Source organism: Allokutzneria multivorans, from assembly GCF_039537405.1.
In the GTDB taxonomy this organism is placed as follows: Bacteria; Actinomycetota; Actinomycetes; order Mycobacteriales; family Pseudonocardiaceae; genus Allokutzneria; species Allokutzneria multivorans.
In genome coordinates this window covers 474,778-587,209 of the sequence record NZ_BAABAL010000019.1, presented here as the reverse complement: position 1 = coordinate 587,209, position 112,432 = coordinate 474,778, and the positions used below count along the sequence as shown (strand labels likewise).

Annotated in this window: 111 protein-coding genes and 2 tRNA genes (2 of these 113 running past the window's edge); 70 read left to right on the top strand and 43 right to left on the bottom strand. The window is 70.0% G+C overall.

Annotation, left to right across the window (positions count from 1 at the left end):
• Both ABD798_RS30760 and ABD798_RS30755 read left to right on the top strand, forming a co-directional pair.
• Window positions 1-548 carry the 3' portion of a GNAT family N-acetyltransferase gene (locus tag ABD798_RS30760; protein ID WP_344882581.1) on the top strand. Its footprint begins 223 nt before the window's first position, so the window shows 548 of its 771 coding nt (coding positions 224-771); its start codon lies beyond the left edge, outside the window; it ends in the stop codon at window positions 546-548.
• Window positions 549-666: 118 nt separating this feature from the next.
• A complete protein-coding gene (locus tag ABD798_RS30755) occupies window positions 667-2,049 on the top strand; it encodes an MFS transporter (RefSeq protein WP_344882579.1) in 1,383 nt (460 codons plus the stop codon).
• Here the strand turns inward: ABD798_RS30755 and ABD798_RS30750 are convergent.
• The gene (locus tag ABD798_RS30750; protein ID WP_344882576.1) at window positions 2,044-2,568 is read right to left on the bottom strand and encodes a MarR family winged helix-turn-helix transcriptional regulator; all 525 of its coding nucleotides are present in this window, start codon (window positions 2,566-2,568) and stop codon (window positions 2,044-2,046) included. The genes ABD798_RS30755 and ABD798_RS30750 overlap by 6 nt on opposite strands.
• A gap of 52 nt (window positions 2,569-2,620) precedes the next feature.
• Between ABD798_RS30750 and ABD798_RS30745 the strand changes: the two genes are divergently transcribed.
• Genes ABD798_RS30745 through mnmA form a run of 3 tightly spaced genes read left to right on the top strand, consistent with a single transcriptional unit; the run spans window position 2,621 to window position 5,758 of the window.
• Complete coding sequence (locus ABD798_RS30745; protein WP_344882573.1) at window positions 2,621-3,475, top strand: NmrA/HSCARG family protein; 855 nt, start codon at window positions 2,621-2,623, stop codon at window positions 3,473-3,475.
• A complete protein-coding gene (locus tag ABD798_RS30740; protein WP_344882570.1) occupies window positions 3,472-4,653 on the top strand; it encodes a cysteine desulfurase family protein in 1,182 nt (393 codons plus the stop codon). The genes ABD798_RS30745 and ABD798_RS30740 overlap by 4 nt, the downstream gene beginning before the upstream one ends.
• 4 nt (window positions 4,654-4,657) lie before the next feature.
• Complete coding sequence (gene mnmA, locus ABD798_RS30735; RefSeq protein WP_344882567.1) at window positions 4,658-5,758, top strand: tRNA 2-thiouridine(34) synthase MnmA; 1,101 nt, start codon at window positions 4,658-4,660, stop codon at window positions 5,756-5,758.
• A 176-nt stretch (window positions 5,759-5,934) separates the two neighbouring features.
• Here the strand turns inward: mnmA and ABD798_RS30730 are convergent, their stop codons facing one another.
• Complete coding sequence (locus tag ABD798_RS30730; RefSeq protein ID WP_344882564.1) at window positions 5,935-6,813, bottom strand: serine/threonine dehydratase; 879 nt, start codon at window positions 6,811-6,813, stop codon at window positions 5,935-5,937.
• 69 nt (window positions 6,814-6,882) lie between these two features.
• On the opposite strand from ABD798_RS30730, the gene ABD798_RS30725 reads away from it, so the two are divergent.
• Window positions 6,883-7,794, top strand: coding sequence for a LysR substrate-binding domain-containing protein (locus tag ABD798_RS30725; protein WP_344882561.1), 912 nt, complete (start codon window positions 6,883-6,885; stop codon window positions 7,792-7,794).
• Here the strand turns inward: ABD798_RS30725 and ABD798_RS30720 are convergent.
• Both ABD798_RS30720 and ABD798_RS30715 read right to left on the bottom strand, forming a co-directional pair.
• Window positions 7,736-8,071 carry an ArsR/SmtB family transcription factor gene (locus ABD798_RS30720; protein ID WP_344883678.1) on the bottom strand — a complete coding sequence of 112 codons (336 nt, stop codon included), beginning with the start codon at window positions 8,069-8,071 and terminating at the stop codon, window positions 7,736-7,738. The two genes, ABD798_RS30725 and ABD798_RS30720, sit on opposite strands and share 59 nt — an antisense overlap.
• A gap of 137 nt (window positions 8,072-8,208) precedes the next feature.
• Complete coding sequence (locus ABD798_RS30715; protein WP_344882558.1) at window positions 8,209-9,174, bottom strand: chitinase; 966 nt, start codon at window positions 9,172-9,174, stop codon at window positions 8,209-8,211.
• A gap of 130 nt (window positions 9,175-9,304) precedes the next feature.
• Between ABD798_RS30715 and ABD798_RS30710 the strand changes: the two genes are divergently transcribed.
• Both ABD798_RS30710 and ABD798_RS30705 read left to right on the top strand, forming a co-directional pair.
• On the top strand, window positions 9,305-10,318 hold the full coding sequence (locus ABD798_RS30710) for a methionine synthase (protein ID WP_344882555.1): 1,014 nt from the start codon (window positions 9,305-9,307) through the stop codon (window positions 10,316-10,318).
• Between the two features lie 114 nt (window positions 10,319-10,432).
• Window positions 10,433-12,280 (top strand): glycoside hydrolase family 9 protein, encoded by a 1,848-nt coding sequence (locus tag ABD798_RS30705; RefSeq protein WP_344882552.1) that lies wholly within the window; start codon window positions 10,433-10,435, stop codon window positions 12,278-12,280.
• On the opposite strand, the gene ABD798_RS30700 is transcribed toward ABD798_RS30705, so the two are convergent.
• Window positions 12,269-13,237 (bottom strand): YeiH family protein, encoded by a 969-nt coding sequence (locus ABD798_RS30700; protein WP_344882549.1) that lies wholly within the window; start codon window positions 13,235-13,237, stop codon window positions 12,269-12,271. The genes ABD798_RS30705 and ABD798_RS30700 overlap by 12 nt on opposite strands.
• Window positions 13,238-13,307: 70 nt before the next feature.
• Here ABD798_RS30700 and ABD798_RS30695 point away from each other — a divergent pair, with 70 nt between their 5' ends.
• The 3 genes from ABD798_RS30695 to ligA are packed head-to-tail and all read left to right on the top strand — an operon-like array spanning window position 13,308 to window position 17,013.
• Entirely contained in the window at window positions 13,308-14,195 is an 888-nt protein-coding gene (locus ABD798_RS30695; protein WP_344882546.1) for a LysR family transcriptional regulator, read from the top strand.
• A gap of 46 nt (window positions 14,196-14,241) precedes the next feature.
• Entirely contained in the window at window positions 14,242-14,907 is a 666-nt protein-coding gene (locus ABD798_RS30690) for a CBS domain-containing protein (RefSeq protein WP_425549298.1), read from the top strand.
• A gap of 15 nt (window positions 14,908-14,922) precedes the next feature.
• Entirely contained in the window at window positions 14,923-17,013 is a 2,091-nt protein-coding gene (ligA, locus tag ABD798_RS30685; RefSeq protein ID WP_344882540.1) for an NAD-dependent DNA ligase LigA, read from the top strand.
• Window positions 17,014-17,026: 13 nt separating this feature from the next.
• On the opposite strand, the gene ABD798_RS30680 is transcribed toward ligA, so the two are convergent.
• Window positions 17,027-17,680 carry an ACT domain-containing protein gene (locus ABD798_RS30680; RefSeq protein WP_344882538.1) on the bottom strand — a complete coding sequence of 218 codons (654 nt, stop codon included), beginning with the start codon at window positions 17,678-17,680 and terminating at the stop codon, window positions 17,027-17,029.
• Window positions 17,681-17,936: 256 nt separating this feature from the next.
• Between ABD798_RS30680 and gatC the strand changes: the two genes are divergently transcribed.
• The 6 genes from gatC to ABD798_RS30650 all read left to right on the top strand — a co-directional run bounded on the left by gatC (window position 17,937) and on the right by ABD798_RS30650 (window position 23,461).
• Window positions 17,937-18,236: an Asp-tRNA(Asn)/Glu-tRNA(Gln) amidotransferase subunit GatC gene (gene gatC, locus ABD798_RS30675; protein ID WP_344882535.1), complete on the top strand. Its 300-nt coding sequence runs from the start codon at window positions 17,937-17,939 to the stop codon at window positions 18,234-18,236.
• Entirely contained in the window at window positions 18,236-19,774 is a 1,539-nt protein-coding gene (gene gatA, locus ABD798_RS30670) for an Asp-tRNA(Asn)/Glu-tRNA(Gln) amidotransferase subunit GatA (protein ID WP_344882531.1), read from the top strand. Before gatC ends, gatA begins: the two co-directional genes overlap by 1 nt.
• Entirely contained in the window at window positions 19,771-20,040 is a 270-nt protein-coding gene (locus tag ABD798_RS30665; protein ID WP_344882528.1) for a hypothetical protein, read from the top strand. Before gatA ends, ABD798_RS30665 begins: the two co-directional genes overlap by 4 nt.
• On the top strand, window positions 20,027-21,535 hold the full coding sequence (gene gatB, locus ABD798_RS30660; protein ID WP_344882525.1) for an Asp-tRNA(Asn)/Glu-tRNA(Gln) amidotransferase subunit GatB: 1,509 nt from the start codon (window positions 20,027-20,029) through the stop codon (window positions 21,533-21,535). The genes ABD798_RS30665 and gatB overlap by 14 nt, the downstream gene beginning before the upstream one ends.
• 92 nt (window positions 21,536-21,627) lie before the next feature.
• Window positions 21,628-22,443, top strand: coding sequence for a hypothetical protein (locus tag ABD798_RS30655; RefSeq protein WP_344882522.1), 816 nt, complete (start codon window positions 21,628-21,630; stop codon window positions 22,441-22,443).
• A gap of 19 nt (window positions 22,444-22,462) precedes the next feature.
• Complete coding sequence (locus ABD798_RS30650) at window positions 22,463-23,461, top strand: YdcF family protein (protein WP_344882519.1); 999 nt, start codon at window positions 22,463-22,465, stop codon at window positions 23,459-23,461.
• Window positions 23,462-23,618: 157 nt separating this feature from the next.
• Here the strand turns inward: ABD798_RS30650 and ABD798_RS30645 are convergent, their stop codons facing one another.
• Window positions 23,619-24,794 carry a PQQ-dependent sugar dehydrogenase gene (locus ABD798_RS30645; RefSeq protein WP_344882516.1) on the bottom strand — a complete coding sequence of 392 codons (1,176 nt, stop codon included), beginning with the start codon at window positions 24,792-24,794 and terminating at the stop codon, window positions 23,619-23,621.
• On the bottom strand, window positions 24,791-25,693 hold the full coding sequence (locus tag ABD798_RS30640) for an alpha/beta fold hydrolase (protein ID WP_344882512.1): 903 nt from the start codon (window positions 25,691-25,693) through the stop codon (window positions 24,791-24,793). Before ABD798_RS30640 ends, ABD798_RS30645 begins: the two co-directional genes overlap by 4 nt.
• A gap of 54 nt (window positions 25,694-25,747) precedes the next feature.
• Between ABD798_RS30640 and ABD798_RS30635 the strand changes: the two genes are divergently transcribed.
• The 3 genes from ABD798_RS30635 (at window position 25,748) to ABD798_RS30625 (ending at window position 30,054) form a co-directional block, all read left to right on the top strand.
• Window positions 25,748-26,665 carry a 2-hydroxyacid dehydrogenase gene (locus ABD798_RS30635; RefSeq protein WP_344882510.1) on the top strand — a complete coding sequence of 306 codons (918 nt, stop codon included), beginning with the start codon at window positions 25,748-25,750 and terminating at the stop codon, window positions 26,663-26,665.
• A gap of 92 nt (window positions 26,666-26,757) precedes the next feature.
• Complete coding sequence (locus ABD798_RS30630) at window positions 26,758-29,406, top strand: lectin (RefSeq protein ID WP_344882508.1); 2,649 nt, start codon at window positions 26,758-26,760, stop codon at window positions 29,404-29,406.
• Between the two features lie 72 nt (window positions 29,407-29,478).
• Entirely contained in the window at window positions 29,479-30,054 is a 576-nt protein-coding gene (locus tag ABD798_RS30625; RefSeq protein ID WP_344882505.1) for a DoxX family protein, read from the top strand.
• A 39-nt stretch (window positions 30,055-30,093) separates the two neighbouring features.
• On the opposite strand, the gene ABD798_RS30620 is transcribed toward ABD798_RS30625, so the two are convergent.
• From ABD798_RS30620 to ABD798_RS30610, 3 genes are all read right to left on the bottom strand, one after another.
• Window positions 30,094-30,519, bottom strand: a complete 426-nt coding sequence (locus ABD798_RS30620) for a type II toxin-antitoxin system PemK/MazF family toxin (protein ID WP_344882502.1) — start codon at window positions 30,517-30,519, stop codon at window positions 30,094-30,096.
• Between the two features lie 366 nt (window positions 30,520-30,885).
• Window positions 30,886-32,733, bottom strand: a complete 1,848-nt coding sequence (gene ilvD / locus ABD798_RS30615) for a dihydroxy-acid dehydratase (protein ID WP_344882499.1) — start codon at window positions 32,731-32,733, stop codon at window positions 30,886-30,888.
• Window positions 32,734-32,762: 29 nt separating this feature from the next.
• The gene (locus ABD798_RS30610) at window positions 32,763-33,173 is read right to left on the bottom strand and encodes a PH domain-containing protein (protein ID WP_344882496.1); all 411 of its coding nucleotides are present in this window, start codon (window positions 33,171-33,173) and stop codon (window positions 32,763-32,765) included.
• A gap of 289 nt (window positions 33,174-33,462) precedes the next feature.
• On the opposite strand from ABD798_RS30610, the gene ABD798_RS30605 reads away from it, so the two are divergent.
• The 3 genes from ABD798_RS30605 to ilvC all read left to right on the top strand — a co-directional run bounded on the left by ABD798_RS30605 (window position 33,463) and on the right by ilvC (window position 36,886).
• Window positions 33,463-35,298, top strand: coding sequence for an acetolactate synthase large subunit (locus ABD798_RS30605; RefSeq protein WP_344882493.1), 1,836 nt, complete (start codon window positions 33,463-33,465; stop codon window positions 35,296-35,298).
• Window positions 35,298-35,804: an acetolactate synthase small subunit gene (gene ilvN, locus ABD798_RS30600; RefSeq protein WP_030429086.1), complete on the top strand. Its 507-nt coding sequence runs from the start codon at window positions 35,298-35,300 to the stop codon at window positions 35,802-35,804. The genes ABD798_RS30605 and ilvN overlap by 1 nt, the downstream gene beginning before the upstream one ends.
• Before the next feature lie 68 nt (window positions 35,805-35,872).
• Window positions 35,873-36,886 carry a ketol-acid reductoisomerase gene (gene ilvC, locus ABD798_RS30595; RefSeq protein ID WP_344882487.1) on the top strand — a complete coding sequence of 338 codons (1,014 nt, stop codon included), beginning with the start codon at window positions 35,873-35,875 and terminating at the stop codon, window positions 36,884-36,886.
• A 183-nt stretch (window positions 36,887-37,069) separates the two neighbouring features.
• Here the strand turns inward: ilvC and ABD798_RS30590 are convergent, their stop codons facing one another.
• Window positions 37,070-37,516, bottom strand: coding sequence for a hypothetical protein (locus ABD798_RS30590; protein WP_344882484.1), 447 nt, complete (start codon window positions 37,514-37,516; stop codon window positions 37,070-37,072).
• Window positions 37,517-37,797: 281 nt separating this feature from the next.
• On the opposite strand from ABD798_RS30590, the gene ABD798_RS30585 reads away from it, so the two are divergent.
• The 5 genes from ABD798_RS30585 (at window position 37,798) to serA (ending at window position 41,392) form a co-directional block, all read left to right on the top strand.
• Window positions 37,798-38,646: a helix-turn-helix domain-containing protein gene (locus ABD798_RS30585; protein ID WP_344883675.1), complete on the top strand. Its 849-nt coding sequence runs from the start codon at window positions 37,798-37,800 to the stop codon at window positions 38,644-38,646.
• 20 nt (window positions 38,647-38,666) lie between these two features.
• The gene (locus ABD798_RS30580) at window positions 38,667-38,855 is read left to right on the top strand and encodes a DUF397 domain-containing protein (protein WP_344883673.1); all 189 of its coding nucleotides are present in this window, start codon (window positions 38,667-38,669) and stop codon (window positions 38,853-38,855) included.
• A gap of 10 nt (window positions 38,856-38,865) precedes the next feature.
• Complete coding sequence (locus ABD798_RS30575; protein ID WP_425549297.1) at window positions 38,866-39,180, top strand: DUF397 domain-containing protein; 315 nt, start codon at window positions 38,866-38,868, stop codon at window positions 39,178-39,180.
• Window positions 39,181-39,340: 160 nt separating this feature from the next.
• Window positions 39,341-39,607 (top strand): hypothetical protein, encoded by a 267-nt coding sequence (locus tag ABD798_RS30570; protein ID WP_344882481.1) that lies wholly within the window; start codon window positions 39,341-39,343, stop codon window positions 39,605-39,607.
• Window positions 39,608-39,793: 186 nt separating this feature from the next.
• On the top strand, window positions 39,794-41,392 hold the full coding sequence (serA, locus tag ABD798_RS30565; RefSeq protein ID WP_344882478.1) for a phosphoglycerate dehydrogenase: 1,599 nt from the start codon (window positions 39,794-39,796) through the stop codon (window positions 41,390-41,392).
• A 242-nt stretch (window positions 41,393-41,634) separates the two neighbouring features.
• Here the strand turns inward: serA and ABD798_RS30560 are convergent, their stop codons facing one another.
• On the bottom strand, window positions 41,635-41,769 hold the full coding sequence (locus ABD798_RS30560; protein ID WP_344882475.1) for a hypothetical protein: 135 nt from the start codon (window positions 41,767-41,769) through the stop codon (window positions 41,635-41,637).
• Between ABD798_RS30560 and ABD798_RS30555 the strand changes: the two genes are divergently transcribed.
• Together ABD798_RS30555 and ABD798_RS30550 are read left to right on the top strand one after the other, a co-directional pair.
• Complete coding sequence (locus ABD798_RS30555) at window positions 41,760-45,179, top strand: S8 family peptidase (RefSeq protein WP_344882472.1); 3,420 nt, start codon at window positions 41,760-41,762, stop codon at window positions 45,177-45,179. The genes ABD798_RS30560 and ABD798_RS30555 overlap by 10 nt on opposite strands.
• A gap of 297 nt (window positions 45,180-45,476) precedes the next feature.
• On the top strand, window positions 45,477-46,535 hold the full coding sequence (locus ABD798_RS30550) for a 3-isopropylmalate dehydrogenase (protein WP_344882469.1): 1,059 nt from the start codon (window positions 45,477-45,479) through the stop codon (window positions 46,533-46,535).
• A gap of 108 nt (window positions 46,536-46,643) precedes the next feature.
• Here ABD798_RS30550 and ABD798_RS30545 read toward each other — a convergent pair whose 3' ends face one another.
• From ABD798_RS30545 to ABD798_RS30535, 3 genes are read right to left on the bottom strand one after another with little or no spacing between them, the layout of a single operon-like run.
• On the bottom strand, window positions 46,644-46,970 hold the full coding sequence (locus ABD798_RS30545; RefSeq protein WP_344882465.1) for an EthD family reductase: 327 nt from the start codon (window positions 46,968-46,970) through the stop codon (window positions 46,644-46,646).
• Between the two features lie 4 nt (window positions 46,971-46,974).
• Window positions 46,975-47,802, bottom strand: a complete 828-nt coding sequence (locus tag ABD798_RS30540; protein ID WP_344882462.1) for a phosphoenolpyruvate hydrolase family protein — start codon at window positions 47,800-47,802, stop codon at window positions 46,975-46,977.
• The gene (locus ABD798_RS30535) at window positions 47,799-49,037 is read right to left on the bottom strand and encodes a Tm-1-like ATP-binding domain-containing protein (RefSeq protein ID WP_344882459.1); all 1,239 of its coding nucleotides are present in this window, start codon (window positions 49,035-49,037) and stop codon (window positions 47,799-47,801) included. The genes ABD798_RS30540 and ABD798_RS30535 overlap by 4 nt, the downstream gene beginning before the upstream one ends.
• Window positions 49,038-49,150: 113 nt before the next feature.
• On the opposite strand from ABD798_RS30535, the gene ABD798_RS30530 reads away from it, so the two are divergent.
• A complete protein-coding gene (locus ABD798_RS30530; protein WP_344882456.1) occupies window positions 49,151-50,644 on the top strand; it encodes an aminotransferase-like domain-containing protein in 1,494 nt (497 codons plus the stop codon).
• A 636-nt stretch (window positions 50,645-51,280) separates the two neighbouring features.
• Window positions 51,281-52,915 (top strand): citramalate synthase, encoded by a 1,635-nt coding sequence (gene cimA, locus ABD798_RS30525; protein WP_344882454.1) that lies wholly within the window; start codon window positions 51,281-51,283, stop codon window positions 52,913-52,915.
• On the opposite strand, the gene ABD798_RS30520 is transcribed toward cimA, so the two are convergent.
• Complete coding sequence (locus tag ABD798_RS30520) at window positions 52,894-53,562, bottom strand: HAD family hydrolase (RefSeq protein WP_344882451.1); 669 nt, start codon at window positions 53,560-53,562, stop codon at window positions 52,894-52,896. The genes cimA and ABD798_RS30520 overlap by 22 nt on opposite strands.
• A gap of 38 nt (window positions 53,563-53,600) precedes the next feature.
• Between ABD798_RS30520 and ABD798_RS30515 the strand changes: the two genes are divergently transcribed.
• Window positions 53,601-54,377, top strand: a complete 777-nt coding sequence (locus tag ABD798_RS30515) for a fumarylacetoacetate hydrolase family protein (protein WP_344882448.1) — start codon at window positions 53,601-53,603, stop codon at window positions 54,375-54,377.
• Window position 54,378: 1 nt separating this feature from the next.
• Here ABD798_RS30515 and ABD798_RS30510 read toward each other — a convergent pair whose 3' ends face one another.
• On the bottom strand, window positions 54,379-55,611 hold the full coding sequence (locus tag ABD798_RS30510) for an FAD-dependent oxidoreductase (protein ID WP_344882445.1): 1,233 nt from the start codon (window positions 55,609-55,611) through the stop codon (window positions 54,379-54,381).
• Window positions 55,612-55,971: 360 nt separating this feature from the next.
• On the opposite strand from ABD798_RS30510, the gene ABD798_RS30505 reads away from it, so the two are divergent.
• From ABD798_RS30505 to ABD798_RS30495, 3 genes are all read left to right on the top strand, one after another.
• Entirely contained in the window at window positions 55,972-56,730 is a 759-nt protein-coding gene (locus ABD798_RS30505; protein WP_344882442.1) for an HAD family hydrolase, read from the top strand.
• Between the two features lie 159 nt (window positions 56,731-56,889).
• Window positions 56,890-56,961, top strand: a tRNA-Gln gene (locus ABD798_RS30500).
• 30 nt (window positions 56,962-56,991) lie between these two features.
• Window positions 56,992-57,064: transfer RNA gene (locus ABD798_RS30495), tRNA-Glu, on the top strand.
• Window positions 57,065-57,644: 580 nt separating this feature from the next.
• Here the strand turns inward: ABD798_RS30495 and ABD798_RS30490 are convergent.
• Window positions 57,645-58,346 carry an IclR family transcriptional regulator gene (locus ABD798_RS30490; RefSeq protein ID WP_344882439.1) on the bottom strand — a complete coding sequence of 234 codons (702 nt, stop codon included), beginning with the start codon at window positions 58,344-58,346 and terminating at the stop codon, window positions 57,645-57,647.
• A gap of 94 nt (window positions 58,347-58,440) precedes the next feature.
• On the opposite strand from ABD798_RS30490, the gene leuC reads away from it, so the two are divergent.
• From leuC to ABD798_RS30475, 3 genes are all read left to right on the top strand, one after another.
• Window positions 58,441-59,844, top strand: a complete 1,404-nt coding sequence (leuC, locus tag ABD798_RS30485) for a 3-isopropylmalate dehydratase large subunit (protein ID WP_344882436.1) — start codon at window positions 58,441-58,443, stop codon at window positions 59,842-59,844.
• Between the two features lie 18 nt (window positions 59,845-59,862).
• On the top strand, window positions 59,863-60,465 hold the full coding sequence (gene leuD, locus ABD798_RS30480) for a 3-isopropylmalate dehydratase small subunit (protein ID WP_344882433.1): 603 nt from the start codon (window positions 59,863-59,865) through the stop codon (window positions 60,463-60,465).
• Between the two features lie 218 nt (window positions 60,466-60,683).
• The gene (locus ABD798_RS30475; RefSeq protein ID WP_344882429.1) at window positions 60,684-61,334 is read left to right on the top strand and encodes an HU family DNA-binding protein; all 651 of its coding nucleotides are present in this window, start codon (window positions 60,684-60,686) and stop codon (window positions 61,332-61,334) included.
• A 126-nt stretch (window positions 61,335-61,460) separates the two neighbouring features.
• Here ABD798_RS30475 and ABD798_RS30470 read toward each other — a convergent pair whose 3' ends face one another.
• The 4 genes from ABD798_RS30470 to cofC all read right to left on the bottom strand — a co-directional run bounded on the left by ABD798_RS30470 (window position 61,461) and on the right by cofC (window position 65,568).
• Entirely contained in the window at window positions 61,461-62,384 is a 924-nt protein-coding gene (locus ABD798_RS30470; RefSeq protein ID WP_344882426.1) for an NUDIX hydrolase, read from the bottom strand.
• Window positions 62,381-64,549: an RNA degradosome polyphosphate kinase gene (locus tag ABD798_RS30465; protein ID WP_344882424.1), complete on the bottom strand. Its 2,169-nt coding sequence runs from the start codon at window positions 64,547-64,549 to the stop codon at window positions 62,381-62,383. The genes ABD798_RS30470 and ABD798_RS30465 overlap by 4 nt, the downstream gene beginning before the upstream one ends.
• Before the next feature lie 85 nt (window positions 64,550-64,634).
• A complete protein-coding gene (locus tag ABD798_RS30460; RefSeq protein ID WP_344882421.1) occupies window positions 64,635-64,853 on the bottom strand; it encodes a hypothetical protein in 219 nt (72 codons plus the stop codon).
• A 70-nt stretch (window positions 64,854-64,923) separates the two neighbouring features.
• Entirely contained in the window at window positions 64,924-65,568 is a 645-nt protein-coding gene (gene cofC, locus ABD798_RS30455; protein ID WP_344882418.1) for a 2-phospho-L-lactate guanylyltransferase, read from the bottom strand.
• Between the two features lie 112 nt (window positions 65,569-65,680).
• On the opposite strand from cofC, the gene ABD798_RS30450 reads away from it, so the two are divergent.
• The 4 genes from ABD798_RS30450 (at window position 65,681) to ABD798_RS30435 (ending at window position 69,233) form a co-directional block, all read left to right on the top strand.
• Window positions 65,681-66,424, top strand: a complete 744-nt coding sequence (locus ABD798_RS30450) for a lysophospholipid acyltransferase family protein (protein ID WP_344882414.1) — start codon at window positions 65,681-65,683, stop codon at window positions 66,422-66,424.
• The gene (locus ABD798_RS30445; RefSeq protein ID WP_344882410.1) at window positions 66,421-67,434 is read left to right on the top strand and encodes an NAD(P)H-dependent glycerol-3-phosphate dehydrogenase; all 1,014 of its coding nucleotides are present in this window, start codon (window positions 66,421-66,423) and stop codon (window positions 67,432-67,434) included. The genes ABD798_RS30450 and ABD798_RS30445 overlap by 4 nt, the downstream gene beginning before the upstream one ends.
• Window positions 67,431-68,537: a cystathionine gamma-lyase gene (locus tag ABD798_RS30440; protein ID WP_344882407.1), complete on the top strand. Its 1,107-nt coding sequence runs from the start codon at window positions 67,431-67,433 to the stop codon at window positions 68,535-68,537. Before ABD798_RS30445 ends, ABD798_RS30440 begins: the two co-directional genes overlap by 4 nt.
• Window positions 68,538-68,753: 216 nt before the next feature.
• Complete coding sequence (locus ABD798_RS30435) at window positions 68,754-69,233, top strand: cysteine dioxygenase (RefSeq protein WP_344882404.1); 480 nt, start codon at window positions 68,754-68,756, stop codon at window positions 69,231-69,233.
• 11 nt (window positions 69,234-69,244) lie between these two features.
• On the opposite strand, the gene ABD798_RS30430 is transcribed toward ABD798_RS30435, so the two are convergent.
• Window positions 69,245-69,922, bottom strand: coding sequence for a pyridoxamine 5'-phosphate oxidase family protein (locus ABD798_RS30430; protein ID WP_425549296.1), 678 nt, complete (start codon window positions 69,920-69,922; stop codon window positions 69,245-69,247).
• A gap of 52 nt (window positions 69,923-69,974) precedes the next feature.
• On the opposite strand from ABD798_RS30430, the gene pdxR reads away from it, so the two are divergent.
• Window positions 69,975-71,390: a MocR-like pyridoxine biosynthesis transcription factor PdxR gene (gene pdxR, locus ABD798_RS30425; protein WP_344882401.1), complete on the top strand. Its 1,416-nt coding sequence runs from the start codon at window positions 69,975-69,977 to the stop codon at window positions 71,388-71,390.
• Here the strand turns inward: pdxR and ABD798_RS30420 are convergent.
• Entirely contained in the window at window positions 71,338-71,805 is a 468-nt protein-coding gene (locus ABD798_RS30420; protein ID WP_344882398.1) for a GAF domain-containing protein, read from the bottom strand. The two genes, pdxR and ABD798_RS30420, sit on opposite strands and share 53 nt — an antisense overlap.
• 69 nt (window positions 71,806-71,874) lie before the next feature.
• On the opposite strand from ABD798_RS30420, the gene ABD798_RS30415 reads away from it, so the two are divergent.
• Window positions 71,875-72,981, top strand: a complete 1,107-nt coding sequence (locus ABD798_RS30415) for a D-alanine--D-alanine ligase family protein (protein ID WP_344882395.1) — start codon at window positions 71,875-71,877, stop codon at window positions 72,979-72,981.
• Between the two features lie 8 nt (window positions 72,982-72,989).
• Here ABD798_RS30415 and ABD798_RS30410 read toward each other — a convergent pair whose 3' ends face one another.
• The 4 genes from ABD798_RS30410 to ABD798_RS30395 form a co-directional block, all read right to left on the bottom strand.
• Window positions 72,990-73,718 (bottom strand): nucleotidyl transferase AbiEii/AbiGii toxin family protein, encoded by a 729-nt coding sequence (locus tag ABD798_RS30410; RefSeq protein ID WP_344882393.1) that lies wholly within the window; start codon window positions 73,716-73,718, stop codon window positions 72,990-72,992.
• Window positions 73,711-74,340, bottom strand: coding sequence for a type IV toxin-antitoxin system AbiEi family antitoxin domain-containing protein (locus ABD798_RS30405; protein ID WP_344882391.1), 630 nt, complete (start codon window positions 74,338-74,340; stop codon window positions 73,711-73,713). The genes ABD798_RS30410 and ABD798_RS30405 overlap by 8 nt, the downstream gene beginning before the upstream one ends.
• Window positions 74,341-74,420: 80 nt before the next feature.
• Window positions 74,421-75,056 carry a DUF3515 domain-containing protein gene (locus ABD798_RS30400; RefSeq protein ID WP_344882389.1) on the bottom strand — a complete coding sequence of 212 codons (636 nt, stop codon included), beginning with the start codon at window positions 75,054-75,056 and terminating at the stop codon, window positions 74,421-74,423.
• 76 nt (window positions 75,057-75,132) lie between these two features.
• Window positions 75,133-75,366: an Lrp/AsnC ligand binding domain-containing protein gene (locus ABD798_RS30395; RefSeq protein ID WP_030430580.1), complete on the bottom strand. Its 234-nt coding sequence runs from the start codon at window positions 75,364-75,366 to the stop codon at window positions 75,133-75,135.
• A 97-nt stretch (window positions 75,367-75,463) separates the two neighbouring features.
• Here ABD798_RS30395 and ABD798_RS30390 point away from each other — a divergent pair, with 97 nt between their 5' ends.
• Window positions 75,464-76,432 (top strand): thiamine-phosphate kinase, encoded by a 969-nt coding sequence (locus tag ABD798_RS30390; RefSeq protein ID WP_344882385.1) that lies wholly within the window; start codon window positions 75,464-75,466, stop codon window positions 76,430-76,432.
• Between the two features lie 73 nt (window positions 76,433-76,505).
• Complete coding sequence (locus tag ABD798_RS30385) at window positions 76,506-76,994, top strand: GNAT family N-acetyltransferase (protein WP_425549295.1); 489 nt, start codon at window positions 76,506-76,508, stop codon at window positions 76,992-76,994.
• 24 nt (window positions 76,995-77,018) lie between these two features.
• Here ABD798_RS30385 and ABD798_RS30380 read toward each other — a convergent pair whose 3' ends face one another.
• Window positions 77,019-79,130 (bottom strand): DUF4132 domain-containing protein, encoded by a 2,112-nt coding sequence (locus ABD798_RS30380; protein ID WP_344882382.1) that lies wholly within the window; start codon window positions 79,128-79,130, stop codon window positions 77,019-77,021.
• Window positions 79,131-79,257: 127 nt separating this feature from the next.
• On the opposite strand from ABD798_RS30380, the gene ABD798_RS30375 reads away from it, so the two are divergent.
• From ABD798_RS30375 to ABD798_RS30360, 4 genes are all read left to right on the top strand, one after another.
• Entirely contained in the window at window positions 79,258-79,779 is a 522-nt protein-coding gene (locus tag ABD798_RS30375) for a gamma carbonic anhydrase family protein (protein WP_344882379.1), read from the top strand.
• A 137-nt stretch (window positions 79,780-79,916) separates the two neighbouring features.
• Window positions 79,917-80,591, top strand: coding sequence for a hypothetical protein (locus ABD798_RS30370; protein WP_344882376.1), 675 nt, complete (start codon window positions 79,917-79,919; stop codon window positions 80,589-80,591).
• Window positions 80,592-80,616: 25 nt separating this feature from the next.
• Entirely contained in the window at window positions 80,617-81,291 is a 675-nt protein-coding gene (locus ABD798_RS30365; RefSeq protein WP_344882373.1) for a uracil-DNA glycosylase, read from the top strand.
• Window positions 81,292-81,356: 65 nt separating this feature from the next.
• The gene (locus ABD798_RS30360) at window positions 81,357-82,553 is read left to right on the top strand and encodes an MFS transporter (RefSeq protein ID WP_344882370.1); all 1,197 of its coding nucleotides are present in this window, start codon (window positions 81,357-81,359) and stop codon (window positions 82,551-82,553) included.
• A gap of 36 nt (window positions 82,554-82,589) precedes the next feature.
• Here the strand turns inward: ABD798_RS30360 and rpmB are convergent, their stop codons facing one another.
• Window positions 82,590-82,781 (bottom strand): 50S ribosomal protein L28, encoded by a 192-nt coding sequence (rpmB, locus tag ABD798_RS30355; protein ID WP_086825447.1) that lies wholly within the window; start codon window positions 82,779-82,781, stop codon window positions 82,590-82,592.
• Window positions 82,782-82,989: 208 nt separating this feature from the next.
• Between rpmB and ABD798_RS30350 the strand changes: the two genes are divergently transcribed.
• Both ABD798_RS30350 and recG read left to right on the top strand, forming a co-directional pair.
• Complete coding sequence (locus ABD798_RS30350) at window positions 82,990-84,621, top strand: DAK2 domain-containing protein (RefSeq protein WP_344882367.1); 1,632 nt, start codon at window positions 82,990-82,992, stop codon at window positions 84,619-84,621.
• Window positions 84,622-84,651: 30 nt separating this feature from the next.
• Entirely contained in the window at window positions 84,652-86,883 is a 2,232-nt protein-coding gene (gene recG / locus ABD798_RS30345; RefSeq protein ID WP_344882364.1) for an ATP-dependent DNA helicase RecG, read from the top strand.
• A gap of 15 nt (window positions 86,884-86,898) precedes the next feature.
• On the opposite strand, the gene ABD798_RS30340 is transcribed toward recG, so the two are convergent.
• The 3 genes from ABD798_RS30340 to ABD798_RS30335 all read right to left on the bottom strand — a co-directional run bounded on the left by ABD798_RS30340 (window position 86,899) and on the right by ABD798_RS30335 (window position 88,292).
• Window positions 86,899-87,177, bottom strand: coding sequence for a DUF6355 family natural product biosynthesis protein (locus ABD798_RS30340; RefSeq protein WP_344882361.1), 279 nt, complete (start codon window positions 87,175-87,177; stop codon window positions 86,899-86,901).
• A 152-nt stretch (window positions 87,178-87,329) separates the two neighbouring features.
• Window positions 87,330-87,614 (bottom strand): DUF6355 family natural product biosynthesis protein, encoded by a 285-nt coding sequence (locus tag ABD798_RS37280; protein WP_425549294.1) that lies wholly within the window; start codon window positions 87,612-87,614, stop codon window positions 87,330-87,332.
• A gap of 393 nt (window positions 87,615-88,007) precedes the next feature.
• Window positions 88,008-88,292: a DUF6355 family natural product biosynthesis protein gene (locus tag ABD798_RS30335; RefSeq protein WP_344882358.1), complete on the bottom strand. Its 285-nt coding sequence runs from the start codon at window positions 88,290-88,292 to the stop codon at window positions 88,008-88,010.
• Between the two features lie 153 nt (window positions 88,293-88,445).
• On the opposite strand from ABD798_RS30335, the gene ABD798_RS30330 reads away from it, so the two are divergent.
• Complete coding sequence (locus ABD798_RS30330; RefSeq protein ID WP_344882355.1) at window positions 88,446-89,297, top strand: hypothetical protein; 852 nt, start codon at window positions 88,446-88,448, stop codon at window positions 89,295-89,297.
• Here the strand turns inward: ABD798_RS30330 and ABD798_RS30325 are convergent, their stop codons facing one another.
• Complete coding sequence (locus ABD798_RS30325) at window positions 89,298-90,350, bottom strand: DUF8189 domain-containing protein (RefSeq protein ID WP_344882352.1); 1,053 nt, start codon at window positions 90,348-90,350, stop codon at window positions 89,298-89,300. It lies immediately after the preceding gene.
• A 209-nt stretch (window positions 90,351-90,559) separates the two neighbouring features.
• Here ABD798_RS30325 and ABD798_RS30320 point away from each other — a divergent pair, with 209 nt between their 5' ends.
• Window positions 90,560-93,937 (top strand): pyruvate carboxylase, encoded by a 3,378-nt coding sequence (locus ABD798_RS30320; RefSeq protein ID WP_344882349.1) that lies wholly within the window; start codon window positions 90,560-90,562, stop codon window positions 93,935-93,937.
• Between the two features lie 52 nt (window positions 93,938-93,989).
• Window positions 93,990-94,745: an arginase family protein gene (locus ABD798_RS30315; protein ID WP_344882346.1), complete on the top strand. Its 756-nt coding sequence runs from the start codon at window positions 93,990-93,992 to the stop codon at window positions 94,743-94,745.
• Here ABD798_RS30315 and ABD798_RS30310 read toward each other — a convergent pair.
• The gene (locus ABD798_RS30310; RefSeq protein ID WP_425549293.1) at window positions 94,730-96,040 is read right to left on the bottom strand and encodes an MFS transporter; all 1,311 of its coding nucleotides are present in this window, start codon (window positions 96,038-96,040) and stop codon (window positions 94,730-94,732) included. The genes ABD798_RS30315 and ABD798_RS30310 overlap by 16 nt on opposite strands.
• Before the next feature lie 288 nt (window positions 96,041-96,328).
• Window positions 96,329-96,883, bottom strand: a complete 555-nt coding sequence (gene rsmD, locus ABD798_RS30305) for a 16S rRNA (guanine(966)-N(2))-methyltransferase RsmD (RefSeq protein WP_344882340.1) — start codon at window positions 96,881-96,883, stop codon at window positions 96,329-96,331.
• A 116-nt stretch (window positions 96,884-96,999) separates the two neighbouring features.
• On the opposite strand from rsmD, the gene coaD reads away from it, so the two are divergent.
• On the top strand, window positions 97,000-97,482 hold the full coding sequence (gene coaD, locus ABD798_RS30300; protein ID WP_344882337.1) for a pantetheine-phosphate adenylyltransferase: 483 nt from the start codon (window positions 97,000-97,002) through the stop codon (window positions 97,480-97,482).
• On the opposite strand, the gene ABD798_RS30295 is transcribed toward coaD, so the two are convergent.
• A complete protein-coding gene (locus ABD798_RS30295; RefSeq protein ID WP_425549292.1) occupies window positions 97,479-97,961 on the bottom strand; it encodes a GNAT family N-acetyltransferase in 483 nt (160 codons plus the stop codon). The two genes, coaD and ABD798_RS30295, sit on opposite strands and share 4 nt — an antisense overlap.
• A 46-nt stretch (window positions 97,962-98,007) precedes the next feature.
• Here ABD798_RS30295 and ABD798_RS30290 point away from each other — a divergent pair, with 46 nt between their 5' ends.
• The 6 genes from ABD798_RS30290 to mutM all read left to right on the top strand — a co-directional run bounded on the left by ABD798_RS30290 (window position 98,008) and on the right by mutM (window position 101,815).
• Window positions 98,008-98,436, top strand: a complete 429-nt coding sequence (locus tag ABD798_RS30290; protein WP_344882334.1) for a guanyl-specific ribonuclease — start codon at window positions 98,008-98,010, stop codon at window positions 98,434-98,436.
• Window positions 98,437-98,532: 96 nt separating this feature from the next.
• The gene (locus tag ABD798_RS30285) at window positions 98,533-99,300 is read left to right on the top strand and encodes a F0F1 ATP synthase subunit B (RefSeq protein WP_344882332.1); all 768 of its coding nucleotides are present in this window, start codon (window positions 98,533-98,535) and stop codon (window positions 99,298-99,300) included.
• A 98-nt stretch (window positions 99,301-99,398) separates the two neighbouring features.
• A complete protein-coding gene (locus ABD798_RS30280) occupies window positions 99,399-99,986 on the top strand; it encodes a YceD family protein (RefSeq protein WP_344882329.1) in 588 nt (195 codons plus the stop codon).
• Window positions 99,987-99,988: 2 nt separating this feature from the next.
• The gene (rpmF, locus tag ABD798_RS30275; protein WP_344882326.1) at window positions 99,989-100,171 is read left to right on the top strand and encodes a 50S ribosomal protein L32; all 183 of its coding nucleotides are present in this window, start codon (window positions 99,989-99,991) and stop codon (window positions 100,169-100,171) included.
• 21 nt (window positions 100,172-100,192) lie between these two features.
• On the top strand, window positions 100,193-100,951 hold the full coding sequence (rnc, locus tag ABD798_RS30270; RefSeq protein WP_344882323.1) for a ribonuclease III: 759 nt from the start codon (window positions 100,193-100,195) through the stop codon (window positions 100,949-100,951).
• Window positions 100,952-100,969: 18 nt separating this feature from the next.
• Window positions 100,970-101,815 carry a bifunctional DNA-formamidopyrimidine glycosylase/DNA-(apurinic or apyrimidinic site) lyase gene (gene mutM / locus ABD798_RS30265; protein WP_344882320.1) on the top strand — a complete coding sequence of 282 codons (846 nt, stop codon included), beginning with the start codon at window positions 100,970-100,972 and terminating at the stop codon, window positions 101,813-101,815.
• 123 nt (window positions 101,816-101,938) lie between these two features.
• Here mutM and ABD798_RS30260 read toward each other — a convergent pair whose 3' ends face one another.
• Window positions 101,939-102,253, bottom strand: coding sequence for a LysR family transcriptional regulator (locus tag ABD798_RS30260; RefSeq protein WP_030430557.1), 315 nt, complete (start codon window positions 102,251-102,253; stop codon window positions 101,939-101,941).
• A gap of 304 nt (window positions 102,254-102,557) precedes the next feature.
• Window positions 102,558-104,387, bottom strand: coding sequence for an asparagine synthase (glutamine-hydrolyzing) (gene asnB, locus ABD798_RS30255; RefSeq protein ID WP_344883659.1), 1,830 nt, complete (start codon window positions 104,385-104,387; stop codon window positions 102,558-102,560).
• A gap of 484 nt (window positions 104,388-104,871) precedes the next feature.
• Between asnB and ABD798_RS30250 the strand changes: the two genes are divergently transcribed.
• The 5 genes from ABD798_RS30250 to ABD798_RS30230 all read left to right on the top strand — a co-directional run bounded on the left by ABD798_RS30250 (window position 104,872) and on the right by ABD798_RS30230 (window position 110,249).
• A complete protein-coding gene (locus tag ABD798_RS30250) occupies window positions 104,872-107,418 on the top strand; it encodes a DUF4118 domain-containing protein (protein WP_344882315.1) in 2,547 nt (848 codons plus the stop codon).
• Window positions 107,415-108,098: a response regulator gene (locus ABD798_RS30245; protein WP_344882312.1), complete on the top strand. Its 684-nt coding sequence runs from the start codon at window positions 107,415-107,417 to the stop codon at window positions 108,096-108,098. Before ABD798_RS30250 ends, ABD798_RS30245 begins: the two co-directional genes overlap by 4 nt.
• Window positions 108,099-108,215: 117 nt before the next feature.
• A complete protein-coding gene (locus ABD798_RS30240; RefSeq protein WP_344882309.1) occupies window positions 108,216-108,548 on the top strand; it encodes a hypothetical protein in 333 nt (110 codons plus the stop codon).
• 26 nt (window positions 108,549-108,574) lie between these two features.
• Window positions 108,575-109,138, top strand: a complete 564-nt coding sequence (locus ABD798_RS30235) for a DUF3558 domain-containing protein (RefSeq protein WP_344882306.1) — start codon at window positions 108,575-108,577, stop codon at window positions 109,136-109,138.
• 61 nt (window positions 109,139-109,199) lie between these two features.
• Window positions 109,200-110,249: a PPE domain-containing protein gene (locus ABD798_RS30230; protein ID WP_344882303.1), complete on the top strand. Its 1,050-nt coding sequence runs from the start codon at window positions 109,200-109,202 to the stop codon at window positions 110,247-110,249.
• Between the two features lie 19 nt (window positions 110,250-110,268).
• Here ABD798_RS30230 and ABD798_RS30225 read toward each other — a convergent pair whose 3' ends face one another.
• From ABD798_RS30225 to ABD798_RS30215, 3 genes are read right to left on the bottom strand one after another with little or no spacing between them, the layout of a single operon-like run.
• Window positions 110,269-111,054, bottom strand: a complete 786-nt coding sequence (locus ABD798_RS30225; protein WP_344882299.1) for a maleylpyruvate isomerase family mycothiol-dependent enzyme — start codon at window positions 111,052-111,054, stop codon at window positions 110,269-110,271.
• 54 nt (window positions 111,055-111,108) lie between these two features.
• Entirely contained in the window at window positions 111,109-111,564 is a 456-nt protein-coding gene (locus tag ABD798_RS30220) for a hypothetical protein (protein ID WP_344882296.1), read from the bottom strand.
• A complete protein-coding gene (locus tag ABD798_RS30215) occupies window positions 111,561-111,902 on the bottom strand; it encodes a CAP domain-containing protein (RefSeq protein WP_344883656.1) in 342 nt (113 codons plus the stop codon). Before ABD798_RS30215 ends, ABD798_RS30220 begins: the two co-directional genes overlap by 4 nt.
• Before the next feature lie 49 nt (window positions 111,903-111,951).
• Between ABD798_RS30215 and ABD798_RS30210 the strand changes: the two genes are divergently transcribed.
• Both ABD798_RS30210 and ABD798_RS30205 read left to right on the top strand, forming a co-directional pair.
• Window positions 111,952-112,323, top strand: coding sequence for a hypothetical protein (locus tag ABD798_RS30210; RefSeq protein ID WP_344883725.1), 372 nt, complete (start codon window positions 111,952-111,954; stop codon window positions 112,321-112,323).
• Between the two features lie 39 nt (window positions 112,324-112,362).
• Window positions 112,363-112,432, top strand: partial view of an acylphosphatase gene (locus ABD798_RS30205; RefSeq protein WP_344882293.1) — the start only. 224 nt of this gene lie beyond the right edge of the window; 70 of the gene's 294 nt are visible here — the first part of the coding sequence; it begins with the start codon at window positions 112,363-112,365; its stop codon lies beyond the right edge, outside the window.

Sequence of the window (112,432 nt, the reverse complement as noted above, 5' to 3'; positions counted from 1 at the left end):
TCGTTCGCGACGACAGAAGCGGACAGATCGTCGGCACCTACCGTGTCCTTCCAGCAGGACGGTCGGAGCGCTGCTACTCCGAGACCGAGTTCGACCTCCGTGCGTTGTCTCCGTTGCGTGCGTCCCTTGCAGAGACAGGTCGTTCGTGCGTGCACCCGGACCACCGCTCCGGCGCGGTGATCGGTCTCGTGTGGGCGGGCCTCGCGCGCTACATGTTGCTTACAGGGCACGAATGGCTCGCTGGGTGTGCTTCTGTGCCGCTCGCGGACGGTGGCGCTTCGGCGGCCGCTGTGTGGGATCGCGTGCAGCAGAAGCACTACGCACCTGAGGACTACCGCGTGCGCCCGTTGACCCCGTGGGACGCTTCGGCCGCTGTGCGCACGCGTAAGGCGGAGATCCCGCCGTTGTTGCGCGCGTACCTGCGGCTGGGCGCGTGGGTGTGCGGGCCGCCCGCGTACGACGCGGACTTCGGTGTCGCGGACTTCTACGTGCTGCTGTCGATGAGCAGGATGGATCAGCGCTACACGCGGTTCTTCCTGGGCGGATGAGGGTTTGTGGTGGTTGAGGACAGTCCTGGCGGGGGTTCGCTGTACTTGAAGATTGTGGAACCCCGCTGGGAGAAAAGGACTGGACCTCCAGTGCGGTGGAGGGTGCAGGCTGTTCCTCGTGTCCTCATCCACCACCCCTGCCGCTGAGAGCGGAAGTGCCCTCTGGGCTCCTGACCGCCGTGTCCCGACGCTCGCGCTGATCCTGCTCGTCACCCTGGCCGCCTTCGAGGCGATGAGCGTCGGCACCGCGCTGCCCACGCTCGTCGCGGAGCTGGGCGGCCAGGACCTCTACTCGTGGCCGTTCACCTCGTTCCTCGCGGCGAGCGTGATCGGCACTGTGCTCTCCGGCCGCGTCTGCGACCGCCTCGGCCCCGTGCCGTCGCTGGTCGTGGCGCCGGGACTGTTCTTCGCCGGGCTCGTGGTGGCCGGTGTCGCGGACAACATGTGGGTGCTGCTCATCGGCCGCGTGCTCCAGGGCGCGGGAGCCGGTGCGCAGATCGTGGCGCTGTACGTGATGGTCGCCCTCGTCTACCCGGAGCGCGACCGGCCCGCGGCCTTCGGCGCGCTGTCCGCGGCGTGGGTGGTGCCGTCGCTGATCGGTCCCGGGCTCGCGGGCCTCGCGACCGAGCTGCTGTCGTGGCGCGTGGTGTTCCTCGGGTTGGCGCCGCTGGTCCTCATCGGTTGGTTGCTGCTCATCCCCGTGGTGAAGACGCTGCGCGCGCGTCCCGACACGGTTCCCGAGCAGCCTGACGAGCCGCGCAAGGGGCTGCCGTTGGCTGCCGTGTGCGCTGCTGTCGGTCTCTCCGCGCTGACGTGGGCTGCGGAGCACCCGCAGCTGTCGTCGCTCTTCCTCGGCCTTGGTGGTCTTGTGCTGCTCGCACCGTCGCTGCGACGGCTGTTGCCGCCCGGGACGCTGCGTGGCAAGTCCGGGCTGCCTGTCGTCGTGCTCTCGCGTGGTCTGCTGTCTGGCTCGTTCTTCGCCGTGCAGGCCTACATCCCGCTGGTGCTGTCCAACGTGCACGGTTACTCGCCGACGCTCGCGGGCGTTCCGCTGACCGTGGGCTCGCTGGGGTGGTCCGCCGCCGCTGCGTGGCAGGCGCGGCAGCGCGACGTGCAGAGCGAGGTCATGATCCGCCGTGGCTTCGTGTTGCTCGCCGTGGCTCTGGCCGGGGCCGTGCTGATCGCTCCCGCGTGGGGGCCCGCGTGGCTGATCTACCCGCTGTGGGCGGTCGCCGGTTTCGGTATGGGGACGGCCATGCCGAACATCGCGGTGCGCGTGCTCGCGCTGTCCACGCCGGCCGACCGCGGCTTCAACGGGGCCGCCGCGCAGGTGTGCGACATGTTCGGCTCAGCGGCGCTGATCGGACTCGGCGGAGTGCTCGTCGGCGCGATGGCCTCTGCGGCGCAGCCGACCGCCGCGGTCATCCCGCTCGATCTCGTGATGGCCGGTTTCGCGCTGCTCGGAGCAGCCCTGATCAGCCGCAACGTCGTGAAGTCATAGCTCGAAGCTCACGTCGGCGAACCGGCGCTCGTCGAAGCGCTCGTGCCCTTCCAGCAGCTTGCGGCCGATCCGGCGGAGGTCGCCGAGGTCGCGTTCGGTGAGCATGCCGCCGAAGCAGTCGGTCAGCGCCCGGTGGTAGGCGGGGCGGGTCCGTTCGGTGAGCGCCAGCAGACCGGCGTCGGTGAGCACGGCGTCGGTCTGCCTGCGGTTGCCGGGTGGCTGCTCCCTGGCGGCCCAGCCCCTGCGGACCAGCCGCTCGACCAGCCGGGTGGCCCCGCTCGGGCTGGTGGCGAGCGCGTCGGCGAGCCGCAGCATCGACATCCGCCGCTCGGGCGCGTTCGCCAGCCGGAAGAGCGCCTGGTGCTCCAGCAGCGTGCAGTCGCCCGCCGCCTCCATCCGCGCGGTCATCGCCGCCTGGACGGCCTCCACCGCCTGCTGGGCGTGCAGCCACGCGGACAGCACCTCGGGATGGTTCCCGGGCACGTCGATCTTCGGCCAGCTCTGGTCGGCTCCGCTCACGTGACCCAGCATACGCTTGACACCGCTAAGTTTTCGGGCGCAATCTTTTCGCATGAAAATATCTTCTCCGATCGCGGTCACGGGAGCCACCGGCGTCCAGGGCGGAGCCCTCGCCACGCTGCTCCTGGACCGTGGTCAGGCCGTCCGCGCCCTCACCCGTGATCCCGCTTCGTCCGCCGCGCGAGCGCTGCGCGACCGTGGCGCGGAGGTCGTCCGTGCCGACTTCGACGACCCTGTCTCGCTCGACGCGGCGCTGAGCGGCTGCCGGGCGTTGTTCCTGATGAGCACGCCGTTCGGTACCGACGCCGCCAACGAGATCCGTCAGGGCGTCGCCGCGATCGACGCCGCTGTCCGCGCTGACGTCCAGCACGTCGTCTTCAGCTCCGTCGCGCACGCCGACCGTGGGACCGGAGTGCCGCACTTCGACAGCAAGTACGAGATCGAGCAGTACTTGGCGCGCGCGGGCCTTGCGTGGACAGTGCTCGGTCCCGCCAAGTTCATGGACAACTACGCCACGGGCTGGGCAGCCTCGTTGTTGAGCGAGGGGCGGCTTGTACTGCCGTTGTCCGCCGACCGCTCTATCGCCTTGGTCTGCGCTGCTGACATCGCGGGCATGGCTGCGCTCGCGATGGCTGAGCCGGAACGGTTTGCCGGTGTGCGCGTTGACATCGCCGGTGACCAGCGCACGCCCGTAGAGCAGGCCGAGTCCTTCGCCGCTGTTCTCGGTCGCCCTGTTGCTTTCGAGCGCGTGGAGGCTCGTGGGTATGGCGACGACCTTGCGGCGATGTTCGACTACTTCGACACCGTGGGGCTCGACGTGGACACCGCCGCGCTTCGGGCGGAGTACCCCGAGGTTGGCTGGCGCACGTTCGACCAGTGGCTGGGAGCTACCCTGGTCAGGACATGACTTACCTGGATCACGCGGCGACCACGCCGATGCTGCCCGAGGCCGTGGCGGCGATGACCGAGGCGTTGCCCGTGGTGGGCAACGCCTCGTCGCTGCACGCTTCGGGTCGCAGGGCGCGCCGTGCGGTTGAGGAGGCCCGGGAGTCCTTGGCGGCCGCGCTCGGCGCTCACCCCTCCGAAGTGATTTTCACCGGAGGCGGAACCGAGGGCGACAACCTCGCCTTGAAGGGCATCTTCTGGTCCCGTCGCGCCGCTGACCCGCGTCGCGTCCGTGTGCTGGTTTCGGCCGTGGAGCACCACGCCGTGCTCGACAGCGCGGACTGGCTTGCCGAGCACCAGGGCGCCGTAGTTGAGACGGTCCCCGTGGACTCGGTAGGCCGCGTGCTGCCGGAAGCGTTGGCTGAGCTGATCGACCGCGATCCGGAGTCTGTGGCGCTTGTAAGCGTGATGTGGGCGAACAACGAGGTCGGCACCGTCAACGCGATCCGTGAGCTTGTCGAGGTGGCGCACGCGCGCGGTGTCCCGCTGCACACCGATGCCGTACAGGCGGTCGGGATGGTGCCGGTGGACTTCGCGGCGTGTGGTGCGAATGCGTTGGTGCTGACAGGTCACAAGCTTGGTGGCCCCGTTGGGTTTGGCGCGCTGTTGCTGCGACGTGACACCGCGTGCACTCCCGTGCAGCACGGAGGCGGACAGGAGCGCGAAGTTCGCTCTGGGACGCTCGGGCTGGCAGGGATCGTCGGGCTGGCGACGGCGGTGCGACACGTGGTGGCGTCACAGCCGGGGGAAGCGGCACGGCTGCGCGAACTGCGCGCGGAGTTGACGCGCGGAGTGCTGGAGGCTGTGCCCGACGCGGTGCTCAACGGCGATTCGTCGTCTACGTTGCCTGGGACGGCGCACTTCACGTTTCCGGGCTGCGAGGGCGACAGTCTGCTGATGTTGTTGGACAGCAAAGGGATCGAGTGCTCGACCGGCTCCGCGTGCACGGCTGGCGTTGCGCAGCCGAGCCACGTGCTGCTGGCCATGGGGGCTGACCGGGCGGCGGCGCGTGGATCGCTGCGGTTCTCCCTCGGGCATACCTCGACGGCCGAGGACGTTGCCGCTGTGGTGGCCGCGATCGGTCCGGCGGTGGAACAGCTGCGGGGCGCCGGACGGCGCAGGATCGGTGTGAGGGCGTGAACTGATGCGAGTACTGGCGGCGATGAGCGGCGGGGTGGACTCCGCGGTCGCGGCGGCGCGGGCGGTGGCCGAGGGCCACGACGTGACCGGCGTGCACCTGGCGCTGTCGGCGAAACCGGGCACGCTGCGCACCGGCTCGCGCGGCTGCTGCACGATCGAGGACTCCCACGACGCGCGCCGCGCCGCCGACGTGCTCGGCATCCCGTTCTACGTATGGGACCTCGCCGAGCGCTTCACCGAGGAGGTCGTCGACGACTTCGTCGCGGAGTACTCGGCCGGGCGCACCCCCAACCCGTGCATGCGCTGCAACGAGAAGATCAAGTTCGCCGCGCTGCTGGACAAGGCGATCGCGCTGGGCTTCGACGCGGTGTGCACCGGCCACTACGCGCGGCTGTCCACTGTGGACGGAGCGCCGGAGCTGCGGCGCAGCGCCGACGGCGACAAGGACCAGTCCTACGTGCTGGCCACGCTCACCGAGGAGCAGCTGCGGCACTCGATGTTCCCGCTCGGCGGCTCGACCAAGCCCGCCGTGCGCGAGGAGGCGGCCGAGCGCGGGCTGTCCGTCGCGGAGAAGCCCGACAGCCACGACATCTGCTTCATCCCCGACGGTGACACCAGGGGATTCCTTCGCTCCAAGATCGGCGAGCGGCCCGGTCAGCTCGTCGACGACGCCACCGGCGCGGTGCTCGGCGAGCACGCGGGCGTGCACGGCTTCACCATCGGCCAGCGGCACGGCCTCGGCATCGACACTCCGGCGCCGGACGGCCGCCCCCGCTATGTGCTCGCCCTGGAGCCGGTCTCGGGCACGGTGCGCGTCGGTTCCGCCGAGCGCCTTGAGGTCGCTTCGATCACCGGCTCGCGCGTGACGTGGCCTTCCGGTCGTCCGCTGACCGAGCCGACCGAGTGCGTCGTGCAGGTCCGCGCGCACGGCGGCCTCGCGCCCGCGTTGGCCGAGGTGTCCGGCGACTCCCTGACCCTCAGCCTCGGCGAGCCTCTGCGCGGCGTGGCCCCTGGCCAGACCGTGGTGCTCTACGAGCCCTCCCCGTCCGGCGACCTGGTCCTGGGCGCCGCCACCATCACCGCCACCGCCGCCCGCCCCCTGTAACCGCCGATGGAAGTGGTGCGCGAGCGGGCGAAGTGGTTGGCGCGCCGACTAAACCGGGCCCGTGCTAACCGCCTCAAACCCTGCGGTCTTGCGGGGTTTGCTGTCGTTGGAGACGGTGGGGGTGGGGGTTGGGTGGTCTTGAAGACCGGTGAACCTGATGACTTGCAGGACAGGGGTTAGGCGGGGGACCAATCGGAGTTGGCTCCACAGAGGACCACGCACGGCAGTGCTCCTGGGACGGCTCCGGCCAGCCATGCGGCGAAGGGGACCGCGGCGGCGGGCTCTACGGCTAGACGGCATTCCTCCCAGAGGCGGTCACGGGCGGAGAGAATTTCCTCGTCGGTGACTAGGAGTGAGAGTGCGCGCTTGTGCAACGCCTCAAAAGCGAGGGTGCCCACGCGGACGGCGCCCAGGGCTGACGCGGCCACGGAGTCCACTGTGGAGTCGACGGGGCGGCCTGCTGCGAGGGCGGTGTTGAAGCAGGAGCAAGTGGTGGGTTCTACGGCGACCACGGTTCGGGGGCCGATGACTGAGGCGATGCCGGTGATCAAGCCGCCTCCGCCAACGGCGACGACGACGGAGTCAACGTCGGGGGCGTCCTCGATGATCTCCTCGCCGACGGTGCTCTGACCCGCGACGACGTCGGGGTCGTCGTAGGCGTGCACGAAGCGCACTCCGGGCTTCTCGCCCTCTTTGAGCGCGGTGGCCAGAGCAGCGGCGTAGCCGCCCGCGTGCAGGACCACCTCGGCGCCGAGAGCGCGGACGCGGCGGAGCTTGGATTCGGGCGCGGTGGAGGGGACGTGCACGCGCGCGGGGATGCCGAGGTGTTGTGCCGCAGTGGCAACGCCCATGCCGTGGTTGCCGCCGGAGGCGGTGACGGCGAGGTCGGGGCGCGGGCCGGAAAGCAGCGCGTTGATGGCTCCGCGCAGCTTGAAGGAGCCGGTGAGCTGCAAGTGCTCCAGCTTCAGCACGAGCGGGCGTCCGTCGATCGTCAAGCGCAGCAACGGAGTGCGCCTGACGTAGGGGGCGATGCGCGCGGCGGAGGGGGAAGGCATGACTCCAGCTTGCGGCCGAGCACGCCCTCTCGGAAAGTTAAGTCTCCTGAGCCGAGTTAAGGAGCGCTAATGGTCGACGCGGGGCGGTTGCGGGTGCTCGTGGAGGTCGCGCACGCCGGATCGATCGCCGCGGCAGCAACACGAATGGCCTTCACCCCGTCCGCGTTGTCCCAGCAGCTGAGCAAGCTCGAACGCGAGGTCGGCGCCCGGCTGCTCGATCGCGGTCCCGGCGGCGTGAAGCTCACGGCGGCCGGTCGAGTCCTTGTGGAGCACGGAGAACGCGTGCTCGGCGAACTGCGGGCGGCCGACGAGGCGGTGCGCGCGCTGCTCGGCGAGGAGCCGGAGCGCCTGTCGATCGGCGCGTTCCCCACGGCGGGCCAGCTCCTGGTCCCGGGCGCGCTCGGCGAGTTCCGGAGCAGACACCCCGGAGTGCAGCTGTCGCTGGTCGACCTCGAACCGCCCTCGGGCTACGGGCTGGTGGCCTCGCGCGAGCTGGACCTGCTGATCACCCACCGCTACCCGGGTGTCGTGCTGCCGAAAGCCGATGGGCTGCAACGGTTGCTGCTGCTGGACGACCCACTGCTGATCGCCATGCCCGCCGCGCACCCGCTGGCCAGGGCCGAGCGCGTGGCGCTGGCCGACCTCGGCGGGCAGGAGTGGATCTGCGGCGGCCCCGGCATCGCGGACCTGATCACGTTGGAGCGCTTGGCACGGCGCGGCGGCACGGACGTGAAGGTCGCCTTCGAGACGCACAACTACGAGGTCACGCTGGCCCTGCTGCGGGCGGGCCTCGGCATGGCGCTGCTGCCCGCGAGCGTGTTCGCGGAGGCCGACACCACGCGCGTGGTGGCCAGGGTGCTGGCCGACGCGCGGCCGGTGCGGCGGGTGTACGTGGTCCTCCGGCGGCGGCCGTCTGCCCTGGTCAGCGAGGTTGTGGAGCTCCTGCGAACGGTGTCGGAATCCGTTCGCTGGCCGCGCTGACCCGCTCGCCCAGCGCCTCGGCGAGCAGCCTGCGGACGTGCTGGTCGTGCGCTGAGTAGTAGACGAAGGTGCCCTCGCGCCTGCCGCGGACCAGCCGGGCGAGGCGGAGCTTGGCGAGGTGCTGGCTCACCGCCGTCGGGGTCGTGCCGACGAGGTCGGCGAGCCCGGCGACGGAGGACTCACCCTGGTACAGCGCCCAGAGGATCTTGATCCTGGTCGGGTCAGCCAGGAGGCGGAACGCCTCGGTCGCCGCTCGGACGTCGTGGTCGGCTGGCATGAGGAAGTCCGGGTCGCCGGTCTGCACCGCAGCAGCTTAGCCATGTGCGTACCTGCATGCCTTCGCAGGAATGCGCACGAAAAGATGGTCGAGGGCCGCCCCCGCCACGGGGCGCGTCACGAGGGCGGCCCCCAGTCTCAGAACCCCTTGAAGATGGTCGTGAACTCCCACTGCGACTGGGCGATCCCGCTGCACGTCGGGGAGACCCCGCCGCCGGCGCAGGAGCCGTTGTCGCGGCCGATCGACCAGAAGCCGATGAAGCCGATGGAGTTCGACCGGGCCCAGTCGAGGAGTTTGCGAGCGTGGGCCTGGGTGGTGGTCATGCCGGTGTCGTTGCGGCCGATCATCGGCGTGACGCCGAGCTTGGCGCGCAGCTGCGCGTCGGACTTGTTCGGCCACACCGTTTTCATCTGCCGCAGCACGGCTTGCGAGGCGGAGATCATCGCGTCGCCCCAGTCCCCGGTGTAGCCGAAGTTCATCAGCATCGGGTTGACCAGCACGTCGACGTTGTGGCGAGCCGCGCTTTGCAGGATCTGCAAGGAGAACGGGTCGACGCCGTAGTCCTGGCCCTGCACGCGCAGGGTGTAGCCGACAGAGGTGCCGCGCTCGCGCTGGACCGTGGCGAGCGCCTGGTTGACGGTGTCGGCCGGGATCGCGGCCTCCACGTCGACGTCGATGTGCGTCGCGCCGGTCGCGTCGAGGATCTTGCGGTAGGCGCCGGCGAGCGCGGACGCGGTGCCGCACACGTGTTCCAGGTACGGGCCGAGCGCGCCGCCGGTCGCGATGACGACGTCGCCGCCCATGGCCTTCAGCTCGCGGATCTGGTTGATGATGCGAGGCTCGGTGAGGTCGATCGTGCCGCCCCACTTGGGGTCGCAGCCCGCGTGGCTGCCGAGCGCGAAGGCGAGGGTGAAGTGCTTGACGCCGGTCGCCCGCGCCACTTCGGGCAGCGTTGGCCGCTCCATCGTGATGTCGATGTAGGGCGCGTACCGGATGGGAGCTGCCGAAGATCCGCTTGCGGGATCGAGCGTTGATACAGCTGCGGACGCGGGTTGGACGAGGCCGACCAGGGCGATGAGCACGGCGAGCAGGGTTCTGACCACGACAACGCCTCCCAACGGGTGCTGGCGGCGGCCGGGCTCCTCGACCGTAAGTGGCCTGGACCACTTCGTCAATAGGTCTAGACCACAACCTCCGTATCGGCCGACCGTGCCGGGGTGATAGGCAGAGCGGGTGACACAACCGCTCCTGCCAGCCGGAACAGCGACCGGAATCGGCTCCATGCCCGGGCTCCACCCGCTCGAAGCCGCTCGTGTCGTCGCCGGTGAGCTGCCCGCGCTTCCGCACCTGCCGGAGCTGCCCGCGCGCGGTGTCGGCGCGGACCTGATCGGCCGGACCGCCGGGCTCCTGGTGGACCTGGCGGTGGAGGTCGTGCCGTCCGGCTATCGCGTGACCGCCCGCCCCGGCCGCGATCACCGCCGCTGTGTCGACCAGCTGCGCGGTGACATGGACGCGATGGAGGAAGTGCTCGACGGCGTGCGTCCGGAGTTCTTCAAGGTCCAGGCCGCGGGCCCGTGGACGCTGGCCTCGATGATCGAACTCCAGCGCGGGCACCGGGTGATGACCGACCACGGCGCGCTGCGCGAGTTCGGTGATTCGCTGGCGGAGGGCTTGGCCCAGCACGTCGCCGAGGTCTCCGCGCGCACCGGCGCCAAGGTCATCGTCCAGCTCGACGAGCCGATGCTGCCGTCCGTGCTCGCCGGGTCGCTGCCGACGCCCTCGGGCTACGGCAACGTCGCGACGGTGCACGCGCCGGAGGCGGAAGCCTTGCTGCGCAACGTGATCACTTCCGTTGGCGCTCCCGTGGTGGTGCACTGCTGCGCCGACAAGCCGCCGGTGTCGTTGCTGCGGCGGGCCGGTGCGAGCGCGATCGCTCTGGATGTTGCTCTACTGAGCGGAAAAGAGCTGCTGGACGAACTCGGCGAAGCCTGGCAGGAGGGCGTTCCGCTGTGGCTCGGCGTGGTGCCGGGCGTCGATCCCGGCAAGCCCGTGTCGTTGCGCGAGGCCACGATGCCCGCGTTCACGCTCGCTGACCGCCTGGGATTCGACCGCGCCCGGCTGAGCGAGCTGGCCGTGCCGACGCCCGCGTGCGGGCTGGCCGGGGCGACGCCGCAGTGGGCTCGGCGCGCGCTGGCGCTGGTCAACGACGTGGCGAAGGCCTTCGTGGAGCCGCCTGAGCGCTGGTGAAATCGGCTTCCGGCACGCATTGACGCGAGACGGAAGCCGGGGGGAGGATTGGCGCCCAATAGGCAACAACCTTAACTATTGGGCTCCCGCCGCCAGCCCCGGAACGGAGGGTCTGTGCGTCGTGCCCAAGCCATAGCCGTCGTCGCCGCGCTCGTCGTCACCGCCAGTCCGGCGACGGCCGCGCCCCTGGACGGCCACGTCCGCGTCGACGGGATCGGCTACGCGGTCGGTGAGAGCAAGACCGCTTACTTCCTCAGCGGTGCCAACGGGAACGCCTCCTTCGACGTGCTCAACCAGAAGGGCTCCTCCGTGCTGCGGGGGAAGGCGGGCGCGAGCCTCGGCGGCTGGAACCAGCGCTTCACCTCTGTGCGGCCGCTGGACCTCTCGGCGGTCGACAAGCCCGGCCGCTACCGCGTGCGCGTCGGCGGCGTCACCTCGCCGGAGTTCACGATCGGCGCGGCCGAGGACGTGTTCCGGCCGTGGATCGACAAGACGGTGGAGTTCTTCCAGACGCAGCGCGACGGTGCGGACGTCGTTCCAGGCTCCTTCGACCGCAAGCCCTCCCACCTCGCCGACCGCAAGGCCACGGTCTACGAGACGCCGGAGTTCGACGACCAGGACCGCCCGACCACCGTGCTCAAGCCGATCGGTGGGCCGGTGGACGTGGAAGGCGGCTGGTTCGACGCGGGCGACTTCCTCAAGTTCACCCACGCCACCTCGTACTCGCTGGCCAGCCTCCAGTACCTCCAGCGCGAGCTGAAGAAGCCGCACGCGGGGCTGAACGCGGAGATCAACCACGGGCTGAAGTGGCTCGACAAGGCGTGGGACTCCGCGAGCAAGACCCTCTACATCCAGGTCGGCATCGGGCCGGGCAACGAGGACCTCGGCTTCAAGGGCGACCACGACGTGTGGCGGCTGCCCCAGGACGACGACGCGCTCAACGTCAAGCCGGGCGATGAGAAGTACTACGTCAAGCACCGCCCGGTCTTCCGGATCACCGCGCCGATCAGCCCCAACCTGGCGGGCCGGGTCGCGGCGTCCTTCGCGCTCGGAGCGCAGTACAACGCGCGCCAGAACCCCTTGCTGGCCAAGAAGTACCTCGACGAGGCGGCCTCGATCCTGGCGAACGCGCAGACGGAGAACGTCGATCCCGACAAGCTCGTGACCGCGCTGCCGAGGGCGTTCTACCCGGAGAGCTCCTGGATGGACGACATGGAGCTGGGCGCGGCCGAACTCGCGGCGGCTGGGCGTGTGCTCAAGGACCCGCGTGCGGGGGAGTGGGCGACGGCCGCGACGAAGTGGGCCAAGCGCTACATCGACAGCGGCGAGACCGACACGCTCAACCTGTACAACACCAGCGCGCTGGCTCACGCGTCCCTGGTTCGCCTGCTGCGCAACGGTTCTGTGCGCAAGGCCGAGGTCACTGAGCGGGATCTGACCGAGCACTTGAAGAAGCAGCTCCAGTCCGGTGTGGACAGTGCGGCGAAGAGCCCGTTCCGCACGGCGGCCAGCGTCACCAGCTTCGACGCGGCTCCGCGCAGCTTCGGGTTCGCCTCCACCGCGCAGCTCTACCGCTCGCTCACCGGAGACCGCTCGTTCGACGCCTTCGGTACGCGGCAGCGCGGTTTCGCGCTCGGCACCAACGCGTGGGGAGTGTCGCTCGTCGTCGGCGCGGGGGACTTCTCGCGCTGCATCCACCACCAGGTCGCCAACATCCAGGGCGATCTCAACGGCGGCAAGAAGGTGCTGGTGGGCGCGGTGATCAACGGCCCGAACAAGGCCGGGTTGCTCGGCGACCTCGGGGATTTCGGTGACATGCGGCCGTGTCAGCGGGACATGAAGGCCTTCGACGGCGCGGGCTCGGAGTTCCTCGACGACACCAGGTCGTGGGCCACGTCGGAGACGGCGATCGACTTCACCTCGACGGCGATGCTCACCTTCGGCCTGACGTCACTGCGCTAGCAGCACTCCGGTGTAGGCGACCACGGTCACCAGCACCGTCGATCCCAGGCCGAGGACCAGTGCCTTCGGGCCGGTCCCGGCCAGGGATCGAAGCTGCACACCCGTTCCGAGCCCGAAGAGCGCGCCTGCCAACAACAATCCGGTGATGTCCTTCGTCGTCGGCACCCACGCCTCGGGGAACACCGAGGTGCTGCGCAACGCCACCATCGCGAGGAAACCCAGTACGAACAACGGAATCAGCGGCGGGCGCTTGCCCTCGACGGCAGGACGCCTGCGCCGCTCCACGATGCTCAGCCCGGCCGCGAGCGGGGCCAGCAGCACCACCCGGCTGAGCTTCACCACGACCGCGGCGGCCACGGCGGCGGCACCTGCGGGCGAGGCCGCTGCGACGACCTGAGCGACCTCGTGCACGCTCGCGCCCGCCCACGCGCCCAGCTCGACGCCGTTGGCGAGCAGCGGCAGCACCAGCATGGAGATGCTGCCGAACAGCGTGACCAGGCCGATCGCGGTGGCGACCTCCGACTCCTCGCGCTCCACGATGCCCTCGACGGCGGCGACCGCGGACGCGCCGCAGATCGAGAAACCCGTGCTGACCATCAACGTCAGCCCGCGCGGCAAGCCGAGCAGCCGGCCGAGCAGCACCGTTCCGAAGAACGTCACCACGACCGTCACCAGCACCACGAGCAGCATCCCGCCGCCGAGCTGGAGGACCTGCGCCACCGACAGCTGCACGCCGAGCAGGACGACGCCCGCGCGCAGGAATCGTCGCGTCGCCCACTTGAGGCCCGCCTTCGCCGACTCCGGCAGCACCGGGAGGTTGCCGGCCACGACACCGAGCACCACCGCGCCGGTCAACGGGCTCACCGCCGGGAGCAGCCGGTTCACCGCGAGCGCGAGGACGACGGCGAGGCTGATGGCGATGAGGCCGGGGGTGTGGGTGCGGACGGCTACGGGCACGCTGTCACCCTGCCTCCTGCGCTGAGCCTTCGGTACCCCAGAGATCAGCAACAGGTCATACCCTTGAGCTATGAGTCAGCCGCCGGACGTCGAGTCGCTCCGACTGCTCGTCCTGGTCGGCGAGCTGGGCAGCCTCGGCCGCGCGGCCCGCGCCTTGGAGATCAGCCAGCCCTCGGCGAGCAAGCGGATGTCCACTTTGGAGCGCCGACTGCGCCTGGAGCTGGTCGAGCGCGGCCCCGGCGGCTCCAGTCTCACCACGGCGGGGCGCGTGGTGAGCGACTGGGCGCGGCGCGTGCTCGACGAGCTGGACGTGCTGCTGGCCGGAGCCGAGGCGCTGCGCGGCGAACAGGACGCTGAGCTGCGCGTCGCCGCGAGCATGACCGTTGCCGAGCACCTCGCGCCCGGCTGGATCGCGGAGCTGCGGCGCGGCGCGGACGACCTCTACGTCGGGCTTCAGGTCACGAACTCCGGCACCGTCGCTGACCTGGTGCGCAAGGCCGAAGTCGCGATCGGCTTCATCGAGTCGCCGACCGTGCCGCCTGGCCTGAACTCCCGCCGTGTGGCCACCGACCGGCTCGCCGTGGTCGTCGCACCGCACCACGCGTGGTCGCGCAGGCGGCGCCCGCTGACCGCTGCCGAGCTGGCCGCGACCCCGCTCGTCGTGCGCGAGCCCGGCTCCGGCACGCGTGACACTTTGGAGCGCGCGATCGGCGCTGTGCAGCCGTTGCTCGAACTCGGCTCGACGACGGCCGTGCGCAGCGCGGTGATGAGCGGCGCGGGACCCGCCGTGCTGAGCGTGCTCGCCGTGCAGTCGGACCTCGCTGACGGCAGGCTCGTCGAAATCCCGGTCGACGGCCTGGACCTCCGCCGTTCGCTGCGCGCGGTGTGGCCGTCCGGGCGCACGCTCGGCGGTCACGCGGCGACGTTGCTCGCGGTCGCGGTTCGCTCCACGCCGTGACCTGCTCACTACGGCGAGGTGACGAAACCACCTCCGGCAGTGCAACATGATCGGCGACAAGAATGGGGTGCATGTGAAGTTCCTGCGTCGCCGAGCCGAGGAACCCGATCACGCCGCGCTCGCCGCCGCCTTCTGGCAGCGGTGGGACGAGCTGCTGCCCGTGCTCAGCTCCGCGCTCGGCGAGCGTGAACCGCGCAAGGTCGAGCCGCTGCTGTGCGACACCGTCACCGCGCTGCACCCCGACCTGCACTTCACCATCGAGCGCGGCCACGAGTCCGTGTACGCGCTCGTGGTCAGCGCTCAGGGCGATCCCGCGCTGCGCCCCTACACCGACGCGTGGCTGGCCGCCGCGCCTCCGTCGAGCGCGCTGTGGGAGTACCACGACGCCGTGCCCGCGGTGCCCGATCCGACGCAGGTGACGGTGAACCTCGGCGCGCACCGGCTCGCGCTCGGCCAGGTCCGCGTTTCGGCGCGGGTCGACGAGGACGCGGGCGTGGTCGACGTGGAGGTCTACCACCCGAGGCTGGCCGAGCTGGACGACGCCGCCAAGGCCGCGATGACCTTCCTGCCGCTGGACGCCACGCTCGGCGAACGGCTCGCGGCGGACCGGCTCGGCCGGGTGGAGACGGCGGAGACCGAACCGGATGACTCGATCGGGTTACTGGAGTTCCGCGACCTGGTGCGCGAACTGGACCGGCTGGCAGGCGGCTGAGGTTACGCTGCACGCGTGACCAGCGCCGATGATGTTCCGAACGACGTGCGAGAGCGCCACTCGGTGCTCGCTCAGGAGATCTCCGAGCACCAGTTCCGGTACTACTTCAAGACGCCGACGATCTCCGACGGTGAGTTCGACGCGTTGTTCCAGGAGCTCCAGGCGCTCGAAGCCGAGCACCCGTCGCTGGTCACACCGGACTCGCCGACCCAACGCGTCGGCACGGAGTTCGTCACCGAGTTCAACGCCGTCGACCACCTGGAGCGGATGCTCAGCCTCGACAACGCCTTCGACCACGACGACGTGCGCGCGTGGGTGGAGCGGGTGGAGAAGGAGGTCGGCGACGGCGCGCACTACCTGTGCGAGCTGAAGATCGACGGGCTCGCGGTCAACCTGCTGTACGAGAACGGCCGCCTCACCAGGGGTCTGACCAGGGGTGACGGGCGCACCGGCGAGGACGTGACGCTCAACCTGCGGACACTGCGCGACATCCCTTCGCAGCTCACCGGGACCGACGAGTTCCCCGTGCCGGAGCTGGTGGAGGTGCGCGGCGAGGTGTTCTTCACCCTGGAGGACTTCGAGGCGCTCAACGCCGGTCAGGTCGCCGCCGAGAAGCCGCCCTTCGCCAACCCGCGCAACGCGGCGGCGGGATCGTTGCGGCAGAAGGACCCGCGCGTCACCGGGAGCAGGTCGCTGCGGATGATCTCGCACGGCCTCGGCAAGCGCGGGGGCTTCGAACCCGCGCGGCAGTCGGAGTCCTACGCGGCGCTGAAGGCGTGGGGCCTGCCGGTGTCACGGCACACCAAGGTTCTGTCCACTGTGGACGAACTGCTCGCGCACATCGACCACTGGGGCGAGCACCGGCACGACGCCGAGCACGAGATCGACGGCGTGGTGATCAAGGTCGACGAGGTGCCGCTGCAACGCAGGCTCGGCAGCACCTCGCGCGCGCCGCGCTGGGCCATCGCCTTCAAGTACCCGCCGGAGGAGGCCACCACCGAGCTCATCGACATCCGGGTCAACGTCGGCCGCACCGGCCGGGTCACGCCGTACGCGGTGATGGAGCCGGTCAAGGTCGCCGGGTCCACCGTCGCGATGGCCACGCTGCACAACGCCGACGAGGTCCGGCGCAAGGGCGTGCTCATCGGCGACCGCGTGGTGATCCGCAAGGCGGGCGACGTGATCCCGGAGGTGCTCGGCCCGGTCGTGGACGCGCGCGACGGCTCCGAGCGCGAGTTCGTGATGCCGACCCACTGCCCGGAGTGCGCGACGGAGCTGGCGCACCAGAAGGAGGGCGATGTCGACATCCGTTGCCCCAACCAGCGCAGCTGCCCGGCTCAGCTGCGGGAACGGCTGTTCCACCTGGCCGGGCGCGGCGCGTTCGACATCGAGGTGCTCGGGTACAAGGCCGCGACCGCGCTGCTGGAGTCCGGGGTGATCGCCGACGAGGGCGACGTCTTCGACCTCGACGCCGAGAAGCTGCTCCGGGTCGAGCTGTTCCGCACGGACAAGGGCGTGCTGTCCAAGAACGGCGAGAACCTGCTGGAGAACCTCGACACCGTCAAGGACCGTCCACTGTGGAAGGTCATCGTGGCGCTGTCGATCCGGCACGTCGGCCCCACCGCCGCGCAGGCGCTCGCCCGCGAGTTCGGCTCTCTGGAGGCCATCGCGTCGGCGGAGGAGGAGAAGCTGGCCGCCGTCGACGGCGTCGGCCCGCGCATCGCCAAGTCCGCGCACGAGTGGTTCCAGGTCGACTGGCACCGCGAACTGGTGGACAAGTGGCGCGCGGCGGGCGTGCGCATGGAGGACGAGCGCGACGAGTCCGTGCCCAGGACCCTCGAAGGCATGTCGATCGTGGTCACCGGCACCATGACCGGCTACTCCCGCGACGAGGCCAAGGAAGCGATCATGGCGCGCGGTGGCCGGGCCGCGAGCGCGGTCTCCAAGAAGACCTCCTTCGTGGTGGTCGGCGACAACCCCGGCTCCAAGCACCAGAAGGCACTCGACCTCAAGGTCCCCGTCCTGGACGAACCCGGCTTCACCACCCTCCTCGCCGAAGGGCCGGAAGCCGCCGCCAAGATCGCCCAGTTCAGCGACCCCGCCTGAGCGCGCGGGCCGCTCAGTCGGGGAGGACCACCGAGACGATGCCCGCCAGGTGCGCCAGGCGGGCGACCTCGGCGGCGCGGAACATGGGGCCTCCTGGGCGGCCGACGAGGAGCACCCGGTCGGGGTTGCCCAGGGGGGTGGCGGCCAGCTCGGTGCCCAGTTCGCGCCAGGTCTCGGGAACCCACTCCTCCTCGCCGTCGAGGATGCGGGCCTTCGCCAACGGCAGCCAGGGCAGTTCGACCGCGCGCGTCTCCGGGGCCGCGGTGGAGGCCGCGAGCCGCTCCACGCCACCGGGGCTCCGGCGGGCCACCACGGCCCAACCGGCGCGGATGATCCGGGGAACGCCCTCGGTGAACACCGCGACGCCCTTGAGCGGCTCGGCGGCCACCTCCTCGACGAGCTCCAGCTCGCGGTGGGTGTCGAGCACACCGGCGTAGGGCCGGACCGCGTCCACCTCGACGCCCTCGACGGACTCCGCCGCGGTGATCAGCACGTCCGGCAGCCTGCCGGAGGGCAGCTCCACCACCAGGTCGTCGACGGCCACGCCGGGTGAGCGTTCCACCACGTCCACGCTGAGGATGTCCGCGCCGATCTCACCCAGGGCCGACGCGACGGCGCCGAGCGTGCCTGGGCGATCGGGAAGCTGTACCCGGATCAGGAATGACACCGGCTCCAACGCCTCCTGAGCTGCAAGGGTCGGCGTCCGCGCGCCGCTGTCGGCCGCCGATTGTGGCAGAACACCCGGCGGGCGCCACCGTCCACGGCCACTGTTCTCCGGACGGAAGCACGTTCTTAACGTCCCCAGTTCTACCAGTGACCCCCGACAACGCCGCCCGGTAACCGGTTCGGAAGCCGGAGGTGCCGCGCCATACACTCGGTCGGTCACACGTACCCGCACCACGCCGCACCGAGGGGTCGATCAAGTGCCCGCAATTTCGCGCGAGGAGGTGGCCGGCCTCGCGAAGCTCGCCAGGCTCTCGGTCACCGAAGCCGAGCTGGACACCTTCGCAGGTCAGCTCGACGTCATCCTGCAGTCGGTTGCCCGCGTCGGCGAGGTGGCCGGTGCGGAGATCCCGCCGACCTCGCACGCCGTGCCGTTGACCAACGTCTTCCGCGAGGACGTCGTCCGGCCGGGCCTGACCCAGGAGCAGGCGCTCGCGGGCGCCCCCAAGTCCGAAGACGGCCGGTTCCGGGTGCCCCGGATCCTCGGCGAGGAGGCGTGATGAGCGACAGTCGCTTGCGGGCTGGAGCAGTGGACCCGGCGCTGACGAGGCTCACCGCGGCGGAGCTGGCCGCGAAGATCCACTCGCGCGAGACCACCTCGGTCGCCGTGACCCGGGCGCACCTGGACCAGATCGGCGCCACCGACGCCGACGTCAACGCCTTCCTGCACGTGGACACCGAGGGCGCGCTGGCCGCCGCCGCCGAGGTCGACGCCGCGCTGGAGGCCGGGAAGGCCCCCGCGTCGCCGCTGGCCGGTGTGCCGCTGGCGCTCAAGGACGTCTTCACCACCAAGGGCATCCCGACCACCTGCGGCTCCAAGATCCTCGAGGGCTGGATCCCGCCGTACGACGCCACGGTCACCCGCCGCCTGCGCGAGGCCGGGGTGATCATCCTGGGCAAGACCAACATGGACGAGTTCGCGATGGGCTCCTCCACCGAGAACTCCGCGTACGGCCCGACCCGCAACCCGTGGGACCTGCACCGGATCCCCGGCGGCTCCGGCGGCGGCAGCTCGGCGGCGCTGGCCGCGTTCCAGGCCCCGCTGTCCATCGGCACCGACACCGGCGGCTCGATCCGCCAGCCCGGCGCGGTCACCGGCACGGTCGGCGTGAAGCCCACCTACGGCGGCGTCTCGCGCTACGGCCTGGTGGCCTTCTCCTCCTCGCTGGACCAGGCGGGCCCGTGCGCGCGCACCGTCCTGGACGCGGCGCTGCTGCACGAGGTCATCGGCGGCTACGACCCGCTGGACTCCACCTCCATCAACGCTCCCGTGCCCGCCGTGGTCGCGGCCGCGCGCGAGGGCGCCAAGGCCGACCTGACCGGCGTGCGCGTCGGCGTCGTCCCGGAGTTCCGCGGCGAGGGCTACCAGCCCGGCGTCATCGGCGCCTTCGAGCTGGCCGTGGAGCAGCTGCGGGCGCTGGGCGCGGAGATCGTCGAGGTCCCCTGCCCGAACTTCGCCTACGCGCTGCCCGCCTACTACCTGATCGCGCCGAGCGAGGCCTCCTCGAACCTGGCCCGCTTCGACGCGATGCGCTACGGCCTGCGGGTCGAGGACGACGGCGCGCACAGCGCCGAGGAGGTCATGGCGCTGACCCGCGAGGCCGGTTTCGGCCCGGAGGTCAAGCGCCGCATCATGATCGGCACCTACGCGCTGTCCTCGGGCTACTACGACGCCTACTACGGCTCGGCGCAGAAGGTCCGCACGCTGATCACCCGCGACTTCGAGTCCGCCTTCCAGCAGGTCGACGTGCTGGTCTCGCCGACGACCCCGACCACCGCGTTCAAGATCGGCGAGCGGGTGGACGACCCGATGGCGATGTACCTGGCCGACCTGTGCACCATCCCGTCCAACCTCGCGGGCAACGCGGCCATGAGCGTGCCGTGCGGCGTCGCGGAGGAGGACGGCCTCCCCGTCGGCCTGCAGATCATGGCCCCGGCGCTGGCCGACGACCGGATGTACCGGGTCGCCGCCGCCTACGAGGTCGCGCGCGGCGGGCCGCTGATGAACTCCGCGCCGCGGCTCGAGCCGGTGCGATGACCGAGGGCGAGGACGGCGCGGTCCGCAAGGCCGTCGGCGAGGTGCTGCACGGGGTCGAGCTGTTCCCCCTGCCGAAGGGCTGGACCCCGGTCGAGGCGCTGACCGTGGTCAAGTGCATGGACCCCAACGGACAGATGACCTGGTGCACGCGCAGGACGTCCGGGATCAACGACGAGGAAATGCTCGGCTCGATGATGCTGCAGATCGAGCTGCTCAAGCGGGACATGCTTGCCGACTGGGAGAACGACGGCGATGACGACGACTGATATCGCGGACCTGATGGACTACGTCGAGGTCCTTGAGCGCTTCGACCCGGTGCTCGGTCTCGAAGTGCACGTCGAGCTGCACACCAACACCAAGATGTTCTGCGGCTGCCCCACCACCTTCGGCGCCGAGCCCAACACCCAGGTGTGCCCGACCTGCCTGGGCCTGCCGGGCTCGCTGCCGGTGGTCAACGGCAAGGGCGTGGAGTCGGCGATCCGCATCGGCCTCGCGCTCAACTGCGAGATCGCGCGGTGGTGCCGGTTCGCGCGGAAGAACTACTTCTACCCGGACCAGCCGAAGAACTTCCAGACCTCCCAGTACGACGAGCCGATCGCCTTCAACGGCCACCTCGACGTGGTGCTGGAGGACGGCGCGGTCTTCCGCGTGGAGATCGAGCGCGCGCACATGGAGGAGGACACCGGCAAGTCGCTGCACGTCGGTGGCGCCACCGGGCGCATCCACGGCGCGGACTACTCGCTGCTGGACTACAACCGCGCGGGCGTTCCGCTGATCGAGATCGTCACCAAGCCGATCACCGGTACCGGCGCGCGCGCCCCGGAGATCGCCAAGGCCTACGTCGGCGCGCTGCGCGACCTGCTCCGCGCGCTGGACGTCTCGGACGTGCGGATGGACCAGGGTTCGCTGCGCTGCGACGCCAACGTGTCGCTGATGCCCAAGGGCGCCAGCGTCTTCGGCACGCGCACCGAGACCAAGAACGTCAACTCGCTGCGCAGCGTCGAGCGCGCGGTGAGCTACGAGATGCGCCGGCACGCGGCGATCCTGGTCGACGGCGGCGAGATCGTCCAGGAGACGCGGCACTTCGACGAGTCCACCGGGGCCACCTCCGCCGGGCGCCGCAAGGAGACCGCCGAGGACTACCGGTACTTCCCGGAGCCCGACCTGGTGCCGGTCGCGCCGTCCACCGAGTGGGTCGAGCAGCTGCGCACCACGCTGCCCGAGCTGCCGTGGGAGCGCCGCAAGCGCGTGCAGGCCGAGTGGAACCTCTCCGACCTGGAGCTGCGCGACCTGGTCAGCGCGGGCGCGCTCGACCTGATCGTGTCCACTGTGGACGCTGGAGCCGAGTCCGACGCGGCGCGCTCGTGGTGGGTCTCCTACCTGGCGCAGCAGGCCAACTCGCGCGGTGTCGAGCTGGACGCGCTGCCGATCACGCCCGCCCAGGTGGCGAAGGTGATCGCGCTGGTCGCCGACGGCACGCTCACCAACAAGCTGGCCCGCCAGGTCGTCGACGGCGTGCTGGCCGGAGAGGGCGAGCCGGAGGAGGTCGTCGCCGCGCGCGGGCTGAAGGTCGTCTCCGACGACTCCGCGCTGCTGGCCGCGGTCGACGAGGCCCTGGCCGCGCAGCCGGACGTCGCGGAGAAGATCCGCAGCGGCAAGGTGCAGGCCGCGGGCGCGGTCGTCGGCGCGGTCATGAAGGCCACCAAGGGCCAGGCCGACGCCAAGCGCGTGCGCGAGCTCGTCCTGGAGCGCTGCAAGTAGTGTGAGTTCGGGCCGCTTCTCCCTCTTGAGGGGGAGGCGGCCCGCTCTTGTGCGGGATCTCTTGGCGCGCCCGTGCTCCGATGCTGGAGCGCATGAAGACGAGGTTCGTCATCGGCTACGCGGCCGTGCTGTGCGCGGTCCCGTACCTCACGCTGAAGCTGCTGTGGCTGACCGGCAGCGGGATCGGCTTCTCCGACCCCTCCGTGCTGCGCGAGCCGAGCATGCTCGCGCTCAACGCCGTCACCGCCGCGATGGACGCCGTCGCGATCGTCGTCGCGCTCGTGCTGACCCACTCGTGGGGGATGCGGCTGCCCGCGTGGGCGGTGGTCTTCCCGATGTGGGTCGCCACCGGGCTGCTGGTCCCCATCGCGGTGATGGCGCCGTTGTCCGCATTGGGTGGCGCTGGCTCTTCTGGGCCTGTGCAGCCGTGGGTGTACGGCGTCGTCTACTCCGGCTTCAGCCTCCAGGGCGTGCTGCTCGCGGTCGCTTTCGTGTTCTACGCGCGTGCTCGGTGGGCGCCGCTCTTCGTTGCGGGACAACACCCTCCGACGCCCACGCGGGACCTTCAGATCGTGCTGGCGAACCTGGGGTCGGTGCTCGCGGTCGCGGTCGCTGTTGTTGATCTCAACGTTTTCGCGCTGGCCGGAGCGATCGGCGTGCAGGTGCTCGCGCGCGGCCGCACCGGCTGGGGACCGCTCTCGGTGGCGTGGCTGGGCAGCGGCGCCATGTTCGGGCTGGGCCTGTGGAGCATGGTCGTGTTGCTCGGCGGCACTCCGCTCAGCGCGGGGATGTCCGTGCTGGAGGGCTTCACCGAGCTGGCGAAGGTGCTCGGCGGCACGGTGCTCGGCCTCGTGCTGCTGTTCCTGATGGTGGAGCGGACCCGATCGGAGAGCGCGACCACCTCCTGAGATCAACTACCGTCCGGGCATGGGCAAGTACGGCGGGATCGCGACGGCCAGCTACGTCCTGTCGGCGCTGTGGTTCCTCGCGTTCCTGGTGGGCCTGGCCGTCGATCGCAGGCGGCTGCGCAACGGCGTCTACCTGGTGATCTCGCTGGGCTTCCTCGCGGCGTCGGCGGCGATCTCCTCCCCGGAGACGGCGCGCGCCCTGGTGATCCCCGTCCTGCTGGTCAGCCCGCTGCTGATCCTCGGGCTCTCGGTCCTGCTGATGCTCAACGGCGTGGTCATGCTGTGGCGCGAGGGGTGGCGGCTGGCGAACCTGCTCTCCCTGTTGCTGGGCATCGGGATTCTCCTCGTCACCGTGGCGGCCGCCTTCGCGCTGACCGTGAAGAACCCGTTGTTCCGCAGCGTCGTCGGAGCGACCGTGGGCGGGCTCGGCTACATCGCCTTCGTCTTCGGCTGCTTCCTGCTGTACTCGCTGCTGTACGTGCGCATCGGCCATCGCGGTCACGCCGACTTCATCGTGGTCCTGGGCGCGGGGTTGGAGGGCGATTCGGTGCCCGCTCAGCTCGCTGGGCGGCTCGACAAGGCACGTGAGGCGGCTTCGGCTCTGCCCGACGCCACGATCATCGTCTCCGGCGGTTTCGGTCCCGACGCGGACGTGTCCGAGGCACGCGCGATGGCCGACTACCTGATCGCGGGCGGTGTGCCGCCGGAGCGCGTCGTGCTGGAGGAGAAGTCGCGGACCACGTTGCAGAACCTCGTGTTCAGCGAGGAGATCATGGCGGAGCGCTTGCCCGGCCACCGCTGCGTGGTGATCACCAGCAGCTACCACGTGCTCCGCGCGGCGGCCTTCGCCCGGCGGGCAGGGGTGGTCGGGCACGTCGTCGGAGCGCCGACCGCGAAGTACTTCTGGCCCAGCGCCTTCCTGCGCGAGTTCGTCGCGATCCTGGTCGACCACAAGCTCAAGAACGCCGCCCTGTGCGCGCTCTGCTCCTTCTTCGGCCTCCTGGCACTCCGCTTCTGACCGCCCGCACCCCAGCCGTCTTCAACGACAGCTCCCCAAAAAACCGCGGGGTTGGGGGCGGTTAACGATGATCAACAGGGGGGTTTGCTGGTCTTGAAGACACCCCAACCCCCGGCGACACCGTGACCGGGATGCACAGCGCAACCGCTTGCAGGAGCTAGTCGACGCCGTTGCCGCCGCTCTGCCGGATGATGATCACCGCGCGGTCGTCGCTGGAGACCGTCTTGCCGCCGTTCTTGTTCGTGGTGCCGACCCACAGCGCCGCGCCGTCCGGGGTGAGATCGCCGCCGCGCAGCCTGCCGTAGGTACCCTTCTCCCTGGTGACGGGCTGGCCGGTGAACGCGCCGGTCGGCCCGAGGGTGAGGTCGAACATGGCCTCGCCCTTCTCCAGGTTCACCGACAGCAGGTCGGGGTAGGCCGCGCAGCCCGCGACGCCGGGCTTGTCCGGCCAGCTCCACGCGGGGGAACCGAGCGGCTTGCCGAGGGAGAACTTGTAGGCGACGTCGCGGTCGGGCTGCCTGTCGGTGACCCACGTCAGCTGGCCGGTCATCGAGGTGCAGATGCCGCCGGGGGAGTACAGCCCCGACGCCACGACAGCCGTGTCGGCGGTGGGGTTGCCCTTGGCGGGCTTGCCCGCCGCGTCGATGCGCAGGAGCTTGCCCGCGAGGGACTTCGGGTCGTTGGAGGCCGCCGCGTTGCCCGCGTTGCCGGTCGCCACGAGCAGCGCGCCGTTGCGGTCGCGGGTCAGCGCGCCCGCGTTGTTGCTGGACCCGCGCGGAATCCCGGTCAGCACGGGCTTGGCCGAGTCCTTCGGCGCGATGCGCACCACGCGGTTGTCGCTGCTGGTCGTGATGTAGGCGTAGATCAGGTTGTCCTCGCGGAAGGACGGGGACAGCGCGAGCCCGGTCAGCCCACCGTCACCGGCGGTGTCCACGTCGATCTGGGCGACGAGCACGGTGTCCTGCGTGCCCTCCACGGTGCGCAGCACGCGGCCGGTGGTCCGCTCGGCGACGTAGGCGGTCTTGCCGTCCGGCAGCACGGCCACGGCGGAGACCTGGTCGAGGCAGGTCGCCATCACCGAGGAGCTGTAGTCCTTGCAGCCCTCCGGCGGCTTCGGCGGTCCACCGGGACCCTGGCGCGGTGGCTTCTGCTGCTGCCCACCGCCACCGGGCATCTGCGGGTTCGGCCCGGCCTGCGGTTCGAGGTGCGGTCGCGGGGTCCACTGCGTGCTCGGCTGCTCGGGAAAGCTCGCGCAGCCCGACGCCAGCAGGCCGAACGCCGAGAAGGCGGCCAGCAGTGCTGTACGAAAGTTCCGGCTGCGCAGGGTGGTCACGGTCGTCCAGGGTAGGCGGACTCCGGTGAACGCGGGGTGAGTGGGCGAGGATCGGCGTAATCAAGTGCGTCACGCACTGCCTCGGCGCGCTCCACCAGCAGGTCGAGCTCGTCGGCGAGCACCTTCGGCGCCTCCAAGGGCACGAAGTGACTGCACGGCAGTTCGCGAAGCCGTGCCTGGGGCAACGGCCCGGTCGCGGACCAGCTCCCGCGCGGGTCGGCCAGCAGGTCGTAGCGTCCCGCGAGCACAGTGACCGGGCACGACAGCGCGCGCAGGTCCTGCCTGCCGGTGTCGCCCAGCGCGAGCGCGAGCGTCCAGTACCACCGCCAGTCGTGCTGGAGGAACCGCTGCGCCGACACGCGGAACGCTTCGTTGCCCGGCAGCAGGTGCGCGGGGAGCCGGTGCGCCACGGCATCGAGCAGCGGTCCTGCCCAGCGCAGCGCCTGCGTCCCACCGCGCGCGAGCACGCGGCTCAACGGCTTCGGCAGACCGAGCACTCCGAGCACGTCGTCGAAGAACGCGCCGGGCGCTCCGCCGATCAGCATCACCCCGGCAACGCGCTCCGGGTGCAGACGCGCCAGTTCGGTCGCCACGGTGACACCGAGGGACCAGCCGACGACGACGCAGCGCCGGACTCCCGCGTCGTCGAGGACGGCCAGCGCGTCACCGACGTGGTCGGCGAGCTGGATGCGCTCCTCGTCGGCAGGGCGCTCTGAGTCGAAGGTGCCGCGATAGTGCCAACCGTGCACCCGCACCGACGCGTCCGGCCCGGTGAGCGACGGCCACGCCTCGACGGGAGTGCCCAGTCCCGCGCACAGCAGCACCGGCGGGCTCGCGCGTCCCGAGCTCCACGCCCTGATCTTCGTGCCGTCCGTGCCGGACACCCACCGCTCTTCCATCGAGACGAAGTGTGCCGCACTTCTCGGCGGGACGCAGGCACCGGTGCGGGTAACGTGCGCCCCGTGACGCTGACCGTGCTCGTTCCCGATGACCACGGACTCGCCGCTCTGTCCACTGTGGACGGAGTGCGCGCCGTGGTGCTGGACCTCTCCGATCCCGGCCAGCTGGCCGAGGCGGACGTCCTCGTCCCACCGTTCCTCTCCGTCGGCAGGCTCGTCGCCGCCATGGAGCAGATGCCCAAGCTCGGGCTCGTGCAGCTGCTGACCGCGGGCGCCGAGGCGTGGCTGGGGCGCCTGCCCGAGAACGTGCTGCTGTCGAACTGCCGTGGCGCGCACGGCGGCAGCACCGCGGAGTGGGTCTTCGCCGCGCTGCTGTCGATCTACCGCGATCTGCCGACCTTCGATGCGGCGCGGCGCGCGGGCGAGTGGGACTTCCACGTCACGGACACCATGCAGGACAAGCGAATGCTCGTCGTCGGCGCCGGTGACCTCGGCGAGCAGCTGCGTCGCCGCTTCGACGCCTTCGACGCGACCACCACGCTCGTTGGCACCAAGGCGCGCGAGGGCGTGCACGGCGTCGATGAACTACCCGACCTGCTCGGCGAGCACGATGCGGTGATCATGGTCGTGCCGATGACCGACGCGACGAGGCACATGGTCGACGCGGAGTTCCTGTCCCGCATGCGCGACGGCGCGATCCTGGTCAACGCCGCGCGCGGCCCCGTGGTGCACACCGAAGCCCTTGTCGCGGAGCTGAACTCCGGCCGCCTGCGCGCGGCGCTGGACGTCACCGACCCGGAACCGCTGCCGTCCGGCCATCCACTGTGGACGGCGAAGAACCTCGTGCTGACCCCGCACGTCGCGGGCAGTGTGACAGTGCGCGAGAAGCGGGCGTGGGGCATCGCGGCGCGACAGATCGCGCAGTTCGCCGCGGGCAAGGAGCCCGACAACGTCATCCGTGGCGCCTACTGAGTTCACCGGTTCTGGCCTAGAAAGCGGCGCGGAGTCCTTGGGAGGATGCAGGGGCTGACAACGTTGTCAGCCCCTGCATCGAGGAGTACGACATGGGCGGCCCCCGATTAGCTCGTCTGCCCCTTGTTCTCGTCGCAGTCGGCTCACTGCTGGTCGGCGGCGTCCAGGCCACAGCCGCGCCAACAGCGGCGCGAGCGATCAATGACCCCGCGCAGTACGTGAACACCTTCGTCGGCACCAAGCCCGGCGGCCCCGATTTCGGGCACGGTGGCGGCGCGGGCAACACGTTCCCCGGCGCGGACGCCCCGTTCGGCATGCTCAAGTGGAGTCCGGACACCGTGACGCACCAGCACGGCGGCTACCACTACGAGGACAACCGCATCCGCGGGTTCAGCCTCACCCACATCTCCGGTCCGGGGTGCAGCGACCACGGCAACGTCCCGTTCCTGCCGGTGCTCGGCGATCAGCCCGTTGAGCACCACACGTTCTCCCACGCCAACGAGAGCGCGTCGCCGGGCACCTACGGCGTGCGCTTCGACAACGGCATCCGCGCCGACCTCGCCGTGACGCAGCGCTCCGGAATCGCGCGCTTCAGCTACCCGGCGGGCCAACGCGCCTCGCTGACCGCCGACGCGGCGCGTGGCTTCAACCCCGCTTCCGGTGCGATCACCATCGGAACGAACACGCTGACCGGCTTCACCGACAGTGGTGGTTTCTGCGGCGCGGGCAACAGGTACCGCCTGTACTTCCACGCGGAGTTCGACCAACCGTTCGCGCAGTCGGGGATCGTCAGCAAGGACAACACCGTCGACCGCAGTCTCAGGCGTGCGGAGTCCACAAAGGATGCTCCGGCGGCAAAGGCCTTGGTGTCCTTCGCGTCCTCGAACGTGACCGCGCGCATCGGTATCTCTTACGTGAGCCTTGAAGGCGCGAAGGCCAACCTCGTCGCGGAGCAGGGCACGCGCACCTTCGAGCAGGTCCGCGACGGCACGAGGGCGACGTGGAACGAACTGCTCGGCAGGATCTCGGTCACCGGCGGCACGGACATGCAGCGCAGCAGGCTCTACACGAACCTGTATCACTCGTTGTTGCACCCCAACGTGTTCAGCGACGTGGACGGCAGCTACGTCGGCTTTGACCGGCGCGTTCACAAGCTCCCGGCGGGCCGCGCGCAGTACGCCACGTTCTCCGGCTGGGACGTCTACCGATCACAGGTGCAGCTCGTCGCGTTGCTGGCGCCCAAGGAGGCTTCGGACATCGCGCAGTCCGCGGTGAACCAGGCGACGCAGGGCGGCTACTTCGACAGGTGGACCGTGGCCAACGGTGGCACCGGCGTGATGAACGGCGATCCGATGTCCATCATCGTCGCGAGCATCCACGCGTTCGGCGGCACGAACTTCAACACAGCGGACGCGTTGCAGCGCATGGTCACCGGTAGTCGTGATCCGCGACAGCGCCCAGGGCACGTCCAGTACGACGGGCAGAGCTACATCCCCGCTGGCACCGGCGGAGTGTGGGGGACCGCGTCGACCACACTGGAGTACACGAGCGCGGACTTCGCCGTCTCGCAGTTCGCCGCGCGCGTCGGCGACAACGCCACGCACGAGCTCTTTCTTCGTAGAGCGCAGAACTGGCGCAGTCTGCTGAACTCCGGCATCAGGACCATTCAGCCCCGCAACGGCGACGGCACGTGGCCCGCGTTCTCGCCGACACAGGAGAACGAGTACGTCGAGGGCAACGGTGCGCAGTACTCGTGGATGGTGCCCTACAACCACCGTGGGCTCTTCGACGCCATGGGCGGCGACGCGGCCGTGCTGTCGCGGTTGGACACGTTCTTCACCGAGCTCAACGCGGGGCCGAAGAAGCCCTACGCGTACTTGGGCAACGAACCCACGCTGAACACTCCGTGGGCATACGCGTACGCCGGAGCGCCTTATAAGACACAGGACATCGTTCGTCGTGCGCTTACAAGCATCTTCAAGCCCGCGCCGGACGGCTACGTCGGCAACGACGACCTAGGGCAGATGGCGTCCTGGGGAGTCTGGGCCGCACTGGGCTTGTATCCCGAGGCACCGGGGCGCAGTGAGCTTGTCCTGGCAAGCCCGCTGTTCCCGGAAACCACGATCACGCGCGGCAACGGCGTCACTATCAAGATCACCGCGCCGCAGGCCAGTGACGCCAACAAGTACGTGCAGCGCCTCCGCGTCAACGGTCAGACCTCGACGAAGCCGTGGGTCAGCGAGGACATGGTCCGCAACGGCGGCACGCTCGACTACGTCCTTGGTGCCAGCCCTAACACCGCTTGGGGCGCCGCGGCGGCTGACGCTCCACCGTCCTTCGACGTGGGTCCCGCGCAACCGCGTACCGGCGCGATCACCGGACTCGCCGCGAAGTGCGTCGACGTCAACCAGGGCGCAACCGCTGACGGCACCAAGGTCCAGCTTTGGGACTGCAACACGGGCACCGCGCAGCAGTGGACCTTCGCCTCCGACGGCAGCGTCCGCGCACTCGGCAAGTGCCTCGACGTCAGCAACAGCGGCACCGCCAACGGCACGAAGATCCAGCTGTGGCAGTGCAACGGCACTTCGGCGCAACAGTGGTGGCCGAAGGCGGGCGGCGGCCTGGTGAGCCCCATGTCCGGCCGCTGCCTCGACGTGCCCAACAGCACCACCACCAACGGCACGCAGCTGCAGATCTTCGACTGCAACGGCAGCGGCGCCCAGATCTGGCGCGTCCCCTAGGGGACAAGTCCGGGGCGACATCCCTCCCGAAGCGGTCGCCCCGGACGCGCTGATCACCTAGCGTTGTGCGCTGTGAGCACTAACGGAGAGTCGGCGTTCGGTCCCAGCTCCACCAGCAGCGGCAAGTCCGGCGAGATCCGTCCGTTCACCTGGACGGCGGGGGCGGACTTCGGGCAGCTGGTGCTGCGCTTCGCGCTGGGCGGCACCTTCATCGCGCACGGCGCGCAGAAGATCTTCGGCGCGTTCGGCGGTCCCGGCATCACCGGGTTCGCGCAGTTCCTGCAGAGCAAGGGGTTCACCCAGACGACCCTGCTGGCGTGGTTGACCGGCCTGACCGAACTGGTCGGCGGCGCGCTCGTGGTGATCGGCCTGTTCACCCCGCTGGCCGCCGCAGGCCTGCTCGCCGTCATGATCAACGTGGTGATCCTGAAGTGGGGCGGGGGATTCTTCCTCGGCCAGCAGGCGGCGGGCTTCGAGTTCGACCTCGTGCTCGGCGCGATGGCCGCGGGCGTCGTGCTCACCGGCCCCGGCCGCCTCGGCCTGGACACCGGCTTCTTCTGGTCCCGCAGACCGCTCGGCGTCGGCGTCGGCTGCCTCGCCATCGCCGTGGCCGCCACCCTGCTCATGCAGCTGGTCTTCCGCACCTGACCCGATGGGCCCCGGTCACGCCGGGGCCCACCACGGTCCTCAGCGCCAGCCGTAGCGCTTGCGCAGCGCGATCGCCACGCGGGTGAAGCGGTCGGCCTCCAGCACCGCGCCCTCGCGGCGGATGTCGTCCTCGCCCAGCTCGAAGAGCCGGTCCAGCCGCAGGTAGGACGCCCGCCCGGAGCGGTCCCACGCGCCTTCGCCGAGCTCCAGCCAGTCCTGCTCCTCGTGGTGGTCCGGCACCTGGCTGGACAGCATCATCGCGTGCAGCATCGAGCCGTCGCGGCCCACCACGAGCAGCGGGCGGTCCTTGCCCTTGGACGGGTCCTCCTCGAACGGCACCCACGTCCACACGACCTCGCCCGGATCGGCCTGGCCGTCCAGGTCCGGTGCGTAGACCAGATCCGTCGCGCGCGCCCTCGTCGGCACCTCGCGCACCCGCTTCACCTGCTGTTGATCACCAAGCATCCGCGCAACCTACCGCCCACCCCGAGCCCCCCGTTCACCGCGCCGGACACGTGCTGAATGACTCCTTCAGCACGTTCAACCACCTCAATGAGTCATTCAGCACGCCGCGGACCACGCCAACGGCCCGTTCAGTGCGTTGAAGGAGCTGAACGACCCGTTCAGTGCGCTCAACGCACCAAACGGGTCGTTCAGGGCTTCAGCGACACCAGCCAATGACTCGTTTGGTGCGTTGAGGTAGCTGAATGACTCATTGGGGGCGCTCAACTCCCTCAACGGGCCATTGGGGGAGTTGAGCGTCCTGAAGGAGTCATTGGGGGCGCTCAAGTACCCCAATGAGTCATTCAGCGCACAACCACGGCGGTGGGGTCAGACGCGGTTGACGTCGCGGACGGCGCCGGTGGAGGCGGAGGTGGCGAGCTTGGCGTAGGCCTTGAGCGCCGTGGAGACCTCGCGCTGCCGGTCGACGGGCTGCCACGGGCGCTCGCTGGCCTCCATCTTGGCCCTGCGCTCGGCGAGCACGTCGGCGTCCACGAGCAGCTCCAGTTTGCGCGAGTGCACGTCGAGCAGGATCTGGTCGCCGTCCTGCACCAAGCCGATCAAGCCGCCGTCGGCCGCCTCGGGGGAGACGTGGCCGACGGAGATGCCGGAGGAGCCACCGGAGAACCGGCCGTCGGTGATCAACGCGCAGAGCTTGCCGAGGCCGGAGCCCTTGAGGAAAGCGGTGGGGTGCAACATCTCCTGCATGCCGGGACCGCCGGAGGGGCCCTCGTAGCGGACCACGATCACCTCGCCCGCCTGCACCTCCTTCTTCAAGATCGCCGAGACGGCCTGCTCCTGGCTCTCCACGACGCGCGCGGGGCCCTGGAAGTGCCACAGCTCCTCGTCGATGCCCGCGGTCTTGATCACCGCGCCCTCCTCGGCGAGGTTGCCGTACAGCACCGCGAGCCCGCCGTCGGCGGTGTACTTGTGCTCGAAGTCGCGGATGCAGCCGCCTGCGGCGTCAGTGTCCAAAGAGGACCAACGGTTCGACGTGGAGAACGCCTTCGTGGTGCGGACTCCGCCGGGCGCGGCGTGGAACAGCTCGACGGCCTCGGCCGATGGCGACTCCGCGCGGATGTCCCACTCGGCAAGCCACTGCTCCAAAGTGGGCGTGTGCACCGAGTGCACGTCGCGGTTCAGCAGCCCGGCGCGGTTCAGCTCGCCGAGGATCGCCGGGATTCCGCCTGCCCGGTGCACGTCCTCCATGTGGTAGTCGGAGTTCGGCGACACCTTGGACAGGCACGGGACGCGGCGGCTGATCGCGTCGATGTCGGAGAGCGTGAAGTCGATCTGCCCCTCCTGCGCGGCGGCGAGGATGTGCAGCACCGTGTTGGTGGAGCCGCCCATCGCCACGTCCAGCGCCATGGCGTTCTCGAACGCCTTGCGGTTGGCGATGTTGCGCGGGAGCGCGCTCTCGTCGTCCTGCTCGTACCAGCGCTTCGCCAGCTCGACGATCGTGGTTCCCGCGCGCAGGAACAGATCGCGCCGCGCGGAGTGCGTCGCCAGCGTGGAACCGTTGCCCGGCAGGGAGAGCCCGAGCGCCTCGGTCAGGCAGTTCATCGAGTTCGCGGTGAACATGCCGGAGCAGGAGCCGCACGTCGGACAGGCCGAACGCTCCACTTCGGACAGTCCGGCCTCGTCAACGGCCGCGCTCGCGGAGGCGGCGATCGCGGTGATCAGGTCGGTCGGGGCCTGCGCGACGCCCGCGACGACGACGGCCTTGCCCGCCTCCATCGGCCCGCCGGACACGAAGACCGCGGGGATGTTCAGCCGCATCGCGGCCATCAGCATGCCCGGGGTGATCTTGTCGCAGTTGGAGATGCACACCAGCGCGTCTGCCTGGTGGCCCTGCACCATGTACTCGACGGCGTCGGCGATGACCTCGCGCGAGGGCAGCGAGTAGAGCATTCCGCTGTGCCCCATGGCGATGCCGTCGTCCACGGCGATGGTGTGGAACTCGCGCGCCACCCCGCCGGCCTCGCGCACCGCGCCCGCGACGAGCTCGCCCATGTCCTTGAGGTGCACGTGGCCCGGCACGAACTGGGTGTAGGAGTTGGCGATCGCCACGATCGGCTTGCCGAAGTCGGAGTCGGTCATGCCGGTGGCGCGCCACAGCGAGCGGGCGCCCGCGGCATTGCGACCGTGGGTGGTGATTCGGGAACGCAGCGGGGGCACGGCCCCTCCTTACAACGGGAAAGCAGGAACTACTCGTCGGTGTCTGTCGAGGCTACGCCCTGGTCGGGAGCTTTCTCGGCGGTCGCGCTGGGATCGGGCACCACGCCACCGCTGGCCTTCGCGAGCGCGGGCAGGTCGCCGAGCCGCACCGCAGGCAGGGTCAGACGCTCGCCGCCGTTGAGCACGAGGCTGACCTTGTTGGGGCGTCCCAGGTGCAGGGACGTCACCGCGCCCCACTCTATGCGCCGCGAGCCGAGCGCGGTGCGCACGAGGACCCCGTCCGCCCCGGCGACGGTCCGCGCGCGCAGTACGTGCCAGACCAGCGCGAGCGGGATGAGGTAGACGAGCTGCAGACCGGGCGCGCCGAAGGCGACCGGCGTCACGCAGACCGCGAGCAGCACGATCGGCAGGAGCGCGACCTTCGGAAGTTGGAATACCACGCCGAACATGCTCCCACCTGCGCACGAGGCACCTCGTGTCCCCCGGTCGTGTCCAGCATCCGGGAAGGGAATCCCGCAGAGTTGACGCTGCTACGCCATTGGCGCTAGCGTCATTCGCGTGCTGCTGCGCAACTTCCCGTTCATCGGGGTCCTCGTACTTCCCGGGCGCGTCGACGCCTAGGGAAGTCTTCGTCGACGCGCCACCCTCGTACGGCCCACCATCGGCCTGCGGGGGTTTTTTGTTGCCCGGACAGCCCCAAGTCAACTCGACACCCACGAGGCAGACACGATGACCAGCGCCACATCGCGACCGGCAGCGGTGCCCAAGGCCCCGCAGAATCCCCAGGGTGCGCGCCCCCGCCCCGCGCCCCCGTCCGGGGCCCCGATCCGGGTGACCGGTGCGCAGTCCCTTGTCCGCTCCCTCGAAGCCGCCGGATGCGAGGTCGTCTTCGGCATCCCGGGCGGCGCCATCCTCCCCGCGTACGACCCGCTGCTGGACTCCACCAAGGTGCGCCACATCCTGGTCCGCCACGAACAGGGCGCCGGGCACGCCGCGACCGGCTACGCGCAGGCCACCGGCCGGGTCGGTGTGTGCATGGCCACGTCGGGTCCCGGCGCGACCAACCTGGTCACCCCGCTCGCCGACGCCTACATGGACTCGGTCCCGATCGTGGCGATCACCGGCCAGGTCGCCCGGTCCTCCATCGGCACGGACGCCTTCCAGGAAGCCGACATCTGCGGCATCACGATGCCCGTGACGAAGCACAACATCCTCGTCACCGACCCGGCGGACATCCCGAGGGCGGTCGCCGAGGCCTTCCACATCGCGGCCACCGGTCGTCCCGGCCCGGTCCTGGTCGACGTGCCCAAGGACGTGCTGCAGGCCACCACGTCCTTCTCGTGGCCGCCGGAGATGAAGCTGCCCGGCTACCGGCCCACGGTGCGCCCGCACGGCAAGCAGGTCCGCGAGGCGGCCAAGCTGATCGCCGCGGCGCAGCGCCCGGTGCTCTACGTCGGCGGTGGCGTGCTCAAGGCGCAGGCGTCGGCGGAGCTGTTGGAGCTGGCCGAGTTCACCGGCATCCCGGTCGTCACCACGCTGATGGCGCGCGGCGCGTTCCCCGACTCCCACCAGCTGCACCTGGGCATGCCCGGCATGCACGGCACGGTCGCCGCGGTCGCGGCGATGCAGCGCTCGGACCTGTTGATCACCCTCGGCGCGCGCTTCGACGACCGCGTCACCGGGCAGCTGGACTCCTTCGCGCCCGAGGCCAAGATCGTGCACGCCGACATCGACCCCGCGGAGATCTCCAAGAACCGCCGCGCCGACGTGCCGATCGTGGGTGACTGCAAGGAGGTCATCGGCGAGCTGATCGAGGCGGTGCGCGCGGAGTTCGAGACCGAGCGCGCCGACATCTCCCCGTGGTGGAAGCAGCTCAACTCGTGGCGGGACACCTTCCCGCTCGGCTACGAGGAGCCCACCGACGGCACCCTCGCCCCGCAGTACGTGATCGAGCGGATCGGCGCGCTGGTCGGCCCGGACGCGATCTACGCGGCGGGCGTCGGCCAGCACCAGATGTGGGCGGCGCAGTTCATCCGCTACGAGAAGCCCGGGACGTGGCTGAACTCCGGCGGCCTCGGCACGATGGGCTACGCGGTGCCCGCCGCCATGGGCGCCAAGCAGGGCATGCCCGGCACCGAGGTCTGGGCGATCGACGGCGACGGCTGCTTCCAGATGACCAACCAGGAACTGGCCACCTGCGCGATCGAGAACATCCCGATCAAGGTCGCGGTGATCAACAACGGCAACCTGGGCATGGTCCGCCAGTGGCAGACCCTGTTCTACGACAAGCGGTACTCCAACACCGAGCTGGGCACGCACAAGCACCGCATCCCCGACTTCAAGCTGCTGGCCGAGGCGCTGGGCTGCGTCGGGCTGCGCTGCGAGTCCAAGGACGACGTGGACGCCGTGATCAAGCAGGCGATGGAGATCGACGACCGCCCCGTCGTGATCGACTTCGTCGTCGGCAAGGACGCCCAGGTGTGGCCGATGGTGGCCGCGGGCACCGGCAACGACCACATCATGGCCGCGCGCGGCATCCGCCCGCTGTTCGAGGAAGACGAGTGATGAGCAGGCACACGCTGAGCGTGCTGGTCGAGAACAAGCCGGGCGTGCTGGCCAGGGTCGCCGGGCTGTTCTCCCGCAGGGGCTTCAACATCGAGTCCCTGGCCGTCGGCCCGACCGAGCACGTCGAGGTCTCGCGGATGACGATCGTGGTCTCCGTCGACGAACTACCGTTGGAACAGGTGACCAAGCAGCTCAACAAGCTGGTGAACGTCATCAAGATCGTCGAGCTCGACCCGCCGACGGCCGTGCAGCGCGAACTGCTGCTGGTCAAGGTCAGGGCCGACGCGACGGTGCGCAGCCAGGTGCTGGAGACCGTCCAGCTCTTCCGGGCCAAGGTGGTCGACGTCTCGCCAGAAGCGGTGACGGTCGAGGCCACCGGCACCGCCGACAAGCTCAACGCGCTGTTGCGCATGCTGGAGCCGTACGGGATCAGGGAGATGGTCCAGTCCGGCATGGTCGCGATCGGCAGGGGCGCCCGCTCCATCACCGCCGCCGCCGTCCGCTGAGCCCGCTGAGCCCCCTGAAACGCTGAACCGCCGTTTTCTCGCCATTACTGGAAGGACCACCGAGCACCATGTCCGTGGAGATGTTCTACGACGACGCCGCCGACCTGAGCGTGATCCAGAACCGCAAGGTCGCGGTGATCGGGTACGGCAGCCAGGGCCACGCCCACGCGCTCAGCCTGCGCGACTCCGGGGTCGACGTCCGGATCGGCCTGCCCGAGGGCTCGAAGTCCCGTCCGAAGGCCGAGGAGGAGGGCCTGCGGGTGATCACCCCCGCCGAGGCCGCCGCCGAGGCCGACGTGATCATGGTCCTGATCCCCGACCACAAGCAGCGCGACCTCTACACCACCGACATCGCGCCGAACCTCAACGACGGCGACGCGCTGTTCTTCGGCCACGGCCTGGCGATCCGCTTCGGCCTCATCACCCCGCCCGCGAACGTCGCGGTCGCGATGGTCGCCCCGAAGGGCCCCGGTCACCTGGTGCGCCGCCAGTTCGTCGACGGCAAGGGCGTTCCGTGCCTCATCGCGGTGGAGCAGGACCCCTCGGGTGAGACCCAGGCGCTGGCGCTGTCCTACGCCAAGGCCATCGGCGGCACCCGCGCCGGCGTGATCAAGACCACCTTCAAGGAGGAGGCCGAGACCGACCTCTTCGGCGAGCAGGCCGTGCTCTGCGGCGGCGTGGCCTCGTTGGTGCAGAACGGTTTCGAGGTGCTCACCGAGGCGGGCTACGCGCCGGAGATCGCCTACTTCGAGTGCCTGCACGAGCTGAAGCTGATCGTCGACCTGATGTACGAGGGCGGCATCTCGCGGATGTTCTACTCGGTCTCCGACACCGCGGAGTACGGCGGCTACAGCCGTGGCCCGCGCGTGGTGGACGCCCGCGCCAAGGAGGAGATGCGCAAGATCCTCGCGGAGATCCAGAGCGGGGAGTTCGCCAAGGAGCTCGTCGCGGAGATGGACGGCGGGCGCCCGGCGTTCACCAAGTACCGCGAGGAGTCGGCAGCGCACCCGATCGAGCAGACCGGCAAGAAGCTGCGCGACCTGATGTCGTGGGTGGACCGCCCGATCACCGAGACCGCCTGAGCCGTCTCATGAGTGGGGGGCGCACCCGGAACTCCGGGGGCGCCCCCTTCTGTCTGCCACGTTCACCGCTGAGGCAGAAGGGTCTGCTGGGGAACGGGTGAACGCTGGACCGTCCACTGTGGTCTGGTTGCACATCGCACAACCGATCGCGCCTGCGTGATTTGCAGGCTGCACAAGGCATCTTCAGTTCGTGGGGCAGACGCGGGGCAGTCGCGCGGTGTCCTGCGCCGCGACGCGTGACGGGAAGCCGTCCCGACCCGAGTGGGGGGAGGGGGACGCGAGCCGGGACGGCCTCTCGTCGGTGGTGTCCGGCACCACGCACAGCTGTGCGTAGGCGATCCACCAGGTCGCGCACGGCCAACCACCGTCCCGCCAGCTGGTTCCGCAGAGCCGGCAGCGGGGCCGCCTGCGGCCGGTGCTGCGGTGCTGCGCCAGCAGGAACTGCCAGCCGTGGACCGTGCGCAGGAGCGCGTTCTTGGCGTTCTCATCGGGCTGGGCGAGCGCGAGGGCCTCCAGTTCGGCCAGCGTGCTCGCCACGTCGCGGTAGCAGTCGCGTCCCTGCACGGAGCAGTCGCTCGGCGCCTCGCGGACGTCCAGCAACGACTTTCCCGGCAGCCACACAACCCCCACCCGCTCCCGATCGTCTGGTGTACGGGGAGGATCTCCTGGTGAAACTCCGGAGAGCGACCCCGTCGGCACTAAGCGTGCAAGACGTTCACGGAGAAATGCAACGTACATCCTGCGAATGACACGATTGGGTGAGACTGTGCCCGGCAGTAGGACAAGCGATTGCGACACCCTTTCCGCCGCGTGCACACTGCGGCGAGTTCCCGCCGAGGCGTGTTTTGGACGATCCTGACCGTATGAAGGTCGATCGGGACCACGCATCGTCATTACTGGAGAGGGAGACCGTGACTGCCGGCCACAGCCCTACCGTGCGGCGTCGCCGGTTGGCATCCGAACTGCGCCGCTTACGCGAAGCCGCCGGACTGACCTGCGAGGACGTCGCCGGGCACCTGGAGTGCTCCGCCGCCAAGGTGAGCCGCATCGAGACCGGGCGGACGGGCGTCAACCCGCGCGACGTCCGGGACATGCTCCAGCTCTACGGCGTCGAGGGCGACCGGCAGGACGCACTGGTCGAGCTGTCCAGGATGGCCAGGCAAAAGGGTTGGTGGCACAACTACAGCGACGTGCTGACCGGCGCGTTCGTCGGGATGGAGGCCGAGGCGGCCTCGATCCGGTGCTACCAGGCGCAGCTCGTGCCCGGTCTGCTGCAGACCGAGGACTACGCCCGCTCCGTCTTCCGCGCGGTGCGGCCCAAGGCCGACACCGACGACGTGGAGCGCAGGGTCGCCGCGCGCAGGGCGCGCCAGTCCATCCTCGAGCGCGACCAGCCGCCCAAGTTGTGGATGGTCATCGACGAGGCGGTGCTGCACCGCAAGGTCGGCGGGGACGAGGTGATGCGCGAGCAGCTCGACTACCTGGTCGAGATGACGGCGCAGCCGAACATCGAACTTCAGGTCCTGCCCTTCGGAGCGGGTGCCCACGCGGCCGTGGACGGCCCGTTCGTGATTCTGGGATTCCCGAATCCGGAGGACCCGACCGTGGTCTACCTGGACACCCTCACCAGTGGTCTGTACCTGGAGAAACCAGAGGAAATCCGCTGGTACGGCACGGTATTCGATCATGTACGGGCGGCGGCGCTCGGCACGGAGGAATCCGTCGCGCTGATCGCCTCTAGGGCAAAGGAGTTGTCGTGAGCGTCGACGAGCGTCGGGGGATGTTCACGGAATGGCGCAAGAGCAGCCACAGCGGTGGCGGCAACGACTGCGTCGAGGTCGCCTTCGCGGCGCAGACCGTGGGGGTCCGGGATTCCAAGAACCCGGACGCCGGGGTGCTGGTGTTCACACCGGCGCAGTGGCACGGCTTCCTCGCGGGCGTCCGCGAGGGTCGCTGGACCGGGAAGTGACTCACGCCAGGTGCGCGGCCAGGGTGAGGACGGTCTCGGTGTGATCGAGGGCACGGCGGAGTCTCGCGGCTTGCCGTTCGACGACAAGGCCGGTGTCCGCGACGAGATCGACTTCAGCGGGGCCGAGTGGAAGGGCGACGCGAGCCTGCCCTCCGGCCGGGTCGAGATGGCGCAGGTGCGGCACACCGACGGTGTGACCTACACCGGCCTGCGCAACAGCGACGACCCGGATCAGGTCCTGGTTTTCAACCCCGGTGAGTGGACCGCCTTCGTGGCGGGCGCCAACGACGGCGAGTTCGAGTACGAGTTCGACAAGCCGGTCTAGACGCGAGAGCACGAGAGCAGCGGGCGGCCCGGAGAGCGACGGGCCGCCCGCTCGCGTTTTCCGCCCCGCTCGGGGTTCGTCCCCACCACCTCAGCGCTCGTTCCACCACCTCAATGGCTCGTTCACCACGCTCAACCACGTCAATGACTCGTTCAGCACGTTGGCCCACACCACCTCCTCTGCGAACGGCTCCTTTGACGCGTTGAGCGCACTGAACGGGTCGTTCAGCGCGTTCAAGTACCCGAAGGACCCGTTCAGGGCCTCAACGGCGGCAGCGAACGGCTCCTTCGGTGCGCTCAATTCCCTGAACGGGTCGTTTGGTGCGGTGAAGTACCTGAAAGGGCCGTTGGGGGAGTTGAGGGTCCTGAAGGGGTCGTTCAGGGCGCTCAAGCACCTCAATGAGTCATTCAGGGCGTTGCGGCCGTGAGGGGTGGGCGCGTGTGCGGGTGGGCACGGTGCGTGGTGCGTCGGGGATCACGGCTTTGGTGCTCCGGCACGTGAAACGCCGTGGTAACCCCGCAGATACACTGCGGGTTCTCCGGGTTACAACGCGGTGGCCCGATGCTCGTCGTCCTGGCCGCATGAGGCCGAGCCCATTTCCTGGAGAGCACCTGTGAGCAAGTCACCTCGCCCGGTCGTCCTGATCGCCGAGAAGCTGGCGCCGTCCGTGCTGGATGTCTTCGGAGACGAGGTCGAGGTCCGTCACGTCGACGGCACCGACCGCCCCGCCCTGTTCGCCGCGCTCGCGGAGGCGGACGCGCTGCTCGTGCGCTCCGCCACCCAGGTCGACGCCGAGGCCCTGGCCTCCAGCACCAAGCTCAAGGTCGTCGCGCGCGCCGGTGTGGGCCTGGACAACGTCGACGTGGACGCCGCGACCGCGCGCGGTGTCATGGTGGTCAACGCGCCCACCTCCAACATCGTCTCGGCCGCCGAGCACGCCGTCGCGCTGCTGCTGGCCGTGGCCCGCCGCATCCCCGAGGCCGACGCGAGCCTCAAGGACGGCAAGTGGAAGCGCAGCGCCCTCGGCGGCGTCGAGCTCAACGGCAAGACCGTCGGCGTGGTCGGGCTCGGCAAGATCGGCCAGCTCTTCGCCAGCCGCATCGCGGCCTTCGGCGTGAAGCTGATCGCCTACGACCCCTACGTGTCCCCGGCCCGCGCGGGTCAGCTGGGCATCGAGCTGGTCAGCCTGGAGACGCTGCTCGCGCAGGCCGACGCGATCTCCATCCACCTGCCCAAGACCCCGGAGACCAAGGGCCTCATCGGCGCGGACGAGCTGGCCAAGACCAAGAAGGGCGTGCTGATCGTCAACGCCGCCCGCGGTGGCCTGATCGACGAGGACGCGCTGGCCGATGCCGCGCGCACCGGCCAGATCGGTGGCGCGGGCGTCGACGTCTTCGTGACCGAGCCGACCACCTCCAGCCCGCTGTTCGACCTGCCCAACGTCGTGGTGACCCCGCACCTGGGCGCCTCGACCGCCGAGGCGCAGGACCGCGCGGGCACCGACGTGGCCCGCTCGGTCGTGCTCGCGCTGCGCGGGGACTTCGTGCCGGACGCGGTGAACGTGCGCGGCGGCGGCATCGTCGGCGAGGAGGTGCGGCCCTACCTGCCGCTCACCCAGAAGCTCGGCGCCGTCCTGTCGGCGGTCAGCTCGCGCACCCCGGCGACGCTGGACGTGCAGATCCGCGGCGAGCTGTCCAACGAGGACGTCAAGATCCTCCAGCTGGCCGCGCTGCGCGGGCTGTTCGCCGGTGTGGTCGAGGAGCAGGTCACCTTTGTCAACGCCTCCTCGATCGCCGAGGCGCGCGACGTCGCGGTCGAGCTGACCACCGAGCCCGAGAGCGCCAACCACCGCAGCCTGGTCACGCTGGTCGCCGTGCAGGCGGACGGCACCCGGCTCAGCGTCTCGGGCACGCTCACCGGCCCGAAGCAGGTCGAGAAGCTGGTGGAGATCAACGGCCGCAACTTCGACCTGCGCGCCGAGGGCAACGTGCTGCTGCTGGAGTACCCGGACCGCCCCGGCGTGATGGGCACCGTCGGCACGCTGCTCGGCGAGGCGGGCGTGAACGTCGAGGCCGCGCAGATCAGCCAGACCACCGACGGCGCGGACGCCACCATGCTGCTGCGGGTGGACCGCCCGGTCGACGTCACCGTGCTGGAGCCGATCGGCGCCACCGTCGGCGCCAAGATGGTCCGCTCGCTGTCCTTCGAGTAACACCCGACCCACCCACGAGGGCGGCTTCCCACTCGGGGAGCCGCCCTCGTGCTGTTGAGCCGTCAACGACATCGCTGGTCAGCGCGGTTTTCACCAACAGGTGAACCGACTCGTGTCGATATTGCGCCCCAAAGCGTTATCGAGGGCGGTAACTCGGTGACTTAAGTGAAAACGTTCGTCGCCCCGTCACTCTAATGGAGTAACATCCGCGACATTCTTCCGAGTTAAGTTCCCAGCCGAGGTCAGACCAGGCGCCGTTGAGGGCACGGTGCCACGCCGGGATTCCCTCGCTGCCACGCGGGGTCGAGCCGCTCGTGCAGGCGGGCGCGCACGGCAGGGTCGGAGATGACCTCCAGTGAGGGCAACAGTGAGTTCATCCCGGGTTCGCCTGTCGGCGACGCGGTCCGCCGCAGCGGTGCTCGCCGCTGTTCTGGCGGTCGGCGTCACCGCGGGCACGGCCGGCGCCCAGGCCCCGATCACGCAGGACCCCCTCGCGAAGGGGGTTCCGGCTGCCAAGGGCCTGTCCGCGAAGTCGTTGCAGCAGAAGGTCGAACCGCGTCTGGCGGCGGCCAACGGCAAGGTGACCGCGTTCATCGAGCTGGACAAGGCTCCCGCCGTGGACGCCTTCGCCGAGACCGAGCGCAAGGGCGCGGGCAAGCAGCAGGCGAAGGCCGCGGCGCAGCGCGCCAAGGACGACACCAAGAAGGCCGCTGACTCCGTCGTCGGCCAGCTGCGCTCCCGCGACGGCGGCACCCGCGAGCTGTACCGCACGACCAACGCCGTTCCCGGTGTCGTGGTCCAGGCGGACGCCGCGAAGATCACCGAGCTGGCCTCGCGCAAGGACGTGCGCTCCGTGCGCACCGTCGTGCCGAAGTCGCGCGGCAACTCCAACGCCGTGCAGCTGACCCGGGCGTTGCAGACCTGGAAGTCCAACGGCGTCCTGGGTGACGGCGTCCGCGTCGGCATCATCGACGACGGCATCGACTACACCCACGCCACCTTCGGCGGGCCGGGCACCAAGGAGGCCTACGCGGCGATCGACCGCGACAAGGCCAACCCGGCTGTCTTCCCGACCCCGAAGGTCGTCGGCGGCATCGACCTCGTCGGTGACAAGTACGACGCGACCGGCCAGAACGGCTCCATGACGCCGGTCCCTGACCCGAACCCGATCTCCTGCGGCACCCACGGCACCCACGTCGCGGGCACCACGGGCGGCTTCGGCGTCAACGCCGACGGCACCGCCTTCAAGGGCGACCACAACAAGCTGACGGCCAAGCAGCTCAACGAGATGCGCGTCGGCCCGGGCACCGCGCCCAGGTCGCTGCTGTACTCCATCAAGGTCTTCGGCTGCGACGGTTCCACCGACGTGACCTCGCAGGCCATGGACTGGGCGCTGGACCCCGACGGCGACGGTGACTTCACCGACCGCCTCGACGTGGTCAACATGTCCCTCGGCAGCAACTTCGGCGGTGCCGACGACCCGGACAGCCTGTTCGTCCGCAAGCTCGTCGCCAACGGCGTGCTCCCGGTCATCTCCGCGGGCAACGGCGGCGACCTCTACGACGTCGGCGGCTCCCCTGGCAACACCCCCGAGGCGCTGACGGTGGCGAGCAGCCGCGACGCCTTCGTGCTCCGCGACGGCGCCGAGGTGGCCGCCCCGAACACCCTCGTCGGCGTGAAGGCCGGTCAGTACAGCCAGGACTACGCGAAGTACGACACCCTCGACCTGACCAAGCCCGTCGTGGCGCTCTCCGCCGCAGACAACAAGGACGGATGCCTCGCCTACTCCGCCGCCGACAAGGCCGCGGTCGCGGGCAAGTTCGCCTGGCTGGAGTGGGACGACAACGACGCCACCCGCAAGTGCGGTTCGGCGGCCAGGGCCAACCAGGCCGGTGCCGCGGGCGCGCTCGGCGTGGTGCTCTCCTCCAACCTGGAGGACTTCGCCGCGGGCATCGCGGGCAACGCGACCGTGCCGATGTTCCAGTTCACCGGCTCGGTGACAAAGGCGCTGCGCCCGGCCCTGACCGCGGGCACCCTGGAGGTCAAGCTCGGCGGGTACCTGCGCTCCAGCGTCAGCACCACCTCCCCGGCGATCAACGACACGCCCAGCACCTTCACCTCGCGCAGCGTGCACAGCAAGATCGTCAAGCCGGACCTCTCCGCGCCCGGTGACACCATCGCCTCCGCGCTGTCCGGCTCGGGCAACCAGCCGCTGGTGATCAGCGGTACCTCGATGGCGGCTCCGCACACCTCGGGTGTCACCGCACTGGTCCGCCAGGCGCACCCGGACTGGACGCCGGAAGAGGTCAAGGCGGCCGTCATGAACACCGCGGGCATCGAGGTCCGCACCGGCCCCAACGGCACCGTCTACGCCCCGAACCGCGTCGGCACCGGCCGCATCGACGCCAAGGCCGCGCTGGACAACCAGGTCCTGGCCATGGTCACCGACGACCCGGGCGCGATCAGCGCGTCCTTCGGCGCCGTCGAGGTCTCCGGCCCGCTGTCGCTGACCAAGAACATCAAGGTCGTCAACAAGGGCGTCAAGCCGGTGGAGTACCGCACCTCCTACCAGGCCGCGACCACGATCCCCGGCGTCAGCTACGAGCTGTCCGCGCCGACGGTGAAGGTCGGCCCGCGCGGAGTGGCGAACTTCAAGGTCACGCTGAAGATCACCGACCCGGCCGCGCTGCGCAAGACCGTGGACTCCACGGTGGCCACCACCCAGCTCGGCGTGGCGCGCCAGTTCCTCGCCGACGCCTCCGGCCGGATCGTGCTGACCCCGTCCAACGGCGCGGTCGTGCCGCTGCGGCTGTCGGTCTACGCCGCGCCGAAGCCTGCCGCGGACATCCTCGCCAAGGACACGCTGCTGTTCCAGCCCGGCCAGGAGCAGGGCGTGCTGAACCTGACCGGCCGCGGCGTGAACCAGGGCACCGGCCCGCAGGCCTACCGCTCGCTGGTCAGCGTCCTGGAGATGCAGGCCCGCTCCGACCAGCTGCCCGACTGCGGCGGCTCGGTGACGAGGAACTGCACCATCAACGAGACGGCCAAGGCGGGCGACCTGCGCTACGTCGGCGTCGGCTCGACCGCGCCGCTGGCCAAGATGCAGGGCAAGCCGCAGGACGGCGTGCTCGCCTTCGGCCTGGTCAGCTGGGGCAACTGGGCGAACCTGGGCAGCAACACCCAGCCGTTCGTCAGCATCGACACCACCAACGACGGCAGGCCGGAGTTCGAGACCTTCGCGACGAAGCTCACCGGCTCCGACGTCTGGGTCGCCACCACCGTCGACCTGCGCAAGCCGCTGCCGACCGGTGGGTTCACCACCGTCGACATCCAGCCGATCAACGGCCAGTTCGGCGACGTGGACACCAACGCCTTCGACAGCAACGTCGTCGTGCTGCCGGTGACGCTGAAGGCGCTGGGCGTCAACGGCGAGAGCCCGTCGGCCAAGCTGACCTACCGGGTCGGCGTCGCCGGCTACTACCGGGCGCCGGGTGACACCACCGGCACCATCGACCAGATCGCCACCCCGCTGACCTTCGACCCGCTGAACCCGGGCCTGTGGGTGCAGGGTGCGGGCGAGCCCGCGCTGAGCCACCTCGCGCAGCCGGGCACCGCACTGGTGGTCAACCGGGACGCTGCGGCGCAGGCTGCCGACAAGTCCGAGGGCCTGCTCCTGCTGCACCACCACAACGCGACCGGCAAGCGGGCGCAGGTGGTCGGCGTGAAGGACGTGAAACTCGGTGGGGCTGCCCCGATCGGGCGTCCCGGCGGTCCGCAGCGCCGGTGAGCTGACCTGATCGGGTAAAGATCACAACAGGGGTGCCCGGGGTGCGATCGCACTCCGGGCACCACTGCGTTGTGGACAGGAAGGGTGCGCAGAGCAGGCATTTGCCTAATGACGGAGTGCTGATCGTCCCCTCCGTCGTGGGTCCCACGACTGGAGATACCCGATCGGGTGTCCCGCAGTACGGGAGAGATGACTTGAGTTGCGCGTCGAAAGTGCAATTAACACCTCCGGTGCCGGTAGCCTTCGCGCCATGACAGGCCCCGATTCCCCGGGGTCGCACTCGCAGGAGGTGTGTGCATGCGGCTCGCGGTGATCCCAGGTGACGGGATCGGCCCCGAGGTGATCGCCGAGGCGCTGAAGGTGCTCGGTGAGGTCGTTCCGACCGCCGAGATCACCCGATTCGACCTTGGCGCTGCTCGCTGGCACTCCACCGGCGAGTTGCTGCCGGAGTCGGTGCTCGGTGAACTGCGCCAGCACGACGCGATCCTCCTCGGCGCGGTCGGCGACCCCTCGGTCCCCAGCGGCATCCTCGAACGCGGTCTGCTGCTGCGGCTGCGCTTCGAGTTGGACCACCACGTGAACCTGCGCCCCGCGCGGCTCTACCCGGGCGTGCGCTGCCCGCTGGCGGACTCGCCGGAGATCGACATGGTCGTGGTGCGCGAGGGCACGGAGGGCCCGTACGCGGGCAACGGCGGCCTGCTGCGCAAGGACACCCCGCACGAGATCGCCACCGAGGTCAGCATCAACACCTCCTTCGGTGTCGAGCGCGTCGTCCGCGACGCCTTCGCCAGGGCGTCCGCGCGGCCGCGCAAGCACCTGACCCTGGTGCACAAGACCAACGTGCTCGCGCACGCGGGTTCGCTGTGGTCGCGCGTGGTGGAGGAGGTGTCCCTGCAGTACCCGGACGTCTCCGTGGCCTACCAGCACGTCGACTCGACCACGATCCACATGGTCACCGACCCCGGCCGCTACGACGTGATCGTCACCGACAACCTCTTCGGCGACATCATCACCGACCTCGCGGCCGCGGTGACCGGCGGCATCGGCCTCGCGGCCAGCGGCAACATGGACATCACCCGCCGCAACCCGAGCATGTTCGAGCCGGTGCACGGCAGCGCCCCCGACATCGCGGGCCAGGGCGTGGCCGACCCGACCGCCGCGGTGCTCTCCGTCGCGCTGATGCTGGACCACCTCGGTGAGTCCGAGTCCGCGCGCCGCATCGAGGCCGCCGTGGCCTTCGACCTGGCCACCAGGGACCACTCGGCCCCCGGTGCCACCTACGCGATCGGCGACCGCCTCGCGGCGCTGGTGTCCTCCAACGTGATCAGCCGCACCGGAGTCACCAGCAACACCTGATGCGCAAGCGCTGCAACGAGAACGGCCCCCGCGGGCAGCTGCGGGGGCCGTTCTCGTTGGGGGACGCACCGGCGTGGTCGGGGGCGGCAGCCGGTGCGGGCAGAGGCGTCAGCCGAGGGTGAGCGGGACCTCGACGGACTCCTCGTGGTAGCTGAACCAGGCTCCGCCGGTGGCGAAGTTGGGCACGTCGGCGACGGCGGCCTGGCCCGCCGGGGTCGCCAGGATCTCCTCCAGCCGCTCGCGGGTTTCCGCGTAGAGGCCGACGACCATGTAGTAGGGCGGCACGTCCCCGGCGACCAGCGGTTCGCACTTGCCGACGGTCCAGCCGGTGAGGCCCTCCATCTTCCTGGCGATGGGCAGGTGCACGCTCTCGTAGTACTCGTCGAAGGCCGCGGGGTCGTGCGGATGTCCATAGAGGACGGTCAGTCGGTACACGCCGTCACCCCTTCCTCGCGAGGCTCTTGAAGCCCCGCACCTGCTCGGTGATCGCGGTCTCGGTGGGCAGCCGCTCCATCGACGAGGCCCCGAAGAACCCGACGACGCCGGTGGTGCGGTCGAGCACGTACTGCGCGTCCTCCGGCTCGGCGATCGGGCCGCCGTGGCAGAGCACCAGGACGTCCGGGTTCACCTCCACGGCGGCATCGCGCATCTCCTGGACCCGGCGCACGCTCTCCTCCAGGGTGAGCGCGGTGCGCGCGCCGATGCTGCCCTTGGTGGTCAGCCCCATGTGCGGCACCAGCACGTCGGCGCCCACCTCGGCCATCGCCCGCGCCTGCTCGGCGTCGAAGACGTAGGGCGCGGTGAGCAGGCCCCGCTGCGCCGCGAGGCCGATCATCTCGACCTCCAGCGCGAAGCTCATCCCGGTCTCCTCCAGGTTGGCCCGGAAGACGCCGTCGATCAGCCCGACGGTGGGGAAGTTCTGCACCCCGGCGAAGCCGGTGTCGGCGATCCGGTCGAGGAACTTCGGCATCAGCCGAAACGGGTCGGTGCCGCAGACCCCAGCCAGCACCGGGGTGTCGCGCACCACCGGCAGCACCTCGCCCGCCATGTCCAGCACGATCGCGTTGGCGTCGCCGTAGGGCATCAGCCCGGCCAGCGAGCCGCGCCCGCCCATCCGGTACCTGCCGGAGTTGTAGATGATGATCAGGTCGACGCCACCCGCCTCGGCGCACTTGGCCGAGAGCCCGGTTCCCGCGCCCGCGCCGATGATCGGCGATCCACCGTCCACAGTGGACCTCAGGCGGGCGAGTGCCTCCGTGCGGTTCATCCGTTCCGTCCCCTTGACTGGATCAGCTCGTGCAGCCGGTGCGCCATGGCACCGGCGAACGCGGCGTCGTTGATGTGCTCGTCCCGCTCGATGAGCTCGACCGGGGACCCGGAGACACCAGCGCGCAGGGCGGCGAACAACGCGGCGTCGGCTTCGGGATCGTGGAAGGGCATGCCCTCGGCGTCGATGGCCGAAACCCCGCGCAGCGGCAGGAAGAGCGCGGTCGGCCCGGTCGCGGCGGAGAGCTTGGCGGCGATGCGCCCGCCCAGCTCCGCGGACTCCTCGCCGGTGGTGCGCATCAGGGTCACGGTGTCGTTGTGCACGTAGAGGGTTCGGTCGGCGAAGCGCCTCGGGACCGTTTCGGCGGGGCCGAAGTTGACCATGTCGAGCGCGCCGACGCTGACCACCTGAGGCACCTGGGCGCGGCCCGCCGCCTCGAGCCGGTGCGGGCCCGCGCTGAGCACTCCGCCGACGAGGTCGTCCGCCAGCTCGGTCGTCGTCAGGTCGAGCACGCCGCTGAGCAGGCCGCTCCCGGCGAGCGCCTCCATCGACCGGCCGCCGGAACCGGTGGCGTGGAAGACGAGGACCTCGTAGCCGAGCTCGTCGAGCACGCGGCGCGCCTCGTCGACGGCGGGGGTGGTGACGCCGAACATGCTGGCGCCGACCAGGGGCCTGCCGGCGGCGCCACCCCGTTGCCTGGCAAGCTGATGGGCATTCGCCATACTCGAAACAGCAGCCGCCGCGTTGCCCAGGACCAGCTCGGAGATCCGGTTGATCCCGGCGACGTCCACAACGCTGTACATCATCGTCACGTCCACGGCGCCGACATACGGCGACGTGTCGCCGGAGGCCATCGTGGACACCAGCAGCTTCGGCACGCCGACGGGGAGCTCCCGCATGGCCGCCGACGCGACGGCGGAGCCGCCGGAGCCGCCGATCCCGGCCACCGCGTGCAGCCTGCCCTCGGCGTGCAACCGCGCGGTGATCACCGCCGCCCCGCGCGCCATGGCCGCCATCGCGGCGCCCCGGTCCCCGGCGGCGCGCAGGTCGGCGAGGTCGGCGCCCGCGGCCTCCGCGACCTGGACGGCGGTCACATCGGGAGGTGTCGCGGGCTCTCCGAGCACTCCGGTGTCGACGAGCACGGTGGCGCACCCGCCCGCGCGGACCCGCTCGGCCAGCCAGGCGTACTCCTCGCCCTTGGTGTCGAGGGTGCCGACGAGCACGACGGTTGCCACGCCACCGACCTGCCTTTCTGGGATCGGGCGATGCGAGTAGCGCGTTATGAGAGCAGAGGGTGCTCCGAACGGGCGCCCGGCAACCAGGCCAATTCCATGGAGGTGGACTGCGAGTGACCGATCGTGTGCGTAGTGAAGCGATCGGTGCGCCCCGGCTCGTGCACCTGCTGGTCGGCTGGACCGACGGCGACGGGCCGCTGCACAAGCGCCTCGCCGACGCGTTGCAGCAGCTCATCGACACCGGCGAGCTGCCAGCGGGGACGCGGCTGCCCGCGGAGCGGACGGTGGCGGGCGCGCTCGCGGTGAGCCGGTCGACCGTCGTCGCCGCTTACGAAGCGTTGCGGGCGGCGGGGTGGCTGGCCAGTCGCCGGGGGAGTGGCACGTGGGTGCGCAGGCCCGGCGTGGACTACCCGGTGCCGGAGCCGCGTTCGCGAGGACCGCTCGGACTGGGGCGCCAGGGCTCGGTTCCCGCGCCGTTGACCGGAGCCGACCTCGCCGATCCGCCGGAGAGCATCGACCTGTCCACCGGAGCGCTGCCCGGCTTGCCGATGGTCGCCGAGATCGCGGCGAAGGTCGGCGCCGAGGACTACCGCGATCTGTTGCGCCACCACGGTTACTACGCGGCGGGGCTGCCGAGGCTGCGCGAGGAGCTCTCCGAACGCCTTGAACGGCGCGGTGTCGCCGCGCAGGGCAACGACCTGATCGTCACCAGCGGTTCGCAGCAGGCCGTCGAGCTGATCGCGCAGGGGCTCGTGCAGCCCGGCGACGAGATCGTGCTGGAGGAGCCGACCTATCGCGGCGCCCTTGAGACCTTCCGCTCGCGCGGTGCCAAGGTGATCACCGTTCCCGTGCGCACCGGCAGGCGCGGTCCCGGTGGCGTGGACGTCGACGTGCTGGAGCGGCTGATCGCGCGGCGCCCCAAGCTCGTCTACCTGTTGCCCACCGCGCACAACCCGACCGGCGCGACGCTCAACGTCGCCGACCGCCTCCGCGTCGTCCGCGCCGCCGCCGCGGCCGGAGTGCCGCTGATCGACGATGAGTCCACAGTGGACACTTCGCTGGTCTGGCCTCCCCCCGCTCCGTTGGCCGCCGTCGCCGCCGAGCACGGGGTCCCCGCGACGGTGTTCAACGTCGGCTCCCTGTCGAAGCTGTTCTGGGGCGGCCTGCGAGTCGGGTGGATCCACGGGCCCAGCGACCTCGTCAGCAGGCTCTCGCGCGTCAAGAACGCCGCCGACCTCGGCAGCTCGGTCCCCGGTCAGCTGCTCGCACTGAAGTTGCTCGCGCACACCGCCACCGCGCGCGAGCAGCGCAAGGCCGAGCTGTCCACCGGCCTCGCCGCCGCCGAAGCCGCCATGCAGAAGCTGTTGCCGGAGTGGGAGTGGGCGCGTCCGCTCGGCGGCGCCGCCCTGTGGGTCCGGGTGCCGAAGTCCGACACCGTCGCGCTCGCCGCCCGCGCTCGCCGCCACGGAGTGCTCGTCGTCCCCGGCCCCGCGTACTCCGCCTCGGAGGGCCTCCGCGAGTACCTCCGCATCGGCTACGCCGCAGGCCCCGCCGCCGTCACCGAAGGCATCCGCCGCTTGGCCGTCGCTTGGCGCGCCGGTCCCTGACGCAGCTCCGGGTTTGTGGGTCTTCAAGTCCAGCAAACCCACGCCATTCCGTTGTCCTTTCGCGCAGCCCAAGGGGTTTGTGGCGGTTAGCGACCGCGCTGGCGGGGGTTTGCCGGTCTTGAAGACACCCCAACTTCGGCAGCGCCAGGCTGTCCCGCCACCCTGACGTGCTGGCCCACCGCCCGCTCCGCCACCGCCCGCTCCGCCACCGCCCGCTCCGCCGCCGCCCGCTCCGCCGACGCCCGCCGCGCAGGCACGCGGTGTCCGCCAGGCCCGCGGTGGCCCCGCCCAAAGTCCCGTTTGGTGCGCTGAACTCCCTGAACGACCCGTTCGGTGCGTTGAGCGCACTGAACGGGTCGTTCAGTGCGTTGAAGTACCTGAACGGGTCGTTCAGTGCTCAACGGAGGGGGTGAGGTCCAGGATGTGGGAGGGGGTGTCCCGGTGGGTTGGATTGTGGTGAGGGGGTGTGGCAGTATCCGCGCCATGCTTTCGCAGCACCGCGTCATCTCCCAGGCAGTCATTATTGCCACGCGCGCCGGGTAACGAGCTCCAGCTCCCGGCGCGCCGACCTCTCGCATCCTGCGGGGGGTCTTTTTGTTTTGTCAGGCCCCTCGCAAGCAGGAACGAGGCACTCCCGTGAGCCGCACGACCCCGGCTGATACCCCGCTCGGCGACGACTTCCACGTCTACGACACGACACTGCGCGACGGCGCTCAGCGTGAGGGGATCTCCTACTCCGTGACGGACAAGCTGGCCGTCGCGCGGTTGCTGGACTCGGTCGGGGTCGGGTTCATCGAGGGCGGCTGGCCGGGGGCGATGCCGAAGGACACCGAGTTCTTCGCGCGGGCCGCCGCCGGTGAGCTGAACCTGCGGCACGCGGCGCTCGTCGCGTTCGGCTCCACGCGCCGCCCGGGACTGCGGCCCGACGAGGACCCGCAGGTGCGCGCGCTGGTCGACTCGCAGGCTCCGGTGATCACCCTGGTCGCCAAGGCCGACCGCAGGCACATCGAGCGCGCGTTGCGCACGGGGATGTCGGAGGCCGTGGCGATGGTGGGGGAGACCGTCGCGTTCCTCGTCGGCCAGGGGCGACGCGTGTTCCTCGACGCCGAGCACTTCTTCGACGGCTACGCCTACGACCCCGAATGCGCGCTGCGCGTGCTCTCGGCAGGGGTCGATGCGGGAGCCGACGTGGTCGTGCTCTGCGACACCAACGGCGGCCAGCTGCCTCTCCAGCTGGCCGAGACCGTGCAGGACGTGGTGTCCCGCACGGGTTTCCGAGTGGGCATCCACTGCCAGGACGACACGGCGTGCGCGGTGGCCAACACCGTCGCGGCGGTCCAGGCGGGGGCGACCCACGTGCAGTGCACCGCCAACGGCTACGGCGAGCGGACCGGCAACGCCGATCTGTTCTCCGTCGTGGGAAACCTGGTGACCAAGCTCGACATGCCGGTGCTACCCACCGAAGCGCTGTCCGAGCTCACCCGCGTCTCGCACGCCCTAGCGGAGATCGCGAACCTCGCACCCGACACCCACCAGGCTTATGTCGGGACGTCAGCATTCGCTCACAAGGCGGGTCTGCACGCGAGCGCGATCAAGGTGGATCCGGAGCTGTACAACCACATTGATCCGGTCACCGTCGGCAACGGGCAGCGGGTGCTGGTCACCGAGATGGCCGGTCGGGCCAGCCTCGAACTCAAGGCGAGGGAGTTCGGGCTGGACCTGACCGGCCGGCCGGAGACGGTCAACAGCGCGGTGCGCAGGGTGAAGGAACTGGAGGCGCGCGGCTGGTCCTTCGAAGCCGCCGACGCCTCCCTCGAACTGCTCCTGCGGCGCGAAGCCTCCGATGTGGACGGTGCGGAACCGTTGCCGGAGCCGCCTTTCCAGCTGGAGTCCTACCGCGTGGTGCTCGACCACCGCGGCGAGGACGACGTGGTGTCCGAGGCCACGGTGAAGGTCCACGTCGCCGGTGAGCGGGTGATCGCGACGGCGGAGGGCAACGGCCCGGTGCACGCGCTGGACGCCGCGCTGCGCAAGGCGCTCAGCCCGCACCTGCCGTGGCTCTCCGATGTGGAGCTCGTCGACTACAAGGTCCGCATCCTCACCGACCAGCACGGAACCGACGCCGTCACGAGGGTTCTCGTGGAGTCCAGGGACGGCAAGCGCGAGTGGACCACCGTCGGCGTGCACGGCAACATCGTCGAGGCGAGCTGGCTGGCGCTCTGCGATGCCTTGGTGCACAAGGCGATGACTCAGCGCGCGCTGACCTGGTAGCCCAGCGCTCCCGGGATGTCGCTCGCCTTCAGCACCACCTGGTCGGCCCCGGCGGCGCGCAGAGCGTCCGGGGCCACCAGGTCGGCGAGCCCGACAACCCGCATCCCGGCGGCCTTTCCGGCGAGCACGCCGGTCGTGCTGTCCTCGACCACCGCGCAGGAATGCGGCTGGAAGCCCATTTCGCGCGCCGCGTGCAGGAAGACGTCGGGGGCGGGCTTCCCGTTGGGCACCATCGTCGCGCTGAAGACCGCGTCGCCGAAGTACTCCGTGAGGCCGGTGCGGCGCAGGCGGAACGCGATCTCCGGCGGCGTGCTGCTCGACGCGACGCAGACCGCCGTTCCCGCTCCGGCGAGCGCGTCCAGCGCCTCGCGGATGCCCGGGACCGCGGTCAGCTCCACGGCCAGCCGCTCGTCCACCCGCGCGGTGCGCAGCGTCAGCAGCTCTGTCCGAAGTGGACGGCCGAGCGCCGATTCGATGTCGCTCACGCAGGAACTGGCCGAGCGGCCCATGTAACGCTCGACACACTCGGCGAAGCTCGTCGGCAGTCCCTCCTCGGTGATCAGCGAGGCGAAGACCTCGTTCGCGATCCGTTCCGAGTCGACCAGCGTGCCGTCGCAGTCGAAGATCACCAGCTCTGGGAGGCGCACACCCGGAACGCTAACCCGGCTCGGTTACGCTGGGAACCGTGCGCCTTGCCCGTATCGCTCATCCAGAAGGCGTCGCGTTCGTGGCCGTCGAAGGCCCGGCCGACGCGCTCGTCGCCGCCGAGATCGCCGAGCACCCCTTCGGCCCGGTGCAGTTCACCGGTCGCCGCTGGCCGCTCGCGGACACCCGGCTGCTCGCGCCGATCCTGCCCTCCAAGGTGATCTGCGTCGGCCGCAACTACGCCGACCACGCCAAGGAGATGGGCAACGAGGCGCCCGCCGACCCGATGATCTTCCTGAAGCCCTCGACCTCCGTCGTCGGCCCGAACGCGGAGATCCGGCTGCCCGCCAGCTCCGACCACGTCGACTTCGAGGGCGAGCTGGCCGTGGTGATCGGCCGTCCCTGCAAGGACGTGCTGGCCGAGCACGCGTTCAGCGCGATCCTCGGCTACACCGTCGCCAACGACGTGACCGCGCGCGACCACCAGAAGCAGGACGGGCAGTTCGGCCGCGCCAAGGGCCACGACACGTTCTGCCCGCTGGGGCCGTGGATCGAGACGAAGCTGGACGTGGCCGACCTCCGCCTGCGCACCGAGCTCGACGGCGAGGTGCGCCAGGACGGCCGGACCTCGCAGATGATCCACGACGTGCCCGCGCTGGTGGAGTGGGTGTCGCACATCATGACGCTGCTGCCTGGCGATGTGATCCTCACCGGAACCCCGGCGGGCGTCGGCAAGATGGAGCACGGGCAGAGCGTGTCGGTGACCGTCGACGGCCTCGGCACGCTCACCAACCCCGTGGTGGCCAAGAAGCGTTGAGCTAGCGGCGGGCGAAGTCGGGGGCGTGCTCGGGGAGCACGCCGATCCCGACCAGCGTCGCCGGGATCGCCTGGAGCAGCGGGAACCTGCGGAGCAGGCGGATGGGCAGCGGCGTTCCGCCCGGGGTGGGCGCGTTGGCGGTGCCCAGGGTCTTGCCGAGCACCTGCTTGTGGATCACCCGCTGCATGCCCTGCGTGAGCGCGGTCGGCAACCAGCGCCGCCGCTGCACCTTTGCGAGGTCCTTCGCGGTGAGCGTGCCCCGCCGCAATGGTTCCGCCAGGATGCGCGCCGCGGCGACCGCGTCCTGCACGGCGAGGTTGATGCCCACGCCGCCGACCGGCGACATCGCGTGCGCCGCGTCGCCGATGCAGAGCAGGCCCTCAGCGTGCCACCGCCTCAGCCGCTCCAGCTTCACGTCCAGCAGCTTCACGTCGTCGAGCGACTCCACGGCGTCGATCCGATCGGCCAGCCATGGGATGAGTCGCACGACGCGGCGGCGGAACGCCTCGATGCCCTCCGCGCGGACCGTCGCGTCCGAGCCCTTCCTGATCAGGTAGGCGCACTGGAAGTACTCGCCCCGGTCGATCAGCACAGCGACCTCGCCGCTGGAGAAGCGGCCGAGCCCGCCCTGCGGGTCCTCCTCGCCGCGCGGAAGGCTGAACCACCACACGTCCATCGGCACGCCGAACGACCGGCTCGTGAGCCCGGCTCCGGCGCGCGCGGTCGAGTGCCGTCCGTCGCACGCCACCACGAGGTCCGCGTGCAGCTCGCCGGTCCGCCCGTCGGCCGTGCGGTACTCCACGCCCGCGACCCTGGTGCCGCGCTTGACGAGCCGGGTCACCGAGGTGCTCATGCGGAGGCTGAACGTCGGCTCCTCCCGGCCCGCCTCCGCGATCAGGTCCAGGAAGTCCCACTGCGGCACCAGGGCGATGTGCTTGTGCTTCCCGGGAATCCGGCTCATGTCGCCGAACGGAGCGATGCCCGAGTCCAGCATCACCCGCATGCGGTCCACCTTGCGGTGCGGCACCCGCTCGAACCGCTCGCCGAGGCCGAGCTCGTCGAGCAGCGTCAGCGTCGACGGGTGCACGGTGTCCCCTCGGAAGTCGCGCAGGAAGTCCGCGTGCTTCTCCAGCACCGTGACCTCGACACCGGCCCTGGCCAGCAGCAGCCCCAACACCATGCCCGCGGGACCGCCTCCGGCGATGACGCAGGTCGTGCGCTCGGGAGAAGTCATCGTGATCACCCCTAATTTCAACGCTTGTTGAACAACCTCAGGGTGCACCCGGCCGCACGCGGCGTCAAGGCGTGTCCCCCGTCGGGCGGATCACCTCCGGGCGGGGGAGGCGGAGTGGAAATGCGCGCACAGCCGATCTTGTGGCGTGACGAGAATTGAAGGGCCGCAAGGCTTTCGCGCGGCGAGAGTTGTCATCGCGGCGCGCGGGTGCCGGTCACGGGGTTTCCCGTCCCCTTGGCCGGGCGAAGGCAGGTTAAGCGCTAACCGTTGTGCTCCACAGGCCCTTGACCGAGCCAGTGAACATAACAATCACCTCCTTAGCCGAGTCAGAATCGGTTGGTAAGCGCGTAATCTCACTGGGTGACATCCGCCTTAGCTCCTATCCCCTCCTCCGAGAAGGTCGGACAAATCCGTGCTGTGTGCTTCGACATCGACGACACGTTGGTCGACTATGTGACTTCTTCACGGCGCGGGCTCGCCGCGCTGGTCGGTCACGACGACGCGTGGCCGTTATGGGAACGCGTTACCGAAATGCAGTTGGCGCGTTATCTCGCGGGCGAGGTCGACTACGACACCATGCGGCGTGAGCGGACCAGGGCCTTCTTCGCCGAACTGGGCGTCGAGCTGGCCGACTCCGAGCTGGCGGGGCGGGAGGAGCTGCGGGTCGAGGCCATGCGGGCCGCCTGGGAGGTCTACGAGGACGTCTGGCCCTGCATGGACTGGCTGCGCGCCGCCGGGCTGCGCATCGCGGCCATCACCAACGCCTCCGGGCCGCTGCAGCGGATGAAGATCGCCGACCTCGGCCTCGCCGAGGTGTTCGACCACGTGATCATCGCCGGTGAGCTGGGCGTCGCCAAGCCGGACCCGGCCATCTTCCACACCGCCACGGTCGCGCTCGGCCTACCGCCGGAGCAGGTCGTGCACGTCGGGGACCGCCTCGACCTGGACGCCGTCGGCGCCCGAGACGCCGGTCTGCACGGCGTCTGGCTGGACCGGGGCGACAGTCATGCGCAGGTTCCTCAGGGCGTTCTCACGATCAGCACCCTGGACGAACTGCCCGAGGCTCTCGTCTGCGACCTTGCCCCCGTCGAGACCTCCTGCCACGTGATCACTCCCTGATCAACTGTCCGGCCCCCTTCCACGGCGCTGACCTGCGGTTACGCGCGTGAAGGGGGCCGATTTGGAGGATCGCGGGGGCGTGGTCTAGTATTCATTTCAGCACGAGGGACGGCCCACCGGGAACCGAAACAAGGCCCCGGAAGACCGCCCCGAATGCGGTGGGGTATGGTGTAATTGGCAACACAGCAGATTCTGGCTCTGCCGTTCTAGGTTCGAGTCCTAGTACCCCAGCAGGGCAGGATAAACACCTCCCTAGTTCAAGGCCCCGTCGTCTAGCGGCCTAGGACGCCGCCCTCTCAAGGCGGTAGCGCGGGTTCAAATCCCGTCGGGGCTACAAAGCGGGGAAGCCCGTACTCACGGAATGCGTGAGTACGGGCTTTTTCGCATTGCCCTGTGGGGGCCGAGCCCCCACGCCCCCACGCCGGCGGGCTCCGCCCCCGGACCCCCGGCGCTGTGGTCGCCATCGTGTTGCTCGGCTTCGCCTTCGCCTGTTGCGTTTGTGGGTTGGTTTGGGTTGCCTTGGTTTTGGGTCGGTACTTGTGGGTAATTCGGTTTTGGTGTGGTGGGTGTTTGTGGGGTTTTTGTAAAAGGGTGTAAATGGGTATGTCGTTGGTGGCGGTGGGGCTGTTACGGCGTATGCGGGTTTGTTATGTGGGCTCAAGTTTGCTCGCCTGACTGGGGTGCCTTCGGGAGTGGGGCGGGGCTGGGACTTGGGGCGGCTTTACCTGGGGTGCGCGTGCCATACGCTTGCGGGCGTGGGCCGGGGATTCATCACCGTGCCCGTCCGGCCCACTACGGCACGCGCGAGGGGCCCCAGGTCAGGCCGACCCCCTGCGCTGGAACCTGCCGAGCAAGAGAGAAGCCCGGACTCGGGGAGTCCGGGCTTCGGTGTGTGTAGTGGGGGCTGCGGGGGCTTACATGCGGGACTGGAGGGCCTCGGCGGCGGCCAGGAGGTCAGCGGCCCAGCGGGCGCCGGGGCGGCGGCCTATGCGGTCGACAGGGCCGGAGACGGAGACAGCGGCGACCACGGCGCCGGTGGTGTCGCGGACGGGAGCGGACACGCTGGAGACGCCGGGCTCGCGCTCGGCGACGCTCTGGGCCCACCCGCGACGGCGGACGTCGAGGAGCGTGCGCTCGCCGAAGACGGCGTCGGTGAGGACGGCTCGCTGGGTCGCGGGATCGGCCCACGCGAGGAGAACCTTGGCGCCGGAGCCCGCTGTCATCGGCAAGCGCGCGCCGACGGGAACGGTGTCGCGCAGGCCGCTCGGAGGCTCGGCACTGGCGACGCAGATCCGCGCGATGCCGTCCCTGCGGTAGAGCTGCACGCTCTCGCCGGTGATGTCGCGCAACCGCGGCAACACCGAACTCGCCGCGTCCACAAGGGGATCGGTCGCCCCGCCGGCCAACTCCGCGAGCGCGCCACCGGGCCGCCAACGGCCATCGGCCCCGCGCTGCAACAACCTGTGCACCTCAAGTCCCACCGCGAGACGGTGCGCCGTCGCACGGGGAAGACCCGTTCTGCTGCACAGCTCCGCGAGACCACAGGGGTCCTTCGCCACCGCGTGCAGCACTGCCACTGCCTTGTCCAAGACGCCGATGCCGCTATGCTGTCCCACAAGCCGATACTAACTTCCCATATTGCGGGAAGTCCAGACGTGGTTCCCGCGCGGCCGCCGGGAGCGCACGCGAGAAACCCCACGGAGAGAAGCGATGGCACGCACGCTCGCGGAGAAGGTGTGGGAGGCGCACGTGGTGCGCCAGGGCACTGGTGACGAGCCCGACCTGCTCTACATCGACCTGCACCTGGTGCACGAGGTGACCAGCCCCCAGGCGTTCGAGGGCCTGCGGCTCGCCGGGCGCCCCGTCCGCCGACCCGATCTCACGATCGCCACCGAGGACCACAACGTCCCCACCGTCGACATCGACAAGCCCATCGCGGACCTCGTCTCGCGCACGCAGGTGGACACGTTGCGCCGCAACTGCGCCGAGTTCGGCGTCCGCCTGCACCCCATGGGGGACGCGGAACAGGGCATCGTGCACGTGGTCGGCCCGCAGCTCGGGCTCACCCAGCCCGGGATGACCGTGGTGTGCGGCGACAGCCACACCTCCACGCACGGCGCGTTCGGCGCGCTGGCCTTCGGCATCGGCACCTCCGAGGTCGAGCACGTGATGGCCACGCAGACGTTGCCGTTGCGCCCCTTCAAGACCATGGCCATCACGGTCGACGGCGAGCTGCGGCCGGGCGTCACCGCGAAGGACGTGATCCTCGCGGTCATCGCCCAGATCGGCACCGGCGGCGGACAGGGCTATGTCCTGGAGTACCGGGGAAGCGCGATCCGCGCGCTGTCCATGGAAGCCCGGATGACCGTCTGCAACATGTCCATCGAGGCGGGCGCGCGCGCCGGGATGATCGAGCCGGACGAGGTCACCTTCGCCTACCTGGAAGGCCGTCCGCACGCGCCGCGGGGCGAGAACTGGGACGCCGCCGTGCAGTACTGGCGCACGCTCGCCACCGACGAGGGCGCCGAGTTCGACCGCGAGATCCACATCAACGCCGACGACCTGACGCCGTTCGTCACGTGGGGAACCAACCCGGGGCAGGGCCTTCCGCTGCACGCCTCGATTCCCGACCCGGAGCAGATCGCCGACGAGGGCGAGCGCCTCGCGGCCGAGAAGGCCCTGTCGTACATGGACCTGGCGCCGGGGACCCCGCTGCGGCAGATCTCCGTCGACACCGTCTTCCTCGGCTCGTGCACCAACGGCCGCATCGAGGACCTGCGCGCCGCGGCCGAGGTCCTCAAGGGGCGCAAGGTCGCGGGCGGTGTGCGCATGCTCGTCGTGCCCGGGTCGATGCGTGTGCGCGCACAGGCCGAGGCCGAAGGGCTGCACGAGGTCTTCCTCGACGCGGGCGCGGAGTGGCGCCAGGCGGGCTGCTCGATGTGCCTTGGCATGAACCCGGATCAGCTCACCCCTGGCGAGCGCAGCGCCTCGACCTCCAACCGGAACTTCGAGGGACGGCAGGGCAAGGGCGGCCGGACGCACCTGGTGTCCCCGCTCGTGGCCGCCGCCACCGCCGTGCGCGGCACCCTCGCCTCCCCCGCGGACCTGGACTGAGAAGGGCGATTCACGACCATGGAACCGTTCTCCACCCACACCGGTGTCGGCGTCCCGCTGCGGCGGTCCAACGTGGACACTGACCAGATCATCCCCGCCGTCTACCTGAAGCGGGTCAGCCGCACGGGATTCGCCGACGGCCTGTTCGCCGCGTGGCGGGCGGACGAGCACTTCGTGCTCAACGACGACTCCTTCCGCTCGGGCAGCGTCCTGGTGGCGGGCCCCGACTTCGGCACCGGCTCCTCGCGGGAGCACGCCGTGTGGGCACTTGCTGACTACGGCTTCCGCGTCGTCATCTCCTCGCGCTTCGCGGACATCTTCCGCGGCAACGCCGGGAAGGCCGGGCTGCTGGCCGCGCGCTGCGAGCAGTCCGACGTCGAGCAGCTGTGGAAGCTGCTGGAAACCGAGCCGGGGACGGAGATCACCGTCGACCTGACCGAGAAGACCGTCCGTGCGAAGGACTTCACGGCCCGCTTCGACATCGACGACTACACCCGCTGGAGGCTCCTCGAGGGCCTCGACGACATCGGACTCACCCTGCGACACGCCCAAGAGATCGACTTTTTTGAACGAGAGCGCCCGTCCTGGCTTCCCGTGACACAGACCGCATCCGGGGCCTGAGGCGGGGCGGAACCACTACTGCCAAAGGGGATTGAGCAGCACTAATCCGTTTTTCCCTCCCAGGACAGGCCCCCGAGGGGTTGTAGCTCGGAAGGGCGCAATTCTCGCGTGCCGTAAAGGTTTTTGGGCGTGGCGTGTGGAGAATGCGCTCTGTTGGGCCTATCTTGGGCCAAGTAGTCGGCCCGACTGGGCCGTGACTGTCCTGGGAGGGACTGAAAGTGAACAAGGCCCAGCTGATCGAGGCGCTCGCGGAGCGCCTTGGTGACAAGAAGACCGCCAACACCGCTGTGGACGGTCTCGTGGACGTCATCGTCCGCACCGTCAACAAGGGCGAGAAGGTCACGATCACCGGCTTCGGCGTCTTCGAGAAGCGCGCCCGCGCCGCTCGCACCGCGCGCAACCCGCGCACCGGTGAGACCGTCAAGGTGAAGAAGACCAACATCCCCGCCTTCCGCGCGGGCACCACGTTCAAGGACGTGGTGAGCGGCACCAAGAAGCTGCCGAAGGTCGCCGCCGCGAAGAAGGCTGCCCCGGCCGCCGCCCCCGCCGCCAAGGCCGGCACCCGTGCCACCGCCGCGGCCGCGAAGACCACCACGCGCGCCAAGGCGACCGCGACGAAGGCGCCGGCCACCAAGGCCGCCGCCAAGCCCGCCGCCGCCAAGAAGGCGCCGACCAAGGCCGCCGCGAAGCCGGCTGCCAAGCCGGCCGCCAAGAAGGCGACCACGGCGAAGGCCGCCGCCAAGCCGGCCGCCGCCAAGAAGGCGACCGTCGCGAAGGCCGCTGCCAAGCCCGCCGCCGCCAAGAAGGCGACCACGGCCAAGGCCGCCGCCAAGCCCGCCGCCAAGAAGCCGGCGCGCGCCAAGAAGTAAGGCAGCCCACCGCCTCGCGCGGTGCCTGCTGACGCAGTGACGCAGTGAAGCGGGGCCCGGTCCGAGTGGACCGGGCCCCGCTGTCGTTGCACCGTCATGTCCGTCCAGAGTGGACGGACGTGAGACTCAGTCGTTTTCCTTCGGCAGCGGGCTGGCGAGGTAGTCGGCCGCCGCCAGGACCGGGGCGCCGCCGCCCTCGGTGGTGAACGACAGCACCCACAGGCTGCCCTTGCGGGCCGCCAGCGCGGGCGTGGTGACACCGGAGGAGCGGGCCAGGTGCTCCACCACGTGCGGGATCACCCCGCCCTGGCTGCAGACCAGCGGTGTGCCGCCCTCAGCGGCGATCTCCAGCAGTCGGCCGACGCCCTCGGAGGGATGCGGCCAATAGCCCTCCTCGCTCAGCGAGGGCTCTTCCCTGATGGCGACACCGAGATCCTCAGCGACGCCTTCCACGGTTTGCGAACACCGCACGCGAGGGGCCGAGAACACCCGGTCCGGACCGTAAAGCGGCAATAGTTCACGAAGGGCCGCGGCTTGTTTCACGCCGTTCTTGCTGAGCGGCCTGAGGTCGTCGTCGCCTTCCCACTTGTCGCGCTTCCCGGCTTTGGCGTGCCGCACGAGGAGCAGGGTCGTGGTGTTCGGCGGCAGGGCGGTGAACGCGTCCAGAACGGTGCGGTCGGTGTTCCTGCTGAGCAGCACGGCGGCCTGTTCCGGCGCGAGCCAGCGCAGCGCGTCGACCTCCTCGTTCGGCACGAACTCGCCACCGTTGACCCGAGCGGAGTAGTAGTCGACGATCTTCTGTCCACTTCGGCCGTCCACTGTGGTCAGTGGGTAGCGGACCCTGCCGAGGCTCCTGCCGAGCACGGGGGAGAACCCGGTCTCCTCAAGGACTTCCCTCGCCGCCGTCGCCGGAGTGGTCTCCCCGGGGTCCTGCTTGCCCTTGGGCAGCGTCCAATCGTCGTAACGGGGGCGGTGCACCACCGCGACCTCGGGCTTGCCGGAGGAGTCCCAGCGCCACAGCACGGCGCCCGCCGCGTAGACCTCGTTCACGCCTTCGCTCCGTACCGCCGCAGCATCTCCGTCTGGAGGTCCAGCACCTGCTCGCCCTCGGCGGGCGACGGCGTCCACCCGCCGCCGGGACCGAGCACCCAGCAGCGGGTGCTCTCGTCCATCGACACGTCGAACATGGCCGAGAGGTCCCTGGTGAGCTTGGGGTCGGTGACCCGCACCAGCACCTCGACCCGGCGGTCCAGGTTGCGGTGCATCATGTCCGCGCTGCCGAGCCAGTACTCGTCGCAGCCCGCGAAGTGGATGACCCTGGAGTGCTCCAGGAAACGGCCGAGGATCGAGCGCACGCGGATCGTTTCGGACAGACCCGGAACTCCCGGTTTCAAGGAGCAGATGCCGCGCACCACGATCTCCACGGGCACACCGGCCTGCGAGGCGCGGTACAGCGCGTCGATCACCTGTTCGTCCACGACCGCGTTGGCCTTGAGGCGGATCCCGGCGGTCTGTCCCGCGGCGGCGTGGGCGATCTCGCGCTCGATGCGCTCCACGATGCCGCGCCGAACCCCCTGCGGGGCCACGAGAAGGCTGCGGTAGGTGCTCTGCCGCGCGTAGCCGGTCAGCACGTTGAAGAGGTCCGTGAGGTCCGCGCCCACCGAGGGTTCCGCCGTCAGCAGGCCGAGATCCTCGTACAGCCGCGCTGTCTTCGGGTTGTAGTTGCCGGTGCCGATGTGGCAGTAGCGGCGGATCGTGGAGCCCTCCTGGCGCACCACGAGCGCGGTCTTGCAGTGCGTCTTGAGGCCGACGAGCCCGTAGACCACGTGCACACCCGCGCGCTCCAACGCCCGTGCCCACTTGATGTTCGCCTGCTCGTCGAAGCGCGCCTTCAGCTCGACGAGCGCGACTACCTGCTTGCCCGCCTCGGCCGCGTCGATCAGCGCGTCGACGATCGGGGAGTCACCCGAGGTCCGGTACAGCGTCTGCTTGATCGCGAGCACGTGCGGGTCCGCGGCGGCCTGCTCGATGAAGCGCTGCACGCTCGTGGAGAACGCGTGGTACGGGTGGTGCACCAGGACATCGCCCTCGCGCAGCGTCTGGAACACGCTCTTCGGCGTCTCGCCCTCGCCGAAGGCCGGGTGCGTCGCGGGCACGAACGGCGCGTTCTTCAGCTGCGGCCGGTGCAGAGCGTAGAGCTGCCACAGGCAGTTCAGGTCGAGCAGACCGGGCACCTCGACCACGTCGTGCGGGTCGACGTCGAGCTCGCGGAGCAGCAGCTCCATCATGTGCTCGCTCATCGACTCCTCGACCTCCAGGCGCACCGGGGGACCGAAGCGGCGGCGGGAGAGCTCGCGCTCCAACGCCTGCAACAGGTCCTCGTCCTGGTCCTCCTCGACTTCCAGGTCGGCGTTGCGGGTGACCCGGAACACGTGGTGCTCGCTGATCTCCATGCCTGCGAACAGCTTGTCCAGGTGCGCCGAGATCAGGTCCTCCAGCGGCAGGAACGTCGCGGTGTCGGCGTCCTTGTCCAGCTCGACGCGGACCAGCCGGTGCACGTTGTCCGGGACCTTGATGCGGGCGAAGCGCTCCGTGCGGTCCTCGGGGTCGGTCACCGTCACCGCGAGGTTCAGCGAGAGCCCGGAGATGTAGGGGAACGGGTGCGCCGGGTCGACCGCGAGCGGGGTCAGCACCGGGAAGATGTGCTCGGTGAAGTAGGTGCTCAGCCGCAGCTTGTCGGCGTCGTCGAGGTCGTCCCACACGACGATGCGGATGTCGTGCTTCTCCAGCTCCGGCCGCAGCTCGTTGAGGAAGACGCTCGCGTTCTGCTCGACCAGGTCCTGGGTGCGGGTGGAGATCCGGGCCAGCTGCTCGCGCGGGGACTGGCCGTCGGCGCTGCGCACCGAGAGGCCGGTCTCGTCACGGCGCTTCAGCCCGGCGACCCTGACCATGTAGAACTCGTCGAGGTTCGACGCGAAGATCGCGAGGAACTTCGCCCGCTCCAGCAGGGGCTCAGAGGGGTCCTCGGCGAGCGCGAGCACCCTGGCGTTGAAGTCCAGCCACGCCAGCTCCCGGTTGAAGTACCGGTCGTCGGGGAGGTCCGTCGGCACGGCCAGCCTCGTCGCCGCCGGAGGGGGCGGGACGGAGCGCTGGTGCGCCGGGTCGCCCCCCGCTGGACGGCCTGCTGGTCTGCTCTCGCTGCTGTCCGGGCTCACGTTGCGCCATTGTTCCGCACCGGGAGCACATCAGCGCTGTTCGAGGCACTCGGAGTGGTGAACCTGTCACAGCGCTGAGATGAACTCATCGTTGTGTGGGCGGCAGCATCGCCGTGATCGTGCTCTCCTCGCGCCGCAGCGCCACGCGCTGACCGGGGCGGGGCGCGCGCCAACCGCCCGCGCGCACGGCCTCCACGGGCGCGGTGTGCAGCAGTCCGTCGTCGCCGACGACGGTGACCGAGCCGTCCGGGAGCACGGAGTGCACCGTCGCCTGCTGCGAGGTCTCCTGGTCAGAAATGCGCACGAAACGCACGATAGCGCCGGTGGAGTACCTGAGGAAGATCGTGCTTGCCGTCGCCTGTTCCTGGTACTGCCTACGGGCGCGGCGCGCAGAGACGGCCGGAGGTGTGACGGCCGAGGCCGAGCGCGGCGGCGATCGTCAGGTCCTCCTCGGTGTCCACGTCGCAGCGCAACGAGGGCCAGTCGCCCAGCAGCGCGCGTGCTCCGCTCGCGGTGTGGGCGGCTGAGGAACCCGGGCCGAAATGCGGGTCGAGTTCTTCGGTGGCGCTTGAGAGAAGCAGCGTCGTGCCGGTGCCCTGGCGGTCCGGGCAGTGCGCTCGACCGCCTTCCGACGCCGCGATCGCCGCGCCGAGTTCGGCCGCCCGGAGCGCGGGCAGATCGGCTTGGAGAGCTCCGATCCGAGCCGTGGGGTCCGCCTCGCGGAGAAGCCGCGCGCCGTGCCGCAGCGCCGCGTTGAGGCCACCGCCGGGAATGTCCGGGACGGACGCGACGCCGATTTCACGTACGGCTGAAGCGACCTCGGCATCCGATGTGACAGCTACCACTCGGCGCACGCCAGGCGCGTTCGCGGCGGCGGTCAGCGTGTCCAAGGCGAGCGCGAGCGCCAAGGCCGCGTGAGCGCCCGGATCGCGCCTGCCGCGGTCGGCCGCGCCGAGCAACCGCGACTTCGCCCGGTGCAGCGACTTGACCGGGACCACCAGATCGACTCCTTGGGACACGGTTCATCCTTACCCCAAGTCCCGGTTCGGTGTCCGGCTGGACCAGACGGCACCGCTGCGGGAAGACTCACCTCACCCCGCGCTCGGCGGGGCCGTGAACGGGAGGCAACGCGTGGCCAGGGAAAAGGGCGGCTTCTGGGTGGGTGTCGCCGCGGCGATGTTCTATCCCGCCACCAGGGTGCTGGCCCGGCGCAAGTTCCTCGACCAGGACAAGCTGCCCAAGCAGGGCGCCGTCCTGCTGGTCGGCAACCACATCTCGCTGCTCGACCCGCCCTACACCGCGGTGTACGTGCACCAGGCCAAGCGGGTGCCGAGGTTCCTGGCCAAGGACAGCCTGTGGAAGATCCCGTTGCTCGGGCCGATCCTGCGCGGCGCGGGCCAGATCCCGGTCAGCCGGGGCACCGCCGACGCGCGCAACAGCCTCGAGGCCGCGAACAAGGCGCTGCGCGAGGGCAAGGTCGTCACGATCTTCCCGGAGGGCACCCTCACCAAGGACCCCGAGCACTGGCCGATGGTGTCCAGGACCGGCGTCGCCCGGCTCGCCGTCGAGCACTGCGTCAACGGCTCGGTTCCCGTGCTGCCTCTGGTGCACTGGGGCACGCAGCAGGTGATGGACCGCAAGCACAAGCTGCCGAAGCTGTTCCCGCGCCGGACGGTCGTCGTGCGCGTCGGCGACCCGCTCGACCTGTCGAAGTTCCAGGGGCGCGCGCTCGACAACGAGCTGCTGCGCGAGGTCACCGACCACCTGATGGGCGAGGTGCGCGACCTGCTCGCCGAGGTCCGCGGTGAGCCCGCGCCGACGGAGTTCTACTCCCCGCGCAAGGCCCGCAAGGACAAGCAGGAGGAGGGCAAGTGAACGACGCGCAGCGCATCGCCGTTCTCGGCGCCGGGTCGTGGGGGACCACCTTCGCCAAGGTGCTCGCCGACGCGGGGCGAGACGTGACGTTGTGGGCGCGCAGGCCCGAGCTGGCCGAGGCGATCAACGAGCGCAAGGAGAACCCCGACCGCCTCGCCGGGATCACCCTGCCGGAGCGGCTGCGGTCCACCGTGGACGCCGCTGAGGCGTTGGACGGCGCCGAGGTGGTCGTGCTGGGCGTGCCGAGCCAGCACCTGCGGGAGAACCTGGCGGGCTGGCGGCACCTGCTGCCTCCGGGGGCGACCCTGGTCAGCCTCTCCAAGGGCGTCGAGCTGGGCACGCTCAAGCGGATCAGCGAGGTCGTGCGCGAGGTCGCCGAGGTGCGGGAGGACCAGGTCGCCGTGGTCTCCGGGCCGAACCTGGCGATGGAGATCGCGGTGTGCCAGCCGACCGCGACCGTCATCGCCTGCCCCGACCACGACCGCGCCGTGCAGCTGCAACGAGCCTGCGCCACCACCTACTTCCGCCCGTACACGATCACCGACGTGGTCGGCTGCGAGCTGGGCGGCGCGTGCAAGAACGTGATCGCGCTGGCGTGCGGCATCGCCGTTGGCCTCGGGTTCGGCACCAACACCGCTGCCTCGCTGATCACCAGGGGGCTCGCGGAGACCAGCAGGCTCGGCGCAGCGCTCGGGGCCGACCCGCTGACCTTCGCCGGGCTGGCGGGGCTCGGCGACCTGGTCGCGACGTGCTCCTCACCGCTGTCGCGCAACCGGAGCTTCGGCGAGCGCCTCGGCCGGGGTGAAACCCTCGCGCAGGCCCAGGAGGCCGCGCACGGACAGGTCGCCGAGGGCGTGAAGTCCTGCTCGTCCATCCGTGAGCTGGCCACCCGCAACGGTGTCGAGATGCCGATCACCGAGGCCGTGCAGCGGCTGTGCGACGGCGAGATCGAGCCGCGCGAGATGGTCGCGGAACTGCTGGGCCGCAAGCAGAAGCCGGAGCGCTCATGACTCAGGGCTGGGGCGACGGGACCCGGTGCGTCCACTCAGGACAGTCCGAATCCGTTGTGGGGGAGCCGTTCCTGGCGGGTCCGGTCTTCGCGACCGCCTACCACCTCGACGGCGCCCCCGGCCGCGCCCAGCCCGACTACTACGCGCGCTCCGGCAATCCCACGTGGCGCGCGCTGGAAGCCGCGATCGGCCAGCTCGACGGCGGGGAGTGCGTGCTCTTCCCGTCCGGCATGGCGGCGATCAGCACGCTGTTGCGAGCTTTTGTCAGCTCCGGGGACACAGTCGTGGTGCCGTCGGACGGGTACTTCGCCACGCGGACCTTCATCGCTGAGGAGATGGACGTCTCCGTTCGGCACGTGCCGACCCCGGGGCCGTGGTCCGACTTCACCGGCGTTCGCCTGGTGCTGCTGGAAACGCCGTCCAACCCGTGGCTCGACGTGTGCGACATCCGGTCCCTCGTGGACAGTGCGCACGCGGCGGGAGCCCTTGTGGCGGTGGACAACACGACCGCGACCCCGCTCGGTCAGCAGCCGCTCGCGCTCGGTGCCGACTTCGTGGTCGCCAGCGACAGCAAGGCGTTGACCGGCCACAGCGATGTCCTGCTCGGCCACGTGTCCACAGTGGACGCCGCGTTGGCCGAGCGGCTCCGCAAGGCGCGCACGCTCGGTGGTGCCGTGCCCGCGCCGTTCGAGACCTGGCTCGCGCACCGCAGCCTCGGCACGCTCGACCTCCGGTTGGCCCGGCAGAGCGAGACCGCCGCCGTGCTCGCTTCCGCGCTGCTCGCGCATCCGGCCGTCCGCACCGTGCGCTGGCCCGGCCTGCCGGAGGACCCGGCGCACGAGATCGCGCGTTCGCAGATGCGGCGGTTCCCGGGCGTCGTGACGATCGAGCTGGCCGATGCCGTGACGGCGGACCGGTTCGTCGCCGCCGCGCGCCTGGTGACGGCGGCGACCTCGTTCGGGGGACTGCACACCACGGGCGATCGGCGCGCCCAGTGGGGAGACCCCGTGCCGGAGGGGCTGGTCAGGCTGTCCGTCGGCGTCGAGGACACCGATGATCTCCTCGCCGATGTGATTCAAGCCCTCAACGCTGTAACGACTTGACGGGGTGTGCGGGGCTCCTGTTCGATTCAGGCATGTCTTCGCGCGCCATGACGCACCGGATGGGCCACATCGCCCTCGTCCGGGTTGCCAGCGCGCTCTGTCTTTCGTGGTGAACCGCCCCGTCTGACCTCGCGAGGCCGCACCAACCCCGTCCGCCTGATCGGCGACGCCGTGCGCGTGCCCGCACCATCACCACATTCCTGAGGAATCACACCGATGTTCGCTGTTCCGCCCAACACCCTGCCCGGCGACCGCCCCGTGCTCCTGCACCCCGCCCGGATCGCGCTCCAGGTCGCCGCCGACCGCTCCCGCTGGGCGCACCGCCTGCGCTACGACCCCGTCGACCGCTGGGTGGGGCTGGTCGAGAAGACCGACGAGCACGAGATCTGGCTGATGAGCTGGCTCCCCGGCCAGCACACCGAGCTGCACGACCACAACGGCGGACACGGTGCGTTCACCGTGGTCCAGGGCTCCCTGGTGGAGCGCGTGGCCCGCGTGGGCGCCGACGGCAGGCCCGTTGAGCTGGTGCACGCGTTGACCGCCGGGCAGACCCGCGCGTTCGGCCCGTCGTACGTGCACGAGGTGCGCAACTCCAGCCCGGACCCCGCCGTCAGCATCCACGTCTTCGGCCCGCGCAGGCAGGGCATGACGGAGTACCGCCAGGACCTCCTCACCGGCCCCGTCGCGAAGTCCTAGTCGCTGTTGACCTAGCTGCGGCCCCTGACGTGTTCGGGGGCCGCAGTGGCGTTCGGGGGTAGCAGGGGGCACGGCTCGGGCTCGCCCCAGACCTGGCGCACCGGCAGGACTCCGGCCCAGCACGAGCCGTCGGTCACGTCCGCTTCGTCGTCGCCGGGCGGTCCACGCCGGATCTTCACCGAGGCCTCCGTCAGCTCCAGCGCGAGCACGGAGGTTCCGGCCAGCTCCTTCTGCGTCGGCCTGCGCGTGTAGTCCCACGAGCCCGGCGCCACGTGCTCGGTGATCACTTCGAGCGCGTGCAGCTTCTCGTCCGGCTCCTGGACGAGCCGCGCGCGACCGTGCACCACGGCTGAGCGGTAGTTGGCGGAGTGGTGGAACACCGACCTGGCGTAGACGATCCCGTCCAGCAGCGTGATCGCCACGGAGACCTCGGCGCCCGCGATGGCGGTCCGCAGCGTGCTCGCGCCCGTGGAGCCGTGCACGTACAGCGTGTTGTCCTCCCAGCCGTAGCAGGTCGGCAGCACCACGGGCGCTCCGTTGACCACCACGCCGAGGTGGCAGATCACACCGGCGTCGAGCACTTCGTCGAGGTCGGTGCGCTCTGACGTCGCGCGGTCCTTGCCACGCCGAACGGTGCTGCGTGCGGTCGGGGAGAGCGGCAGTCTGGTCACCTCCCTAACCTGTCGCATGAAGTGGCCTTGCCGAAGAGCCACCACCGCACGACTTCGAAAGGCCACTGCCGTGCTGCCGGTCGAGCTGCCGATCACGTTGGACCGCACCGACGCCCGCCCTCTCGCGGCCCAGCTCGCCGACGCGCTGCGAGCCGCTGCGACCACCGGGCACCTGCGCAGCGGCGATCGACTGCCGTCGACGCGCGCACTCGCCACGCACCTCAAGGTCAGCCGTACCGTGACGGCCGCCGCGTACGACCAGCTGCACGCAGAGGGCTGGCTGGACGGCAGGCACGGCTCGGGCACCTTCGTCACCGCCACGCCTCCTGCACCAGAACCGGGCACCGCGGTGGCGAAGCCGAGTACAGAGCCAGGTGGCGGCATCGACCTCGCGCCGGGTGCTGGGCTCGCGGAGGGCATTGAGACCGCTGCCTGGCGCAGGGCGTGGCGTGCGGCTGCGGAGACCGATCCGCTGCTGCGCCCACAACGCGCCGGACTGCCCAGTTACCGCGCTGCGGTCGCGGAGCACCTGTTGCGTCACCGTGGCCTCGTGGTGCCCAGTGCGCCTGAAGACGCCGTGCTCGCCACAGCGGGGACAACGGCCGCTGTGGGCGAGTTGGCCATGGCAGTGCTTCCAAGAGGTGCTGCGGTCGCTGTCGAAGAACCCGGGTACCAGCGTGCCGTGGGCGCATTCCGCGCTGCGGGGCTCCGTGTGGTTGCTGCGCCGGTGGACCACGACGGGCTCATCGTGTCCGCGATCCCGGATGACGTCGTTGCGGTGTACTGCTCGCCCGCGCACCAATACCCGCTCGGTGGTCGTCTGCCCGCCACGCGGCGCACGGAGCTGATTGAGCGTGCGCGCGCCAACGGCTGGCTGATCATCGAGGACGACTACGACGGCGAAATGCGCTACGACGTCGCGCCGTTGCCACTGCTGGCGTCACTGGCTCCCGACGTCGTCGTGCACCTGGGCACCACGAGCAAGATCCTCACGGTTGGGCTCGGCATCGGGTGGATGGTCGCGCCGCCGGAGATCGCCGCCGGGGTGATCAGGCACCGCGACCTCACCGGCACCTCGCCCTCGGCGGCGGGGCAGCGGGTGCTGGTCGAGCTGGCCAGGCACGGCGACCTCGGCAGGCACCTGCGCAGGCTCCGCAGAGAACTGGGCGAACGGCGCGCGTCGCTGGTCAGCGCCTTCTCCGAGGCCGGAGTGCCGACCTCGGGCGACGAGGCGGGCGGGCACCTGGTCGTTCCGCTGCCCTCGGTGGAGGTCGAGCGCGAGGTGCTCGCGGCGGGACTGCGGCACGGACTGGTGCTCGACGGCCTTGAACGCCACCACGTCGGCGCGCCCACCTGGTTCGGCCTCGCGGTCGGCTACACGGCCTGCACGCGGCGTCAGCTCGACGGCGCGCTGCCCGTGCTGGTCGAGCTGCTCAGTCGAGCGCGTGCTGCTCCTCGTACAACGGCACCAGCTCGGCGGCGATAGCCAGCAGCTTCGCCACCAGCTCCTCGGTGAACGCGCCGGGACGGCAGTCCTCGACGTCGAGCGTGCCGAGCACGCGGTCCCCGTCGACCACCGGGACGATCACCTCGGAGCCGATCTTGTCGCTGGCCGCCACGTAGCGCGGGTCCCCGGCGACGTCGTTGCACACGAGCGGTTTCGCCTGCCGCACCGCTTCGAGCGTCAGGTTCTCCGCGAGGGGGAAGCGCGGGTGCGCCGGACCGGGCAGACCGCTCCACGCGAGCAGTTCCACCGCGCTCGGCGACGCCTCGTAGATCCCGACCCAGTGGAAGCCGGTGACCGAGCGCACGAGATCGGCCACGAGGCTCGCGCGCAGGCGCGGGCAGCCCGGCTCCCGGACCGCCTCCCGCACCTCGTTCACGAGCTCGCACTGCTGCACACCATGACGGTCTCACCAGGGTCAAGTCGGCGCGGAGGGCGGTGGGCGTCCCCCGGTAGGGTCACGGTCATGGCAGAGCGCAGGACGAGGGTCGCGGTTGTTTTCGGTGGTCGCAGCACGGAACACGGGGTTTCGTGCGTGTCGGCGCGCAGCGTGCTGACCCACCTGGACAGCACCCGGTTCGAGGCCGTTCCGGTCGGAATCGCCCCGAACGGTGCCTGGGTGCTGGGCACAGATGATCCGAAAGCGTTGGAGATCCGTGACCGCAGCCTTCCGCAGGTGCCGGAGAACGGCACCGCTGTGGTACTGCCGGGCGATCCGACCAGGCGCGAGGTCGTTCTGCTGGAGGCCGAGCGCGCCGGTGAGGTGCTCTCGGGGGTCGACGTCGTCTTCCCCGTGCTGCACGGCGCTTTCGGTGAGGACGGCACCATCCAGGGCTTGCTGGAGATGGCCGGGGTGCCCTACGTCGGTGCGGGCGTGCTCGCCAGCGCCGCCGCCATGGACAAGGAGTTCACCAAGAAGCTGCTCGCCGCCGAGGGCATGCACAGCGTGCCCTTCGAGGTGCTGCGGCGGGACCAGGCGACGCTGACCGAGCAGCAGCGCGAGCGGCTCGGCCTGCCGGTGTTCGTCAAGCCCGCGCGCGCGGGCTCCTCCATCGGCATCTCCAAGGTCTCCGACTGGGCCGACCTGGACGCCGCGATCGCGCTCGCCCGCGAGACCGACCCGAAGGTCCTCGTGGAGAAGGGCCTCGTGGTGCGCGAGATCGAGGTCGGCGTGCTGGAGCACCCGGACGGCCGGGTCGAGGCCAGCCTGCCCTCGGAGATCCGGATGCTGGAGAGCGCGGCCGTCGACTGGTACGACTTCGACTCCAAGTACCTCGACGCCGACCAGGCGTGCGAGGTCGACATCCCCGCGAAGCTGGACGACGAGCTGATCGAGCGCATCCGCGCGATGTCCGTCGCGGCCTTCCACGCGTTGGACTGCCAGGGCCTGGCGCGGGTGGACTTCTTCGTCACCCCCGACGGCACGCCGATCATCAACGAGATCAACACGATGCCCGGCTTCACGCCGATCTCCATGTACCCCAAGGTGTGGGACGTCACGGGTGTGGACTACCCGCGCCTGCTGACCACGCTGATCGAGACGGCCATCGCCAGGGGCACCGGCCTGCGCTGATCATCCACTTAGGACAATGCCCAGCCGAGTGCGTCGCCGTAAGCGCGGCGCACTCGGTCGAGACAGCTCTCCGGAGTGGGAAGGTCCTTGGTCTGGTGACCGAGCTGGTCGTGCCAGTCCAAGGAGGGCAGGGAACGGAACATGTACGGCGCGACCTGCCAACCGGTGACCTCGCGCACCAGCTCCGCGGTTTCGGCGTTCAGCGCACCGAGCGCGGCGAGACCGTTGAGGTCGTAGAGGTCCCTGGCGGCGTGCCGGTCCATCCACGCCACCGTCTTCATGGCAGCCGCCGAAGCCAAGGTCGGCACTCGCAAGGAGATCGGCGCCGCGATGTCGCGGTAGCGCGTTCCCACCACGCGGACGACGGTCGGCCACTTCGTGAAGTCGTGATGGGCCTTGCCGTCCAAGAGCTGCACGCGAACTCGTGTGCCGTCTTCTGTGCGCAAGAGCCCAGGCTCCACTGCGCGCACATCGCGCAGCGGTGGGTCCCACGTGGTGCGTGGGAACTCGCGACGCAGGAGGTTCGGCAGACGCTCGTCAATCACCGTGGCGACCTCTCGGCGGTTGATCGCGCACAGATCGATGTCCTCCGAGAGACGGGCGCCGTGGTCCGGATCGTCCAGATAGGTTCGCGCGAGCGCAGCCAGGGCATGGCTGATCAGGTGGTCGCGACGCACCTGCCCTTCGGAGACGCCGTACGCGTGCGCGGTCGCGAGGAGTTCATCTTGTTCAAGCATCGGTGTCCGTCATCAGTGCGAGTGCCATGCGCAGCGCCGCCGGGCGGTGCTGTTCCGCTGCAAGCTGTCCGAGCAGGTCAGGGTCGGCTCGCCGGCCTAGGGCGCGAACGGCTTCAGCGGTGTCTCCCGGAGTGAGGCCGCCCAGAGCGGGGCGCGCAGCTAGATCCAGGATCGTCTGCTCGACCGTGGTGACCCATCCTGTCGTCAGCTCAGTGTCGACGCGCTCCAGGTCCAGCTTGTCGGTGTTCCGTTTCACGAACACCAGGCGGCCGAGATCGGTCCGCAGTTCTGGACGCTGTTTGGGGACCGCGACCACGGCGACGGCGATAGCTCGCGGGATTGCTCCGTGGTGACGAGCGGCGCTCGTGCCCATCAACGCGACCGTCGCCGGTCCGTAGTCGGCCTGAGCGATGCCCAGCGCGACCGCGGCCAGGTCCGGCCGCCACGTGGTGTCGCCGAGCCGGTCCAACGGGGCGATCGCGTAGTACCCCGTGTGCACCTGACGCAGGACCCCCGCTTTCGCCAGCCGTGCCAGTTCCGCGCGCGGATGGGCGTACACGACGGCATCGCGCGGCCGCAGCACTCGGTTGCTCCGGCGGGCGAGGGCCGGAGGCACGGTCACACCGATTCTCCCCATTGGTATTACCTCCGTAGGCTAGTAGCCTACGTTCATCATAGTACCTGGGAGAAGGAACGGCGGTGTCAGCGAGTGGGCGTCGGCGGAATCGAGTGCGGCGGACCCTGCCCCGGCGGGATTCCGACCAGGTCGGGTGAGCGCGGCGGCAGCGCCTTGGCGATCGTCGCGGAAACCTCTTGCAGCGGACCGGTTCCCGCGTCCTTGGGCACGGTGAGGACCACGTACACCGGGCGGTCGACCGCGACCCAGGTGCTCACCCCCGGCTCGGCGATCTCCAGCCACGTGGCGCCGCCGACCACCAGCAGCGGGCTCGCCTGGTTCAGCTCCGACGGCCTGCCCAGGCCGCAGCGCAGCACCACCGGGTCGACCTGCGGGCTGCCCCAGGCGACGGTGGACACGGGAGCGGGCTCGGCGAGCTGCCTGCGCGGCAGCTTCGCGGAGTTCGAGGTGAGTTCGGCGGGAAGGCCGTCGAGCACCGCGCGGCACTCCGGCGTGCTCGCTCCTGGTGCGGGCACCGGGGGCAGGGCCAGCGGGCCGGTGCGGCGCGCGGTGGTGATCTCTTCTTGCCGCTGTCCGGGGTCCTCGGCGGGGCCCGCGAGGAGGCCGATGGCGCCGACCGCGCCGGCCAGCAGCAGCGGGAGCCCGACCGCCAGGATCACCAGCGGCCGGGGGAACGCGTTGTCCGTGGGCTTGTCGGGCACCCGGCTACTACAACACGCGAGGTGGCCGGGGCGGGTTCCGGGGGCGACGCCCGGACACCGCGCCCGGCACGGGGTCCTAGAGGTGGACCACGGGGCAGGTCAGCGTGCGGGTGATGCCGTCGACGCCCTGGATGCTGGCCACGACGAGCTGGCCGAGCTGGTCCACCGTCTCCGCCTCCGAGCGCACGATCACGTCGTACGGACCGGTCACGTCCTCGGAGCTGATCACGCCGGGAATGGTGGCGATCTCGGCGGCGACCGCTGCTGCCTTGCCGACCTCGGTCTGGATCAGGATGTATGCCTGGACCACGGCGTGCCCCTTCGTCTTGATCTGTCTGCACGGGGTAGGAACGTGCACGAAAAGCTACCCCAGCCGGGGGTCGGGTCGCTCAGGGTCGGAGGTGGGTGTGCGTCCGGAACCGCCGCGTGACGCCGAGACCGTCGCGGGGCTCGGCGAGTTCGGGCTCATCCGCCGGGTGACGCAGAACCGCGCGCAGCCGCCACCGACGCTGCTCGGGCCGGGAGATGACGCCGCGGTCGTCGCCGCACCGGACGGTCGCGTGGTGGCCTCGACCGACGTGCTCGTCGAGGGCGTGCACTTCCGCCTGGACTGGTCGAACCCGGAGCAGGTCGGGCGCAAGGCGGTCGCGGTCAACCTCGCCGACATCGTCGCGATGGGTGCCGTGCCGACCGGTGTCCTCGTCGGCTTGGCCTGCCCGGCGGACACCCGGGTGGAGCTGGCCGACGGGCTGTTCGCGGGCATGTGGCAGGAGGCCGCCAGCGCCGGAATCGGTGTCGTGGGCGGGGACATGGTCACCTCGGACACGCTGGTGATCTCTGTCACGGCGCTCGGTGACCTGGAGGGCCGGGAGCCGGTGAAGCGCTCGGGAGCGCGGCCGGGCGACGTGCTCGCCTATGCCGGGCGGCTCGGCTGGGCCGCCGCCGGGCTCGCGGTGCTGGGCAGGGGATTCCGTTCTCCGGTGGCGGTTGTCGGCGCGCAGCGCGTGCCCGAACCGCCCTACGCGTGCGGTCCCCAGGCGGCGCGCGCGGGCGCGACCGCGATGCTCGACGTCTCCGACGGGTTGCTGGCCGACCTCGGCCACATGGCGCGCGCGTCGGAGGTGGCGATCAACGTCCGCACCGAGGGTTTCGAGGTGCACCAACGACTTCTCGACGTCGCGTCCGCGCTCGGGGCCGACCCGCTGCACTGGATGCTCACCGGCGGTGAGGACCACGCGCTGGTCGCGGCCTTCCCCACACCGGGGCAGGTTCCCGAGGACTGGCACCCCATCGGCTGGGTGGGCAAGGGCTCCGGCGTGACCGTGGACGGCAGGCCCTACGAGGGGCCGACCAACGGGTGGGAGCACTGGCGCTGAGCAGGACTGGCGCTGAGTAGGAATGCGGGAAAATGCATTTCTATCCACGTGCCTGGTCGCTTAGGGTGCGGGCATGGTGTTGCTCGACTTGGAGCTGCGGGTCGTGGCCTACGACCACCCGGACGCGGCGAAGCTGATCTCCGCCGTCCAGCAGGAGTACGTCCTCCGCTACGGCGATGAGGACATCACCCCCGTCGACCCCGCCGAGTTCGCCCCGCCGCTGGGCCTGTTCGTCGTCGGCTACCTGGCCGGGGAAGCCGTGGTGTGCGGTGGGTGGCGCGCGCACGACAGCGACGACCCCGACTTCCGGGACGGCGACGCGGAGATCAAGCGCATGTACGTCGTGGACGAGGCCCGCGGCAAGGGGCTCGCCAAGCGCGTGCTCGCCGAACTGGAGCGCACCGCGCGTGCGGCCGGACGGCTCCGCATCGTGCTGGAGACCGGCACCAAGCAGCCGGAGGCGGTCGCGCTGTACGGCGCCAACGGTTACGCGCGCGTTCCCGGTTTCGGGGCCTACAAGGACGATCCGCTCAGCATCTGCTTCGGCAAGCCGATCGCCTGAGCGCGGTCACCACGGTCACCGCAGTCACCCCGGTGGCTCCGCGATGGCCGAGTCCGTGATCGTGGAGTCGTCCGCCAGCAGCAGCGCCTTGCCAAGGATCAGCCGCAGCGCCGCGTCACCTTCGAACGGCAGCCACACGTCGTGGTCGATTCCCTTGACCTGCTTGGGGAGCACACAGAGATAGCGGTCGTCCGGCGCCACCGCCACGTTGCCCGAGCCGAAGTGGATCCGGTACCGGCGCAGGTCTCCGCGCACTTCGAGGAAGCGATCAGTGACAGTGCACCGCCGCGCGACCGGGAGACGGGGGAGCACACGTCGCACGATCTCGCGCCGTGCCACCGCCGCGGTGGACAACTCACCGAATCCGTAGGCGTCCCAGTAGCCGCGGTAGGAGCTGTCGACGCCGTTGTCCTCCCACACCGGATCGGCGCCGATGCTCGCGTTCTCGATGAACAGTTCGACGTCGCGCATGACCTCGCTGAACACGCGGGGCGGGATGTGGGCCAGTGGTAGCGGTTCGGAGATGTCGTCGGTCACGTCGTCCCACGGCGCGTAGTCCGCCCCTGCGGCACTGGCGGTGTTCTCCGGCGCGTAGAGCGGGTAGAAGCGGACGTGCTCGGTGTCGACGTACTGGTAGCCCTCGGACTCGCTCGGCTCGACGTCGAAGGCGTCACCGATGCCTTCGACCCACAGTTCGGCGCGCAGCCCCCACTCCGGCAGCTCGCGCACGGTCGGCAGGCAGTCCGCGTCCATTGTGGACCGTGGTTGGTTCAGCCAGCCCCGCGCGGTCGCGGCGGCGTGGAACCGCTGCTGATCGAGGATGTGCGCGGTGAAGCGCGGCGAGAACAGCTCTGTCTGCCGCTCTGTCTCGTTGAGCTCGTAGACCTCGCGGTGCGCCTGCTTGAAGGGCTGCACGATGCGCTGTTCGGTGAGCAGCGCGCGCCATTCGAGGACTTCGTCGGCTTCGTGGTCGATCGGGTGCCACAGCGCGACGTCGTCCGTGGGGCGCACGGACACCGGCTGTCCATCCAGTCCGCGCAGACCACCCTCGTAGTACACGCACGCGTGCACACCGACGATCCAGATCAGCCTGCGCGCGATCGTGCCGACGACCGGGTGGTCGAGGTACCGCTCCCGCCACTGCTCGAAGTGCCAGACTCGGTGCTCCGCGAACAGCCGTTCCAGCCGTGTCTTCTGCTCCGCGAGGGTCGTGTTGACATCCTTGACGAACGCGCGCAGCTCACGGAGTTCGTCCGCGTGCTCCGCGCGCACGGACGCGGGAACAGACTTGGTCGCCATGCCGTCGTGGTCGCGCCACCGCGTGCGCACGCCGGACGGTTCGACGGTCAGCTCCACCTGTGCGTCCCCGATCGCGCGGCTGCCGTGGCCCGTCGCGGTGAAGTCGAAGCGGGGGACCGCGATCTCGTCGATCTCACCCCTGCTGACACCCAGCACGTCCGCCTTCACCGCGAGCACCCTGTCCAGCATCCGCAGCGTGGGCTTGTGGCTGACCCGGTTCGCCAACCGCGCGATCTCGGCCAGCGCGGGTTCACCGTCCACAGTGGAGAGAACCTGCACCGCGGCGCTCGCCACCCTCGCCCTGCGCGGACGCCCGCCGAGCGCGCTCTCCACGACCGCGCCGAGCAGGCGCGGGTCCGCCGTCCGTTCGTCGGCGACCGCACGCAGCCACAGCAGACCGCGCAGTGCGCTGTCGTTGTGCTCCGTGCGCCCGTCGGCGGAACCGGGCGGCGCGGTCGCGAAGGTGCTGAGCCAGCCGTCGGTCCGGGCGGTCACCTCGTCGGCGCCGAGCGCGTCCAGCAGCTCCCGCGCCCGGGTGCGCCACGTCCGCGCGGGACGCGAGGCCACCAGCGCGAGCGCGTGCCGCAGCAGGTCCTCCCAGTGGCGCGCGTGCTCCGGCGGCAGCGCGGCGACCTCGGCGATCGCCTGGTCCGCCCAGGCCTCACCGGGGACGAGCACCGGAGCCCGCAGCACCACGGCGCGGGCGAACCCGTGCGGCGTGGCCAGCCGGCCGCGCGCGTAGCCGAGCAGCCGCCCCGGCAGCGCGCCGAGCCGAGCCAGCACGGCGCCCAGCCACGCCCCTGGGCGGACCGGTCCCTCCTGGAGTCGTGCCAACACGTGTTTCACCGCCTCCTGCGCGTGGGTGGACCGTGCTGCCGTCGTCATCGCTGGTGAACCCAGTTCGTCAGCACGGACCCGACGGTAGACAGGGGGTCTGACACTGAGCGCCCGGATACTGTGCGACATGGCCATTTACGCTCTCGGCGAGCTCGTACCGGACATCCACCCCGATGCCTACGTGCACCCCGAGGCCACGGTGATCGGCAACGTCGTGCTCCGCGCACACGCGTCGGTGTGGCCGCAGGCGGTGCTGCGCGGGGACTACGGGCGGATCGAGGTCGGTGAGCGCACGAGCGTGCAGGACGGCACCGTGGTGCACTGCACGCCGATCCACCCGGTCCTGATCGGCGTGGAGTGCGTCGTCGGCCACAACGTGCACATCGAGGGCGCGACCATCGGCGACCGCTGCCTGATCGGCTCCGGCTCCGTCGTGCTCAACGGCGCGGAGATCGGCGCGGGCGCCGTCGTCGGGGCGGGCGCGGTGGTGTCCTTCGGCGGGCGGGTGCCCAGCCGCAGGATGGCGCTCGGGGTCCCCGCGCGCGTCAGGGAGGGCTTCGAGGTCGCCGAGGACCACGTGGACATCCCCGTCGCCATGTACGTGGCCAACATCGACGAGTACCGCACCAAGCTCCGGAGGTTGGACTGATCCACCAGTCGCTGCTCGACGCTGTCCTCGAAGAGAACGACAAGCTGCCGGAGGAGGGCAGTTACCGGTTCGTCGTCGGTCGGCCCGCCGAGGTCGCGTTGGTCGCGGAAGGGATCGTCGCCGTCCGCGCGGGTCGGTTGGACGAAGCCGTCGCTTTGCTCGCACGCGTCGACTACGAGCTCCACGAGCTTCGTGACCCCGTGCACGGCGATTTCCTCGTCGTGCGCGAAACGGCTGCTTATAAGCGTTGCTGGGGCACCTACTACCTCCGCGCGGGGTCCTATCGCGATGTGGTCGTCGAAGTGCCTCATCCGCGCCACGACAGGTACACGCCTGATTTCGGCGTAGAGGCGCTTCACCGCTGCGAAGCCTCGGTGCTCCTCGTCGCGGGAACGCATCGCTACGCGAACGGACGGCCGCGCGAAGGTTGGGAACCACCGTCTGACATGGCGCGCAACCCGCGCAGTCTCTTCCAGGCTGTGCACGAGCGGTTGAGCACCGCGAGTACGGATGTGTTGCAGTATCACGGCTTTGTCGAGGACGGCTACCCCGATGTCGTGCTCAGCAACGGTAGTGCGCGACCGCACGAACGGCTGCATCGCGTCGCGAAGCGCATGCGCGCGGCCGGTGTGCGCGCTGAGGTCTTCGACGGCAGGAACTGGCCTTCTGTTGGTGCCACGAAGAATCCGCAGGCCAGGTACACCAGGAGGATCGGCGGGCGGTTCTACCACATGGAGCACCAGCCGGAGGTTCGCGACGACGTCACGTTGCGGACCGCGATGGTCGAGGCGGTAGCGGCGGAACTCGGGTGAACGCGGCCCGCTATCGTCACCGCCCGTGGCTGGACGACCGTTGAACGAGATCATGGATGCCGGTTGGGCGAAGGCCCTCGCACCGGTCGAGGACCGCATCACCGCGATGGGCGAGTTCCTGCGCGCGGAGATCGCGGCGGGGCGGGAGTACCTGCCTTCGGGGGAGAACGTGCTGCGGGCGTTCCAACAGCCCTTCGACGACGTGCGGGTGCTCATCGTCGGCCAGGACCCCTATCCCACGCCGGGGCACGCGGTCGGCCTCAGCTTCTCCGTGGCCCCGGGTGTGCGCCCGCCGGCCAGCCTGATCAACATCTTCAAGGAGTACCAGCAGGACCTCGGCCTGCCGCTGCCGACCAGCGGTGACCTGTCGCCGTGGGTGGAGCAGGGCGTGCTGCTGCTCAACAGGGCGCTGACCGTGGAGCCGCGCAAGCCCGCCGCGCACCGGGGCAAGGGCTGGGAGGACATCACCGCCCAGGCCATCAAGGCGCTCGCCGAACGCGACAAGCCGATGGTGGCGATCCTGTGGGGCCGTGACGCGCGCAACCTCGCCCCCACCATGCCGAACGTGCCGTGCGTCGAGTCCGCGCACCCGAGCCCGATGTCGGCGAGCAACGGCTTCTTCGGCTCGCGCCCCTTCAGCAGGGCCAACAAGCTCCTCGAGGACCAGGGCGTCGCTCCGGTCGAGTGGAAGCTCCCCTAGCCCCAATGGCCCCTTTGACGCGTTGAGGTAGCTGAATGACTCATTCAGGACGCTCAAGTACCTCAATGAGTCATTCAGCGCGTAACCCCAGCGCGAGGCGCGATCTGCTGCTGGTGGTGAGCGGGGTCGGCGTTTCGGTCTTCGGGACCTGGCTGACCACGCTCACACTGCTGCTCTCGCTCTCCGCGCACGGGCCCTTCGCGGTCGCACTGGTGCTCGCGGCGGAACTGGTGCCGGTGGCCTTTGGCGCGCCGGTGGTCGGTCTGCTGGTGGACCGGCTGCCCAACCGCAAGCTGCTGATCGGAGCGCAGCTGGTCCAGGCGGGCGCTGTGGCCGCGCTGATCCCCGCGCTCGGCAACGTGCCGCTCTCGGTGCTCATCGCGTTCTGCTACGGCTTCGGCACCGCGGTGACCAAGCCCGCCGCGAACGCGTTGCTGCCCAGGATCACCGGTGAGGGCAACGAGACCAGGGGCTACGCGGCGTGGGGGACCGCGTCGACGATCGGGATGCTGCTCGGGTCCGCTCTCGGCGGAGTGCTGATCACCGAGGCCGGGCCCACGGTGGCCCTGCTCGTCGACGTCGCGACGCTTGTCTTCCAAGCGGTGCTGCTGATGTTCGTCCGCGCCGAACGAGATCCACGGCTGAGCCCCCAGCGACGTGCGCGCGGAGCCGCCGCGGCTGGTCTGCGCCACCTCCGTGCCGACACAGTGCTCGTCGCTGTCGCTTCGGGCGGCGCGGTCGTGCTGTTGGCCTCAGTGCTCGTGAACGTCGTCCAGGTCTTCTACGCCACAGACGTGCTCCTGGCCGGCGGAGTGGTTCTCGGCGTCATGACCGCGTGCTGGGGCGCGGGAAAGCTTGTGGCGAACAGGATCGCCGCGCGGTTGACCGGAGAACGGGCGCTGCTGCGGATGCTTGGCGCCGGCGGAGTACTGCTGGGCGTCGCGCTCATCGTGGCTGGTGTGCTGCCGCACGTCGTGGTGGCGTGCCTGATGTGGGCGGTGGCTGGTGCGGCTAGCGGCTTCCAGAGCCTCAGCATCCAGGCGCTCACCGCCTTGCGGTCTCCTGACGAGCTGCGCGGGCGGGTCTTCGCGGCCGTGAGCGCGGTGATGACCACGTCCAACCTGCTCGGCACGGTGGCCGGTGCGGGGGTGGTCGCCGTGCTCGGGCCGAAGTGGACCCTGGTCTGCGGCGGAGTCCTCGCACTGGTCGCGGCGGTGCTGACCCACCGCGTCGCGACACGCCGAACGGCCCGGGTGGACTGAGTCCGACCCGGGCCGTTGAAGCAGTTCAGGGGTGCGTCAGCCGCGAACGACCTTGCCCGCCTTCAGGCAGGAGGTGCACACGTTGAGCCGCTTGCGCTGCGAGATACCGATCTTCGCGCGCACGGTCTGGATGTTCGGGTTCCACCTGCGGTTCGTCCTCCGGTGGGAGTGCGAGACCGACATGCCGAAGCCCGGCCCCTTGTTGCAGACGTCGCACACGGCAGCCATGTCGGGCGCTCCTTCAACCGTTGTCAAGCGATGAAATCTTCAAGGCCCAGGTATGAGCCTTGGCATGGGATGCGGCCACAACTGACGCGCGTCAGTTACGGACAGCCCGCACAGGTTATCCCGAGTCGGTTCGAGCATCCAAACCGCCCCCGTCGGTACGCTCCGGTGCTGGTGATCGCCGACCACGTTTCGACTGGCTGACGCGGGGATGGTGCGGGTGCTGGGAGTGCTGGACGCCGCTGCGGTGCGCCGATGGGCCGTGACCTGCGTGGACGCCCTGGAGGCGAGCCGTGAGGAGATCGACCGGATCAACGTCTACCCGGTCGCGGACGGCGACACCGGGACGAACCTGCTGCACACGATGCGCGCGGCCCTCGAAGCGCTGGTCAGGGCCGATGTGGCGGACGCGGGCGGTGCCGTCGCCGCGCTGGCCAGGGGAGCGCTCGCGGGGGCGCGGGGGAACTCCGGCGTGATCCTGTCCCAGGTGCTGCGCGGTTTGGCCGAGGAGTGGGCGGGTGCGGAGACCGCGGGCGGTGAGGGCATCAGAAGGGCCCTGATCAGGGCGGATGCGCTGGCGACGGCAGCAGTTGCCAATCCCGCTCCCGGCACGATCCTGACGGTGCTGCACGCGGCGGCCGCGGCGGTGCGCGAGTGCGACGGCGACGACCTTGCCGAGGTCGTGGTGACGCTCTCGAAGGCTGCGGCTGACGCGCTCGCGGAGACCCCCAGGCAGCTCTCCGCGCTCGCCAAGGCGGGCGTGGTGGACGCGGGTGGTCGTGGCCTCGTGCTGTTGCTGGACGCGCTGGCCGAGGTCGTCACAGGTGACCGCGTGGAGCGCCCCGTCGGTCCGCAACGCTTGGCGCGCTTGGCCGAGGACCTGCACGCGGAGCGCGAAGGCGGCTCGGCGGAGTTCGAGTACGAAGTCATGTACCTGCTCGACAGCAGTGACGACCGTCGCACCAGCACGCTGCGCGCGGAGTTGGCCGCACTGGGCGACTGCGTGTCCGTTGTGTCGGACGGCACACCGGACGGCGCGGGGCTGTGGACCGTGCACGTGCACTGCAACGACGTTGGCGCGGCGATGGAAGCCGGTGTTGAGGCGGGCCGTCCACATCGGATCACGGTGGTGCGCTTCGCTGATCAGGTAGAGGCAGCGCCGAAGCGCTTCGTGCGCGAGCGCGCGGTAGTGGCCATTGTGGACGGAGAGGGCATCGCGGAGCTCTTCCGCGGTGAAGGCGCCGTAGTGGTGACCGTGCCGCCCGCGCAGCCGTTGGACACTGCGGACCTCCTTGCGGCCGTTAGTGGCAGTCGTGCCGCACACGTGGTGCTTCTGCCCAACTCGACGCACTTCAACGTCGTAGTGGACGAAGCGTGCGCACAGGCGACAGAAGCAGGACAAGACGTCGTCGCGGTTCCTACGGCGTCTGCTGTGCAAGGACTTGCCGCGCTGGCCGTGCACGATCCCGCGCGCAGGGCGGGTGATGACGTCGTGGCGATGGCCGAAGCCGCGGCGGCGACGCGGCGCGGAGAGCTGCTGATCGCCCAGCGCGAGGCGTTGACGTGGGTCGGCCGCTGTCAGCCAGGAGACGTGCTCGGCATGGTGGACGGGGAGGTCGTGCTGATCGAACCCGCCTCCGCCGTGACCGCCGCTGCCTGCCGTCTGGCGGACCGGATGCTCGCGGCCGGTGGGGAGCTGGTGACCGCCGTGCTGGGCGCCGGAGCCCCGGACGGCGTGGCCGAGGCGCTGGCCGAGCACCTCCGGCACACCCGGCCCGAGGTGGAGCTCGCCGCCTACCCCGGAGGGCAGCCCGACGCAGTGTTGCTGCTGGGGGTGGAGTGAGTGTCAGAGGGGCGCGGTTGAATGGTGTCGATGGCTTCCTGGGACGACAAACTCGACCGGCTGCTGGGCGCGAAGTCCGGCAACGCGCTGGAGTCCGCGCTCGGACTGATCACCGTCGGCGACCTGCTGCGGCACTACCCGCGGCGCTACGCCGAGCGGGGTGAGCTGACGCGCATCGCCGACCTGGAGCTCGGCGAGCACGTGTCGATCATGGCCGAGGTCCGCTCGTGCACGACCAGGAACATGGCGAGCAGGCCGGGCACGATCACCGAGGCGATCATCACCGACGGCCGCGCGCAGCTGAGCCTCACCTTCTTCAAGCAGAAGTACCTCCAGACCAAGCTCCTGCCGGGCACGCGGGGCATGTTCTCCGGCAAGGTCTCGCGCTACCGGGACAAGCTCCAGCTGACCCATCCCGACTACAAGCTGGTGGGCGATGAGGAGGACGGGGCGTCGCTGCAGGAGTTCGCCAGCGGGCTGATCCCGATCTACCCGGCCACGAAGGAACTGCAGACCTGGACCATCGCGAACTGCGTGCGGCAGATCCTCGACCAGTGGGACGGCGTCGCCGACCCGGTGCCCGAGGAGATGCTCGCCGAGGCGGAGCTGTCCGGGCTGTCGGAGGCGTTGCGCCGCGTCCACCAGCCCAACAGCTGGGCCGAGGTCACCCTCGCCCGCCAGCGGCTGAAGTGGGACGAAGCCCTTGCGCTGCAACTGGTCTTCGCCCAGCGCAGGCATTCCGCGATCAGCCGCCCCGCTCCGGTCTGCCAGTTCAAGGACGGCGGTGTCGCGGCGGCCTTCGACGAGGTGCTGCCGTTCACGCTGACCGACGGGCAGCGCGAGGTCGGTGAGCTGATCTCGGCCGACATGTCCACCGACCACCCGATGAACCTGCTGTTGCAGGGCGAGGTCGGCTCCGGCAAGACGCTCGTGGCGCTGCGCGCGATGCTCCAGGCCGTTGACGCGGGCCGCCAGGCCGCGATGCTCGCGCCGACCGAGGTCCTCGCCGGGCAGCACGCCCGCTCGCTGCGCGAGATGCTGGGCGAGCTCGCGCGAGCGGGTGAGCTGGGCGCCCCGGACGTCGCGACCAGGATCACCCTGCTGACCGGCGCGATGGGTGCCAAGGAGCGCAAGCAGGCGCTGCTGGACGCGGCGTCCGGAGCCGCTGGGATCGTGATCGGCACGCACGCGCTGATCCAGGACCGGGTGAGCTTCGCCGATCTGGGCCTGGTGGTCGTCGACGAGCAGCACCGCTTCGGCGTCGAGCAGCGCGACGCCCTGCGCACGCGCGCGGCGGGCGGGGGCAGCCCACACATCCTCGTGATGACCGCGACGCCCATCCCGCGCACCGTGGCGATGACGGTCTACGGCGACCTGAAGGTGGCCGCGCTGCGCGAGCTGCCGAAGGGGCGCTCACCGATCTCCACCTCTGTCGTGCCGATCGCCGAGAGGCCCGCGTGGCTCGACCGCGTGTGGCAGCGCATCCGCGAGGAGGTCGCCAAGGGCCACCAGGCGTACGTGGTCTGCCCGCGCATCGGCGAGGTCGAGGGCGAGGAGGACGAGGCGCCCCCGAAGAAGAAGGCCAAGAGCGCCAAGGGCTCGAAGGATTCCAAGGAGCCGAAGGAGCCCAAGGGCGAGAGCGACCGCCGCCCGCCGCTCGCGGTGATGGACGTGGCGCCGGGGCTCGCCCGAGGACCGCTGCGCGGGCTCAGGGTCGGTGTGCTGCACGGCAAGCTGCCCACCGACGAGAAGGACACCGTGATGCGGGCCTTCGGCGACGGGGAGCTGGACGTGCTGGTCGCGACCACCGTGGTCGAGGTCGGCGTGAACGTCCCCAACGCCACGGTGATGGTGATCATGGACGCGGACCGGTTCGGCGTGAGCCAGCTGCACCAGCTGCGCGGACGCGTCGGCCGGGGCAGCGCGGCCGGGCTGTGCCTGCTGGTCAGCGAGATCCCGGCGAACACCTCGACCCGCCAGCGCCTTGAGGCCGTCGCGGCGACCACCGACGGCTTCGAGCTGGCGCGCCTCGACCTGGAGCTGCGCCGTGAGGGCGACATCCTCGGGTCGGCGCAGTCCGGCACGCGGTCGGCGCTGAAGATGCTGTCACTGCTGCAGGACGAGGACGTGATCGAGGCGGCCCGGGTGGCCGCCGACGAGGTCGTGGCGGCCGATCCCGAGCTGCTGAGTCACCCCGGGCTCGCCGGAATGGTCTCCGACCTCATTCACGAGGAGCACGCGGAGTTCCTGGAGAAGACCTGACTCGCTGTGCCCGGGTCAGCAGGTCTGGCCGGTGTACTTGGCGCCCTTCACGTCCTTGCGCATGCCGAGCCACGACTTGCCGGGCGGGACGCACCTCTCCTCGTCCGCCCCGAGCACTTTGTCCACTTCGATCTTGACATTGCCGCTGCTCGCGCAGTGGGTGTACCAGGAGTTGAGGACGTCGTAGTGGTAACCGCAGTCCTCAGCCTTCGTGGTTTGCGGGCTCGCGGCTGCCGGAAGCGTGAGTGCCGTGAGCGCCAGGGCGACGGCGGCCATGGCGGATGCGATTCTCATGTTTCACCCTGAATTCATTGTTCGCGGTCTGTCATGAACAATGAATAAGGCGACAAGTGTGGTTGTCAACGCGCTTCAAGGATAAATGCGCTCGCGGCAAGAGGTGGACGTGATCGGCGCCGCTCGGGTGGCCGTCGACGCAGTGTCGGAAATCAGCACAGTTTGTGGTCGTACCAGGCGTTCTGGATGGCTGAGAGACTACCGAGGGGAGTCCGGCCTGGGCCGACGCATTGCACCACGTCCGCGCCGGTGATGAAGTCCAGGCGAACCCAGATCCAGCTGCCGTCGTTCGTGCAGTGGTTGTACCAAGCGCGGCCGGTTTCCGGGTAGAAGCCGCACGGGTGGCCAGCTGTTGTCGCTTGCGAGTTCGCGGTGGCTGTCGGTGCCAGTGTCGTGATTGCTAAAGCAACTGCTGCAATGACGGGGGTGAGTCTCATATCGCGCTCCTTCGTTCGGAGGGCGTTGCAAGATCAGCTGAGATGGTCGACCGAGAACTGTCGCCAAGGTGGAGTGCGACGCTCCGTGTCGGCATTCGTGGTCTGTCGTGGACAATGACAGGCGAAGGTAAGCGCGATTGTCAATGCACTTCAGCGGCAAACTTGTGTCACGGCTGAAGGAGCAGGCGCCGGGGGGCCGTTGTGGTGCGATGAGTGCTTCCGTGGGACCTCGTGCGCCCGGACCAGCTGGGCGCGAGGCTGCCCGGGTGGCCGCCAACGATGTCGTGGCGGCCGATCCCGAGCTGGTGAGTCACCCCGGGCTCGCCGGAATGATCTCCGACCCCATCCACGAGGAACTCCTGGAGAAAACCTAATCCTCCGCTGCGCCGGAAATTAGCAGGTCAGGCCGATGGCCCAAGCGTTCTGGATTCTCGAGACCGCGCCGAGGAAAGTCTCGCCTGGCCCGACACACAGCTCCTGTCCATATTCGGTCCTGTAGTCCACGATGATCTTGATCCAGCTGCCGCTGCTCGTGCAGTGGTTGTACCAGGCGGTGTCGCCCTCTTCGAAGTAGCCACAGGGTGAATAGGCCTGCGTCGTCTGTGAGTTCGCGAAAGCTGTCGGTGTCAGTGTTGTGAGTGCCAAGGCGGTGGCCGCGATGACGGGGGCGATTCTCATGTTTCACCTTTCCTGGGTGTTCGTGGTCTGCCGGAGACAATGAAGAAGGTGGTAAGCGCGGTTGTCAACGTGCTTCAAAGGCAAACTGGTCACGTTCTTGTGTCGCTCGAAAACGGCAGGCGTCGAGGCCGGGTGCTGTGGTGCGATGGGCGCGTGAACCACGACGCGAACCGACCCTTCCGGTGGGACCTCGTGCGCCCGGACCAGCTCGGCACGCTGCTGGACGGCACGCGGCCGCCGGATCTGTGGTTCCTCGATGAGCTGATCGACTGTGCGGCGAAGGTGCTGGCGCGCAGTGGGGACGGGGAGATCTACTTCGTCGGCCGCTCGGCGGACAGCGTTTTCGACTTCCTCAGCGGAGCGCTCGCGGGCACGGACTGGGCGCAGCGCCTGCACCAGCTGCCGATGTCCCTGGGCGCGGTCAACACATGGATGGGGCAGCTCGACCAGCAGGAGACGGAACGGTTGCGGGCCAACATGTCCGCGTCGGGGCTCACGCCGCATCGGCTCGCGCGCGGACGCCGCCCGGCCGTGTTCGTGGACATTGTGAGCAGTGGCGGAACGTATGAGTGCCTTTACGGGGAACTGCGCCGGTGGATCTCCGACGAACGCGAGGCCTGGGATGTCGTTCGGCGCAAACTCCGCTTTCTCGGCCTCACCTGTCGAAAGCAGACGAGCCCGAACACGTTTCGCTGGCAGCAGCACGCTGAATGGACCGAGGAAATCCCCGCGAGCGCGATCGGCAATGTCTCGGTGGACGCCGGTGTCTACAGCTACTTCGCTGACCGGCAGACGAAACTGACGCCCTCGTTCGCCCGGTGGTCGTGGGCGGACCCGAACGTCGCGACTCCCGACCACGGCCAGAGGACCCGGCAGGCCCTCGCGGAGGCCGTCGCGCTGGTCGAAGCCGGTCGAAACAACCGCGATCGCCTGGTCAAAGTCATCGTCGCCGAGCCCACCTTCGCCGAGCCCTGGCTGCGCTCAGCGGTCAACCAGCTCCGCTGACTATTCGCAGCGCGGGCTGGCGGGGCCGCCGAGAACCTGCGCGGGACCCCACGGTCCGCCGGGCGCGGTCTGCGCGCGGAAGGTGATCGACTCGCCGGCCGGGGTCAAGGTGAACAGCCCCAGGCGTCCGTCCTGAGTGGACGTGACCGTGGGCGAGCACGTCGAGCTGGCGCCGTCGAAGGTCTCCCACGGGCCCCATCCGCTCGCGGTTTCCTTGCGGTGTTGGAGGCTGCTGGCGTCGCCTGCCACCACGAACACCTCAAGCCGACCGTCCGCGTTGCGCCCGACGGCCGGCCGCCCGGTCACAGGCTCGGAGAACTCCGCCCAGCCGTCGCGCAGCTCGTGCACGCGCTGATCGGAGGTCACGAACACGACCACACCGCTGGGCGTCGAAGCCGCGACAGGGGAGTGCGCGTCGGTCGGACCGCCGAGCGGGGTCCACTGGCTCCACCCGGCTGGCGTCTGCGTCCGCCCGAGGAGCTGGCCCGAGACGGTGGTGAACACCCGCAGCTGGCCGTCTCCGCCGCGCGCGACGGCAGGCAGCCCGGAGCCCTCGCCGAAGTCCTCCCACGGGCCCCAACCGGAGCCCGAACGTGCTCGGTGCAGCAGTTTCGACCCGCCCGTGGCCACCGCGAACAGATCCGTTCCGCCGTCGGCGACCACAGGAGCGGAGGCCGCCGCGCCGAAGTCCTCCCAGGGACCCCACGAGCCGTCATCGCGCTGAGCCCGATGGCGGATGTGCTCACCGGCCTTGCTGTCCCTGCGGTCGAGCGCGAACACCTCCAGCAGCCCCGATGAGGTGCGGACCACGGTCGGAGCGCCCTCGGTCGGCTGGCCGAACGGCTCCCACGGTCCCCACGCGCCCCCGGGCAGCTGCCGCCGGTGGTGCAGGTCGGCGTTGGGCGGGGCGGGCGCGAACACCTCCAGCAGGCCGTCCTTGCCGGTGGCGACGGCCGGACTGGTCGCGGCGGCGTAGAGCGGATAACCCGCCTGGGCCGGGATTCCGACCAGTCCGAGGACCAGGCTTACCGACAGAGCCAGCGCGAATCGCATCTCATCTCCCGCGAGTAGGACCGCAGAAGGGGGTAGCCGCGCGCCAGCGGACCGAAACCAGTGACCGGAAGCACAGCCGCCCGGCAGTCGCGAAGGACTGGGGAATCGATCAGGATGAAGTCCGTCACCTGGGACGACCCTCCCGCCCAGCGGGAGACGACGATACGGTGCCACGACCGACCCCGAGGCACGATCCGTGAGGAGCCGGCATGTTCGCGAAGGTCCTCGTCGCCAACCGAGGAGAGATCGCCATCCGGGCGTTCCGCGCAGCCTACGAGCTGGGCGCGGGAACGGTCGCGGTGTTCCCGCACGAGGACCGGAACTCGCTGCACCGCCTCAAGGCGGACGAGTCCTACGAGATCGGCGACCCCGGCCACCCCGTCCGCGCGTACCTCTCCGTCGCCGAGGTGATCAAGGCGGCGCGCAAGGCGGGCGCCGACGCGATCTACCCCGGGTACGGCTTCCTCTCGGAGAACCCGGAGCTGTCGCAGTCCTGCAAGGACGCGGGCATCACCTTCGTCGGCCCCAGCGCCGAGGTGCTGGAGCTGACCGGCAACAAGGCCCGCGCGATCGCCGCCGCGCGCGAGGCCGGCCTTCCGGTGCTGGAGTCCTCGGCGCCCTCCGCCGACGTGGACGCGCTGCTGGCCGCCTCGGAGAACATCCGCTTCCCGGTCTTCGTGAAGGCCGTCGCCGGTGGTGGTGGGCGCGGTATGCGCCGGGTGGAGGAACCGGGCGCGCTGCGCGAGGCCCTCGAAGCCGCGATGCGCGAGGCCGAGTCCGCCTTCGGTGACGCCACGGTCTTCCTGGAGCAGGCCGTCGTCGAGCCCAGGCACATCGAGGTGCAGATCCTGGCCGACGCCAAGGGCAACGTGATCCACCTCTTCGAGCGCGACTGCTCGGTGCAGCGGCGGCACCAGAAGGTCATCGAGATCGCCCCGGCGCCCAACCTGGACCCCGAGCTGCGCGATCGGATCTGCGCTGACGCGGTGTCCTTCGCCAAGCACATCGGCTACGTCAACGCGGGCACGGTGGAGTTCCTGGTCGACCGCCAGGGCAACCACGTCTTCATCGAGATGAACCCGCGCATCCAGGTCGAGCACACGGTGACCGAGGAGGTCACCGATGTCGACCTCGTGCAGTCGCAGATGCGCATCGCGTCCGGGGAGACCCTGCCCGAGCTGGGGCTGACCCAGGACACCGTTCGCCTGCGGGGCGCGGCGTTGCAGTGCCGCATCACCACCGAGGACCCGGCCAACGGCTTCCGCCCGGACACCGGCCGCATCACCGCCTACCGCTCGCCGGGCGGCGCGGGCATCCGGCTCGACGGCGGCACCGCGCACGCGGGTGCCGGCATCAGCGCGCACTTCGACTCGATGCTGGTGAAGCTGACCTGTCGTGGCCGTGACTTCGCCGGAGCCGTCCGCCGCGCTCGTCGCGCGATCGCCGAGTTCCGCATCCGCGGTGTCTCCACGAACATCCCGTTCATCCAGGCGGTGCTCGACGACGACGCGTTCCTGGACGGCAAGGTCACCACCGCGTTCATCGAGCAGCGCCCGCACCTGCTGACCGCGCGGCACTCCGCCGACCGGGGCACCAGGCTGCTGACCTACCTCGCCGACGTGACGGTGAACAAGCCCAACGGAACCCGTCCGTCCACTGTGGACCCGGTGCAGAAGCTGCCCGCGGTCAACCTCCTCGACGTCCCGCCGTCGGGCTCGCGGCACAAGCTCGTCGAGCTGGGCCCGGAGGGCTTCGCCGCGTGGCTGCGCTCCGCCCCGGCAGTCGGCGTCACCGACACCACCTTCCGCGACGCGCACCAGTCGCTGCTCGCCACGCGCGTGCGCACCAAGGACCTGCTGGCCGTGGCGCCGCACGTGGCGCGCTCCACGCCGGAGCTGCTGTCGCTGGAGTGCTGGGGCGGTGCGACCTACGACGTGGCGCTGCGCTTCCTCGCCGAGGACCCGTGGGAGCGCCTGGCCGCGCTGCGCGAAGCCGTGCCCAACATCTGCCTCCAGATGCTGCTGCGCGGTCGCAACACAGTGGGCTACACGCCGTACCCGGAGGCGGTGACGCGCGGCTTCGTCGAAGAGGCCACCGCGACCGGCATCGACATCTTCCGGATCTTCGACGCGCTCAACGACGTCGAGCAGATGCGCCCCGCCATCGAGGCCGTGCGCGACACCGGATCGGCCGTCGCCGAGGTGGCGCTCTGCTACACCGCCGACCTCTCCGACCCGGGCGAGCAGCTCTACACCCTCGACTACTACCTGCGCCTGGCCGAGCAGATCGTCCGCGCGGGCGCCCACGTCCTGGCGATCAAGGACATGGCCGGGCTGCTCCGCCCGCCGGCCGCCGCGACCCTGGTCAAGGCGCTGCGCTCGGAGTTCGACCTGCCCGTGCACCTGCACACCCACGACACCGCGGGCGGTCAGCTGGCCACCTACCTCGCCGCGATCCAGGCGGGCGTGGACGCGGTGGACGGCGCGACGGCCTCCATGGCGGGGACGACCTCGCAGCCGTCGCTGTCGGCGATCGTCGCCGCGACCGACCACACCGAGCGCGCCACCGGGCTCGACCTCCAGGCCGTCTGCGACCTGGAGCCGTACTGGGAGGCGGTGCGCCGGATCTACGCGCCGTTCGAGTCGGGCCTGGCCTCGCCGACCGGCCGCGTCTACCACCACGAGATCCCCGGCGGGCAGCTGTCCAACCTTCGCCAGCAGGCGATCGCGCTCGGCCTCGGCGACCGCTTCGAGGAGATCGAGTCCACCTACGCCGCCGCTGACCGCATGCTCGGCCGCCTCGTGAAGGTGACCCCGTCGTCCAAGGTGGTCGGTGACCTGGCGCTGCACATGGTCGGCGCGGGCGTCGAGCCCGGTGACTTCGAGGCCAACCCGGGCAGCTTCGACATCCCGGACTCGGTGGTCGGCTTCCTGCACGGAGAACTCGGCAACCCGCCCGGTGGCTGGCCGGAGCCCTTCCGCAGCCGCGCGCTCGCCGGTCGCGGTGCTCAGCGCAAGATGGTCGAGCTGACCGACGACGACCGCCGAGGCCTGGAGACGGACCGCCGCAAGACGCTCAACCGGCTGCTGTTCCCCGCGCCCGCCAAGGAGTTCACCGCGCACCGCGAGGCGTACGGCGACACCAGTGTGTTGCGCAGCAAGGACTTCTTCTACGGTCTGCGCCCCGGCGAGGAGTACTCGGTCGACCTGGAGCAGGGCGTGCGGTTGCTCATCGGGCTCGAAGCCATCGGTGAGGCCGACGACCGAGGCATGCGCACGGTGATGGCCACGCTCAACGGGCAGCTGCGGCCGATCTCCGTCCGCGACCGCTCGGTGGCCGCCGACATCCCGGCCGCCGAGAAGGCCGATCGCGCCAACCCCGACCACGTGCCCGCGCCGTTCGCCGGTGTGGTCACCCTGGCGGTGGCCGAGGGCGAGGAGGTCGAGGCCGGTCAGACGGTGGCCACGATCGAGGCGATGAAGATGGAGGCCGCGATCACCGCGCCGAAGGCTGGCCAGGTGAAGCGGCTGGCCATCGGCAAGGTCCAGCAGGTCGAGGGCGGCGACCTGATCATCGAACTGACCTGATCACGCGGAAATGTGCGTGTGCGCGATACCCGCGCACACGCATACTTCGGCGATGCGCATCCACGCCGTACCCCAGTTCCAAGGAGCTCTGGTCGAGGCCCGCTCCGGCCTGCCGTCCGGCTGCCGCGCGCTCGCTCGTCTGGCCGGACGGGTGCTCGACGCCGAGGTGACCGAGGTTCCCGTCAGCACCGACACGTCGCCGACGCTCGGCGGCATCGCCAACCTCGACGTGCTGCTGGAGCACCAGGAAGCCCAGCGCACCGCACTGTCCTCTGTGGACGGTCCGGTGCTGACCATCGGCGGGGACTGCTCCGTCGACCTGGTGCCCGTGCGACGCCTCGGCGACGACGTGGCGGTGCTCTGGTTCGACGCGCACGCCGACCTCAACACTCCGGGGTCCTCGCCGTCCGGCGCCTTCCACGGCATGGTCCTGCGCTCGGCAATGGGTGAGCGCGAGGTGGTTCTCGTCGGCGCGCGCAGCATCGACGACGGCGAACGGCCGCTGATCGGTGAGGACAAGCAGGTGCGCCTGGCCGAGTGCGGGGGAGTGGCTCCGCGCAGCCGCGAGGTGTACCTGCACATCGACTTGGACGTGCTGTCCCCCGACGAGTTCAACGGCATGACCTACCCGGAGCCCGGCGGTGTCGGTGTCGAAGAGCTCGTCGACCAGGTCCGGCGGTTGAGTCCTGAGTGGACGGTCGTCGGCGCCGCGATCACTGAGTGCGTCACCGAGGACGAGGCCGAGCTGGCCAAGCTTGTCCCACTGCTGGAGGCGGTGGGCGACGTGCTCACCTATCGCGGTCGCTGAGGCCAGCGCGGGTGCACGCGGTCGATCGCGAACTCGTGCGCGTGCACCCAACCGCCTCCGCGCGCAACCGCGCCCAGCAGGTGCGGGTCGTCGGGGGCGAGGTTGTCGTGCACGTGCTCCACAGTGGACGGATCGTGCGCAGGCCACACGCGTGCGGCGAAAAGCACTCCACCCGCGGCGACCATTGCCAGCAGTAGCAACGTGAACGACATTCCGGCCCATGCGCCGAGCAGCCCTGCGAGCAAGTAGGTCACCAGCCAGCCGCCGTGCGACACCGTGAACTGCGCGGCGAACAACCTCGGCCAACCACCCGGCTTCGCCGATCGCCGCACCAGCCGACCGATCGGTGTCTGCACCGCCGCGCCCGAGAGCCCCAAGGCGGCCCACGCGACCAGAACTCCAGCCCACGACAGCGGCAGGAACGCGCTCGCCGCAAGCACGAACACCAGCACACCCGCTCCGCCGAGCATCACGTGCCGCTCGCCGACCCTCGTCAGCACGCGAGGCAGCAACACCGCCGCCACGATCGAGCCCGCGCCGTACGCGCCGAGCGTCAACGCCACGGACGAATCGCTCAGCCCCAGGTCCTCGCGCACCACCACAACGGTGTTCACCAGCACCATCGATCCGGCCGCCGCTGCCGCGACGTTGAGCCCCACCAGCGCGCGCAGGCGTGGCGTGGCGAGGTACACCCGCATCCCGCCGACCGAACGGTTCGCGGACTCGACCGGTTTGGGCAGCACCACGCTCAGCACGAGCAACGCCGACGCCGCGAAGCCGACCGCCGTCCCCACGAAGAGCTGGCTCGCTCCGACGACCGTGAGCAGCGCGGCCGCGAGCACCGGGCTTAACAGGCTCTCCAGCTCGTAGGCCAAGCGCGACAACGACAACGCGCGTGTGTAGTCGTCCTCGTCGGGGAGCACCGTCGGGATCGTCGCCTGGAACGTTGGCGTGAACGACGCCGAGGCCGCTTGCAACACAACGATCAGCGCGTACACCTGCCAGACCTCGGTGACGAACGGCAGCACCAGCGCGACCGCCGCGCGCACCACGTCCATCGCCACCAGGAACGCCCGCCGGGGCAACCGTTCCGCGAGCGCCGTGGCCACCGGGGCGAAGAACACGTAGGCCACCATCTTGATCGCCAGCGCGACGCCGAGGACCAGCCCCGCGTCACCCCCGGCGAGCCGGTGCGCCAGCAGCCCGAGCGCCACCGTCGCCAACCCCGACCCCACGAGCGCGACCACCTGGGCGACGAACAGCCGCCTGTACACCCGATTCCCGAGCACGCCCACCGCCGCAACATACGACGCGAAACCCGTTGCGACGACGGTGCAACTGCCCATCCCTCGCAACAACGCCCCCACCCTCCACAGTGGACACCCCGCCGCTCTTACGCGCTGAATGACTCATTGAGGTACTTGAGCGCGCTGAACGACCCGTTCATGTACTTCAACGCACTAAACGGGCCGTTCAGGGCTTCTAACGCACCAAACGACCCGTTGAGGGCTTCTAACGCACTGAACGGGTCGTTCAGTGCACTCAACGCACCAAAGGAGCCGTTGGCGGAAGAAGTGCCGGGGTCAGGGGTGTTCGGCCCAGTGGAGGGCGGTGTCGCCGTAGCGGCGCGTGCGCAGGGGGACCAGCGGTGAGGGCCACGCGGGGTCGCCGGTTCGCACGGCGCGCTCCACCACGACAACGGTGCCGGGCTCGGTCCACCCCGACTCGACGAGCACGGTGAGCGTGCGGTGCAGCGCCTCGTTGCTCAGGTCGTAGGGCGGGTCGGCGAAGACCACGTCGTACGGAGCGACGGCGCCCGTCGACAGCACGGTGTCGGCCGAGCCGGTCCGCACGTCGGCTCCAGGCAGCGCGAGGTCGGCGGCGTTGCGGCGGAGCACCTCGCCCGCGCGCCGGTCGGACTCGACGAAGGTCGCGGCCGACGCTCCGCGGGACAGCGACTCGAAGCCGAGCGCGCCGGACCCCGCGTAGAGGTCCAGCACTCGCGCACCGTCCAGGTCCACCAAGGTTTCGAGCGCGCTGAACAGCGCTTCCCGCACCCGGTCCGAGGTCGGTCGTGTCCCCTTGGGCGGCACCGCGAGCCGGCGTCCGCCAGCGGTCCCGGCAACGATTCGCGTCACCTGGCAATACTCCCATCGGCGCTGGTGCTCCGTTCGGCCGGTGACGCCGGGTGACACTTCCCACTCGCCGCGACCGAGCTGTGGCGCCATACCTGAATGCTGTTACGGTCCCGCCCATGAGGCGTGCCGTTTACCCCGGCTCCTATGACCCAGTGACCAACGGGCACTTGGACATCATCGAGCGGGCGGCCGGTCTGTTCGACGAGGTCGTCGTCGCTGTGATGATCAACAAGAACAAGCGCAGCCTGTTCACCGTCGAGGAGCGCATGGAGATGCTCCGCGACGTCACGCCGCACCTGCCCAACGTGCGCATCGACTCCTGGTACGGCCTGCTGGTGGACTACTGCAAGGCCAACGAGGTCCAGGCGATCGTCAAGGGCCTGCGCGCGGTCAGCGACTTCGAGTACGAGCTGCAGATGGCGCAGATGAACCAGCGCCTCTCCGGCATCGACACGATGTTCATCGCCACCAACCCGGTCTACAGCTTCCTGTCCAGCTCGCTGGTCAAGGACGTGGCCACCTACGGCGGCGACGTCTCGCACCTGCTGCCGCCCGCGGTCGACCAGCGCCTCGCCGACCGCTTGGCCGAGACCCGCTAGAGCGCGAGCTTCATGCCGACGTGGCTCGGTGCGAAGCCGAGCCGCTCGTAGAACCGGCGCGCGCCGTCCCGCGTCGCGTCGGTGGTCAGCTGCACCAGACGGCACTCCCGCTCCCGCGCGCGCTCGATCGCCCAGCGGATCATCGCTTCGCCGAGGCCCGAACCCCGCTGGTCGTCCCGCACCCGAACGGCCTCGATCTGACAGCGGGACATTCCCTTGCGGGACAGGCCGGGGATGAAGCTCAGCTGCATCGTCGCGATCACCTCGCCCTCGGTCTCCGCGACCACCAGGAGCTGGTTCGGGTCGGCGTCGATCGCGGCGAAGGCGCGCTGGTAGGCGGGGTCGCCGGGGTGCTCCCGCGACGAGCCCAGCGGGTCGTCGGCGAGCATGCCCACGATCGCGTCCACGTCGGTTGAAACCGCCCGGCGAAAAGTCCCTACTTCCGTCTGCACGTCGTTCTCCCGCCTTCGAAAGTTCATATCAACGCGTGTGGACGATCATGCTCGGTCGTTACGTTCCCGAACCATGAAGCCGATCACAGCACGCGTTGCGCAGACCCTGCTCGCGGCCGTCCTGGTGGCAGTGGGTGCCCTGATCCCTGCCGTCGCTTCCGCCGCCCCCTCGGAGGTGCGAACCGTTGCGGCCCAACCGGCCTGTGGCGACACTTCCTCCTACACCAAGAAGAACCTCTCCGAGCTGCCCCGTGAGGCGACCGACACGGTCAAGCTCATCAAGAAGAACGGCCCGTACCCGTACCCGCAGGACGGCACCACCTTCGGCAACCGCGAGAACCTGCTGCCGAAGTGCGCCGCCAGCTACTACAAGGAGTTCACGGTCAAGACGCCCGGCATCGGCCACCGGGGCGCCAAGCGGATCGTGACCGGCTCCGCGTCGGAGTTCTTCTACACCGCCGACCACTACAAGAGCTTCGTCCTCGTCAACGTCAACGCCTGAATCACTGCCTGACACGCGTGGTGAGATCCCGCCGTCCGGCGCGCCGACACGGCAGACTGGAACCTGGACAGTCGACTGCGGGGCGAGGGGTGGAACGTGTACCGGGTCTTCGAGGCGCTCGACGAGCTCGTCACGATCGTCGAGGAGGCGCGCGGCGTTCCCATGACCTCCGGGTGCGTCGTTCCGCGAGGTGACGTCCTGGAACTGCTCGACGAGATCCGGGACGCGATCCCGGGCGAGCTCGACGACGCGCAGGACGTGCTCGACCACCGCGACGACGTGGTCAACAAGGCCGCGCAGCAGGCAGAGCACAGCATCACCAGCTCCCGCGCCGAGGCGGAGCAGACGGTCACCGAGGCCCGCGAGGAGGCCGATCGTCTGCTCGCCGAGGCCCGCTCGCGCGCCGAGCGCATGGTCGCCGACGCCGAGGCCGAGGCCGAGCGGATCGCCGCGGCGGCCAGGCACGAGTACGAGGACGCCGTCGGAAGGGCGGAGTCCGAGGCCGAGCGGATGATCCAGGCGGGCCGCTCCTCCTACGAGCGCTCCGTCGACGAGGGCCGCGCCGAGCAGGCGCGCATGGTCGACCAGACCGAGGTGGTGCGCGCCGCGCACGGCGAATCGACCCGGGTGGTCGACGCCGCGAACCAGGAAGCCGCGCGGCTGCGCTCCGAGTGCGACGCCTACGTGGACAGCAAGCTCGGCGAGTTCGAGGACCTGCTCGGCCGCACCCTGCGCACGGTCGGCAAGGGTCGCGCCCAGCTGCGCGGTCGCGGTGGCCCGAGCCACAGCCACGACACCGTCTTCGACTACCAGGACGAGGAGCCCGTGGGCCCCCGCTCCGCCCGCCCCCGCGGCGCCTACTGAGCGAGGTGGCGGGGGGAACGGATTTCGTTCTCCGAGGTGGCGTCCCGTACCCTTGATGAGTTGGCCGCCAACCGACCACGGCCGCACACACCACACACATGTCTGAGCGCAGCAAGACCACGAACCGGACGCCGACCGGACCCTGGATCATCGACACCAGGGACCTGGGACGGCGGCCGGGCAGCAGCCGTGGTTACCACCGGAAGTTCGAGGCCACCAGTGACTTCGGCATCGTCGAGGTCCTCGGCATCCCCTCGGGCGCCGAGGTCGAGTTCGACGTGCTGCTGGAGTCCGTGGTCGAGGGTGTCCTGGCCACCGGTACCGTCAGCGGGCCGACGGTGGGGGAGTGCTCCCGCTGCCTCGACCCGCTCAGCGGTGAGGTCGAGGTCAGGATCACCGAGCTGTTCGCCTACCCGGACAGCGCCACCGAGGCCAGCACGGACGAGGACGAGGTCAGCAGGCTCGTCGACGATCTGCTCGACCTGGAGCCGGTCGCCCGCGACACCATCGTGCTGACCCTGCCCGCCGCTCCGCTGTGCGCCCCGGACTGCCCGGGGCTGTGCGTGGAGTGCGGTGAGAAGCTGGCCGATCTCGGCCCGGATCACCGGCATGAGACGATTGACCCTCGCTGGGCCGCGTTGCAAGGGCGGTTCGGCGAGGCTGGAAACAACTCAGAGGAGAACTAGTCGTGGCCGTCCCCAAGCGCAGGATGTCGCGGTCCAACACCCGCTCGCGCCGCTCCCAGTGGAAGGCCAGCGCCGCGAACCTGGCGACCTGTTCCAACCGCGCCTGCCGCGCCCCCAAGCTGATGCACGTGGCCTGCCCGCAGTGCGGTCAGTACGACGGCCGCCAGGTCGTCACCCCCGCCTGAACCAGGCGGGGAGACTAGATCGTGGGGAGCAAGCCGTCGCGGGGTCCCGCGCCTGATCGCGCCCCGTTGCTCGAAGCGCTCGGCGTCGAACTCGGCGCCGAGCGACTCATGCTCGCGCTGACGCACCGGTCCTACGCCTACGAGAACGGCGGTCTTCCGCCGAACGAGAGGCTGGAGTTCCTCGGTGACTCGGTGCTCAGCGTGGTGATCACCGATCACCTGTACCGGGCGCACCCGGACCTTCCCGAGGGGCAGCTCGCCAAGCTGCGCGCCAGCGTGGTCAACATGCACGCGCTGGCCGGAGTGGCGCGCACCCTCGGTCCGGGTGGGCTCGGCGCGCACCTGTTGCTGGGCAAGGGCGAGGAGCTCACCGGCGGCAGGGACAAGCCGAGCATCCTGGCCGACGGCCTGGAAGCGGTGATCGGCGCGGTGTACCTCGAGCACGGCATCGAGACCTCGCACGTCCTCGTGCACCGCCTCTTCGACGGACTGCTCGAGGAGGCGCCCCGGCGCGGTGCCGGCCTGGACTGGAAGACCAGCCTCCAGGAGCTCACCGCGGCCGCCGGGCTCGGCGTTCCCGAGTACCGGGTGTCCGAGGAGGGGCCGGACCACCGCAAGGAGTTCACCGCCACCGTCATCGTCGGTGGCAATCCGCAGGGCACCGGCGACGGCCGCACCAAGAAGGAAGCCGAGCAGAAGGCCGCTGAGGCCGCGTGGCGCGTGCTCTCCGAACAGGTCCGGCTCGCCGCCGAGGGTGAGGCGGAGGACGCCGCCTCCTGATCGTCGAGGAGGACGGGCGTGCCAGAACTTCCCGAGGTCGAGGTCGTGCGTGCCGGACTGCAACGGCACGTGGAAGGCCGCACCGTCGCCGAGGTCGACGTGCTGCACCCGCGCGCGGTGCGCAGGCACGTCCCCGGCCCGGTGGACTTCGCCAGCCGGCTGAGCGGCAGGCGCTTCGACGCCGCGTGCCGCCGGGGCAAGTACCTCTGGATCGAGCTGGACGGCGCTGCTGAGGCGATCGTGGCGCACCTCGGGATGAGCGGCCAGATGCTGGTCCAACCCGTCGGCGCCCCTGACGAGAAGCACCTGCGGGTGCGCGTGCGCTTCGCCGACGACGGCCCCGAGCTGCGCTTCGTGGACCAGCGAACCTTCGGGGGCCTCGCGCTGACCGAGATGGTGGCCGGGCTTCCCGTGCCGATCGCGCACATCGGTCGCGACCCGCTCGACCCCGAGTTCGACCTCGCGGAGGGAGTGGCAGCGCTGCGCGCACGGCGCACCGAGGTGAAGCGGGCGCTGCTCGACCAGACGGTGGTCTCCGGGATCGGCAACATCTACGCCGACGAGGCGCTGTGGCGGACCAAGCTGCACTGGTCGCGCGCGGCCAACGGGCTGAGCAGGCCGAAGGCGGCGGAGCTGCTGAACGCGGCCACCGAGGTGATGCGGGAGGCGCTCGTCGCGGGCGGGACCTCGTTCGACGCGCTCTACGTCAACGTCAACGGGGAGTCCGGCTACTTCGACCGCTCGCTCTCGGCCTACGGCCAGGAGAACCAGCCGTGCGAGCGCTGTGGCACCGCGATCATCCGCGAGGCGTTCATGAACAGGTCGTCCTTCTCCTGCCCGAAGTGCCAGCGCGCTGTGCGTTGAACGGACCCGGGCCGCTGAACCGCACGGGAACGAGCGCGAGGGGCGGTCCCGGAGGACCGCCCCTTCACGGTAGTTCTCATCGGCCCGTGACCTGCTGCCGAACGGTCACGGGGAAGGTCGTTCTCAGCTGGAGCGCAGCTGGCTCGTCGCCCACTCGAAGCTCGTGGTGGGCACGGGCTCGTTGTTGCGGACCGACAGCTCCTTGATGCTGTCGATCAGCATGAGCACCGCTCGAACCGAAGGCAAGATCATCTGTCCCTCTCGGGTCAACCTCGCACCCGCTGGATCGCGGGTGAAGAGCTTGGTACCGAGTGACTGCTCCAGGGACTTGATCTGGTAGCTGATCGCTGGCTGGGAATAACCCAAGGACTTTGCGGCCAGGTCCATTCGACCAAGGTCCGCGATCGAGACGAACGCTCGAAACTCCCGCTCGTGCATCCGAATCCTCCCCCAGGGGTCACCGCGCTGTGATTGCCCCGGCTTCATCCAGGCAGAACTTCACCAACAACACCGGATAATCAGGACATTACCAACGTGTCACGACTAAGTCCATCAATCGGGGTCTCAAGCGCCCGACCGGAGTACAAAAATCGCTCTGGTTCACCCGAGGGTGACTGTCGGCTCCCCTGAACGGGTTACTACTTGGGTGTCGTCCGTTCAGAGGAGGACATCGAACGCCTCAGGGCCGATCGCCGTGTGCGTTTGTAGCCGTTCACAACTTTCTCTTCTGGGTGAGGTGCAGTCAAGTTAGGTGTAGCTCAAGTCGGTGAGAACTTAGCCACGCAGCGATGTCTAGCAGGCGTTCTGTGAACAGTCGGTCCACCCGATTGAGGGAGCCGGGCTCCCTGGAAACGATTTCACGTGCCCAGGTGGTGTCAATAATGTTGAAGGTTGGATTACTCCGATCGTTCAACAATTCTTCGACCTGTTCCTGAAGCGCCATCACGTACTTGAGCTCCTGGGTGGACGGGTAGGGGCTCTTGCGCCGTTGCGCCACCGATCGGGGGATGACGTCGGCGACGGCCGAGCGCAGCAGGCTCTTCTCCCGCCCGTCGTGGGTCTTCATCGCCCACGGAGCGTTGAACACGTACTCGACCAGGCGGTGGTCGCAGAACGGCACCCTGACCTCGAGGCCGACCGCCATGCTCATCCGGTCCTTGCGGTCGAGCATGTACGGCAGGAACCGGGTCAGGTGCGCGTAGGAGATCCGCCGCATCCGCCGCTCGTGCGGGTCCTCCCCGTGCAGCACCGGTGACTCGGCGCGCACGGCCGCGTAGCCGTCGCGCAGGAACGTGCCGATGTCGAGCTGGTCGCTCAGCTCCTTGCGCAGCAGCGGCCTGCCCACGCTCTGCTTCCCGCCGGGGCCGGAGACCCACGGGTACAGGTTGCCGCGCTGCACGCCCGGGTCGTGGAACCACCAGTAGCCGCCGAAGACCTCGTCGGCCGACTCGCCGGAGATCGCCACGGTCGAGTGCTCCCGCACGGCCTTGGACAGCAGGTAGAGCGAGTTGTCCATGTCGCCGAGGCCGATCGGGATGTCGCGCGCGGCGACGGCGGCCCTGCGCACCTCCGGATCGGCCAGCTCGGAGTGGTCGAGCACGATGTCGGTGTGGTCCGTGCCGACGTGCTGGGCCACGTCCCTGACGAACGGCGCGTCCGGGCTGTCCTGGAGCACGTCGGCGGTGAAGTTGTCGGTCTGCCCGACGAAGTCCACGGCGAAGGTGCGCAGCGGGGTCAGGTGCTGTGCGGCGAGCCCGGTCAGCGCGCTGGAGTCGAGGCCGCCGGAGAGCAGCACGCACTGCGGCACGTCCGAGACGAGCTGGCGGCGCATGATGTCGTCCATCAGCTCGCGGATCCGCTCCGAGGTGGTCTCGGTGTCGTCCTCGTGCGGCTTGGCCTCCAGCTGCCAGTAGGTCCGCTCGCGCAGCCCGGAGCGGTCCATGACGGCGAGCCTGCCCGGCTTGAGCTCGCGCATGCCCGCCCAGACGGCCTCGCCGACGGTCTTGCTGTACGCGAAGAGCTCCCGCAGCCCGTTGAGGCCGATCCGGGGCTTGGCCAGCGGGTTCGCCAGGATCGCCTTGGGCTCGGAGCCGAAGAGCACGCCGTCGGCGGTGCGGTAGAGGTACAGCGGCTTCACCCCGAGGCGGTCGCGGACCAGCAGCAGCCGCTCGGCGCGCGCGTCCCAGATCGCGAAGGCGTACATGCCGTTGAGCCGGTCGACCAGCGCGTCGCCCCACTCCAGGTAGGAGCGCAGCACCACCTCGGTGTCGCTGGCGGTGCGGAACTCGTGCCCCCTGCGGCGCAGCTCCTGGCGCAGCTCGACGAAGTTGTAGACCTCGCCGCTGTAGGTCAGCACGACCTGGCCGTCGGGGGTGTCGGCGACCATCGGCTGCGCGCCGCCCTCGATGTCGATCACCGCGAGCCTGCGGTGGCCGAGCGCGGCGTGCTGGGCCGACCAGGTCGCGCCGTCGTCCGGTCCCCGCTCACGCATCGTGGCGGTCATGGCCTCCACCGTGGCCCGTTCGCGGGTCAGGTCACGCGCGAAGCCCACCCAGCCGGTAATGCCGCACACGTCGACCTCCTCGTCGTCTTCAGGGCCCGCGCCACTCACGCCATGTGAAAAATACATTCCTCATGGCCCGAAATGAATCAGCGCGGTTGAAGGTGATTAGTCCGTTCGTGCGGCCACGGCCGAAGCCTGGTCGCAGACGGTGACCTCGCTGCCGCGAAGCCGCCCGCCCTGGGTGATGGTTCGTGGTTGCCGCCGTCACACAGAGTGTAAGGAGCGCGTAAACGTCGAGGTAGTCCCCGTCAAGGACGTGTCAGGGGACCGTTATCTAAGCCCACCCCTGGAGCAGGCTCGCCCCGGCACGGCCGCACGAGGAGGGGAGTGATCGACATGGCCGACTCGGCCCGCACCGGTCCCACCCCACGGTCCGCGACCGCGTTCCTCCTGGTGATCACACTGATCCAGTTGGAGATCTTCTGATGACAACTCCTACCCCGGATGTGCGCAAGCTCAACCTCGCCGCGCGCGTCGCCGGAGGGTGCTCGGGGTGAGCGTGGCGGAGACTGGAGCGGTGGAGTCCGGCAGCAAGCGCAGGCGCGGTGAGCTGCGCATCTACCTGGGGGCGGCGCCCGGCGTCGGCAAGACCTTCGCGATGCTCGGCGAGGCCCACCGGCGCGCCGACCGTGGCACGCACGTGGTGGTCGGCTTCGTGGAGACCCACGGCAGGGACCGAACCGCCGCGCTGCTGGACGGGCTGCCCGAGGTGCCGAGGCGGCGGATGGGCCATCGCGGCCACGAGTTCACCGAGCTGGACATCGACGCGCTGCTCGCACTGCGGCCCGAGGTCGCGGTTGTCGACGAGCTGGCGCACACCAACGTCCCCGGCTCGCGCAACGCCAAACGCTGGCAGGACGTCGAGGAGCTGCTCGACGCGGGAATCGACGTGCTGTCCACCGTGAACGTCCAGCACATGGAGAGCCTCAACGACGTCGTGCAGCGGATCACCGGCGCCGCGCAACAGGAGACCGTGCCTGACGAGGTCGTGCGTCGCGCCGAACAGGTCGAGCTGGTGGACATCACCCCGGAGGCGCTGCGCAGGCGGATGGCGCACGGCAACGTCTACCCGGCGCACAAGGTCGATGCGGCGCTCGGCAACTACTTCCGGCCCGGCAACCTGACCGCGCTGCGCGAGCTCGCCCTGCTGTGGGTCGCGGACCAGGTCGACGTGGCGCTCCAGCGCTACCGCGCGGAGCACAGCATCACCGACACCTGGGAGACCCGGGAGCGCGTGGTCGTCTCGATCACCGGTGGCAAGGAGAGCGAGACGCTGATCCGCCGCGCCCGCCGCATCGCCAACCGCGCGGGCGCCGAGCTGCTGGTGCTGCACGTGCTGCGCAGCGACGGTCTCGCGGGCGTTCCCGCCGCCGCGGTCAGCCGGTGCCGCAAGCTCGCCGGTGACGTCGGCGCGAGCTTCCACACCGTGGTCGGCGACGACGTGCCCGCCGCGCTGCTCGACTTCGCGCGCGGGGTGAACGCGACACAGCTCGTGCTCGGGACATCGCGCCGGTCGCGGCTCGCGCGGGTCTTCGACGAGGGCGTCAGTTCACGCGTGGTGCAGGGCTCCGGGCCGATCGACGTGCACATGGTCACCCACGACGAGGCGGGCGGGACCGTGCGCCAGCCCGGCACTCGGCGCAACGCGCTCGCTCCGTGGCGCAAGGTCCTCGGTTGGGTGCTCGCCGTCGTGCTGCCGTCCGCGGCGACCGCGCTCGGCGTCGCACTGCAACCCGAGCTGATCCTGTCCACCAACGTGATCGACTACTTCCTGGCGATCGTCGTCGTCGCGCTCGTCGGCGGTCTCGGCCCCGCGCTGCTGGCCTCCGTCGGCTCGGCGATCATGCTCAACTTCTTCTTCACCGAGCCGCTGTTCACGCTGACGATCTCCGCGCAGGAGAACGTGATCACCCTCGTCGCCATGGTCGTCGTCGGCATCATGGTCGCCCTCGTCGTCGACCGCGCCGCGCGTCGTGCCGGCCAGGCCGCGAGGGCGCGGACCGAGGCCGCGCTGCTCTCCTCCTACGCGCACACCGTGCTCACCCATCCCGAGCCCTTGCAGCGGCTGCTGGAGAAGGTGCGCGAGAACTTCGGCCTGACCTCCGTGGCACTGCTGGAGAAGAGCGAAGGCGACTGGAAGCGCGTCGCCGTGGTGGGGGTCGACGCGTGCGACCGCCCCGGACAGGCCGACGTCGACATCGCCGTGACCGCTGACGTGCATCTCGCTCTGCGCGGGCGAGCGCTGGCCGCCGCCGACCGCAAGGTGCTCGAAGGTGCTGCGGGACAAGCACTTCTGGCGCTCCGGCAGCAACGGCTCTCCGCGCAGAACGCCGAGGCGCGGCGCCGGGCGGAGACCACCGAGCTGCGCACGGCCCTGCTGTCGGCCGTCGGGCACGACCTGCGCACACCACTGACGTCGATCAAGGCCTCCATCGGCAGCCTGCGCGATCCCGAACTCGCACTGTCCGATTCGGACACCGCGGAACTCCTTGAGGCGATAGAGGAATCCGCTGACCGGCTGGCGAAGCTCGTTGACAACCTGCTCGACTCCTCGCGCCTGGCGACCGGTGCGGTCCGGCCGCAGTACCGGCCGACCGGGTTCTACGAAGCCGTCGCCCGCGCTCTGTCCTTTATGGACGGACATGCGCGCGTCGCCGTCGACGTGGACGACCGGCTCCCGTTGGTGCGGGCCGATGTCGGTCTGTTGGAACGCGTGATCGCGAACGTCGTCGACAACGCGCTCCGGCACGGCGGCGGCAACGTCGAGGTCCGCGCGAGCGCCCATGCCGCACAGGTCGAACTGCGCGTCGTCGACTACGGCCGGGGCCTGCCGAAGGGCGCCGCCGACGAGGTGTTCGCGCCGTTCCAACGGCTCGGCGACTCCACCAGCGGTGTGGGGCTCGGGCTGAGCGTCGCCAAGGGCTTCACCGAGGCGATGGGCGGCACGATCCGCGCCGAGGACACCCCCGGCGGCGGGCTGACGATCGTGATCTCCTTGCCCGTGCACGGGGATCGCGCGGGAGAGGTGGGAACGCGGTGACCAAGGTCCTGGTTGTCGACGACGAGCCGCAGATCGTGCGGGCACTGCGGATCAACCTGTCCGCGCGCGGCTACGAGGTGCTCACCGCCCACGACGGCGCTTCCGCGCTTCGGGTCGCCGCCTCTGACCGGCCCGACGTGGTGGTGCTCGACCTCGGCCTGCCCGACCGCGACGGCACCGAGGTGATCGCCGGGCTGCGCGGCTGGACCAGCGTGCCCATCCTCGTGCTCTCCGCGCGCACCGACTCCTCCGACAAGGTCGGCGCCCTCGACGCCGGCGCCGACGACTACGTCACCAAGCCCTTCGGCATGGACGAGCTTCTCGCCCGGCTCCGCGCCGCCGTCCGCCGGGCCGCCCACCCCGCCGACGAGACGGAACTCGCCGTCGTCGAGACCTCCACGTTCACCGTCGACCTCGTCGCCAAGCGCGTGCACCGCGACGGCTCCGAGGTGCACCTCACTCCCACCGAGTGGGGCGTGCTCGAAATGCTCGTCCGCAACCGCGGCCGCCTCGTCGCGCAGAAGCAGTTGCTCCAGGAGGTGTGGGGCCCCGCGTACGCGAAGGAGACCCACTACCTCCGCGTCTACCTCGCCCAGCTCCGCCGCAAGCTCGAGTCCGAACCGTCCCGCCCACGCCACCTGATCACCGAGCCCGGAATGGGCTACCGCTTCGAAGCTTAGGCAAGTGCCAAAACCACGCCTTTCGCCCGCGCGTGGGCCAATTCGGAGAGCCACCCCGCCGTTCGCGCGCGTTGTTACCCTGCTCGCGGGCCAGTGACGCAGGGGAGGCGTTCTCACATGTCCAAGCAGTACGTGCGCGTCGGGGGATGGCGCATCGACCTCGACCAGATCCCGTCAGCCATCGCCGCCTTCAAGGACGCCCTCGACGACCTTCGGGGCCTCGTCGAGCAGGGCAACGATGCTGCTGAGGTCCGATTCATGGGGACTGACGATGTCAGTAAGGCGCTCGCCAAGGAGGTCAGCGAGCGTCACCTTCGCGGGCGCGGAGCGATATGGGCTGCCGCGCAACTGCGCGACGAGCTGACTAAGGCAGTGAGCAGCCTTGAAACCGCCAGGCGGCACTATGCGCGAGTCGAGGATGTCAACCGTCGAAGCGTTTCAGGAGGGTGACGGTGCGACCTTCGTCCACCTCCGGCATGGCCGCCGTGGCGTTCGTGGCGGCCATGTCAGCCGCTGGGTGCACTGCGAGCCATGTTGGAACGGCCAGTCCGCAGCCGATGTCCAGTACGACCATCGGCGGTGGCGACCGGCCGCGCGAGCTGAAGATCGACGGTCTCAAGGCGTGTGAACTGCTGACCGAGGCTCAACGGGTCGAACTCGTGATCACAAGGCCGCCGCACCACCGAGAAGACCCGATCTTCGAATCAGATGCCTGCAACTTCAATAACCACACTGCCTCGACTACCTTGAGTCTCTATGTGATGACGAGGCGCGATATGCGGAGTTTTTCTCCTGGTGAAGCGAACGGTGTCGTTCGTTCGGTTCGTGTTCTGGGATTTTCTGGTTTTCAGGTCCATCCAGAAGAGTACGTGCCGCTGTCGCCGCATTGTTCAGTGAACATCGGGGTGTCAGAGGGGCAGGTCCTGCGAGCAGGCTACTCCACCCTCGGTGAAGAGCACGCGTTGCCTCAGGATGAGGTTTGCCGCCGGGCCACACGAGGGTTGGAGATGGCGCTGGGCAACATCCTCGCCAAGGGCTGAGCAGGGACGAAGTCGGAAGTCAACGACGCGGGGGGACTGCGTGGACGTTAATCGGAAGTGGATGAGCTACTCGCACGAAGAGCTGTACACGGCGATCCACGGCGGGGCGGGTCCTGCGGGGCATCAGCCTGCGGCCACCTTCACCAACAATCTCGCCTGGAAGCTGGAGGGTGTTCACCGACGCCTCGGTGAAGCGCTCGGCAAGCTGGGTGCCGTGTGGGAGGGCGAGGCGGCTGAGCGGGCCACCGGAAAGATCAGTTCGTTGCAGACGTGGACCGCTGCGGCGGGTAATCGCACCAATGAGCGCACGACGAGCATTCTTGATGGGATGAGTGCGTTCGTGCATGCGCGGAATTCGATGCCGGAGCCGAAGAAGGTGCCTTCGTTGGAGGAGCTGGGTACCAGTAACGCGTTGCGGGATCTGTTCCAGTTGAAGCAGGACCGTGAAGTCCTTGAGGGTGCGGCGAACGAGGCGCATCGCGAAGCGGCGCGGGTGATGCAGGCGTATGCGGACGCGGTGAACAAGCCGGTGCCGGACTATGACGAGCCGCCTCGGTTCGGTGGTGGCGGAGCGCCGGGTGATCCGAGGCCGGGGACGCCGGTTGGCGGCGGTGGCAGGGCGATCACCAGGCCCAGGGGCGGCGATATCGGTGCGGGGCAGGACATCGGCCAGGACGTGGGCGGTGAGGGTGTTCCGATGCCGATTCCGGATCAGCGTGGTGGTCAGAACCTTGATGTGCCGGGGCCGAAGTTCGGTGAGGTGCAGCAGGCCAGTTTTACGCCGCCGCCTGCGCTTAGCGGTGGTGGCGGAGGCATGGGGTCGGTCGCGGGCCCTGGCGCGGCGGTCGGAGGCGGTTCTGGTGCAGCGGTGGGCGGGCTTCTGCATCGGCCGGGCGTGAACTTGAGCACGCCGTCGGTGAGTCAGCCGCCGAGAGCAACCCCGCCGCCGGTGCGGCCGGCGACGGCGGCAGGTGCTCGCCCGGGGTTTATGCAGCCTGCGCTCGGTAGTGGTCAGCAGGAAGAGGACCAGGAGCATGAGCGCAAGTACGACATCATTGAGGACATCGTCGGTGAGCTGCCGATGGTCGCGCCTCCCGTGATCGGCGAGTGACGACCCACGACCGCAGAAGTCACACGGGCGGGACGATCTTGGCGTAGCGGTCGAGGACCGTGCGGTCGCCGGTGACCGTGAGGCGTTCGGCGGGGATGCGGTTCCACAGGAACAGGAGCAGGTCCGAAGAGGTTCCGGCCAGCTCCACGTCGCCCGGGGCGTCGATCAGGCGGGTATCGGAGCCGGTGAACTCGGCGGTCCAAGCGTGGTGGCCGTCGGTCAGGCGGACGCGCTCACCGGTGCCGTCCTCGGCGGGGCGGAGGTGCCGCCACGCGGGGACGAGCAGCTCGAAGTGCTCGGTGATGGCGTGCGTGGCGTGCTCCTCATCGAGCGGCGCAGCCTCACCCAGCGCGTTCTGGGCATCCCACCGGTGCACGGCGGCCTCTGTCACCTGAATGCGTTGCCAGAACCCGGCGGTCTGGTCGGCGGTCCACGTCCACACGGGCGTCGCGGGGTCGCAGTCGCGGAAGGCGTCGTGCAGCGCTGCGGAGCCCTCCGCGAACCAGTCGGCCAGCCCGGAGGGCACGGGCCCGTGGTTGGGCGCGCTGTCGAGGCTCGGCCACCGCTCCCAGTCGGGGTGGGCCACCTGGAACTGCGTTCCCTTGACGTCGGGCGGGCTGGTCAGCCGCTTGTCGACCAGCCACGTCACTACGCGGTGCACGTAGCCGAGGTGCAGCGCGAGGTCCGTGATCGTCCACTGTGGACACGTCGGCACGATCGGGGCGTCATCGCCGGACCCCTCCGAGCGCCGCAGGGCGTCCTCGAAGGCGGCGACCTCACGCTGGAAGCACGTCAACCACTCCATGCCTCCAGCGTGGCACCACGACCGCCCACGCGCCCGCACCTCTGCCCCAAGGGGTCAGGTCGTGCTCGACGGGGTGGTGGGGGTGGTGGACGTTGTGGTGGGGATGGGTTTCGCCGTCGTGGTCGTCGTGGTTGTCGTCGGCGGGGAAGACGGGGGCGGAGGCGGCGGTGGGGGAGGGCTGCCCGGGTCGGGCGGTGGGGTGGTGCTGCCGCTGGACGTGGTCGACGGCGTGGTGGTGCTGGACGTCCCGCTCGTGGTGGTGCTGGACGTCGTGCTGGCCCCGGGGGTCGTCGTCGTGCTCTGGCCCGGGATCGCGGGGGCGTCGGAGACGCGGTCGCCCTGCACGGTGTCGCCACGGCCGGACGTGCGGCCCTGCTCCGCGGCGGAGCTGGTGACGAGCGTGGCGATGGTGGCGAACACGGTCGCCGTCGCCAGCGCGACCGCTCCGAGCACGGCGGCGCCCGGAACGCGCTGGCCCTGCCGCGCGGGAGCGGCGGGATCGGCGCTCACCTGCCGAACACCTGCGTCCACACCCATCCCCGGGTGTCCAGACCCACGCCCAGCGCGGTGAACCGGCAGTTCAGAATGTTGGCCCGATGGCCGGAGGACTGCATCCACGACTCCATGACCTGTTCGGCGGAACGTTGACCTTTGGCGATGTTTTCACCGCCGGGCCGTGGATACCCAGCCGCGCGCGCCCGGTCGTCGAACGAAGCGCCGTCCGGTGAGGTGTGTGAGAAGTAGTTACGCTCCGCCATATCGGAGCTGTGCCGTTGAGCGGCATTTGCCAACCGCTCGTCGATTCGCAGGGCCGAGCAGCCCGCTTCCGCTCGCGCTTGGTTTACCAGTTCGGCGACCTTTGCCGCTGGTCCCGAAGGGGGCGGAGCCGGTGCCTGGGTGGTGCGGCGGGGTGTGGTGGTGCTCGGCTGTTCGGGCGGCGGCGCCGGGGTGGACTCCGACGGTCGGCTACTCGTAGTAGTCGGCGGGGTGGTCGTGGAGGTGCCCCCGGTCGTCGTGGGCGCGGTGGTCCCGGGAACCGGGGACGTGGTCGGCGGCGGTGTCGTCCCGCCGACCTCGGCTGGATCTTCCGGGGCGGTGATCGCCCTGGTGGAGTCCTTGTCGGCGAGGAGGATCGGGTCCTGCCCGCCGAGCAGTGTCGTCGCCCCGGCCGTCACGGCGCCGACCAGCACCGCGACCAGTCCGGGCACGAGGGAGGAGCGACGTGCGCGCTGTCCGGCCACGGCGCGGGACCGTACCACCATCGAGTGACACATGCCTCGTTCGTGGTAACCCTTCGCGTTCGCCAGGATGGGTGGCATGAGCGAGGTGGGTTCCGTGCGACTGACCGCGTGGGTGCACGGCCGCGTGCAGGGGGTTG

Bases quoted from the DNA above. Each gene is read 5' to 3' on its own strand.
- ABD798_RS30720 (WP_344883678.1), bottom strand. From the start codon at position 8,071: ATGCCAGCCGACCACGACGTCCGAGCGGCGACCGAGGCGTTCCGCCTC.
- ABD798_RS30740 (WP_344882570.1), top strand. From the start codon at position 3,472: ATGACTTACCTGGATCACGCGGCGACCACGCCGATGCTGCCCGAGGCC.
- ABD798_RS30290 (WP_344882334.1), top strand. From the start codon at position 98,008: ATGAAGCCGATCACAGCACGCGTTGCGCAGACCCTGCTCGCGGCCGTC.
- rpmB (WP_086825447.1), bottom strand. From the start codon at position 82,781: ATGGCTGCCGTGTGCGACGTCTGCAACAAGGGGCCGGGCTTCGGCATG.
- ilvC (WP_344882487.1), top strand. From the start codon at position 35,873: ATGTCCGTGGAGATGTTCTACGACGACGCCGCCGACCTGAGCGTGATC.
- ABD798_RS30335 (WP_344882358.1), bottom strand. From the start codon at position 88,292: ATGAGAATCGCCCCCGTCATCGCGGCCACCGCCTTGGCACTCACAACA.
- recG (WP_344882364.1), top strand. From the start codon at position 84,652: ATGGCTTCCTGGGACGACAAACTCGACCGGCTGCTGGGCGCGAAGTCC.
- ABD798_RS30385 (WP_425549295.1), top strand. From the start codon at position 76,506: ATGGTGTTGCTCGACTTGGAGCTGCGGGTCGTGGCCTACGACCACCCG.
- ABD798_RS30665 (WP_344882528.1), top strand. From the start codon at position 19,771: ATGACCGAGGGCGAGGACGGCGCGGTCCGCAAGGCCGTCGGCGAGGTG.
- ABD798_RS30280 (WP_344882329.1), top strand. From the start codon at position 99,399: ATGTCTGAGCGCAGCAAGACCACGAACCGGACGCCGACCGGACCCTGG.
- ABD798_RS30640 (WP_344882512.1), bottom strand. From the start codon at position 25,693: ATGGAAGAGCGGTGGGTGTCCGGCACGGACGGCACGAAGATCAGGGCG.
- ABD798_RS30410 (WP_344882393.1), bottom strand. From the start codon at position 73,718: ATGCTTGAACAAGATGAACTCCTCGCGACCGCGCACGCGTACGGCGTC.
- ABD798_RS30375 (WP_344882379.1), top strand. From the start codon at position 79,258: ATGGCCATTTACGCTCTCGGCGAGCTCGTACCGGACATCCACCCCGAT.
- ABD798_RS30320 (WP_344882349.1), top strand. From the start codon at position 90,560: ATGTTCGCGAAGGTCCTCGTCGCCAACCGAGGAGAGATCGCCATCCGG.
- leuD (WP_344882433.1), top strand. From the start codon at position 59,863: ATGGAACCGTTCTCCACCCACACCGGTGTCGGCGTCCCGCTGCGGCGG.
- mnmA (WP_344882567.1), top strand. From the start codon at position 4,658: ATGCGAGTACTGGCGGCGATGAGCGGCGGGGTGGACTCCGCGGTCGCG.
- ABD798_RS37280 (WP_425549294.1), bottom strand. From the start codon at position 87,614: ATGAGACTCACCCCCGTCATTGCAGCAGTTGCTTTAGCAATCACGACA.
- ABD798_RS30745 (WP_344882573.1), top strand. From the start codon at position 2,621: ATGAAAATATCTTCTCCGATCGCGGTCACGGGAGCCACCGGCGTCCAG.
- ABD798_RS30655 (WP_344882522.1), top strand. From the start codon at position 21,628: ATGAAGACGAGGTTCGTCATCGGCTACGCGGCCGTGCTGTGCGCGGTC.
- leuC (WP_344882436.1), top strand. From the start codon at position 58,441: ATGGCACGCACGCTCGCGGAGAAGGTGTGGGAGGCGCACGTGGTGCGC.
- gatB (WP_344882525.1), top strand. From the start codon at position 20,027: ATGACGACGACTGATATCGCGGACCTGATGGACTACGTCGAGGTCCTT.
- ABD798_RS30415 (WP_344882395.1), top strand. From the start codon at position 71,875: ATGGCAGAGCGCAGGACGAGGGTCGCGGTTGTTTTCGGTGGTCGCAGC.
- ABD798_RS30235 (WP_344882306.1), top strand. From the start codon at position 108,575: ATGGCCGCCGTGGCGTTCGTGGCGGCCATGTCAGCCGCTGGGTGCACT.
- ABD798_RS30435 (WP_344882404.1), top strand. From the start codon at position 68,754: ATGTTCGCTGTTCCGCCCAACACCCTGCCCGGCGACCGCCCCGTGCTC.
- ABD798_RS30540 (WP_344882462.1), bottom strand. From the start codon at position 47,802: ATGAACCGCACGGAGGCACTCGCCCGCCTGAGGTCCACTGTGGACGGT.
- ABD798_RS30225 (WP_344882299.1), bottom strand. From the start codon at position 111,054: ATGGAGTGGTTGACGTGCTTCCAGCGTGAGGTCGCCGCCTTCGAGGAC.
- ABD798_RS30580 (WP_344883673.1), top strand. From the start codon at position 38,667: ATGTTCACGGAATGGCGCAAGAGCAGCCACAGCGGTGGCGGCAACGAC.
- ABD798_RS30260 (WP_030430557.1), bottom strand. From the start codon at position 102,253: ATGCACGAGCGGGAGTTTCGAGCGTTCGTCTCGATCGCGGACCTTGGT.
- ABD798_RS30240 (WP_344882309.1), top strand. From the start codon at position 108,216: ATGTCCAAGCAGTACGTGCGCGTCGGGGGATGGCGCATCGACCTCGAC.
- ABD798_RS30430 (WP_425549296.1), bottom strand. From the start codon at position 69,922: ATGCGACAGGTTAGGGAGGTGACCAGACTGCCGCTCTCCCCGACCGCA.
- ABD798_RS30340 (WP_344882361.1), bottom strand. From the start codon at position 87,177: ATGAGAATCGCATCCGCCATGGCCGCCGTCGCCCTGGCGCTCACGGCA.
- ABD798_RS30560 (WP_344882475.1), bottom strand. From the start codon at position 41,769: ATGAACTCACTGTTGCCCTCACTGGAGGTCATCTCCGACCCTGCCGTG.
- ABD798_RS30550 (WP_344882469.1), top strand. From the start codon at position 45,477: ATGCGGCTCGCGGTGATCCCAGGTGACGGGATCGGCCCCGAGGTGATC.
- gatA (WP_344882531.1), top strand. From the start codon at position 18,236: ATGAGCGACAGTCGCTTGCGGGCTGGAGCAGTGGACCCGGCGCTGACG.
- ABD798_RS30440 (WP_344882407.1), top strand. From the start codon at position 67,431: ATGACTCAGGGCTGGGGCGACGGGACCCGGTGCGTCCACTCAGGACAG.
- ABD798_RS30315 (WP_344882346.1), top strand. From the start codon at position 93,990: ATGCGCATCCACGCCGTACCCCAGTTCCAAGGAGCTCTGGTCGAGGCC.
- ABD798_RS30295 (WP_425549292.1), bottom strand. From the start codon at position 97,961: ATGAACTTTCGAAGGCGGGAGAACGACGTGCAGACGGAAGTAGGGACT.
- ABD798_RS30695 (WP_344882546.1), top strand. From the start codon at position 13,308: ATGAGTCAGCCGCCGGACGTCGAGTCGCTCCGACTGCTCGTCCTGGTC.
- ABD798_RS30510 (WP_344882445.1), bottom strand. From the start codon at position 55,611: ATGACTTCTCCCGAGCGCACGACCTGCGTCATCGCCGGAGGCGGTCCC.
- ABD798_RS30325 (WP_344882352.1), bottom strand. From the start codon at position 90,350: ATGCGATTCGCGCTGGCTCTGTCGGTAAGCCTGGTCCTCGGACTGGTC.
- ABD798_RS30360 (WP_344882370.1), top strand. From the start codon at position 81,357: ATGAGTCATTCAGCGCGTAACCCCAGCGCGAGGCGCGATCTGCTGCTG.
- ABD798_RS30690 (WP_425549298.1), top strand. From the start codon at position 14,242: ATGATCGGCGACAAGAATGGGGTGCATGTGAAGTTCCTGCGTCGCCGA.
- ABD798_RS30605 (WP_344882493.1), top strand. From the start codon at position 33,463: ATGACCAGCGCCACATCGCGACCGGCAGCGGTGCCCAAGGCCCCGCAG.
- coaD (WP_344882337.1), top strand. From the start codon at position 97,000: ATGAGGCGTGCCGTTTACCCCGGCTCCTATGACCCAGTGACCAACGGG.
- ABD798_RS30730 (WP_344882564.1), bottom strand. From the start codon at position 6,813: ATGCCTTCCCCCTCCGCCGCGCGCATCGCCCCCTACGTCAGGCGCACT.
- ABD798_RS30650 (WP_344882519.1), top strand. From the start codon at position 22,463: ATGGGCAAGTACGGCGGGATCGCGACGGCCAGCTACGTCCTGTCGGCG.
- ABD798_RS30350 (WP_344882367.1), top strand. From the start codon at position 82,990: ATGGTGCGGGTGCTGGGAGTGCTGGACGCCGCTGCGGTGCGCCGATGG.
- ilvN (WP_030429086.1), top strand. From the start codon at position 35,298: ATGAGCAGGCACACGCTGAGCGTGCTGGTCGAGAACAAGCCGGGCGTG.
- ABD798_RS30620 (WP_344882502.1), bottom strand. From the start codon at position 30,519: ATGCTTGGTGATCAACAGCAGGTGAAGCGGGTGCGCGAGGTGCCGACG.
- ABD798_RS30630 (WP_344882508.1), top strand. From the start codon at position 26,758: ATGGGCGGCCCCCGATTAGCTCGTCTGCCCCTTGTTCTCGTCGCAGTC.
- ABD798_RS30725 (WP_344882561.1), top strand. From the start codon at position 6,883: ATGGTCGACGCGGGGCGGTTGCGGGTGCTCGTGGAGGTCGCGCACGCC.
- ABD798_RS30230 (WP_344882303.1), top strand. From the start codon at position 109,200: ATGAGCTACTCGCACGAAGAGCTGTACACGGCGATCCACGGCGGGGCG.